This is a genomic window from Rhizobium sophoriradicis (genome assembly GCF_025200795.1).
GTDB lineage: Bacteria > Pseudomonadota > Alphaproteobacteria > Rhizobiales > Rhizobiaceae > Rhizobium > Rhizobium sophoriradicis.
The window spans coordinates 56,829-169,317 of record NZ_CP104152.1; the positions used below are offsets into that span (position 1 = coordinate 56,829).

At 62.0% G+C, this 112,489-nt stretch carries 106 protein-coding genes, 2 tRNA genes and 5 pseudogenes (2 of these 113 only partly in view); 62 read left to right on the forward strand and 51 right to left on the reverse strand.

Translation table 11 applies throughout. The annotated features are described in order from the left end of the window. Positions 1-484, reverse strand: partial view of a DNA recombination protein RmuC gene (locus N2597_RS00270; RefSeq protein ID WP_077991190.1) — the 5' end (the start) only. The gene continues 740 nt to the left of window position 1, outside the view; 484 of the gene's 1,224 nt are visible here — the first part of the coding sequence; its start codon is at positions 482-484; its stop codon lies off the left edge, out of view. Positions 485-783: 299 nt separating this feature from the next. On the opposite strand from N2597_RS00270, the gene def reads away from it, so the two are divergent. The 5 genes from def to truA all read left to right on the forward strand — a co-directional run bounded on the left by def (position 784) and on the right by truA (position 3,803). After that, on the forward strand, positions 784-1,299 hold the full coding sequence (def, locus tag N2597_RS00275; RefSeq protein ID WP_009991320.1) for a peptide deformylase: 516 nt from the start codon (positions 784-786) through the stop codon (positions 1,297-1,299). A gap of 65 nt (positions 1,300-1,364) precedes the next feature. After that, on the forward strand, positions 1,365-1,625 hold the full coding sequence (locus N2597_RS00280) for a FitA-like ribbon-helix-helix domain-containing protein (protein ID WP_009991317.1): 261 nt from the start codon (positions 1,365-1,367) through the stop codon (positions 1,623-1,625). Further along, positions 1,622-2,041, forward strand: a complete 420-nt coding sequence (locus tag N2597_RS00285; RefSeq protein WP_077991188.1) for a type II toxin-antitoxin system VapC family toxin — start codon at positions 1,622-1,624, stop codon at positions 2,039-2,041. The genes N2597_RS00280 and N2597_RS00285 overlap by 4 nt, the downstream gene beginning before the upstream one ends. Positions 2,042-2,061: 20 nt before the next feature. Next, the gene (gene fmt, locus N2597_RS00290) at positions 2,062-2,997 is read left to right on the forward strand and encodes a methionyl-tRNA formyltransferase (RefSeq protein ID WP_183599673.1); all 936 of its coding nucleotides are present in this window, start codon (positions 2,062-2,064) and stop codon (positions 2,995-2,997) included. Continuing rightward, positions 2,997-3,803, forward strand: coding sequence for a tRNA pseudouridine(38-40) synthase TruA (gene truA, locus N2597_RS00295; RefSeq protein WP_077991185.1), 807 nt, complete (start codon positions 2,997-2,999; stop codon positions 3,801-3,803). The genes fmt and truA overlap by 1 nt, the downstream gene beginning before the upstream one ends. Positions 3,804-3,820: 17 nt before the next feature. Here the strand turns inward: truA and N2597_RS00300 are convergent, their stop codons facing one another. The 3 genes from N2597_RS00300 to dapD form a co-directional block, all read right to left on the reverse strand. Beyond that, positions 3,821-4,417, reverse strand: a complete 597-nt coding sequence (locus N2597_RS00300) for a hypothetical protein (RefSeq protein WP_009989997.1) — start codon at positions 4,415-4,417, stop codon at positions 3,821-3,823. Beyond that, positions 4,404-5,597, reverse strand: a complete 1,194-nt coding sequence (gene dapE / locus N2597_RS00305; RefSeq protein WP_077991183.1) for a succinyl-diaminopimelate desuccinylase — start codon at positions 5,595-5,597, stop codon at positions 4,404-4,406. The genes N2597_RS00300 and dapE overlap by 14 nt, the downstream gene beginning before the upstream one ends. Positions 5,598-5,696: 99 nt before the next feature. After that, complete coding sequence (gene dapD, locus N2597_RS00310; protein WP_106797044.1) at positions 5,697-6,557, reverse strand: 2,3,4,5-tetrahydropyridine-2,6-dicarboxylate N-succinyltransferase; 861 nt, start codon at positions 6,555-6,557, stop codon at positions 5,697-5,699. Positions 6,558-6,752: 195 nt separating this feature from the next. Between dapD and N2597_RS00315 the strand changes: the two genes are divergently transcribed. Further along, positions 6,753-7,613 (forward strand): LOG family protein, encoded by an 861-nt coding sequence (locus tag N2597_RS00315; protein WP_038686548.1) that lies wholly within the window; start codon positions 6,753-6,755, stop codon positions 7,611-7,613. A 144-nt stretch (positions 7,614-7,757) separates the two neighbouring features. On the opposite strand, the gene N2597_RS00320 is transcribed toward N2597_RS00315, so the two are convergent. Further along, a complete protein-coding gene (locus N2597_RS00320; protein WP_106797045.1) occupies positions 7,758-8,375 on the reverse strand; it encodes an EF-hand domain-containing protein in 618 nt (205 codons plus the stop codon). 107 nt (positions 8,376-8,482) lie between these two features. Then, entirely contained in the window at positions 8,483-9,196 is a 714-nt protein-coding gene (locus tag N2597_RS00325; RefSeq protein WP_038686552.1) for a pyrimidine 5'-nucleotidase, read from the reverse strand. Positions 9,197-9,383: 187 nt separating this feature from the next. Here N2597_RS00325 and bchE point away from each other — a divergent pair, with 187 nt between their 5' ends. The 3 genes from bchE to N2597_RS00340 are packed head-to-tail and all read left to right on the forward strand — an operon-like array spanning position 9,384 to position 12,809. Then, positions 9,384-10,913 carry a magnesium-protoporphyrin IX monomethyl ester anaerobic oxidative cyclase gene (gene bchE, locus N2597_RS00330; RefSeq protein ID WP_183599675.1) on the forward strand — a complete coding sequence of 510 codons (1,530 nt, stop codon included), beginning with the start codon at positions 9,384-9,386 and terminating at the stop codon, positions 10,911-10,913. 55 nt (positions 10,914-10,968) lie between these two features. Beyond that, a complete protein-coding gene (locus N2597_RS00335) occupies positions 10,969-12,042 on the forward strand; it encodes a bifunctional transcriptional activator/DNA repair enzyme AdaA (RefSeq protein ID WP_183599677.1) in 1,074 nt (357 codons plus the stop codon). After that, the gene (locus N2597_RS00340) at positions 12,039-12,809 is read left to right on the forward strand and encodes an isocitrate lyase/PEP mutase family protein (RefSeq protein ID WP_183599679.1); all 771 of its coding nucleotides are present in this window, start codon (positions 12,039-12,041) and stop codon (positions 12,807-12,809) included. The genes N2597_RS00335 and N2597_RS00340 overlap by 4 nt, the downstream gene beginning before the upstream one ends. A gap of 55 nt (positions 12,810-12,864) precedes the next feature. Here N2597_RS00340 and N2597_RS00345 read toward each other — a convergent pair whose 3' ends face one another. Then, a complete protein-coding gene (locus tag N2597_RS00345) occupies positions 12,865-14,013 on the reverse strand; it encodes an alpha-hydroxy acid oxidase (RefSeq protein WP_077991169.1) in 1,149 nt (382 codons plus the stop codon). Between the two features lie 290 nt (positions 14,014-14,303). Then, positions 14,304-15,191, reverse strand: coding sequence for an acetylglutamate kinase (gene argB / locus N2597_RS00350; protein ID WP_012482454.1), 888 nt, complete (start codon positions 15,189-15,191; stop codon positions 14,304-14,306). 146 nt (positions 15,192-15,337) lie between these two features. On the opposite strand from argB, the pseudogene N2597_RS00355 reads away from it, so the two are divergent. From N2597_RS00355 to N2597_RS00370, 4 genes and pseudogenes are all read left to right on the forward strand, one after another. Next, a pseudogene (locus N2597_RS00355) lies at positions 15,338-15,535 on the forward strand (sigma factor); the annotation flags it as partial. Between the two features lie 334 nt (positions 15,536-15,869). Further along, a pseudogene (locus N2597_RS00360) lies at positions 15,870-16,229 on the forward strand (sigma-70 family RNA polymerase sigma factor); the annotation flags it as partial. Further along, complete coding sequence (locus N2597_RS00365) at positions 16,226-16,945, forward strand: anti-sigma factor (RefSeq protein WP_183599681.1); 720 nt, start codon at positions 16,226-16,228, stop codon at positions 16,943-16,945. The pseudogene N2597_RS00360 and the gene N2597_RS00365, both read left to right, overlap by 4 nt. 126 nt (positions 16,946-17,071) lie before the next feature. Beyond that, positions 17,072-17,626 carry a fasciclin domain-containing protein gene (locus tag N2597_RS00370; RefSeq protein WP_183599683.1) on the forward strand — a complete coding sequence of 185 codons (555 nt, stop codon included), beginning with the start codon at positions 17,072-17,074 and terminating at the stop codon, positions 17,624-17,626. 106 nt (positions 17,627-17,732) lie between these two features. Here the strand turns inward: N2597_RS00370 and N2597_RS00375 are convergent, their stop codons facing one another. The 8 genes from N2597_RS00375 to rpmH all read right to left on the reverse strand — a co-directional run bounded on the left by N2597_RS00375 (position 17,733) and on the right by rpmH (position 23,458). Next, complete coding sequence (locus tag N2597_RS00375; protein ID WP_096770719.1) at positions 17,733-18,809, reverse strand: sensor histidine kinase; 1,077 nt, start codon at positions 18,807-18,809, stop codon at positions 17,733-17,735. Positions 18,810-19,035: 226 nt separating this feature from the next. Beyond that, positions 19,036-19,311, reverse strand: a complete 276-nt coding sequence (locus N2597_RS00380) for a hypothetical protein (RefSeq protein ID WP_020920256.1) — start codon at positions 19,309-19,311, stop codon at positions 19,036-19,038. Between the two features lie 194 nt (positions 19,312-19,505). Beyond that, a complete protein-coding gene (locus N2597_RS00385) occupies positions 19,506-19,730 on the reverse strand; it encodes a hypothetical protein (protein WP_183599711.1) in 225 nt (74 codons plus the stop codon). Between the two features lie 130 nt (positions 19,731-19,860). Next, positions 19,861-20,070 (reverse strand): cold-shock protein, encoded by a 210-nt coding sequence (locus N2597_RS00390; RefSeq protein ID WP_168295251.1) that lies wholly within the window; start codon positions 20,068-20,070, stop codon positions 19,861-19,863. Between the two features lie 246 nt (positions 20,071-20,316). Further along, the gene (gene yihA / locus N2597_RS00395; protein WP_183599693.1) at positions 20,317-20,970 is read right to left on the reverse strand and encodes a ribosome biogenesis GTP-binding protein YihA/YsxC; all 654 of its coding nucleotides are present in this window, start codon (positions 20,968-20,970) and stop codon (positions 20,317-20,319) included. Positions 20,971-21,110: 140 nt separating this feature from the next. Next, positions 21,111-22,901, reverse strand: a complete 1,791-nt coding sequence (yidC, locus tag N2597_RS00400; RefSeq protein WP_183599696.1) for a membrane protein insertase YidC — start codon at positions 22,899-22,901, stop codon at positions 21,111-21,113. Beyond that, complete coding sequence (gene rnpA / locus N2597_RS00405; protein ID WP_039617616.1) at positions 22,901-23,302, reverse strand: ribonuclease P protein component; 402 nt, start codon at positions 23,300-23,302, stop codon at positions 22,901-22,903. Before rnpA ends, yidC begins: the two co-directional genes overlap by 1 nt. A 21-nt stretch (positions 23,303-23,323) precedes the next feature. Further along, positions 23,324-23,458, reverse strand: a complete 135-nt coding sequence (gene rpmH / locus N2597_RS00410) for a 50S ribosomal protein L34 (RefSeq protein WP_008524438.1) — start codon at positions 23,456-23,458, stop codon at positions 23,324-23,326. Between the two features lie 420 nt (positions 23,459-23,878). Between rpmH and N2597_RS00415 the strand changes: the two genes are divergently transcribed. The 3 genes from N2597_RS00415 (at position 23,879) to N2597_RS00425 (ending at position 28,018) form a co-directional block, all read left to right on the forward strand. Next, positions 23,879-25,879: a methyl-accepting chemotaxis protein gene (locus N2597_RS00415; protein ID WP_183599698.1), complete on the forward strand. Its 2,001-nt coding sequence runs from the start codon at positions 23,879-23,881 to the stop codon at positions 25,877-25,879. Between the two features lie 419 nt (positions 25,880-26,298). After that, positions 26,299-27,819 carry an ATP-binding protein gene (locus N2597_RS00420; protein ID WP_183599700.1) on the forward strand — a complete coding sequence of 507 codons (1,521 nt, stop codon included), beginning with the start codon at positions 26,299-26,301 and terminating at the stop codon, positions 27,817-27,819. A gap of 122 nt (positions 27,820-27,941) precedes the next feature. Further along, positions 27,942-28,018: transfer RNA gene (locus N2597_RS00425), tRNA-Arg, on the forward strand. Between the two features lie 128 nt (positions 28,019-28,146). On the opposite strand, the gene N2597_RS00430 is transcribed toward N2597_RS00425, so the two are convergent. Continuing rightward, positions 28,147-29,049, reverse strand: coding sequence for a LysR family transcriptional regulator (locus N2597_RS00430; protein WP_183599702.1), 903 nt, complete (start codon positions 29,047-29,049; stop codon positions 28,147-28,149). 168 nt (positions 29,050-29,217) lie between these two features. Here N2597_RS00430 and N2597_RS00435 point away from each other — a divergent pair, with 168 nt between their 5' ends. Together N2597_RS00435 and N2597_RS00440 are read left to right on the forward strand one after the other, a co-directional pair. Then, the gene (locus N2597_RS00435) at positions 29,218-30,546 is read left to right on the forward strand and encodes an alkyl/aryl-sulfatase (protein WP_183599704.1); all 1,329 of its coding nucleotides are present in this window, start codon (positions 29,218-29,220) and stop codon (positions 30,544-30,546) included. 367 nt (positions 30,547-30,913) lie between these two features. Continuing rightward, complete coding sequence (locus N2597_RS00440) at positions 30,914-31,570, forward strand: DNA methyltransferase (RefSeq protein WP_183599706.1); 657 nt, start codon at positions 30,914-30,916, stop codon at positions 31,568-31,570. A 51-nt stretch (positions 31,571-31,621) separates the two neighbouring features. Here the strand turns inward: N2597_RS00440 and N2597_RS00445 are convergent, their stop codons facing one another. Continuing rightward, a complete protein-coding gene (locus N2597_RS00445) occupies positions 31,622-32,047 on the reverse strand; it encodes a hypothetical protein (protein ID WP_183599707.1) in 426 nt (141 codons plus the stop codon). Between the two features lie 133 nt (positions 32,048-32,180). Here N2597_RS00445 and N2597_RS00450 point away from each other — a divergent pair, with 133 nt between their 5' ends. From N2597_RS00450 to N2597_RS00500, 11 genes are all read left to right on the forward strand, one after another. Next, positions 32,181-32,309 carry a hypothetical protein gene (locus N2597_RS00450; protein ID WP_341356212.1) on the forward strand — a complete coding sequence of 43 codons (129 nt, stop codon included), beginning with the start codon at positions 32,181-32,183 and terminating at the stop codon, positions 32,307-32,309. Beyond that, positions 32,309-32,896, forward strand: coding sequence for a hypothetical protein (locus N2597_RS00455; protein ID WP_183599709.1), 588 nt, complete (start codon positions 32,309-32,311; stop codon positions 32,894-32,896). Before N2597_RS00450 ends, N2597_RS00455 begins: the two co-directional genes overlap by 1 nt. 237 nt (positions 32,897-33,133) lie before the next feature. Beyond that, the gene (locus N2597_RS00460; RefSeq protein ID WP_341356213.1) at positions 33,134-34,102 is read left to right on the forward strand and encodes an IS481-like element ISRel2 family transposase; all 969 of its coding nucleotides are present in this window, start codon (positions 33,134-33,136) and stop codon (positions 34,100-34,102) included. Between the two features lie 339 nt (positions 34,103-34,441). Continuing rightward, positions 34,442-34,762, forward strand: a complete 321-nt coding sequence (locus N2597_RS00465) for a hypothetical protein (RefSeq protein ID WP_183599090.1) — start codon at positions 34,442-34,444, stop codon at positions 34,760-34,762. A 191-nt stretch (positions 34,763-34,953) separates the two neighbouring features. Further along, complete coding sequence (locus N2597_RS00470) at positions 34,954-35,325, forward strand: cell surface protein (RefSeq protein WP_183599088.1); 372 nt, start codon at positions 34,954-34,956, stop codon at positions 35,323-35,325. A gap of 155 nt (positions 35,326-35,480) precedes the next feature. Beyond that, positions 35,481-35,780 (forward strand): hypothetical protein, encoded by a 300-nt coding sequence (locus tag N2597_RS00475; RefSeq protein ID WP_183599086.1) that lies wholly within the window; start codon positions 35,481-35,483, stop codon positions 35,778-35,780. Positions 35,781-35,998: 218 nt separating this feature from the next. After that, the gene (locus N2597_RS00480) at positions 35,999-36,667 is read left to right on the forward strand and encodes a class I SAM-dependent methyltransferase (protein ID WP_096762975.1); all 669 of its coding nucleotides are present in this window, start codon (positions 35,999-36,001) and stop codon (positions 36,665-36,667) included. A gap of 280 nt (positions 36,668-36,947) precedes the next feature. Continuing rightward, positions 36,948-37,829, forward strand: coding sequence for an aldo/keto reductase (locus tag N2597_RS00485; RefSeq protein ID WP_096762974.1), 882 nt, complete (start codon positions 36,948-36,950; stop codon positions 37,827-37,829). A 604-nt stretch (positions 37,830-38,433) separates the two neighbouring features. Continuing rightward, on the forward strand, positions 38,434-39,711 hold the full coding sequence (locus N2597_RS00490; RefSeq protein ID WP_096762973.1) for an alpha/beta hydrolase: 1,278 nt from the start codon (positions 38,434-38,436) through the stop codon (positions 39,709-39,711). An 84-nt stretch (positions 39,712-39,795) separates the two neighbouring features. Continuing rightward, the gene (locus N2597_RS00495) at positions 39,796-41,046 is read left to right on the forward strand and encodes an NAD(P)/FAD-dependent oxidoreductase (protein WP_183599084.1); all 1,251 of its coding nucleotides are present in this window, start codon (positions 39,796-39,798) and stop codon (positions 41,044-41,046) included. A gap of 34 nt (positions 41,047-41,080) precedes the next feature. After that, positions 41,081-42,118: a proline racemase family protein gene (locus N2597_RS00500; RefSeq protein WP_096762971.1), complete on the forward strand. Its 1,038-nt coding sequence runs from the start codon at positions 41,081-41,083 to the stop codon at positions 42,116-42,118. A 61-nt stretch (positions 42,119-42,179) separates the two neighbouring features. On the opposite strand, the gene N2597_RS00505 is transcribed toward N2597_RS00500, so the two are convergent. Further along, the gene (locus N2597_RS00505) at positions 42,180-43,712 is read right to left on the reverse strand and encodes a winged helix-turn-helix domain-containing tetratricopeptide repeat protein (protein ID WP_183599082.1); all 1,533 of its coding nucleotides are present in this window, start codon (positions 43,710-43,712) and stop codon (positions 42,180-42,182) included. A gap of 118 nt (positions 43,713-43,830) precedes the next feature. Here N2597_RS00505 and N2597_RS00510 point away from each other — a divergent pair, with 118 nt between their 5' ends. Together N2597_RS00510 and N2597_RS00515 are read left to right on the forward strand one after the other, a co-directional pair. Then, complete coding sequence (locus N2597_RS00510) at positions 43,831-44,265, forward strand: cupin domain-containing protein (protein ID WP_106797058.1); 435 nt, start codon at positions 43,831-43,833, stop codon at positions 44,263-44,265. A 115-nt stretch (positions 44,266-44,380) separates the two neighbouring features. Further along, the gene (locus N2597_RS00515) at positions 44,381-44,863 is read left to right on the forward strand and encodes a RidA family protein (RefSeq protein ID WP_038686594.1); all 483 of its coding nucleotides are present in this window, start codon (positions 44,381-44,383) and stop codon (positions 44,861-44,863) included. A 63-nt stretch (positions 44,864-44,926) separates the two neighbouring features. On the opposite strand, the gene N2597_RS00520 is transcribed toward N2597_RS00515, so the two are convergent. Then, positions 44,927-46,474: a putative bifunctional diguanylate cyclase/phosphodiesterase gene (locus tag N2597_RS00520; RefSeq protein ID WP_106797060.1), complete on the reverse strand. Its 1,548-nt coding sequence runs from the start codon at positions 46,472-46,474 to the stop codon at positions 44,927-44,929. A gap of 412 nt (positions 46,475-46,886) precedes the next feature. Here N2597_RS00520 and N2597_RS00525 point away from each other — a divergent pair, with 412 nt between their 5' ends. After that, positions 46,887-47,891 (forward strand): NADP-dependent oxidoreductase, encoded by a 1,005-nt coding sequence (locus N2597_RS00525; RefSeq protein WP_183599080.1) that lies wholly within the window; start codon positions 46,887-46,889, stop codon positions 47,889-47,891. 28 nt (positions 47,892-47,919) lie between these two features. On the opposite strand, the gene N2597_RS00530 is transcribed toward N2597_RS00525, so the two are convergent. Both N2597_RS00530 and N2597_RS00535 read right to left on the reverse strand, forming a co-directional pair. Continuing rightward, positions 47,920-48,501, reverse strand: a complete 582-nt coding sequence (locus N2597_RS00530; protein WP_106797061.1) for a TetR/AcrR family transcriptional regulator — start codon at positions 48,499-48,501, stop codon at positions 47,920-47,922. A 238-nt stretch (positions 48,502-48,739) separates the two neighbouring features. Then, the gene (locus N2597_RS00535; RefSeq protein WP_183599078.1) at positions 48,740-50,014 is read right to left on the reverse strand and encodes a DUF892 family protein; all 1,275 of its coding nucleotides are present in this window, start codon (positions 50,012-50,014) and stop codon (positions 48,740-48,742) included. Positions 50,015-50,268: 254 nt separating this feature from the next. Here N2597_RS00535 and N2597_RS00540 point away from each other — a divergent pair, with 254 nt between their 5' ends. Both N2597_RS00540 and N2597_RS00545 read left to right on the forward strand, forming a co-directional pair. Next, complete coding sequence (locus N2597_RS00540) at positions 50,269-52,158, forward strand: PAS domain S-box protein (protein ID WP_183599094.1); 1,890 nt, start codon at positions 50,269-50,271, stop codon at positions 52,156-52,158. After that, complete coding sequence (locus tag N2597_RS00545; protein WP_225881451.1) at positions 52,155-52,532, forward strand: response regulator; 378 nt, start codon at positions 52,155-52,157, stop codon at positions 52,530-52,532. Before N2597_RS00540 ends, N2597_RS00545 begins: the two co-directional genes overlap by 4 nt. Positions 52,533-52,558: 26 nt before the next feature. Here N2597_RS00545 and N2597_RS00550 read toward each other — a convergent pair whose 3' ends face one another. Next, positions 52,559-53,029 carry an RbsD/FucU family protein gene (locus tag N2597_RS00550; protein WP_183599076.1) on the reverse strand — a complete coding sequence of 157 codons (471 nt, stop codon included), beginning with the start codon at positions 53,027-53,029 and terminating at the stop codon, positions 52,559-52,561. Beyond that, positions 53,013-54,260 (reverse strand): ROK family transcriptional regulator, encoded by a 1,248-nt coding sequence (locus N2597_RS00555; protein ID WP_038686605.1) that lies wholly within the window; start codon positions 54,258-54,260, stop codon positions 53,013-53,015. Before N2597_RS00555 ends, N2597_RS00550 begins: the two co-directional genes overlap by 17 nt. Positions 54,261-54,486: 226 nt before the next feature. On the opposite strand from N2597_RS00555, the gene N2597_RS00560 reads away from it, so the two are divergent. The 8 genes and pseudogenes from N2597_RS00560 to N2597_RS00595 all read left to right on the forward strand — a co-directional run bounded on the left by N2597_RS00560 (position 54,487) and on the right by N2597_RS00595 (position 62,013). Next, positions 54,487-55,506: a sugar ABC transporter substrate-binding protein gene (locus tag N2597_RS00560; protein ID WP_106797062.1), complete on the forward strand. Its 1,020-nt coding sequence runs from the start codon at positions 54,487-54,489 to the stop codon at positions 55,504-55,506. 152 nt (positions 55,507-55,658) lie between these two features. After that, positions 55,659-56,720 (forward strand): annotated as a pseudogene (locus N2597_RS00565) (ABC transporter permease); the annotation flags it as partial. A 5-nt stretch (positions 56,721-56,725) separates the two neighbouring features. Then, positions 56,726-57,508 (forward strand): ATP-binding cassette domain-containing protein, encoded by a 783-nt coding sequence (locus N2597_RS00570; RefSeq protein ID WP_183599074.1) that lies wholly within the window; start codon positions 56,726-56,728, stop codon positions 57,506-57,508. After that, positions 57,505-58,137, forward strand: coding sequence for a nucleoside triphosphate hydrolase (locus tag N2597_RS00575; RefSeq protein WP_183599072.1), 633 nt, complete (start codon positions 57,505-57,507; stop codon positions 58,135-58,137). Before N2597_RS00570 ends, N2597_RS00575 begins: the two co-directional genes overlap by 4 nt. A gap of 81 nt (positions 58,138-58,218) precedes the next feature. After that, positions 58,219-59,265 carry a dihydroorotase gene (pyrC, locus tag N2597_RS00580; RefSeq protein ID WP_183599070.1) on the forward strand — a complete coding sequence of 349 codons (1,047 nt, stop codon included), beginning with the start codon at positions 58,219-58,221 and terminating at the stop codon, positions 59,263-59,265. A 179-nt stretch (positions 59,266-59,444) separates the two neighbouring features. After that, positions 59,445-60,623: a GGDEF domain-containing protein gene (locus N2597_RS00585; RefSeq protein ID WP_183599068.1), complete on the forward strand. Its 1,179-nt coding sequence runs from the start codon at positions 59,445-59,447 to the stop codon at positions 60,621-60,623. Between the two features lie 202 nt (positions 60,624-60,825). Continuing rightward, positions 60,826-61,362, forward strand: coding sequence for a glyoxalase superfamily protein (locus tag N2597_RS00590; protein ID WP_096762961.1), 537 nt, complete (start codon positions 60,826-60,828; stop codon positions 61,360-61,362). Between the two features lie 411 nt (positions 61,363-61,773). Continuing rightward, complete coding sequence (locus N2597_RS00595) at positions 61,774-62,013, forward strand: hypothetical protein (protein ID WP_077991147.1); 240 nt, start codon at positions 61,774-61,776, stop codon at positions 62,011-62,013. Positions 62,014-62,212: 199 nt separating this feature from the next. On the opposite strand, the gene N2597_RS00600 is transcribed toward N2597_RS00595, so the two are convergent. After that, the gene (locus tag N2597_RS00600) at positions 62,213-62,710 is read right to left on the reverse strand and encodes an anthrone oxygenase family protein (RefSeq protein ID WP_183599066.1); all 498 of its coding nucleotides are present in this window, start codon (positions 62,708-62,710) and stop codon (positions 62,213-62,215) included. Further along, positions 62,698-63,522: an NmrA family NAD(P)-binding protein gene (locus N2597_RS00605; protein ID WP_183599064.1), complete on the reverse strand. Its 825-nt coding sequence runs from the start codon at positions 63,520-63,522 to the stop codon at positions 62,698-62,700. The genes N2597_RS00600 and N2597_RS00605 overlap by 13 nt, the downstream gene beginning before the upstream one ends. A gap of 101 nt (positions 63,523-63,623) precedes the next feature. Here N2597_RS00605 and N2597_RS00610 point away from each other — a divergent pair, with 101 nt between their 5' ends. The 3 genes from N2597_RS00610 to N2597_RS00620 all read left to right on the forward strand — a co-directional run bounded on the left by N2597_RS00610 (position 63,624) and on the right by N2597_RS00620 (position 66,030). Next, a complete protein-coding gene (locus N2597_RS00610) occupies positions 63,624-64,277 on the forward strand; it encodes a TetR/AcrR family transcriptional regulator (RefSeq protein ID WP_183599062.1) in 654 nt (217 codons plus the stop codon). A 74-nt stretch (positions 64,278-64,351) separates the two neighbouring features. After that, entirely contained in the window at positions 64,352-65,041 is a 690-nt protein-coding gene (locus tag N2597_RS00615; protein ID WP_096762957.1) for an orotate phosphoribosyltransferase, read from the forward strand. A gap of 62 nt (positions 65,042-65,103) precedes the next feature. Further along, a complete protein-coding gene (locus N2597_RS00620) occupies positions 65,104-66,030 on the forward strand; it encodes a carbohydrate kinase family protein (RefSeq protein WP_096771969.1) in 927 nt (308 codons plus the stop codon). 88 nt (positions 66,031-66,118) lie between these two features. Here N2597_RS00620 and otsA read toward each other — a convergent pair whose 3' ends face one another. The 3 genes from otsA to N2597_RS00635 all read right to left on the reverse strand — a co-directional run bounded on the left by otsA (position 66,119) and on the right by N2597_RS00635 (position 71,454). After that, positions 66,119-67,543 carry an alpha,alpha-trehalose-phosphate synthase (UDP-forming) gene (gene otsA / locus N2597_RS00625; RefSeq protein WP_183599059.1) on the reverse strand — a complete coding sequence of 475 codons (1,425 nt, stop codon included), beginning with the start codon at positions 67,541-67,543 and terminating at the stop codon, positions 66,119-66,121. A gap of 446 nt (positions 67,544-67,989) precedes the next feature. Further along, on the reverse strand, positions 67,990-69,615 hold the full coding sequence (gene pgi, locus N2597_RS00630) for a glucose-6-phosphate isomerase (protein ID WP_096771971.1): 1,626 nt from the start codon (positions 69,613-69,615) through the stop codon (positions 67,990-67,992). Positions 69,616-69,753: 138 nt separating this feature from the next. Then, the gene (locus tag N2597_RS00635) at positions 69,754-71,454 is read right to left on the reverse strand and encodes a long-chain fatty acid--CoA ligase (protein ID WP_096771972.1); all 1,701 of its coding nucleotides are present in this window, start codon (positions 71,452-71,454) and stop codon (positions 69,754-69,756) included. Between the two features lie 249 nt (positions 71,455-71,703). On the opposite strand from N2597_RS00635, the gene N2597_RS00640 reads away from it, so the two are divergent. After that, entirely contained in the window at positions 71,704-72,096 is a 393-nt protein-coding gene (locus N2597_RS00640) for a PRC-barrel domain-containing protein (RefSeq protein ID WP_038686634.1), read from the forward strand. Between the two features lie 214 nt (positions 72,097-72,310). Here the strand turns inward: N2597_RS00640 and N2597_RS00645 are convergent, their stop codons facing one another. The 6 genes from N2597_RS00645 to N2597_RS00670 all read right to left on the reverse strand — a co-directional run bounded on the left by N2597_RS00645 (position 72,311) and on the right by N2597_RS00670 (position 77,019). Next, the gene (locus N2597_RS00645) at positions 72,311-72,706 is read right to left on the reverse strand and encodes a VOC family protein (protein ID WP_183599057.1); all 396 of its coding nucleotides are present in this window, start codon (positions 72,704-72,706) and stop codon (positions 72,311-72,313) included. Positions 72,707-72,744: 38 nt separating this feature from the next. Further along, positions 72,745-73,494 (reverse strand): ABC transporter permease, encoded by a 750-nt coding sequence (locus N2597_RS00650; RefSeq protein ID WP_077992703.1) that lies wholly within the window; start codon positions 73,492-73,494, stop codon positions 72,745-72,747. Then, positions 73,491-74,435, reverse strand: coding sequence for an ABC transporter ATP-binding protein (locus N2597_RS00655; RefSeq protein WP_183599055.1), 945 nt, complete (start codon positions 74,433-74,435; stop codon positions 73,491-73,493). The genes N2597_RS00650 and N2597_RS00655 overlap by 4 nt, the downstream gene beginning before the upstream one ends. Beyond that, positions 74,432-75,598, reverse strand: coding sequence for an ABC transporter permease (locus N2597_RS00660; protein ID WP_183599053.1), 1,167 nt, complete (start codon positions 75,596-75,598; stop codon positions 74,432-74,434). Before N2597_RS00660 ends, N2597_RS00655 begins: the two co-directional genes overlap by 4 nt. 58 nt (positions 75,599-75,656) lie before the next feature. After that, a complete protein-coding gene (gene osmF / locus N2597_RS00665; protein ID WP_038686642.1) occupies positions 75,657-76,565 on the reverse strand; it encodes a glycine betaine ABC transporter substrate-binding protein OsmF in 909 nt (302 codons plus the stop codon). Positions 76,566-76,752: 187 nt separating this feature from the next. Continuing rightward, positions 76,753-77,019, reverse strand: a complete 267-nt coding sequence (locus tag N2597_RS00670) for an acetyltransferase (RefSeq protein ID WP_341356214.1) — start codon at positions 77,017-77,019, stop codon at positions 76,753-76,755. Here N2597_RS00670 and N2597_RS00675 point away from each other — a divergent pair. Beyond that, positions 76,987-78,216, forward strand: coding sequence for a LysR family transcriptional regulator (locus tag N2597_RS00675; protein WP_183599052.1), 1,230 nt, complete (start codon positions 76,987-76,989; stop codon positions 78,214-78,216). The genes N2597_RS00670 and N2597_RS00675 overlap by 33 nt on opposite strands. Beyond that, entirely contained in the window at positions 78,213-78,938 is a 726-nt protein-coding gene (locus N2597_RS00680) for a copper homeostasis protein CutC (protein WP_183599050.1), read from the forward strand. Before N2597_RS00675 ends, N2597_RS00680 begins: the two co-directional genes overlap by 4 nt. Positions 78,939-79,254: 316 nt before the next feature. Here the strand turns inward: N2597_RS00680 and N2597_RS00685 are convergent, their stop codons facing one another. The 7 genes and pseudogenes from N2597_RS00685 to N2597_RS00715 all read right to left on the reverse strand — a co-directional run bounded on the left by N2597_RS00685 (position 79,255) and on the right by N2597_RS00715 (position 87,506). Further along, positions 79,255-80,274, reverse strand: coding sequence for a zinc-binding alcohol dehydrogenase family protein (locus N2597_RS00685; RefSeq protein ID WP_183599048.1), 1,020 nt, complete (start codon positions 80,272-80,274; stop codon positions 79,255-79,257). Positions 80,275-80,534: 260 nt separating this feature from the next. Then, complete coding sequence (locus N2597_RS00690; RefSeq protein ID WP_038686652.1) at positions 80,535-81,509, reverse strand: ABC transporter permease; 975 nt, start codon at positions 81,507-81,509, stop codon at positions 80,535-80,537. 120 nt (positions 81,510-81,629) lie between these two features. Continuing rightward, the gene (locus N2597_RS00695; protein ID WP_183599046.1) at positions 81,630-83,183 is read right to left on the reverse strand and encodes a sugar ABC transporter ATP-binding protein; all 1,554 of its coding nucleotides are present in this window, start codon (positions 83,181-83,183) and stop codon (positions 81,630-81,632) included. A 105-nt stretch (positions 83,184-83,288) separates the two neighbouring features. Then, positions 83,289-84,278: an ABC transporter substrate-binding protein gene (locus N2597_RS00700; protein WP_038686656.1), complete on the reverse strand. Its 990-nt coding sequence runs from the start codon at positions 84,276-84,278 to the stop codon at positions 83,289-83,291. 205 nt (positions 84,279-84,483) lie between these two features. Continuing rightward, positions 84,484-84,934 (reverse strand): annotated as a pseudogene (locus N2597_RS00705) (RbsD/FucU family protein). Positions 84,935-84,944: 10 nt separating this feature from the next. Continuing rightward, entirely contained in the window at positions 84,945-85,964 is a 1,020-nt protein-coding gene (locus N2597_RS00710; RefSeq protein WP_183599044.1) for an aldo/keto reductase, read from the reverse strand. 39 nt (positions 85,965-86,003) lie between these two features. Continuing rightward, complete coding sequence (locus N2597_RS00715) at positions 86,004-87,506, reverse strand: UxaA family hydrolase (RefSeq protein WP_096771980.1); 1,503 nt, start codon at positions 87,504-87,506, stop codon at positions 86,004-86,006. Positions 87,507-87,771: 265 nt separating this feature from the next. Between N2597_RS00715 and N2597_RS00720 the strand changes: the two are divergent. Continuing rightward, a pseudogene (locus tag N2597_RS00720) lies at positions 87,772-88,671 on the forward strand (GntR family transcriptional regulator). Positions 88,672-89,050: 379 nt separating this feature from the next. Beyond that, the gene (locus N2597_RS00725; protein ID WP_183599040.1) at positions 89,051-91,009 is read left to right on the forward strand and encodes an ABC transporter ATP-binding protein/permease; all 1,959 of its coding nucleotides are present in this window, start codon (positions 89,051-89,053) and stop codon (positions 91,007-91,009) included. A gap of 12 nt (positions 91,010-91,021) precedes the next feature. Here the strand turns inward: N2597_RS00725 and N2597_RS00730 are convergent, their stop codons facing one another. From N2597_RS00730 to N2597_RS00740, 3 genes are all read right to left on the reverse strand, one after another. Further along, positions 91,022-92,512, reverse strand: coding sequence for an MDR family MFS transporter (locus N2597_RS00730; RefSeq protein ID WP_183599038.1), 1,491 nt, complete (start codon positions 92,510-92,512; stop codon positions 91,022-91,024). 229 nt (positions 92,513-92,741) lie between these two features. Then, a complete protein-coding gene (locus tag N2597_RS00735) occupies positions 92,742-93,110 on the reverse strand; it encodes a hypothetical protein (protein ID WP_039617717.1) in 369 nt (122 codons plus the stop codon). A 69-nt stretch (positions 93,111-93,179) separates the two neighbouring features. Beyond that, positions 93,180-93,653, reverse strand: a complete 474-nt coding sequence (locus N2597_RS00740; RefSeq protein WP_183599036.1) for a hypothetical protein — start codon at positions 93,651-93,653, stop codon at positions 93,180-93,182. Between the two features lie 182 nt (positions 93,654-93,835). Here N2597_RS00740 and N2597_RS00745 point away from each other — a divergent pair, with 182 nt between their 5' ends. Further along, complete coding sequence (locus tag N2597_RS00745; RefSeq protein WP_183599034.1) at positions 93,836-94,135, forward strand: hypothetical protein; 300 nt, start codon at positions 93,836-93,838, stop codon at positions 94,133-94,135. An 11-nt stretch (positions 94,136-94,146) separates the two neighbouring features. Here N2597_RS00745 and N2597_RS00750 read toward each other — a convergent pair. Continuing rightward, positions 94,147-94,222, reverse strand: a tRNA-Thr gene (locus N2597_RS00750). A 121-nt stretch (positions 94,223-94,343) separates the two neighbouring features. Beyond that, the gene (locus N2597_RS00755; RefSeq protein WP_183599032.1) at positions 94,344-95,303 is read right to left on the reverse strand and encodes an NAD(P)H-dependent flavin oxidoreductase; all 960 of its coding nucleotides are present in this window, start codon (positions 95,301-95,303) and stop codon (positions 94,344-94,346) included. Between the two features lie 287 nt (positions 95,304-95,590). On the opposite strand from N2597_RS00755, the gene N2597_RS00760 reads away from it, so the two are divergent. After that, the gene (locus N2597_RS00760; protein WP_183599030.1) at positions 95,591-96,790 is read left to right on the forward strand and encodes a regulator; all 1,200 of its coding nucleotides are present in this window, start codon (positions 95,591-95,593) and stop codon (positions 96,788-96,790) included. 24 nt (positions 96,791-96,814) lie between these two features. Here the strand turns inward: N2597_RS00760 and ppk2 are convergent, their stop codons facing one another. Continuing rightward, positions 96,815-97,696, reverse strand: a complete 882-nt coding sequence (ppk2, locus tag N2597_RS00765) for a polyphosphate kinase 2 (protein ID WP_183599028.1) — start codon at positions 97,694-97,696, stop codon at positions 96,815-96,817. 244 nt (positions 97,697-97,940) lie between these two features. On the opposite strand from ppk2, the gene phoR reads away from it, so the two are divergent. The 7 genes from phoR (at position 97,941) to phoB (ending at position 106,083) form a co-directional block, all read left to right on the forward strand. Then, complete coding sequence (phoR, locus tag N2597_RS00770; RefSeq protein ID WP_039617727.1) at positions 97,941-99,161, forward strand: phosphate regulon sensor histidine kinase PhoR; 1,221 nt, start codon at positions 97,941-97,943, stop codon at positions 99,159-99,161. 510 nt (positions 99,162-99,671) lie between these two features. Continuing rightward, positions 99,672-100,706 carry a substrate-binding domain-containing protein gene (locus tag N2597_RS00775; RefSeq protein WP_096764938.1) on the forward strand — a complete coding sequence of 345 codons (1,035 nt, stop codon included), beginning with the start codon at positions 99,672-99,674 and terminating at the stop codon, positions 100,704-100,706. A gap of 167 nt (positions 100,707-100,873) precedes the next feature. Then, entirely contained in the window at positions 100,874-102,355 is a 1,482-nt protein-coding gene (gene pstC, locus N2597_RS00780; protein WP_096764939.1) for a phosphate ABC transporter permease subunit PstC, read from the forward strand. Then, a complete protein-coding gene (gene pstA / locus N2597_RS00785) occupies positions 102,352-103,674 on the forward strand; it encodes a phosphate ABC transporter permease PstA (RefSeq protein ID WP_096768865.1) in 1,323 nt (440 codons plus the stop codon). The genes pstC and pstA overlap by 4 nt, the downstream gene beginning before the upstream one ends. Positions 103,675-103,689: 15 nt before the next feature. After that, entirely contained in the window at positions 103,690-104,505 is an 816-nt protein-coding gene (pstB, locus tag N2597_RS00790; RefSeq protein WP_183599026.1) for a phosphate ABC transporter ATP-binding protein PstB, read from the forward strand. 44 nt (positions 104,506-104,549) lie between these two features. Continuing rightward, positions 104,550-105,263 (forward strand): phosphate signaling complex protein PhoU, encoded by a 714-nt coding sequence (gene phoU, locus N2597_RS00795; protein ID WP_096764942.1) that lies wholly within the window; start codon positions 104,550-104,552, stop codon positions 105,261-105,263. A 136-nt stretch (positions 105,264-105,399) separates the two neighbouring features. Then, the gene (gene phoB, locus N2597_RS00800) at positions 105,400-106,083 is read left to right on the forward strand and encodes a phosphate regulon transcriptional regulator PhoB (RefSeq protein ID WP_004672768.1); all 684 of its coding nucleotides are present in this window, start codon (positions 105,400-105,402) and stop codon (positions 106,081-106,083) included. Positions 106,084-106,321: 238 nt separating this feature from the next. On the opposite strand, the gene N2597_RS00805 is transcribed toward phoB, so the two are convergent. After that, entirely contained in the window at positions 106,322-106,855 is a 534-nt protein-coding gene (locus N2597_RS00805) for a GcrA family cell cycle regulator (protein ID WP_038686705.1), read from the reverse strand. 425 nt (positions 106,856-107,280) lie between these two features. On the opposite strand from N2597_RS00805, the gene N2597_RS00810 reads away from it, so the two are divergent. The 3 genes from N2597_RS00810 (at position 107,281) to N2597_RS00820 (ending at position 110,513) form a co-directional block, all read left to right on the forward strand. Continuing rightward, entirely contained in the window at positions 107,281-108,480 is a 1,200-nt protein-coding gene (locus N2597_RS00810; protein ID WP_096764943.1) for an aspartate aminotransferase family protein, read from the forward strand. 37 nt (positions 108,481-108,517) lie between these two features. After that, the gene (gene argF / locus N2597_RS00815) at positions 108,518-109,432 is read left to right on the forward strand and encodes an ornithine carbamoyltransferase (RefSeq protein ID WP_004677055.1); all 915 of its coding nucleotides are present in this window, start codon (positions 108,518-108,520) and stop codon (positions 109,430-109,432) included. An 88-nt stretch (positions 109,433-109,520) separates the two neighbouring features. Next, positions 109,521-110,513 carry an Hsp33 family molecular chaperone gene (locus N2597_RS00820; RefSeq protein ID WP_096764944.1) on the forward strand — a complete coding sequence of 331 codons (993 nt, stop codon included), beginning with the start codon at positions 109,521-109,523 and terminating at the stop codon, positions 110,511-110,513. Between the two features lie 227 nt (positions 110,514-110,740). Here N2597_RS00820 and apaG read toward each other — a convergent pair whose 3' ends face one another. Beyond that, a complete protein-coding gene (gene apaG / locus N2597_RS00825) occupies positions 110,741-111,133 on the reverse strand; it encodes a Co2+/Mg2+ efflux facilitator ApaG/CorD (RefSeq protein ID WP_096764945.1) in 393 nt (130 codons plus the stop codon). Positions 111,134-111,348: 215 nt separating this feature from the next. Further along, positions 111,349-112,489: the 3' portion of an O-succinylhomoserine sulfhydrylase gene (locus N2597_RS00830; protein WP_096764946.1), read on the reverse strand. The gene runs 44 nt beyond the window's last position; only the last 1,141 of its 1,185 coding nucleotides appear in the window; its start codon lies off the right edge, out of view; the stop codon is at positions 111,349-111,351.

Genomic DNA, 112,489 nt, shown 5'->3' on the forward strand with positions numbered 1-112,489 from the left:
CGAAGGCGCCGCGCGTCTGCTTGTTGGAAAGAATGGCCTGCAGCCCGACCACATCCTTGGCAAGCGTCTGGATATTGTTCTGGGCGGCATCGATGACGGCCAGCCGCTCCTGCAGCCGCTGCAGGTTCTCATGCGTCGATTTGGTCTGCTCGGTGATCGTCGAGCTCATGCGCTGCGACATGCCATCGAGGCGTTGGTTGATCGACTGATTGAGTTCGCTTTGCCGCGCGCCGAAGACCTCGGCCATGGCGGTGATGCGGCCCTGCATCTCCGCCTGGATCTTCAAAAGCTCGGCCATGCGCATCGCACTCTCCCTGGCGCGCAGATCCGCCTCCTCCGCCTGTTCGCGGCGAAGGCCGGCGGCGCGCAGAAAAAGCACGATCACCAGCAGGATGAGGGCTGCAAGAACGCCGCCGGCCAGCGCCAGCATGGCCGGGCTGATGGAGGCGACGGAAGCTGCGAGCGATTCGGAAGTGACGGTCATGGCGCAACCATAACAGAAGATGCGGCAAGATATAGATCAAAACGTGAACGCAACCGGCGATCCTCAATATCTTCCGAGGCCGCGCGTCTTGTTCGCAAAGCCGAAAATCGCGGCCGAGGTGGAGAACCTGATCGCGCTGCGCAGCGCTTCCGGGCAAGGCCGGACGGCCGTTCGGTCATTGCTGCCCGCCGGGCGGCGTGAGACAAATATGGCGGAATTCCGGGCGGGGATGCAAAAAACAGCAATCCCCGCCTGCCGGATAATTCCATAGTGGGAAAAGATGGGTTATGGGAACGCCCATGACCATCAAGCCACTCATCATTCTTCCCGATCCCATTCTCCGCCAGCTGTCCCAGCCGATCGAGCGGGTGGACGCCGACCTGCAGCGCCTTGCCGACGACATGCTGGAAACCATGTACGACGCGCCGGGCATCGGTCTTGCCGCCATCCAGATCGGCGTGCCGCGCCGCATGCTCGTCATCGATGTGTCGCGCGAGGGCGAGGAAAAGCAGCCGCAGGTCTTCATCAATCCCGAGATCGTCAAATCCTCCGACGAACGCTCGGTCTATGAGGAAGGCTGCCTGTCGATTCCCGATTATTATGCCGAGGTCGAACGCCCGGCTGTCGTCTCGGTCAAATATCTCGACCGCAATGGCAAGGAACAGACGGTGGAAGCCGACGGCCTGCTCGCCACCTGCCTGCAGCACGAGATCGACCATCTGAACGGCGTGCTGTTCATCGATTATATTTCGCGGCTGAAGCGAGAGATGGTGATCAAGAAGTTCACCAAGGCGGCGAAATCCAAGACGCTCTGAGCGTTGCGTTGAAAATGATTCGACAAAGCATTATGATATCGTTGATATCATAATGGAGGTGCCGAATGGGTGACCTGCTTATTCGCGATGTTCCAGACGCAATGAAGCGGCAACTTCAGGAAAGCGCGCAGCGTAATGGCCGCAGCCTTTCGGAAGAGGCGATCGAAATCATCCGCCGGCAGATTGCGGTCGGGCGTTCGGGGGCTTCCGCCGGGCAGCGCCTGCGCTCGCTGATGAGCGATGAAAAGTTAAGCGATGAGGAAGTGGAAGCTATCGCCGCATCTCGTCACGAACACGACCGCGAACCGCCGCGCTTCGACACATGATCGTCCTCGATACGAATGTGATTTCCGAGTTGCAGGGGAGGACCCATAGCGAGCGGATATTGAGCTGGCTTGATGGTTACGACGTCGAGATGCTTTTCCTGACGACGATCGCCGTCGCTGAAATGCGCTATGGTCTTGAACTTCTTAATGACGGCAGGCGGAAGGCAACATTGATATCCGACTTCAACAGGATCGAGTCGGAATTTGCCGGCCGCGTGCTCGGTTTTTCCCTGAGCGCGGCCAATCGTTACGGCCTCCTGGCCGCGCAGCGCAGGAAGGCGGGACGGCCGATGGAGACCAAGGACGCGATGATCGCCGCCATCTGCCTTGCAAACGGCGCCACGCTCGCCACCCGCAACACCAGAGATTTCGAGGGGCTTGATCTCAAGCTCGTAGACCCGTTTGAAGACGGTTGATCCTCAATTGGCGAGATAGAATGTCTCTTAGCATCATTTTCATGGGAACCCCGGAGTTTTCGGTTCCGACCCTGCGCCTGCTCGTCGACGCCGGCCACAGGATCGTCGCCGTCTATACGCAGCCGCCGCGGCCGGGCGGGCGGCGCGGGCTCGATCTCCAGAAATCGCCGGTGCATCAGGCGGCCGAGCTGCTTGGTCTCCCGGTCTTCACGCCGGTCAATTTTAGGGATGCGGAGGAGCGCGAGAGGTTTGCCGCGTTCAAGGCCGATGTCGCCGTCGTCGTCGCCTACGGGCTGCTGCTGCCCGAGGCGGTTTTGAACGGCACTCGCGACGGCTGCTATAACGGCCATGCCTCGCTACTGCCGCGCTGGCGGGGTGCTGCGCCGATCCAGCGGGCGATTATGGCCGGCGATGCAAAGACCGGCATGATGGTGATGAAAATGGACAAGGGTCTCGATACCGGCGCCGTCGCCCTGACCCGTGAAGTCGAGATCGGCCCGAACATGACGGCTGGCGAATTGCACGACCGGCTGATGCAGGTCGGCGCCAAGGCGATGGCGGAAGCCATGGTGAAGCTTGAAATGAACGACCTGCCGCTGACGCCGCAGCCGCAAGACGGCGTGCTTTACGCCGCCAAGATCGACAAGGCCGAGACGCGCATCGACTTCGCAAGAGATGCCAGGGATGTGCACAATCATATCCGTGGCCTGGCGCCATCCCCCGGCGCCTGGTTCGAGCTTGAGATCGGCGGCAGGCCGGAACGGGTAAAGGTGCTGGGCTCGGAGCTGGCTGAGGGGCAGGGCGCCGCCGGTGAGCTGCTGACGGACGATCTCGTCGTTGCCTGTGCTTCCGGCGCGGTGCGGCTGACCAGGCTGCAAAAGGCAGGCGGCAAGCCGCTCGCCGCGGCCGATTTCCTCCGGGGCACGCCGCTTGGCGCAGGCACGAGGCTCTCCTGATGCCGCGTTACCGCATGACCGTCGAATATGACGGCGGCCCCTATGTCGGCTGGCAGCGGCAGGAGAACGGTCCGTCGGTGCAAGGTGCGCTCGAAGCCGCGGTGCTGTCGTTGACCGGCGAGACCGTTTCGGTCCGGGGCGCCGGCCGCACCGATTCCGGCGTCCACGCCATGGGACAGGTGATTCATGTCGATCTTTCCAAGGAATGGTCGCCCTATCAGCTGCAGAATGCGCTGAATGCGCATCTGAGGCTTGCCGGCGAGCGCGTCTCCATTCTCGACGTCGAGGCGGTTCCCGAATTCTTCGATGCTCGCTTCTCGGCGCTCCGTCGCCATTATCTCTACCGTATCGTCAGCCGCCGGGCGCCGCTGGCGCTCGAAGCCGGCAAGGCCTGGTGGGTGCCGAAGACACTCGACCATGAGGTCATGCATGCCGCCGCCCAGCGACTGGTCGGCCGGCACGATTTCTCCACCTTCCGCTCCGCCCACTGCCAGGCAAACAGCCCGGTGCGCACCCTCGACCGGCTCGACGTGACGCGCAGCGGCGCGCTGATCGAGATCCGCGCCACCGCGCAGAGCTTCCTCCACAACCAGATCCGTTCCTTCGCCGGCACGTTGAAGCTCGCCGGCGAAGGCAAGTGGACGCCCGACGATGTCGAGGCGGCGCTCGAAGCGCGCAACCGCAAGGCCTGCGGCCCGGTGGCGCCGCCCGACGGGCTTTATTTCCTGCAGGTGGATTATCCCGAGGTGATCACCGACCGCCGCAGGCCGCTCACTGACACCGATGACGGTGACGATCTATCGTAGAGCCTCCTCGTCCCGGCTCATGCGGGATAGATGCCGAGGAAGTGCTGCAGATATTCCGAAAGGATCATCGACGGCACCAGCAGCACCAGCGTCAGCGCGCCGACCATCAGCGCGTGATCATGGCAGATCATCCGGAGGATTCGTGCCAGCGCGAAGACCTGCGCCAGCATGAAGGCGAGCAGCAGCAGCGAGACGAGGCCGACGGTGCCGGGCAGGAAGAACACCAGCGCCAGCAGCAGGCCGTTGATATAGGAGAGCGGCACGCCGAGCCAGTTGACGCTGACGACGACGGGGGCGAAGCGCTCGCCCATGCGGAAGGCCAGCAGCAGCAGCCCGGCAAAGACCAGCGGCACGAACCAGTTGGCGACCTCGACGAGGCCGAGCCTGATAAAGAAGGCAAAATCGACGTCGGCTTCCGGCGGCATCGACCGCAGGAAGGCCTGTCGCCACCACAGCCAGGAAATACCCATCGGCGGCAGGCACCAGGCCATCGCCCAGAACGATCGGTTGACGCCGCGCTCCGACAGATCGAGGAAGCGGAAGCCGCGCGGATCCATCCGGATCAGCAGCCACAGGCCGGCCAGATAATACTGGACTTCCTTAAGACCCGGCATGGGCGAACCAGCGGTCGATGAAGGTCTCGTAGATCGCCGTCAGCGTCTCCAGATCGGCAACGGCGACACGCTCGTCGACCATGTGCATCGTCTGACCGACCAGGCCGAACTCGACAACCGGGCAATAGTCCTTGATGAAGCGGGCATCGGACGTGCCGCCGGTGGTCGAAAGCGCCGGCGACCGGCCGGTGACGCTTTCGACGGCCGAAGACAGCGAGGCGATCAAAGCATTGTTGCGGGTGAGAAAGACGTGGCTCGGCCGGTCGGCCCAGACGATATCATATTTCACCGGCTCCCGGCCCGGACGCAGTTGACCGTCGCCGGCGGCGGCATCGAGCCGCCGCAGGATTTCCGCACGCAGCGTGTCGACCGTCCAGCTGTCGTTGAAGCGGATGTTGAAGCTTGCCGATGCCTTTGCCGGAATGACGTTGGTGGCAGGATTGCCGACATCGACCGTCGTCACTTCGAGGTTCGACGGCTGGAAATCGTCGGTGCCGCCGTCGAAGGGCGGATCCATCAGCGCCTGCGTCAGCTGGACGATGCCGCGCACCGGATTGTCGGCGAGGTGGGGATAGGCGGCGTGGCCCTGCACTCCGTGCACGGTGATCCTGCCCGACAGCGACCCGCGCCGGCCGATCTTGATCATGTCGCCGAGCCGGTCGGGATTTGTGGGTTCACCGACCAGGCAGGCGTCCCAGTGCTCGCCGCGCTCAGCCGCCCATTGCAGCAGCTTGACCGTGCCGTTGATCGCCGGACCTTCTTCGTCGCCGGTAATCAGCAAGGAGATCGAGCCGGCCGGCTCGCCGTTCTTTTCGATATGGCGGGCGACGGCTGCGACGAAGCAGGCGATGCCGCCCTTCATGTCGACGGCGCCGCGGCCGAAGAGCTCGCCCTTTGATATCTCGGCGGCAAACGGCGGATGTGTCCAGGCGCCCTCGTCGCCGACCGGCACGACGTCGGTGTGGCCGGCAAACATCAGGTGCGGGCCGTCGCGGCCGAGGCGGGCATAGAGGTTCTCGATATCGGCTGTGCCCTCTTCGCGTGCCGTCACCTTGTCGACCGTAAAGCCGAGCGGCGTGAGCATGGCGTCGAGCGCCGCGAGCGCGCCGCCTTCGGCGGGCGTCACGGACGGGCAGCGAATCAACGTCTGGAGATTGGCGACGGGGTCGGTAGCGGTCATGGCGTCGAACTATCCGGCGGGAATGGCAAAGACATGGCAAGGCGGAGCCGCCTCGCGTAAAAGAAGCCGTCTGTTTACCGGATCAATGTGCCGGTGTCATCAATCTCTGAGCAGCTCGTTGATGCCGGTCTTGGAGCGGGTCTGTTCGTCGACGCGCTTGACGATGACGGCGCAGTAGAGATGCGGCGCCGGCTGGCCGTTTGCCATCGTCGCATTGGCCGAAGCCATCGAACCGGCGACGACGACCGAATAGGGCGGCACTTCGCCGTACATCACCTCGCCGGTGGCGCGGTCGACGATCTTGGTCGATTTGCCGATGTAAACGCCCATGCCGAGCACCGAGCCTTCACGGATGATGCAGCCCTCGACCACTTCGGACCGGGCGCCGATGAAGCAATTGTCCTCGATGATCGTCGGGCCGGCCTGCATCGGCTCCAGCACGCCGCCAATGCCGACGCCGCCGGACAGATGCACATGTTTGCCGATCTGTGCGCAGGAGCCGACCGTCGCCCAGGTGTCGACCATCGTGCCTTCGCCGACATAAGCGCCGAGATTGACGAAGGACGGCATCAGGATGGCGTTGGGCGCTATATAGGCCGAGCGGCGCACGACGCAGTTGGGAACGGCGCGGAAGCCCGCGGCGCGGAACTGGTTCTCGCCCCAGTTTTCGAACTTCGAGGGAACCTTGTCCCACCAGGTGGAATTGCCCGAGCCGCCCTTGACCACCTCCATGTCATTGAGGCGGAAGGACAGGAGCACCGCCTTCTTCAGCCACTGATTGACCGTCCAGCTGCCGTCGGTGCCGCGTTCGGCCACGCGGACCTTGCCGCCGTCAAGCAGATCGAGCGCCGCGTCCACCGCATCGCGGACCTCGCCCTTCGTCGACATGTTCACATTGTCGCGATTGTCGAAGGCGGTTTCGATGGTTTTTTCGAGGGATGCGAGGTCGGTGGCGCTCATGAGAATTCCTTAAACTTCGATCTCTATCGTGGAGACGCCGAAGTCTCCTGAAATGCGATCGGTGTGGGTATATCCTGCTCTATAGCATGCACCCGTAGAACGGAATGATTTTTCCGACAAGATCATATCTGGTTTCAAGGCGTTATAGCGACATATCCGGCAGTTGATGCTGCCAATACTGAAAGGCATTTGGACATGGCGAAGGGACGAAACGGCGGTTCTAGGCGCAAGGATGGCGTATGGGACCCGCTAAAAAGCAGTTCGACCGACAGGCAGCGGGCGCAAGCCGTGCCGAAGACGCCGCAGACGATGTCGCCGGCCTATCGTCTTGCCTATGTCGACGAGGATTTCCTCTGCCGCGAGGAGCTGCGGCCGATCCGCCTGCAGCTGGAACTGCTGAAGACCGAGATGATGCTGACGGAACGCGGCATCCGCTCGACCGTCGTCATGTTCGGCGGCGCCCGCATTCCTGCCCCCGGCCAGAGCGCCTGGGCGGCGCGCAACGACATCCAGCGCGCCAATCTGGAGGCGGCGTCGATCTATTATGACGAAGCCCGCAAATTCGCCCGGCTCTGCTCGAAATATTCGGCGAGCTTCGATTTCCAGGAATATGTCATCGTCACCGGCGGCGGTCCCGGCGTCATGGAAGCGGGCAATCGCGGCGCGGCCGACGAGGGCGCACCGTCGATCGGCCTCAACATCGTGCTGCCGCATGAGCAGGCGCCGAACGCCTATGTGACGCCGGAGCTCAGCTTCAACTTCCACTATTTCGCCATTCGCAAGATGCATTTCATGGTGCGCGCCAAGGCGATCGCGGTCTTTCCCGGCGGCTTCGGAACGCTCGACGAATTCTTCGAATGCCTGACGCTGATCCAGACCGGCCGCATGGAGCGCCTGCCGCTGATCCTGTTCGGCGAGGCCTTCTGGCGAAGCATCATCAATTTCGAGGCATTGGCCGAATTCGGCACGATCGCGCCTGATGACGTCAAGCTGATCAGCTTCGTCGACACGGCCGACGCCGCATGGAAGATCGTTCAGGATTTCTACGAGCACTGATGCATGTCGCCGGGAAGTGTGCAGCGGTTCCGGGATTACGACATGCATAAAATGAAAAAGCTATAGCGCGTCGCATGGTTTCATCCGACGCTTTGACATGGCTCTTTCCCCACCGGAGCGGGGAAAGAGGGCAATGGTTTAGCCTTACAGAAGCGGCCGGTCGGGCATATCGTCGATCGAGATGACGCCGTCCTTGTTGCGGTCCATGCGGGTGAACAGCTTATCGAAGGCGGCGACCGCTTCCTGTTTGGAAATCTGGCCGTTCTCGTCGGTGTCGGCCCGGCGCATCATCATCGAGGCGCGCATGAAATTGCCGCCATGGCGCATCCAGTGATGGCCGTCATGCCCGCCGGGGTTTGGCCGCCCGGGCTCGCCGTCAGACATGTCGGACGCAGTCTTCGCGTCCCTTTCGTCGCCGGCCTCCTGCTTGTGCTGATCTTTCATCGCCTGCAGCTGCGTCTGCCGGTACTGGCGGATTTCGCCGGGGGTCAGCGAGCCGTCATTGTTGGTGTCGATCGCGGCGAAGATCTTGTCGAGGCCGCTGGTCGCTTCCTCCTTGGAGACCTTGCCGTCCTTGTTCGCGTCGAACTCCTTGAGCATGCGGACATAGGTGATTTCGAGGAAGGCGTCGCGGCCCGGACCGTCCATGCCGGCATGATGCGGGCGCGGCCCGTTGCCCGGTGCGGCAAAGCTTGTCCCGGCGGCTGCGCCGAAAACGAGGACGGAGGAGAGCGCTGCCAGTATCAGCTTGTTGCGGTACATCGTGTTTCCCTTTCGTAAGGTGTCCCCTCACGAAAGACGCTATGGCAGCGGGCCGGAAAGACCCAGTTAAACATCGGTAAGCTGGGTGAAACTTTGGTAAGGTGACGTCAACCGGATCTGGTCACCTTGCCGAGAAATGCAGCAAGGTCATCGGTGACGAAATCGATGTGATCCTCTTCGCCGCTCGTCTTCTCCCACCATTCGACGACCGTCTCTTCCAGATTGCGCGGCACGAGCAGCACGGTCTGCATGCCGAGCGCCTTCGGCACCGTCAGATTGCGCGGCAGATCCTCGAACATCGCCGCCTTGCCCGTGTCGACGCGCTTCAGCGCCGCAAACTTGTCATAGGTCGCCTGCGCCGGCTTGGGCACGTAATCGGCGGCGACGATGTCGAAGATATCGTCGAAATGCTCGAGAATGCCGAGCGCTCCTGCCGTCATCTCGGCGTGCTTGACGCTGCCGTTGGTGAAGATGAATTTACGTCCCGGCAGCGCCTTGATGGCCTGCCCGAGTTCCGGCTGCGGCATCAGCGCCGAATAGTCGATTGCATGCGCCTTTTCGAGAAAGTCGTTCGGATCGATGCCGTGATGGATCATCAGACCCTGCAGCGTCGTGCCGTGCTCGAGATAATATTGCTTCTGCAGCTTGCGCGCCTCTTCTCGCTCCATCTGTAAGAGCGCGGCGACATAGGCGGTCATGTTCCTGTCGATCTGCGCGAAGAGATTGACATGATGCGGATAGAGCGTGTTGTCGAGGTCGAAAACCCAATCCGTAACGTGGTCGAAATCGGCTTTTTCGGGGGTGCGGTCGATCTTTGTCATGGCGGTCTTATGGCATGGCTGCCGTGGGAAACCAAAGGGCTTTTGCTCGAGTTTCCGCTTTCCCGTCGCCTTCTTGAAAATGCCGCCAGATTTTCACAACTTTAAAGAGATTCTGGCTGAATATCGCCATTGATCGCTGGTGACTTTCTGCCTGCGTCAGACAGGGGACCCGCAAGGGTAAAGTCGCATGAAGATCGTTCTGATCAATCCGCCGCATACCGCGATCGGCAGCCGTGTTCCCGATGATCACCTTCCACCGCTCGGCCTTCTCTCGGTCGCAGGTCCCCTGATCGATGACGGTCATGATGTCGGCCTCATCGATGCGGAATTCGGACCGCTGACCATTGCGGAAATCACCGACCGGATCACGGCGAACGGCCCTGATCTCGTGCTGATCGGCCATTCCGGCTCGACTTCGGCCCATCCTACTGCCCGCGCAATCGCGGAAGCGGTCAAGCGCTGCGATCCCGCCATCCGCATTGTCTATGGCGGCGTGTTTCCCACCTACCATTGGCGAGAGGTGCTGGCCGAGACCGAGGCATTCGACATTGTCGTGCGAGGGGAGGGCGAGGAAACGATGCGGCGCCTCGCCGATGCCCTGGCCGCCAACCGTCCGCTTAATTCCATTGCCGGCGTCGCCTATCGCGACGGCCACGGCGAAGTCCAGGCAACCCAACCGGCGCAGGCGATCGCCGATCTCGATGCCTATCGCATCGGCTGGGAACTGATCGATCATGCCCGCTACAGCTATTGGGGTGGCAAGCGGGCGGTCGTTATGCAGTTCTCGCGCGGCTGCCCGCATCTTTGCAACTATTGCGGCCAGCGCGGCTTCTGGACCCGCTGGCGTCACCGCTCGCCTGAACTGTTTGCCCGCGAGATCGCCAGGCTTTATCGCGAACAGGGTGTCGAACTCATCAACCTCGCCGACGAGAACCCGACCTCGTCGCGCAAGGCCTGGCTGGCTTTCCTCGAAGCGATGATCGCCGAGAATGTGCCGGTGCAGATCGTCGGCTCGACGCGGGCGGATGACATCGTCCGCGACGCCGATATTCTGCACCTCTATCGCAAGGCCGGTGTCGTGCGCTGGCTGCTCGGCATGGAAAATACCGACGAGGCAACCCTGGCGCTGATCAAGAAGGGCGGAGCCAAGGCGACCGACAGGGAGGCAATCCGCCTTCTGCGTCGGCACGACATCCTCTCGATGGCGACCTGGGTCGTCGGTTTCGAAGAAGAGAAGCTCAGCGATCTCTGGCGCGGCTTCCGGCAATTGCTCTCCTACGATCCCGACCAGATCCAGGCGCTCTATGTCACCCCGCATCGCTGGACCCCTTTCTTCCGTATCGCCCGCGACCGGCAGGTGATCGAGGCCGATATCCGCAAATGGGATTACAAACATCAGGTCTTGAAGATGCGGTACCTCCACCCCTTCGTGCTGATCGCCTGCGTCAAGCTCATCGAGGTTGCGGTCCAGGCGCGGCCAAAGGCGCTGATGCGCATCCTCTTTCATCGCGACCGCGAGCAGCGCCATTCCATGCGCTGGTACACGCAGATGGGGCGCCGCGTCTGGTTTCATGAGGTTCTCGAATTTCTTTTCCGCCGCCGCCACCTAAAGAATGGCCCAACGCTCGAGAATTTCTGGGGCGCGCCGCAGGATGCCGAGGAGGAGTCGATGCTGCGCCCGCAGCGGCATATCAAAAGCCTCGACGCGGCGGAATAAAATAGACGCCTGATTTTCGGCGGACGCGACAGGCGCGGGATGCTAGAAAGCGGATATGCTTTTCGAACGCCCCGATGACGATATCCTCTATGACGCCCTGATCGCGCGTAGCGCCGATTACGAGGGTCAGGCCTATGTCTGCGTGAAGACGACAGGCGTCTTCTGCCGTCTGACCTGCCCGGCGCGCAAGCCGAAGCGGGAAAACACCCTGTTCTTCGAGACGATCGCCGCCTGCATGCATTCCGGCTTTCGTCCCTGCCGGCGCTGCAGGCCGCTGGAGCAGCCGGGGCGGGAGCCGATCGTCGATGCCATGCTGGCCCGGCTCGAGGCCGAGCCGGAGGTTCGCTGGAGCGAAGACGAACTCGTGCGCCGCGGCCATGATCCCTCAACCGTGCGCCGCGCCTTCAAGCGAGCACTCGGCATGACCTTCCACGATATCGTCCGTTACATCAGGCTCGGCGAGGCGGCCCGGCAGCTCGCCGCCGGCGCGCGTGTCATCGATGCGCAGATCGACGCCGGATATGAATCGCCAAGCGGCTTTCGCTCGGCTTTCCAGCGGCTCGTCGGCAAGGCGCCGGCACTGTCGCAGAACCGCGAACTGCTCTTTGCCGATTGGTTCGACACCCCGCTCGGGCCGATGATCGCGGTTGCCGACAAGACACATCTGCATCTTCTCGAATTTCACGATCGCAAGGCGCTGCCGGCCGAGCTCGAAGCGCTGCAGAAACGCGTCCGCTCCTCGGTCGCGATCGGCCGCACCCCTGTCATCGATCAGATCGGAGCGGAGATCCGGGATTATTTCGAGGGGCGGCTCAGCCTCTTCAGGACGCCGTTGGCGCTCGGCGGCACGCCCTTCGAAAAACATGTCTGGGCAAAGCTGATGGAAATCCCTGTCGGCAAAACGCGCACCTATGGCGATCTTGCAAGGGAGATGGAAAGGCCGGAGGTGGTGCGCGCCGTCGGCCGCGCCAATGGTGCCAACCAGCTGGCCATCATCGTGCCCTGCCATCGTGTCCTCGGCGCAGACGGGTCGCTGACAGGCTACGGCGGCGGGCTTTGGCGCAAGCAATGGCTGCTGCGCCATGAAGAAAAGATCAGCACGCAAGCAAAGACGGAGGAGACAGCATGAACCAGACTGAAAAGGCCAAGGCATTCCACGCGCTTCACCAGAAGGGCAATCCGATCGTGCTCTACAATATCTGGGATGCCGGCACGGCGAAGGCTGTGGCGGAGGCCGGCGCCAAGGCGCTCGCGACCGGAAGCTGGTCGGTCGCCGCGGCCCACGGTTTTGCCGACGGCGAGAAGCTGCCGATGTCGGCGCTTGTCGAGACGACAAAATCCATCGCGGATTTCGTCGACCTGCCGCTTTCGGTCGATTTCGAAGGCGCCAATTCGGCGGAGCCCGAGGGGGCGGCGGCCAACGTCGCCAGGCTGGTCGAGGCCGGCGCCGTCGGCATTAATTTCGAAGACCGGGTGGTTGCCGGCGAGGGGCTCTACCCCGTCGAGAGCCAGGCGGCCCGCATCCGCGCCATTCGCGCCATGGCCGACGGCAAGGACATCCCCTTCTTCATCAACGCCCGTACCGACCTCTTCCTGGCCGAGAGCGATCTTGCAAAACATGCCGGTCTGGTGGACGAGGCGATCGAGCGCGGCAGGGCCTATGCGGCCGCCGGCGGCAACGGCTTCTTCGTGCCCGGGCTGATCGATCCCGGTCTGATCGAAAAGATCTGCGCGGCATCGTCGCTGCCGGTCAATGTCATGATGCGGGCGGGCGCCCCCGATGTGAAAACCCTGGCACGGCTCGGCGTCGGCCGCATCAGCTATGGGCCGGGGCCTTACCGGTCGATGATGGATAAGCTGAAACAGGAAGCGGCGGCGATTTACAGCCTGCTCTGAGATCTTTGCGGGCCGCATCCGCATGAAAGGCTGCGGCCCGAAAACGACATCCCGCTCAGGACCGGAAGCGCAGATTGCTCCGCGTCAACTGGTCGACGGAGGTGCAGCCCATCAGCTTCATGCCGCGTTCGATCTCGGTGCGCATCGTCTCCAGCGCCCGTTCGACGCCGGGCCGTCCGGCCGCCGCAAGCGGGAAGAGATAGTAGCGGCCGAGGCCGACGGCCTTTGCCCCCAGCGACAGGGCCTTGAGAACATGCGTGCCTCGCTGCACGCCGCCATCCATCATCACGTCGATCCGGTCGCCGACGGCATCGACGATCTCTGCGAGCTGATCGAAGGCACTGCGCGAGCCGTCGAGCTGGCGCCCGCCATGATTGGACAGCACGATGCCGGTACAGCCGATTTCGACGGCGCGTTTGGCGTCTTCGACCGACATAATGCCCTTCAGGCAGAAATGCCCGCCCCAGGCCCGCACCATCTCGGCCACGTCGTCCCACGACATGGAGGGGTCGAGCATTTCGGTGAAATAGCGGCTGATCGACAGCGCCCCGCCATCCATCTTGACGTGGTTTTCGAGCTGCGGCAGCCGGAAGCGTTCATGCGTCAGCCAGTCGATCGCCCAGGAGGGTTTGATCGCAAACTGCGTCATGCCGGCGAGATTGAGCTTGAAGGGGATGGCAAAACCCGTGCGCTTGTCGCGCTCGCGGTTGCCGCCGGTAATACTGTCGACCGTCAGCATCATTGCCTGCACGCCGGCATTTTTCGCCCGCGCCATCATCTCGTGGTTGAGACCGCGGTCCTTGTGGAAGTAGAACTGATAGACCTGCGGTCCGGCGCTGATCTGCCGGGCTTCCTCCAGGCTGATCGTGCCGAGCGAGGAGACGCCGAACATCGTGCCGTGTTTGGCCGCCGCCGCCGCGACCGCCCGCTCCCCCTGATGGTGAAACAGCCGCTGCAGCGCCGTCGGCGAGCAATAGACCGGCATCGCCAGCTTCTGCCCCATGACGGTCACCGACATGTCGATGTCGGCCACCCCGCGCAAAACGTTGGGCACCAGATCGCAAGCATCGAAGGCCGCCGTGTTGCGCCGATAGGTCACCTCATCATCGGCCGCACCGTCGATATAATCGAAGATCGGCCCGGGAAGCCGCCGTTTGGCCATGCGCCGGAAATCATGAAAATTATAGCAGTCTGTAAGGCGCATCTTTTTGCTCAACCCAGTTAGTTTTCGGCGGCAACCTAAAGCACGATTCGAAAAGCTTGCCAAGGCTAGATCGTGCAATTTGCGACTTGTCGGATGCGATATCGCGGCTTGGAGGGTTCAGCGCGGCATTCTCCAACGCACCTCTCGCGTAGCCCGCAGGGCGAAGCCTCGAAGGACACGCCGCAGCGCCGCTCCTTGCATGCATCAAACGCCAGCGCACCCGCCCCGCCCTTCGAGGTCCCTTCGGGACACCTCAGGGTGAGGCTCTCTTGAATGCCGGCGCTATTCGGTCAGGGAACGATCAGTGTACCGATGCCGTGCTCGGTGAAGATCTCGAGCAGGACGGAGTGGGCGGTCTTGCCGTTCAGGATGACGACGCCCTGGACGCCGGCCTTGATCGCGTCGATGCAGGTCTCGACCTTCGGGATCATGCCGCCGGAGATCGTGCCGTCGGCGATCAGCGCATGCGCTTCGGCGACGGAAAGCTCCTTGATCAGCTGGCCGTTCTTGTCGAGCACGCCGGGCACGTCGGTCAGGAACAGCAGGCGGGTGGCGTTCAGCGCCCCGGCAATGGCGCCGGCGAAAGTGTCGGCGTTGATATTATAGGTCGCGCCGTCGCGGCCGGGGGCGACCGGGGCGATGACCGGGATCATTTCCGAGCGGGCCAGCAGATCGAGCAGCGTGCGGTCGACCTCGACCACCTCGCCGACAAAACCGAGGTCGAGCACGCGCTCGATGTTGGAATCCGGGTCCTTGATGGTCTTGCGCGCCTTTTCGGCGAAGACCATGTTGCCGTCCTTGCCGCACAGGCCGATTGCCCATTCGCCGGTCTGGTTGATCAGCGCGACGATCTCCTTGTTGATCGAGCCGGCGAGCACCATCTCGACGATCTCGACCGTCTTCTGGTCGGTGACGCGCAGCCCGCCTTCGAATTTCGATTCGATGCCCATCTTGTTCAGCATGGCGCCGATCTGCGGGCCGCCGCCGTGAACGACGATCGGGTTGACGCCGGACTGCTTCAGAAGCGCGATATCACTGGCAAAGGCCTTGCCGAGTTCGGGGTTGCCCATGGCGTGACCGCCGTATTTCACCACGATCGTCTTGTTTTCATAACGCTGCATGAAGGGCAGCGCCTGGGCGAGAAGACGTGCCTGGATTTCGCTTTCGGACTCGTTCATGGGAACCCCGCAGGAATTGATCCGCGGCCTTTTATCGCAAGTTTCCGGCAGAGGGAATAATCCAGAACGCAATAGTTTTTCGTATGTGGCACGGAGATCAAGGGTTCGCCTCGGCCGTACGGCAAAAGCACGATATGAGGAACGGCATGCAAGGCGATGAGATCAAGGACCTGATCGGCCGCGTCGCGCTCGGCGACCGCACGGCATTCGCTGCCCTCTACAACCAGACCGCACCGAAACTTTTGGCAATCTGCCTGCGTATCTTGAAGGACCGCGGGCAAGCCGAGGAAGCGCTGCAGGACGTCTATATCAGCATCTGGCAGCGCGCCCGCAGCTTTAGAGCCTTTCCTGATTAGATTGAAGCATTCTGCCGGAGCAGGTTTTCGTCAGGGCAGAGGCGATTGGCGACGGGCATACCCCAAGGTACGTCCGAGCCGATCGCCTCTGATCCTGGCTAGAGATGCCCGGCCCACCGGCCGCACCGCTTCGCCGGCGAAGCGATAAGTGCGTCCGGCGATTCCCAAGTCTTGCAGATTTGCCAGGCAAATCTGCGGGAGGGTTGGCTGAAACGGGCCGGCTGATCGACCGGCCGCCTTGGCCGTAGCGCTGGGCTACGACGCGCGCCGGCCGGTCGACCATCCGACTCCGTTTGAGCCAACAGAATGCTTCAATCTAACCAGGAAAGGCTCTAAGGCCGCCTCGGGCTCATCCTCGGCGTGGCTTTCGGCAATTGCCCGTAACCGGTCGATCGATCTGCTGCGCGCCCGCAAGCCCGTCGCCGACGAACTCGACAGCGCTTACGATCTTGCCGATTCCGCGCCCGACCCGGAAAGGCAGACAGTGACGAAGGATGAAGGAAGGCGGATTGACACCTGCATGGAAGAGTTGGAAGCTGATCGTGCGGTCGCCGTGAAACGGGCTTATGTCGAAGGGCTGAGCTATCAGGAACTGGCCGATCAGTTTGGCGTTCCGCTGAACACGATGCGGACCTGGCTCAGGCGCAGCCTCTTGAAACTGAGAGAGTGCATGGAACGATGACATCGCCCGATAAAAGCAAGGGAGACCGCTCCCGAGACGAAGTTCTCGCCGGCGAGTATGTGTTGGGCGTCCTGTCACTGCAGGACCGCCGGGTGGTGGAAGAGCGCATGCGCCACGATCGCCCATTTGCTGCGATCGTCAGCCGTTGGGAAGCCAATCTCTCCGCCTTCAACGACGAATATGACGGCGTTGCGCCGAGCCGGGAAACCTTCAAGCAGATTGAGTCCCGGCTGTTCGGCGATGCCGGCAAACCCGCCTCCTTCTCGCAAGGACTGTGGAACTCGGCGGTCTTCTGGCGCTCGCTGGCCTTCGCCTGCATCGTCGTCGCCGTCAGCGCCGTCATCTTCGCCTCCGGCGTTGTGCCGCAGCCCGAGGGGCCGGCACCGTTGGTAGCCGAGCTTTCCGGTGAAAACAACGCGATCAATCTCCGCGCCTCCTACGAGCTGCAAAGCGGCCGGCTGAAGATCGTGCCGGTCGCTGCCGGCAAGCCGGAGGAGAAATCGCTGGAACTCTGGCTCGTGCCGGGCGGCGGCTTGGCAAAATCGCTCGGCGTCTTTCAGCCGGGCGAAAGCGGTGAGCTCGTCATTCCCGCCGAACTGCGCAACCATGTCACGGATGGCGCAAGCCTTGCCGTCAGCCTCGAACCCTTCGGCGGCTCGCCGACCGGACAGGCGACCGGCCCGATCGTCGCAAGCGGCAAGGTGCACCGGCCGTAATCAGGCGCCGGCCGTGAAATCATTTTCTCCTGTCTGAAACTCTTCGGCGCGGACCTCCGTAGTTCGAAATATCCGGCGACGCTCAGGCATAAAGCCCCGCGGATGATGTCCGGTGAGGAGAAAATCATGATCAAGTCCCTGTTGCGCGGTTTCGCGCTCGCCACCGTCCTTTCTGCTGTCGCCTTTGCCGCCGCCAAGAACCCAATGGTTGGCGGCGCGGCGATGTTCGACAGCAAGAACATCATCGAAAACGCCGTGAATTCCAAGGATCACACGACACTGGTTGCTGCCGTCAAGGCAGCCGGCCTCGTCGGCACACTCGAGGGCAAAGGCCCCTTCACCCTCTTTGCGCCGACCAACGAAGCTTTCGCCGCCCTGCCGAAAGGCACCGTCGAGACGCTGCTGAAGCCGGAAAACAAGGCGACGCTGACCAAGGTCCTGACCTGCCACGTCGTGGCCGCCGATGCGATGGCCGAGACCGTCGCCAAGATGATCAAGGCTGACGGCGGCGCACACGCCATCAAGACCGTCGGCGGCTGCGTGATCAAAGCCCGGGAAAATATGGGCAAGATCACCCTGACCGACGAGAACGGCGATGTCGCGCATGTGACGATCGCCGACGTCAAACAGTCGAACGGCGTCATCCACGTCGTCGACAAGGTGCTGCTGCCGAAGATGTAAGTGTGTATCGGCGGAAGGCGCGCTCTTCGGGCGCGCCCCAACCAACTGCGAATGGTGCCCAGCGTCTAGCGTTTCCGTGAATAGGGCGCCGGCGCCACTGACACAGCTATTGGGCCGCTTCGATCCTTGGGAAAACGAGCGAGACACTCATGCCAGTGCCGGGGGAAGAGCTTACTTCGATCTCGGCGCGGGCGTTCTGTTTCAGGGATTGGATGATCATTGCGCTCAGTTTTCCGGGGTTCGGCCAGGCTGCATCCTGAGGAAGGCCGACCCCATTATCGGCGACGGTGATCCTGCATCCGGTGTCGCTGACGACACAGCGCAGAGTGATCTCTCCGCTATCCCGCCCTACGAAGGCATGCTTGAACGTATTGGTCAGCAGCTCGTTAATGACGAGTCCGGCAGGCATCGCCACGTTCACAGAAACCGGCCAGGTGTCCACCTTCATGTCGAGCCGGATGCCTTCTACAGCGTGGGCGGCCATAACCGACGCGGCGATCTGGCTCACATAGCTGCCGAGATCGATCATCGCGCCCTTCTCGTCGTCCGACAGTGCGCGATAGAGGAGAGCCAAGGCTTCAATCCGCCCCGCAAGACGTGCAAACCGCTCGCTTTCCTCATTCTTTTGAGCATTACGCGCTTCCATTCGGATCAGCGCCGTTATCATCTGCAGATTGTTCTTCACGCGATGTTGAAGTTCTCGAAGAAGGACATCCTTCTCGGCCAGCAGCTCGCTGAAGCTCTGGCCACCCGTCACCTCATTGCGGGCAGCAAAGGCGACCAGACGAAACAGCGGGATGTCATCATCGTTGACGATCGTGTTCGACCACACGTCGATCATCACATTGCTTTCGGGTTCTGCTACGAGCGAGAAGGCGCCAATATATTCCTCCGCCGTGGTCACAGCGGCTGTAAGCGTTGCCTCGCCGGAGACTGCAGTGCAATTCACCTCGATGTCCGACCAGCGCTTTCCCTCCACCTGTGTGGCGGTGAGCGCTGTCAGCCGTTCGAATTCGAGGTTGACGTAGATTAGCTTCTCACAGGTGCCGAGCTCGGAAACCGCCACCGCAAACGGAACATGATCGAGAAAGTGTCGAAACCGGTCGTCGTCGAGGGCTTCCGCAAGATGGGGCAGGTTGCCGACGCCGTCTGGCGAAAGGGCTTCGTCTTTGCTGTCAGTCATGAATGATTTCTCGCGGACGCCGCTGCTCTTCAACAGCATGAGATCAAGCGTTGCTCCAAAAACTGCGATGGCACAAGCATAATCGAGGTCGGACGTCTAAACAGCTGGCGTTCAAATGCGGCAACTGTCAGGCACTTCAATCCTCTGCAAAGCTGCCGTGAAAGCGACATGACTGGCCGGCAGGCACCGTTGGCCGCAAGGTCATGCGTCAGCGTCAGTCGCGAGCTTACGCGCGGTCATAAGTGAACGAGGTCAGCAGCGTGGTGACAAAATTGCTGGCTCTTTCTTTGACCAGAACTTCCGTCCACTCGTCCGTCCCGCGCAGCCGCAAATCCGTATAGATACTGTCCACCGCTGCCTCTTCTATGCGCTTGATATGGGACTTGAACGACGCCTCGCCGCCGCCATGATACATGTCTCGGATGACCATGCGCAAAATTTCCTGGATGGCGATTTGCCATGCTGTATTGATCGACTGAAGTTCCTTCGTATCCTCTGCCATTGCGGCGTCCTTGTATGAGTGAACTGTCAGCACGGCTCTGCCCGTCCTGTTGCGGCCTCTTGAACCCGCGAATACTTCCTCTTGAAAGTTGCGTCGGATGGAGCGATGCCGTGCGGTTCGTGCGCGAGAACCGGCGCAGCTCGGCATGTCTCCGGGCAACCGCATAGGGCTCGGCCGCGATCTTTTGCCGGTGATCAGAAGGCTTTGGCGCGTTTCGTAAGGAGAGCAGACATTGCCGAGGCGCGATCGTCACGTTGCTTCGCAAGCCGTGCTTCACGCAACCGCAGCGTCTTTGCCTGCTGCGACTGGGCGTGGGATTCCAGCTCTTCCATCGCCTTATTGTTCGCGAAAAACTGGGACTGGATGTTGCCGAAGGCGATCTCCGCCCGCTGGCGCGATTTGCTGTATGTTTCTGCCATTTCTTCTCCGATATTGAAGGGCTCGACTGCGAGCGAAAACAAAAAGGCCAGGCAGATTGCCCGGCCTTGAATGAACCGATGCTTCCGGCAGTGCCAGTACATCCGTGGTCAAAGGGAAGCAGATACCGATTTAAGCCTTCTGGAGATTGCAAGCGGACATTTTGCCCGACTTTTGGTCTCGCTCGAGATCGAAGCCGATCTTCTGGCCCTCGACGAGTTCGCGCATTCCGGCGCGCTCGACGGCGGAGATATGAACGAAGGCGTCAGCGCCGCCGTTGTCCGGCTGGATGAAGCCGAAGCCCTTGGTGGAGTTGAACCATTTAACTGTGCCAGTGGTCATGATGAACCCTTTCATAGCAATATTGAGAAACCGCAAGGCGTTAAGGCGATGCGGATGGTGGTAACGATTTTTGAAAGGAAGTTCGTTCAGGCCGCGGTGCTAATCGCGCGATAACCAAGCCAGCAAGCAAAATTCGGTAAGCACTATGTAGGCCACCCAATCCGGCTCGTCAACCTTTAGTTTTCCGTTTGACCGGTAAAATAAACTTTTAGCTGTTTTGGGGTAAGTACAATAGAGGTCGGGTCATTATTTCCAGTTTGCGATGCCGACCGTTTGCGCGATCGCCTGGCGCAGATCGTCGAGCCCGTCGCCCTTCTCGGACGAGGTGGAGAGCACGAAAGGATAGGCAGCCGGGCGCTTGCGGATTTTGTCCGCCGTTTCGGCGAGCAGCTTTGGCACGGCCGGCGCCTTGATCTTGTCGGTCTTGGTTAGCACGACCTGATAGGAGACGGCGGCCTTGTCGAGCAGAGTGAGAACGTCCTCGTCATTCTTCTTGATGCCGTGGCGGCTGTCGATCAGCACGTAGACGCGCTTCAGTGTCGCGCGGCCGCGCAGATAATCGAAGACGAGCTTCGTCCACTTGTCGACCTGCTCCTTCGGCGCCTGCGCATAACCATAGCCCGGCATGTCGACGATCGCCATCGGCGGCAGGTCGCCGCCTTCACCGGAATAGCCGTCCGGGACGAAATAGTTGAGCTCCTGCGTGCGCCCCGGCGTGTTCGAGGTGCGCGCCAGGCCCTTCTGGCCGACCAGTGCATTGATCAGCGACGATTTGCCGACATTGGAGCGGCCGGCAAAGGCCACTTCCGACGGCCCCTCCGGCGGCAGGAAGGTGAGCGACGGGACGCCGCGGATGAAGATCCAGGGGTGGCCGAAGAGCGGCTTTTCGGTTTCGGGCATGCGGGCTCGGCAATCCTAGGGTTCGGTCTTCTGTCGGCTTCGTGGTTTTGCGGGCGGATGTCAAGCTTTCTGGCGGTCCGCGCCTCGTTTCAAGGGCCGGCCGGAAATGAAAAGCCCCGCCGGAGCGGGGCTTGCGAGCATCATTTCGATGGCGCCGGTTTTCGCCGGAACATGCCCTTCAGATTGTCGAAGAGTTCGATCTTGACGCCATGGCGCTTCATGATCAGTCCCTGCTGCGCCACCGAGAGCGTGTTGTTCCAGGCCCAGTAGATGACCAGGCCGGCCGGGAAGCTTGCCAGCATGAACATGAACACCAGCGGCATCCAGTTGAAGATCATCGCCTGCGTCGGATCGGGCGGCGTCGGGTTCATGCGCATCTGCACGAACATTGTGATGCCCATGATCAGCGGCCAGACGCCGAGATGCAGCAACGCCGGCCCCTCGAAGGGCAGCAGGCCGAAGAGATTGACGATCGTCGTCGGATCGGGCGCCGAAAGGTCCTTGATCCAGCCGAAGAAGGGCGCATGCCGCATCTCGATAGTGATGTAGATCACCTTGTAGAGCGAGAAGAAGATCGGGATCTGCAGCGCCACCGGCCAGCAGCCGGCGATCGGATTGATCTTCTCTTCCTTATAAAGCTGCATCATCGCCTGCTGCAGCCCCATCCGGTCGTCGCCGAATTTCGTCTTCAGCTCCTCCATCTTCGGCTGCACGCGCTTCATGTTCGCCATCGAGGCATATTGCTTGCTGGCGAGCGGGAAGAACAACAGCTTCACGACGATGGTCGTGCACAGGATCGCCACACCGAAATTGCCGAAGAAGCGATAGAAGAAGTCCATCATCTTGAACATCGGCTTGGTGATGAAATAGAACCAGCCCCAGTCGATCAGCCGGTCGAATTTCGGGATCGAATAGCTGGCCTCGTAGCCGTCGATAACGGGAACTTCCTTGGCGCCGGCAAAGACCAGGTTCTTGAGCTCGATCGATTGGCCCGGCGCGACGGTGAAGGCATCGTCCTTGTAGTCGGCCTGGTAGCGTGGCTGGCCATCGGCAAAATGCGAGAAGCGCGCTTCATAGGCTGACGTCTGCGGCGGAACGATCGTCGCCGCCCAATATTTGTCGGTGATGCCAAGCCAGCCGCCGGTGGATTTCGCCGGCATGACGGCTTCCTTCTCGACGGCGGAGTATTTTGTTTCGACGAGGCCGTCATCGCCGATGACGCCGATGAAGCCTTCGTGCAGGACGTAGACGGAGGGCGTCGTCGGTTTGTTGTAACGCGTCACGCGGCCGTAGGAGGAGAGCGAGGCGGGCGCCTGGCCGGTATTTTCGATCTTGTCGGCCACGGTGAACATATAGCGGTCGTCGACGGAAATCGTCCGGGTGAAGGTCAGGCCCTTGTCATTTGTATAGGAGAGCGTCACCGGCGTTTTTTCAGTGAGCTTGGCGCCTTCCGGTGCCGTCCAGAGCGTCGTGGGACCGGGGACGGCGCCCGTCGCGTCGCTGCCGATATAGCCAAGCTCGGTGAAGTAGCCGTCCTTGGTGTCTGCCGGGCTGAACAGGGTGATGATCGGGCTCGAGTCGTCGACGGTCTCGTGATAGCCCTTGAGCTTCAGGTCGTCGAGCCGCGCGCCGGCAAGGTTGATCGAGCCGGAAAGGGCAGGAGTATCGATGACAACGCGCGGGTTCTTTGCCAGCGCCTGCTCGAGGGTCGCCGTCGCGGCCGCCTGGCCGGAAGGTGCCGAACCGCTTGTCTGGGCCGGGGCCTGGCCGCCTGCGGGCTGCTGCACCTGCTCTGTCTGCTGCTGCGCCTTCTGGGCTTCCTGCGCCTTGCGCTGGGCCTCGATGCGCGGATTCATATAGAGAAACTGCCAGCCGAGGACGATCAGCACCGAGAGAGCGATCGCAATGAAGTAATTGCGGTTGTTTTCCATCATACGTTCCTGGGGCGTCCGTCTCCGGAGCGCCGGTGTTTCGGCCTGGTTTCCACGCGAAGCTTCAGCTCCGCGGCCAATTCCTGGAAGGACGCGTCAAGCACGTCCCTGCGCGCGACAACCACATAGTCGTGTCCGGGCCGCATTGCAAATCCCGCATGAAGCCGCACCGCCTCTTTCAGGCGGCGGCGCATGCGGTTCCGTTCGACCGCGTTGCCATGTTTTTTGGTGACTGTGAATCCGACGCGGGCCTGGCTGTCGGGTTCCTTCCGGTCGAGGACTTCGAGAAGGAAGAGAGCTCCGCGGCGTTTTTCGCCCTCGCGCACGGCAAGAAACTGCGGGCGGCTCTTCAGCCGCCCGACAGTGTATTTCTTCTCACTGGTCGTCAATTCGCCCGCCATCTCTTACCGGGCAACCCGGCCTTAAGCCGAAAGACGCTTGCGGCCCTGCGCGCGGCGGGCAGCGATGACCTTGCGGCCACCCTTCGTGGACATGCGCGCACGGAAGCCGTGGCGACGCTTGCGAACAAGCTTGGATGGTTGGTAGGTACGCTTCATTTATTTAAACACCGCGGAGTGCGGCCCTTCTTGAATTTGCATGATGCAAGGAGCGTTGTTTTTCGAACGGGCGGCCCATGAAAGGCTTGAATGACCGGACGTGCGGCGGCTTATACGGATGAAGCCCGGCAAAGTCAATTATAGCCGATAATTTCACTTGCGCGGGCGCCGCCGACTGCGGTTTTCGCATTGTGGTGTTAATAAATCCGCGACGCTCCGAAAGGTTGTACTTCGCCCCAAAATCAACAAAAAAACCCTATGTTTCAATGATTTGAAGCCGAAGGGGATGGCTGGATCGGCAATAATTCCTGCGCATAATCGTAAATACTGGAAATCTAACTTTAATCAATTTCGCCGATATTCAGCGTATCGGCTGGGGGAACTGCTTTCCAAGCTGTGGTGTAGCTAGGAGGCATTGCATTGAAGATCCGCGGGAAAATTAATCTGCTGGTTTGCGTGATGGGCGCGGTGGCGCTTCTGATCGGCGCAACGGCATTATCCGCCATGCGTGAATACAGCCGCAATCTCACGGCTTACGAGCACGCCGCCGCCCGCGCCTATGCTGGCGAACGCCTCAACCGTTTCGTCACGGCCGTCGTCATGGAATCGCGCGGTATTTACGCGGCCAAGTCGATCAAGGATACGCCGAACTTCGCCAAGGGCTTGATGGCCGGCCTCGACGAGATCGACAAGGTCATCGCCGGCTGGGCGCCGCTGGTGCCCGAGGACGAAAAGGACAGTTTCGCCAAGCTGGTCGCACGCGCCGCCGAATTCCGCACCTTCCGCACGGAAACGGCACGGCTGGGCACCGAGGTCGGCCCCGAGGCCGCCAGCGCCCAGGGCAACAACGAGGCGAATCGCGCCAACCGCAAGGCATTCCAGGCCGAGATCGACGTGGTCGTCGCCACCGACAAGGCAGCGCTTCAGGCCGTCAGTGATGAGATCGAGAGCTTCCGCTCCTGGGTCCTGATGCTCGTCCTCGGCATCACCGGCATCGGCATCGCGGTCGGCGTTGGCATGGGCTTCTATATCGGCACCAGCCATCTCAGCCGTCCGATCAAGCGCGTCACCCATGCGATCAAGGAAGTCGCCGACGGCAATTTCGACGCCGAGGTTCCCTTTGCCGGCCGCAAGGACGAAATCGGCGAGATGGCCGCCGCCGTCGCGGTGTTCAAGGAGAACGGCCTGGCCATCAAGCGTCTGAACGCCCAGGAAGCGGCAATGCGTGCCAAGAGCGACGATCTGCAGTCGAGCATGTCCGTCGTCGTCGCCGCGGCTGCGGCCGGCGATTTCAGCCACCGCATCGACAAGGATTATCAGGACGCGAACCTCAACCGGTTCGCCGGCAACATCAACACGCTGCTGTCGAGCGTCGATGCCGGCATCGGCGAGACCCGCCGCGTCATCGCAAGCCTTGCCGAAGGCGACCTCACCCAGACGATGAACGGCAACTTCCAGGGCGCCTTCGCCGAGCTGCAGCAGAATGTCAACAACAGCTTCGTAACGCTACAGGCGACGATGCGCGAAGTGCGCCAGACGACGGAAGCGATGAACGGCAACACCGCCGAGCTGCGCAATGCCAGCGATGACCTGTCGAAGCGCACCGAGCAGCAGGCGGCCGCACTCGAACAGACATCCGCCGCGCTCGACGAAATCACCGCCGTTGTCCAGAATTCCACCGAGCGGGCGCATGAAGCCACCGTCATGGTGTCGGAAGCCAAGGAAAATGCCGGCCGCTCCGGCGTCGTCGTGCGCAATGCTGTCGAGGCAATGGGCCGCATCGAACAGGCCTCGCGCGAGATCAGCCAGATCATCAACGTCATCGACGAGATCGCCTTCCAGACCAATCTATTGGCACTGAATGCCGGAGTTGAAGCGGCCCGCGCCGGTGAGGCCGGCAAGGGGTTTGCCGTGGTCGCCCAAGAAGTGCGCGAACTTGCCCAGCGCTCGGCAACGGCCGCCAAGGACATCAAGGCGCTGATTACCAAGTCGGGCGACGAGGTGCAGGTCGGGGTGAAGCTCGTCCAGGCGACCGGCGAGGCGCTTTCCGAAATCGGCACCCGCGTCATCGCCATCAACGATCATATCCATTCGATCGCCACCGCCGCGGTCGAGCAGTCGACCGGCCTCAAGGAGGTCAACACCGCCGTCAACCAGATGGATCAGGTGACGCAGCAGAACGCGGCGATGGTGGAGGAAACCTCCGCCGCCACCCACAGGCTTTCGGCCGAAGCCAACGGGCTGGTGCACCTCATCGCCCGCTTCAAGCTGTCGGATGGGGCAGCACCCGTGGCGCTTGTCCGCAACGAGCCGCACCGGCAGCCGGTCGCCTCCCCCGCCCGCCGGGCGATCGCCAAGGTCGCCCGCGCCTTCGGCGGCGGCAGTGCCGCCCCTGCCGAACAGAGCTGGGAAGAGTTCTGATCTCCACCGGATCACGCATCGTCGAGCGCCGCCTTCGGGCGGCGTTTGTTTTTCTGCCCGGTTCGTGCCGGCAAAGACCCCGCCCCAAACCCCTCCCCACAAGGGGGAGGGGCTTAACTCGTCGCACCGGCGCTTCCCACTTCATCTTCTCATCCGCGGAAAGGCTGATATTTGCTGCGCGGGCGCCGCAAATTAGTCCCTCCCCCTTGTGGGGAGGGGTTGGGGAGGGGACTTCCTCCTCCCGGCCGGGCGTTTCTTTGTGACGACGTGACGCTGATCGCAAAGATTTGAAAGCGGAGCCTGTTGGTCTAATATAAGGCTCCAGAGCATGATGCCGAAAAGTGTAAGCGGTTTTCGGACGACATCATGCTCTAACTAGCGATAGGGCGGCCGCATGCCGCTAATCGGGCGAGACTCAAATGCCGGTTCGAAACCAGGGCAACTATCCTTCGGCAGACATCCCGGCGGCCGGCGAGGCCGCCAAGGGGCGGTGCCCGTCTGCCGGCATGTTCGGCGGATTGTCCGGCAAGCTGCTCTGGCTCACCGTCGTCTTCATCATGCTCGCCGAAATCCTGATCTTCTTTCCCTCGGTTGCCAGCATGCGCATGCGCTGGCTGCAGGACAGGCTGAACACGGCCGCCGCCGCGGCCATCGTCATCGATGGGCTGCAGCCGATCGAGCTGCCGCGTGCGCTGCAGAAGGAGACGCTCGAGGCGACCGGCACCAAGGCGATCGTGCTGCGCAAGGAAGGCACCTCACGGCTCCTGGCGACGACAGACATGCCGGCCTCGGTCGACGAATCCTATGATCTGACCGACGTGCCGCCGCTGACGTCGATCCGCGACGCGCTCGACACCCTGATCTTCGGCGGCAGCCGCATTATCCGTGTCTATGGTCCTGTCGGCGAAACCAAGGTCGGCGTCGAGGTGGTGATGAAGGACCGGCCGTTGCGCACGGCGATGTTTGCCTATTCACGCAACGTGCTGCTGCTGTCGGTGCTGATCTCGCTGTTCACGGCGACGCTGATCTTTTTTGCGATCAACCGCCTCCTTATCGGCCCGATCCGCCGGCTGACCGGCAGCATGCAGCAATTCTCCTCCGATCCCGAAAACCCCGCCCATATCTATATCGGCGACGGCGGCCGCGACGAGCTGGCGGTGGCCGGCCGCAATCTCACCTCGATGCAGATGGAGCTGCAGAAGACGCTGAAACAGCAGAAGAACCTGGCGGCCCTCGGGCTTGCCGTTTCCAAGATCAATCACGACATGCGCAATATCCTGGCTTCCGCGCAGCTCATGTCGGACCGGCTGGTTGATGTCGATGATCCGATGGTCAAGAGCTTCGCGCCGAAGCTGCTGCGCACCATCGACCGGGCGGTCGGTTATACGACCGAGGTGCTGTCCTACGGCAAGGCGAGCGAATCCGCCCCGCGCCGCCGCCACGTCCGGCTGCTGGAGCTGACCCAGGACGTCAAGGACATGCTGGCGATCGACCCGCAAAGCGGCATCGAATTCATCGAGCAGTTCGCTGCCGATCTCGAGGTCGATGCCGATGCCGAACAGCTTTTCCGGGTCATTCACAACCTCGCACGCAACGCCCTGCAGGCGCTGACCGCGCCGGGCGAGGGCGGCCCGGGCGCCGTCAGGCGCATCACCGTCTCCGCCCTGCGCGTCGGCAGCGTCGTCAGCATCACGGTGGACGATACCGGCCCCGGCATGCCGCTGAAGGCGCGCCAGAACCTCTTTGCCGCCTTCCGTGGCTCGGCCCGTTCCGGCGGCACCGGCCTCGGTCTCACCATTGCCCGCGAGCTGGTGCTCGCCCATGGCGGCACCATCGCGCTTGTGGAAAAACCGACGGTCGGCACCCAGTTCCGCATCGAAATCCCCGATCGCCCGGTTTCGCTGGACGATTACCGCAACCGGACGCACAGCGAGAAGTGAGGGAATTTCGCTGCCGCGGCTGCAAACAGGCAAACGCGCGATTTTTTCAGAAATGCTCTTGCATTGTCCGAAAGGACCCTTTAGAGGATCGCCCACGCAAGCGGCACCGCCGCTTCCGCCACGCACCCGTAGCTCAGCTGGATAGAGCACCAGACTACGAATCTGGGGGTCAGGAGTTCGAATCTCTTCGGGTGCGCCATTTCCATTCATTGTCGCTTGCCACGCTAATTTGCCTTTTTGGCCACTATGTTGCCTTTCCGGCTAAGCGTCGGGGCTCCATCGGGGTTCAAGCCCTTCTCCGGGATCGCGGTGCAACCGCTATTGGAACTACTCCTCGTCCGACGGAACCCTGCAACTGTCCTCGATGATCGAGAGATGCGCCGAGCAGAAGTCGAGATAAGCCCGAACAATCGTGGATGGATGCCGTTGGCGCCTGTAGACGAGGTGCAAAGCAGTGTCCGGGAAAGGATGCTTGGGCAGCAATTCTAGGAGCTCGCCCTTTTCTAGAGGTTCCGCGGCGAGGAACGAGGGCAATTCCGTCGCAATGTCCCCCGCAACGGCCCTTGCCCTCAAGTGAAGATAGTCGTTCACCGTGAAAGTGGCTGAGACTTGGTTCGCATGACCGCCAAGCATCCAGACGGGGCGGGCGTCGAGGGCGGACCCCCATGCGGCGCAGGGATATCGGCTGAGATCGGCCGGCTGGTTCAATCTGCCATGCCGTTCGACCAGCCTGGGACTGGCGACAAGGACATGCCGGAACGTGAGCATATGTCGGGCGACAACCGTATCGTCGGCGATCGCGCCAACCCGTAGCGCGACATCGACCCCGTCCGACAAGAGATCAACACGTCTTTCCGTCGAATAGACGCTGATCTGAATGTCCGGATGGGCGCGTTGGAACAGGCCTAGCAGCTCCCACCAGGGCTCGAAGGATTGCGGTAGCGACAGGCGAAGGCGTCCGACCAGTCGCGCCTGCGCACTCACGATCAAGCGCTCGGCCTCCTGCAGCGCCTCTATCCCGCCGCTGGCGTGCTCGAACAATCGCGATCCGGCTTCCGTCACTCGACAGCCACGGGCGGTGCGCTCCAGAAGCTGCACCTTCAGGTGACTCTCGAGTTCCGCGATTTTGCGACTCAACGTTGGAAGCGGAACTCCCATTCGCGCGGCGGCAGCAGAAAGACTGCCCGTCTGCGTGACCGCGATGAACATGCTGACAGCGTTGTAATCCATAAGGTGCCTATTGCTGATGAGAGGCTGCTTGTCAAATCGCGGGCTACTGTTTTGTAAATGAGCATCTTACTTTTCGCCCTCACCTAGAGCGGCCGAATGCTCGCCGCTGGCCATTTTGGAGATAGGGGTAAGATGTCAGGCTCATTGAAACGCAAAGTAGGAGTCGTCATGGCTATCGCAACAACACTCGGGATGACGGCTCCGGCTTTCGCTGCCGACGATTTCTCAGGTCGAGACAGACTGAGGGCGCACTCGCAGGAATTTCGCAAACGCGTCGAGAAAGTTTCCGAGGGCGTCTACGCCGCGATCGGCTACTCCGCCAGCAATGTCACCTTGATTCAGGCCGAAGGTGGCTCGATCATTGTCGATACTTCGGCCAATCCGGTCGATGCCAAGGCGATCGTTGAAGCCTTCGGTGATCGGATGACCCACCCTGTGCATGCGATCATCTATACCCACAATCATCCCGACCACACAGGGGGTGCAACAGTATTCGCAGGCGGTGACAAGCCTCGAATCTATAGCCACAAGCTTCTGGTCACGGCCAAGCCGGACATAGGTCGAGGACGTCGTGACGGTGGCGATGCGTTTGGTATCGCTCTGCCTGACGATCAGTTCGTCAACGCCGGCACGCAGTTGGAATACGGCAGGGTGACGCCTCATACCCGCGAGGGGTTTTTGCCGCCCACCCAGACCTTCGACGGCGAGGAAGAAAGCCTGACGATCGCGGGCGTGCCGATGCAACTGATCCTCACGCCTGGCGAGGCCGACGAGAACGTCTCTGTCTGGCTGCCGGATCGTAAGGTCTTGATCGCGGGCGACGTGTTTTTGAAGACCTTTCCCAACATAGCGCCGCTGAGAGGTCTTCCGACGCGTCCCGTGGAAAAATGGATCGCCAGCCTGGACAAGCTGATTGCGCTCAACGCTGACTTCATCGTGCCTGGCCATATGGGCACGATCAGCGGCGCAGACGAAGCGAAGGACGCGCTCACGTCCTACCGGGACGGTATCAAGTTCGTCTACGACAAGACGATGGAAGGAATTAGCAAGGGCAAGACCCCCGACGAGTTGGTTCAGGAGATAAACCTGCCCGCCGAGTTGCGGCAACATCCATACCTGCAGGAATATTACGGTACTGTCGCCTGGGCGGTGCGCGGAATCTATTCGCAGAACGCCGGCTGGTTTGACGGCAACCCGACACATATCTTCCCGCTGACCGACAAGGAACGGGCAGAAAAGCTGGTGGCGATGGCTGGCGGGCCAGCGAAGATGATTGAGCATGCTGAGGCGTCGCTTTCGGACGGTGAATTCCAGTGGGCGGCGGAACAGGCTGATTATGTTCTTGCCCTTGAGCCACAGAACGTCGCTGCAATGACGATCAAGATCCGGGCGCTCCGGGAGCTCGGCGAACGTCAGATGAATGCGACCGCCCGCAACTACTACCTGACGGTGGCGCAGAGCTTGGAGAACGACGCTCAAGACAACCGATCCAAGTAGACTCCGTTCAAGAGCTGCGCTGGTTGGATCACAGCTGGGGGCATACGTGTGTCCCCTAATCGCTTTCAATTGGCCGGACGACTGCACTCGATCTTGAGCGCGATAGAGGGAAATGTCTTGGCAATAAGGGCAACTTGCTGCAGGCGGCAAAGCTGCGTCGCGATTCTCAATGGATTACCCTATCTCCAGAAGCAAAATAGCGTGGCAATTGACAATCAGAAGTTCCGCATGGCTCCTGAACGGCAAGGTCATCCGACGCTTCTCCCAGCCTGTGCGCAGAAACTTTTGCCGCCGGCTACGATGAAGCTCTTCCGGTCGCAGCAGAGTTGCTGTGCCCGGTGACCGAAGTGGGTGGAGGGAGTTTGCCGTGACGATCTCAGAATTATTGACGGTCTCCAACCGACATCAATTCCCTTTGCCGGATTTTCAGAACGGCGATGAAATCAGGTTCCCCGGCGCTTTGGTGTCGGCATTGCTTGATCGGTTTACAAAACCAGGAGACGCCGTCTTCGATCCCTTTGTCGGCTTGGGAACGACGTTCTTTGTCTGCGAGCAGAGGGGCAGGCTCCCTTATGGGATAGAAGCCGACCGGCAGCGATATGAATGGGTCAGGGAACGCATCACGGCAAAGCATCATCTCATCTGCGGTGATAGCGCGGAGCTGGCAGCCTTCGATCTTCCCGAGATGGATTTTTGCATCACATCGCCGCCATACATGCCCCATTGGCATAAATGGAACCCGCTCTATAACGGCGATCCCGATTATGACGGCTATGATGTCTATCTGAAAAGAATGCAGGAAATATACGGTCGGATCTGCCAACGCATGAAGACGAACGCCTATCTTGTCGTTCAAGCCGACAATCTGACCAACGAACAGTTCTCCCCACTTGTCTGGGATCTGGGAAGAGCTTTGTCAGAGGTTATGACGCTCGAAGGGGAGTTTATGGTGAATTGGTCTGAAGCAGTGGAAAGCGGCAACCGATTCACCCAGTGCCTCGTGTTCAGGAATACGGGCGGATAACAAACTTGCCGCAACGGTCGCTCCATCCGCCCCAAGGCAGCGAAGCGAAAACTATTGAGCGGTCGGGAAGTCTCTCTCAAAGGCTTCCCTTTCTTTCTTCCCGTAGGCGGATGAGTAATAGCCGCTGCAGATCAGATAAGAGCACTCATCCGGGTCGCCCATTTCCCATCCCGGCAGGCAGGTGACCACGCGCTGGAATTTTTCGTTGCAAAGGCCGTGGTTTGCCAAGAGCCGCGGCTCGTTTCCGAAATACGCGCTTATGGCTTTCTGGCGAGTCCATGCAGGAACGACTTTCCAATCAGCGTCGCCGCCCTCAGCGCTAACATTGCCGGTTGCACAGAGCGACCAGTTGGAAATCACGATCGGCTGATCGCAGGCAAAAGTCTGGGCGGCGCTTCCCAACAAGATCGAAACCAATGCCAGCAGCCGCTGGCCATAGATCATCGCGCCCTTCTCCCTCATGTCTAACTTTCGCATCCTGGCCTCCACCGCGCGCAATTAACCTGTCACCATTCTTCAGATGACATTCACAATTGAGCTAAGATTATTTTCCTAGTTCATGAAACGTTCTTACGCTAGATTGCCGGCCGTTGCAACCATGGAATGTTGAATGTCGAAGAATATTGTAACGATTGCCGATGTCTCCGCTTGGGCCGATCTTTCCCTCCGCAGGCGTGAAAAGAGGAGTTCCTCTGTCGTCTCTCGCAAGGGCGTGCCGGCAGCCGAGGTGATGGTCTGATGGCGGAATTCAACCCTCGTGACAGGAGCCGCACCAGTGCCGGCAAGACGCGGTCGCTCGTGCGCAAATTTACCAAGCCGCCGAGCGGGAGTGATGATGGCAGCCTTCGCTGGCAATGGTTGACGATCCAGCTGCTGGAATCGCCGGCGTTCACCTCACTGAGCGCCAATGCCAGCCGCGCCTTCTTCCGCATCATCATCGAGCACACCGCACACGCCGCCCTGGCAAATGGCAGGCTTGTCGTCACCCATCCGCAGTTCGTTTCCTACGGCGTCACCGGCGAATATGTGGCCGATGCCCTCGACGAGCTGGACTATAAGGGCCTTATCAAGGTCCGCCGCGGCCGGGCGGGCAGCGGTGTGGCGCATCCGAACCTCTTCACCCTGACCTTTGTCGGTGACCATGAAGGCGCTCCGCCCACGAACGATTGGCGGCGATGCACGGCGGAGAGATGCCGGAATTGGTCGGAGGTCGACCGCAAGCTTGCCGCCGACAAACGCGGGCGGGTCGGCCGAAAGAAAAAAGCGCCACTTCGGGATCCCGAAATTCCCCCGCTTCGGGATCCCGAAATTCGCCGCGCCTCGTGAGCGGTCGGGGCGAGGGAAGAGGCAATGATTTCAATGCCCCTACCAATTTCGGGATTCCGCAATGCTATATAGATTCTGGTGGGGAATTCCTGATGAGCCCGCAAGATCAAACCGGAAGCTAGCAGAGCGGTTGCCTGCTGCCGGCATGCCTAGATGTGAGCTTTCGGGAGGTTGTCCATTCAAAGCGGATTTAGGAGACTGGAGCTATCACACCTCGAGTCGGAAGGATCGCCGCGAATGAACATTCATAAGAATGCCCGACTGACGCCGTTGCGCCGGGAACAAATGGCGCTTGCTGTTATCGAAGGGCATCTGACCCAGGCTCAGGCAGCACAGGCCTATGGCGTCGCGGCCAAGATCGTCGCCCGTTGGGTCGAGCGTTTCAAGGCCGGTGGTCGAGAGGCGATGCTCGATCGTTCCTCCCGACCTCATGCCATGCCCCGGCAGACCAGTCAGGCGCTGGCGGAGCGCATCATCACGCTTCGCCGCCAGCGCCTGACTGGCAAGCACATCGCGATCGAAACCGGTGTATCTGCAGCGACGGTGAGCCGGGTTCTCAAGCGCGCAGGCCACTCCCGCCTCAAGGATATCGAGCCGGCCGAGCCTGTGCGTCGTTATGAACGCCAGGCTCCCGGCGAGATGATTCATATCGACATCAAGAAGCTCGGCCGGTTTCATGAGGTCGGCCACCGCATCACCGGCGATCGCACTCGCCAGAGTTCGCGCAGAGGCAAGAGTTGGGGCGCCGGTTGGGAATGCGTTCATGTGGCCATCGACGATGCCTCTCGCATCGCTTTCTCACAGATATTGCCGGACGAGACGAAAGAAAGCGCCGTGGCCTTCTTGAAGGCGGCATTGGCCTATTATGCCAGCCTCGGGATCGCGGTCGAGCGCGTCATGACCGACAATGGTCCCTGCTACACATCAAAGCCATTCGGCCAAGCTTGTCGCGACAACGGCCTCAAGCACGTTCGCACCAGACCATATACGCCTAAAACCAACGGAAAGGCCGAACGCTTCATCCAGACCGCCCTCAGAGAGTGGGCCTACGCCGTCGCCTATCCCAACTCGGACATGCGCGCCGCCGAACTGCCACGATGGCTTCATCGCTACAATTGGCACAGGCCTCACGGAAGTCTAAACTCAAAACCACCAATCACTAGGCTCGCTCTTACCCAGGACAACCTGTTGAGGCTCCACACCTAGAGCCTTTCCTGGTTAGATTGAAGCATTCTGCCGGAGCAGGTTTTCGTCGGGGCAGAGGCGATTGGCGACGGGCATACCCCAAGGTATGTCCGAGCCGATCACCTCTGCCCCGACGGAAAGATGCCCGGCCCTTCGGGTTGGCTGAAACGGGCCGGCTGATCGACCGGCCGGCTTGGCCGTAGAACTGGGCTACGACGCGCCCCGACCGGTCGACCATCCGACTCCGTTTGAGCCAACAGAATGCTTCAATCTAACCAGGAAATGCTCTAGCTTCGCGCAACCTTGCTGGTGTATCCGCGAGCGTGACGATGTTTGACGCGCTTTCGGCCGGAGGAATGCATGGCGATGGGAATTTTTCGGGCTCTGGCCGCGGCGGCGATGTTGGCGGTTCTTGCCGGCTGCATCGATTATGCCAACGACCCGGTGCTGCTGGCCGTCGGCGTGCCGGTCAATCCGCCGGCCGTTGCACGCGGCATCTGCATGACCGACGGCAATGCCATGTATGAAGAGGCGAAGCGCCAGTATGAGCTGCGCGCCCAGCTGACCGGATATGCGAAGGCCGATGCGCTAGAAGCCGAAACGACGGCACGTGCCGCCGCCCACCGGCAATATGTCGCCTGCCTCTCCGGCCAAGGCTACCGCACATTATACGCGAATTGAGAACAGAGAATTCATATTTCCTTGCCAGCGCCGTCGGTGCGCTTCGCCCGATTGCGACTTTTCACAAATTCTCGCGGTAAGGTCACGCCGGATCGCTTGCAATCACGAGTTTTGGAAGCTGCGCGTGATGGCGGAACTCCACTTGCCGCAAAGGCATTTTCTCGAGGTAAATCCACAAAGGAGGGTTTATCATGAAGATATTCAGCCTTGTCCCTTTGACCGCCGCCCTCGGCACCCTTGTCGCCCTCGCGGCAATCCCGCCGGCTGAGGCCGCGCCTGTTCCCACGCTTCGGCCGCCCCTCATCTCGGAGGCGAAAGCAGTGCAATATAAGGCACATGCCGGCACCTGGCACGGCTATCGGGGCTTTGTCGCGGAACGTCCCGGCACCCGTCGCCATGCCGATGGCTATTGGTATCCGCTGGCTGCCTTCGGCGTCGAACCCGGCACGACAGGCTCGATCATCCGCCAGCCGGTGAACAGGCCGGCGGCTCCGACAATGTGCAACCCTACGTTTTCGGGATCGATTGGTCCCGGCAGCATGCCCTGCGACAACGGCTATTGAGCCGGCAAAGGGAAGAGGCGGCGATGAGCCGCCTTTTTCTATCTTGGGGCGCCGCTCACATGTTCGTGACCCCTGTTGCGGTGCGGTAGTATGTGACAGATCCGCTTCCTAACTCCTCGGCGTAAATTCCCTCAAATCCTCCCAAGGAGACGATCATGATCACGACCTTCAAGAGCGGTCTGGCCGCCGCGGCCCTCGGCGCAATGCTCGGCCTTTCCTCGTTCTCGGCCGAAGCGGCTCCCCTCCAGTCGAGTGCGACGGAGCAGGGCGCGGTCAAGCAGCCGGTTGCCCAGGAAGAAACCCAGATGCAGCACGACAGGCGCACCACCGGTTCGATCGGCGAGCGCGGTCCAAATACTATGGCTTCACCCTATATGATGAACCCGAAGAAGCCGCTCAACATGGATTGCAAACTCGGCTTCAACCCGACCAGCAGCTCCAGTTGCAACTATTGACGCCTCGCGACCGGTGAGGGGCGGCTTCCGGGCCGCCCCTTTTCCATCCGGGTGGTGGCCGAAACGGCCATGGATGCAGAAACATGCCGGACGCCGCTGGAAAAAATCGTCGCAAACGCCGGCTTGCACAGGCGATTGACGTCTCTGCCTTGGAATTGCCATGCTGGCCGCGATGGTCGCATTGATACTCAATTGAATTTCAGACAGGTGGAACAGTCATGACCGCAAAGGCTGCATGCTCCGACTTCCTGCATTTTTTCCGCTCCTGGGTCAGCAATCCGCTTCGGGTGGCCGCCATCGCGCCGTCGGGCGATTCGCTGGCCAGGATCATGACCAGCGAAATTGCCGCACTTGATGGGCCGATCATCGAGCTCGGCCCGGGCACCGGCGTGTTCACCCGGGCGCTGCTCGCCCGCGGCGTCAGCGAGGCGGATCTCACCCTGATCGAGTATGGGCCTGAATTTATCAACGCGCTGCAGGCGCGTTTCCCGGCCGCGCGCGTCTTGCAGATGGATGCCGCCCACCTTGCCCACGCCGATATTTTCAAGGACGAACCGGTCGGCGCCGTCATCAGCGGTCTGCCGCTTCTGTCGATGTCGCCGCGCAAGATCGCCTCGATCCTTGCCGGCGCCTTCACCTATATGCGGCCGGGCGGGGCGGTCTATCAGTTCACCTATGGCCCGCGCTGTCCGGTGCCGCGGCCGATCCTCGACCGGCTCGGCCTCAAGGCCGTGCGCATCGGCGGCACGGTGCGCAACCTGCCGCCGGCCTCCGTCTACCGGATTTCCCGCCGCAAGCCGCTGGAGCTTTCCCGCGAGCGCCTGCGATACCGCGATAGCGACACCGAAATGGAACTCGCCGCCTTTTCCGGCGAAACGGGCGCCTGAACGGCAGTCGTTAACATAGGGGCGCCGGCATGGCTTTGACGCCATGTTTCCGGCGTCCTCCCTGTTATGTCAGTGGCACCATCCTATATCTCAAGCGTCGCGGCGCCCGCATTGCCGATGCGGCGGCGGCGGGCAGCTCACCACTATCTTGCCAGCGCCAAGGGCAGGGCGGACAGTCGCGCTTCGAAAGCCGCTTCCAGCTGATGCCACCGGGGGCTCGGCAGGGTTCCGCCGTCCCGCAGACTTCAAACCATTTTCATTGACCAAGAGAGGAAAGATCATGGCCAGTTACAACGCAGCCAAGTCAGGCACCTTCAGGATCGGCGGGGAGATCGAGGTCAATCGTCTCGGTTTCGGCGCCATGCGCGTCACCGGCAAGGGCATCTGGGGTGAGCCCGAAGATCACGCCGAATCCATCCGCACGCTGAAGCGCCTGCCGGAGCTTGGCGTCAATTTCATCGATACGGCCGATTCCTACGGTCCCGATGTCTCCGAATGGCTGATCAAGGAGGCGCTGCATCCCTATGGCGGCAAGTCCGTCGTCGCCACCAAGGGCGGTCTGACCCGACACGGCCCCGACATTTGGCTGCCGGTGGGCCGTCCCGAATATCTGATCCAGCAGGCGCATAAAAGCCTGCGCAATCTCGGGGTCGAGCGCATCGATCTCTGGCAGCTTCACCGCATCGATCCGAAATTGCCAGCCAGGGAACAGTTCGATGCGATCAAATCGCTGCTCGACGCCGGCCTCATCCGCCATGCCGGCTTGAGCGAGGTCTCCGTCGCCGATATCGAGGCTGCCTCGAAGCACTTCAAGGTCGCCACCGTCCAGAACCGCTATAATCTCGTCGATCGCACCAGCGAGGACGTGCTCGATTATTGCGCCAAGCACGATATCGGCTTCATCCCCTGGTATCCGCTCGCCGCTGGCGATCTCGCCAAGCCCGGTTCGCTGCTCGATACGATCGCCAGGAAGCATAATGCGGCCCCCAGCCAGATCGCGCTCGCCTGGGTGCTGAAGCGCAGTCCTGTCATGCTGCCGATCCCCGGCACGTCCAAGGTCAAGCATCTGGAAGAAAATGTCGCGGCCGTCGACATCACGCTGTCGGATGAGGAGTTTTCGGCACTGGATGCCGAAGGCCGGAAGCTATTCAATGCGGCGTGAGGGGACGACGGCAGCCGATGAGAGTGCGCTTGGCTTGCCCCTCACCCTAACCCTCTCCCCGTTTTACGGGGAGAGGGGACGTGCCCTGCGAGAGGTTGGTGGGGAACGGAGAGGTCGCGGCATATCCCCTTCTCCCCGCGAGCGGGGAGAAGGTGGCGGCAGCCGGATGAGGGGCGCCCGTCGGCGATCAACGAGGCCACATTTTCCGGCAATATTTTGACCACCTGGTCAAACATGCCGCAAAATGAGGCGTTGATCTGTCATTTCGAGGGCAAGCATTGCACTGGATGCATTGCTGCATTGCGGTATTTTCGCTATTCCCGATCAAATGAATGGGCTATCACTATCTTCGTAAGCAGCGCACTCCTCCTCCCAGCGCTCTTACATCGGACTGACAACACTCCTCCTCCCAGCGCTCTTACATCGGACTGACAACACTCCTCCTCCCAGTTGTCAGTCAGGATCAAGAGCCTGGCGCACCTCCTCCCGCGCCAGGCTCTTTTCTTTTTCCCCCAAAGTTTTCCCGCGGTTTGACTCGGCAGGCGTCGACGGACTATTTGAACGGGCGCCCCTGTCCGGTGCGCGCACCGGTTGGAGTTTGATCATGATCGGCAGATGGCGCGTCCCGCATGCGGCCCAGACAGGTCTTCTGCTTGCAGCGCTGGTGCTCGCCGGCTGCGGCGGCAGGCCGGTCGGCGTCATGCAGGCGGCCGGCACGGTGCCGCCGGGCACCTCGAAGGTCGATCTGCTCGTGGCGACGACGCGGGCTGCCGATGACAATCCCGCCGTGCTGTTCTCCGGCGAACGCGGCACCGGGCTCACGGTCAATGCCGTCGATGTCTCCATTCCGCCGGATGCCAATCGCAAGGTCGGCCAGGTGCAATGGCCGAGGCGGCTGCCGGCCGATCCCTTACGCGATTTCGTCACCGTGTCCGTGGATCCGCTCGAAGGCGAGCGGGCGGGCGAGACCTGGCTGAAGACCCATATGCCGAAAAGCCGCCGCGTGCTGGTCTTCGTGCACGGTTTCAACAATCGTTATGAGGATGCCGTCTACCGCTTCGCCCAGATCGTCCATGATTCACATGCCGACGTGGCACCTGTCGTCTTCACCTGGCCCTCGCGCGCCAGCATCTTCGATTACAATTACGACAAGGAAAGCACCAATTATTCCCGCGATGCACTGGAAGAACTGCTGACGCGAACCGCCGCCAATCCCGCCGTCAGCGACATCACCATCATGGCGCATTCGATGGGCACCTGGCTCACCGTCGAAGCACTCAGGCAGATGGCGATCCGCAACGGCCACGTCGCCGGCAAGATCAACAATGTCATCCTCGCCTCGCCGGATCTCGATGTCGACGTCTTCGGCCGCCAGTTCGCAAGCCTCGGCAAGGACAGGCCGCATTTCACCATCTTCGTCTCGCAGGACGACCGGGCGCTCGCCTTGTCGCGGCGCATCTCCGGCAATATCGATCGCCTCGGCCAGATCGATCCCTCGGCCGAGCCCTATCGCAGCAAGCTCGAAGCGGCCGGCATCACCGTGCTCGATCTCACCAAGCTCAAGGGCGGCGACAGGCTGAACCACGGCAAATTCGCCGAAAGCCCCGAAGTGGTGAAGCTGATCGGCGACCGGCTGATCGCCGGCCAGACAATCACCGATTCCAATGTCGGCCTCGGCGAGGCCGTCGGCGCCGTGGCGATGGGCGCTGCCCAGACCGCCGGAAGTGCCGTCGGCGTCGCTGTCAGCACGCCGATCGCCATCTTCGATCCGCGCACCCGGCGCAATTACGACGCTCAGCTAAAACGTCTCGGCCAGTCGGTGGACAATACCGTCGGTTCGGTCGGCGACAGCGTCGGCGCCGGCCTGCCCGCCACCCAGTAAAAATTTCATAGGCAATCAACGTCGTTCTGATATATCAGGCTGGCGAAGCGGCGGTCTTGTCAGCCGTGCGGTTGGGTTGATGGCATGGCTGAAGAGACGAAGAAGAAGGTTGTTGTCGTCGGCGCGGGGGTGATCGGCGCCTCCATTGCTTTCGACTTGCAGCGACGGGGCCTTCAAGTGACGCTGGTCGACAAAGGCGCGCCGGGACGCGGCACCTCCTTCGGCAATATGGCGAGCATCGCGCTCGATTTTGCCGCTGGGTCCGGCCCTTCGACCTGGAAGAAAATGCCCGGCTGGCTACTCGATCCCGAAGGCCCGGTCTGGTTGCGGCCCTCCTATGCAGCAAAAATGCTGCCCTGGTTCCTGCGTTTCCTTGCCGCCGGCCGCCCGTCGCGCCTCAGGGAAATCGAAGATGCCGGCATGAGCCTGTCGCAGCGCGCGCTCGGCGATTTCAGGGCGATGCTGCAGGCGATCGGCGCCTCCGAGCTGATGACGGAGGAGGGGTGTCTGGCGATCTACGAGACCGAGGCGGAATTTGCCGCCGACCGCAGCCACCTCGCCATGATGCAGCGCTACGGCCTCGAATTCGAAGTCTTGAGCACCGGCGCCATCCAATATTATGAGCCGGCTCTTTCGCCCGTCATTGCCAAGGCCGTGCTGCTGCCCGACAACAAGTCGATCCGCGATCCCTATAGACTGGTGGTCAAACTGGCCGAGGCGGCCAAAGCCGCGGGCGCGGCCTTTGTCTCCGGCGCCGTCAGGAACATCGAGCGCAAGGGCGATGGCGCCGTCGTCGTCCTCTTGGAAAATGGCGGCCGCATCGAGGCCGATTCTGTCGTGCTCGCCGCCGGCGTCCACACGCGATTCCTGGCCAAAAAACTGGGCGAGCCGATCCCGCTCGAAACCGAGCGTGGCTATCACACCCAGATCATGAAGCCGGGCATATCGATGCGCTATTCGGTGATCTGGCCGGCGCGTGCCTTCATGGTGACGCCGACGGCCGGCGGCATCCGTGTCGGCGGCAATGTCGAACTCGCCGGTCTCGACGCCGCGCCGGACTTCCGCCGCCCGCGCGTGCTGGTGCGCCACGCCCAGCGGGCGCTGCCCGGCCTGAAACTCGAAGAGGCGACGGACTGGATGGGCCATCGCCCGGCGCTGCCCGATACGATCCCAATCATTTCGCCGTCGTCGAAAATGCCGGGTGTTTTTTATGCGACCGGCCACGGCCATCTCGGCCTGACCTATGCCCCGACGACAGCGCGGCTGATCAGCGATATGGTGACCGGCATTGAGCCGCCGGTCGACATGCGCCCGTTCCGCATCGACCGATACTGATGAGAGCCGTGACCTCAGAACCGGAGTTTTCGATATGAGATGGAAGCGCACGATCCAGTTGCTGGACGTCCATGCCGAAGGCGAGATCGGCCGTGTCGCGATCGGCGGCGTGCCGAAGATCCCCGGCGATACCATCGCCGCCCAACTGCATTGGCTGAACACCGATCCGAAGGGCGACGAGCTTCGCCGCTTCCTCTGCCTCGAGCCGCGCGGCGCCCCGATCGGCTCAGTCAACCTGCTGCTGCCGGCGCGTCATCCGGAAGCGGACGCCGCCTTCATCATCCTGCAGCCCGACCAGGCGCATGCGAGCTCCGGCTCGAACTCGATCTGCGTGACGACGGCGCTGCTCGAAGCCGGCATCGTCGAGATGCAGGAGCCGGAGACCATCGTGACGCTGGAAACCGCCGCCGGCCTCGTCAAGGCGACGGCGACCTGCCGCGACGGGCGCTGCGAAAAGGTCAAGCTCACCATGGTGCCGTCCTTCGTGCATGAGCTCGACGTCGAGATCGACACGCCGCATTGGGGCAGGATCAAAGCCGATCTCTGCTATGGCGGCATCTTTTATGCGCTGGTCGATGTCGGCCAGATCAATCTCACGATCGAGAAGGCCAATGCCGCCGGCCTCGTCCAGGCCGGCATGATCCTCAAGGAGCTGATCAACCGCGACATCAAGGTCGTCCATCCCCAAATCCCGGCAATTTCAGGCGTCGCCTATGTGATGTTCCGCGATACCGAGGCCGACGGCACGGTGCGCACCTGCACCACCATGTGGCCGGGACGGGCCGACCGCTCGCCCTGCGGCACCGGCAATTCCGCCAATCTCGCCGCGCTCCATGCCCGCGGCAGGGCGAAGGCCGGCGACGTCTTCACCTCGAAATCGATCATCGGCTCCGAGTTCGAGGTCGGCCTGCAGGCGGTGACCGAGGTCGCCGGCCGCCAAGCCGTCATCCCCACCATCACCGGCCGCGGCTTCACCTTCGGCCTCACCCAGGTGGCCCTCGACCCCTTCGACCCGCATCCCTCAGGCTTCGCACTGACGGATGTCTGGGGGCCGTCGGCGGGGGAGATTTGAATTGCTCTGCCGCCTGCCGGAGCGTAATGACCTTGCCTGCGACTTGCTCGCAAAAGGGCCTTTAACGTTCCGCTTCTTGCAACAGCCCGCTGAGGCGGGTCGCCCACGGCTGGTTGCCATCCCGGAACGGTCCAAGCGCATCGCCGGCAGGTTCGGGAATGCCTTTGGCGGCAGCGGCAAAGCGGCGAGCCTGCTCAAAATGTCCCGTGGCCATATGGCAGCAGGCCTGGAGGCGCATGAGCGCCGGCCAGTCGGGCCGCGCCTTTAGGGCCGTATGTCCCACCGCGAGCGCGCCCTCGACATCGTCCGAAAAGAGCCGCGCGAGCATCAGCAGGCTGAACCAGACCCCATTCTGCGGATCATGCGGATTGAGTTCGAGGCCGCGAGACAAAGGCTTGCGTGCGCCGGCCGCATCACCGGAAAAGAGCCGGGCCATGCCGAGGACGAGATGCCCGAGGGCGAAGCTCGAGCCGAGCTCGATCGACCGTTCCGCGGCGAGGATCGCCTGGTCGGCTCGACCCGTATAGGCCGACACGATCGCCAGCGCATAATGTGAGTAGGGGTTTCGCGCGTCGAGATAGATCGCCCGCAGGGCGGCAGTTAACCCTTCCTGGCCATCCGCGGCGGGATCGTCCGTCCAGCCGTAGGCGATGAGGCCGGCATTGACCCGCGCCCGCCAGATCTGCGCCTCCGGAAGCATGGGGTCGAGCTCGGCGGCCTCGCGGAAAAATCGTCTTGCCAGAAGGTGGGTTGGCTGTGAGACCTTGTGGAAATTGAATGTGCCTTGGCGGACAAGGTCCCAGGCCGTGATGTTGCCGGTGTGGGGAGCGACCGCAAGCCCGTGGCGCAACAGCAGCTCCGGTTCGACCGCCGCGGCGATCCGCTCGGCGATGGCGTCTTGTACCGCAAATATCTCGGCCAGCTGAAGGTCGTAATGCTCGGACCAGACCGTCGCGCCCTTGGCCGCGTCGGCGAGGTGCACCGATATCCGGATCCGATCGCCGGTGTACCGGATAGCCCCATCCACCAGAAAATTGATACCGAGTTCGAGCCCGACGGTGCGCGGATCCCTGGAGCCATTCCATCTTGCGAAACTCGCTCCGCGTGACGCGACGCGCAGCCATCTAAACCGGGTGAGCGCGATGATCAGGTCGTCGGCGATACCGTCGGCCAGATATTGTTTCTCAGCATCGCCGCCCAGATTTTCAAACGGCAGGACTGCAATACCGGGGTTGGGTTCGGCTTGCGCATGCCACCCGCTATCGGCTCCGTCGGTCAAGCTCTCCACCCGGCCGGAAAACCTGTAGCCGAGCCGTGGGACGGTGACGATCCATTCGCCGCCGTCCGATGCGGGGCCGAGCAGCTTGCGAAGCGCGGCAATCTGAACGGAAAGATTGCTTTCCTCGACGGCCAATCCCGGCCAGACGGCATCCATCAGAGCCGATTTGGCGACGACGCCCCCTTGTGCCGCAAGCAGAACGGCAAGCAGCGAAGCGCCGCGGGCGCCGATGGCGACAGGCCGATCGTCACGAAGCAAGCATCCGTTCTCGGCAATGAACTCGAAATGGCCGAATGCAAGGTGCTGGGTGTTCATGGCCGGCTATGATACGCCGATTTCGCAGCTTTTCGGAATTTTTCGGCATCGCTTCAGGACTTGCGCCGGCTGAGCGCGCAGAGTCTGTTTCATCGCCGCCACGAAAATGGTGAGAGCCATGAAGAACGAAGCAGCCCAGCCGAAAAATCCTTCTGCAGTAACCGCAAAAGTCATCAGCGGCGGCGACAGCCATATTGCCAAGCAGGGATCTGTCTACCGATCGGGCGTCTCGGCTGAGAGCGTCGGATCGACCATGCTTTGGCTCGGGAGGATTTCGCTGCCCGCAGGCAGGCGAACCAGCGCCCATCGCCATGAGGGACACGAGACCGCCCTTCTCATGACCGCAGGCCAGGAGATCGAGATCTGGTCGGGGCCGAAGCTCGAACGCTGCGAAACGGTACGCCCCGGCGACTACCTGTTCATTCCGGCCGGTGTTCCGCACGTGGCCGTCAATCGCAGCACGGAAGACGCCGAATTCCTCGGTGCCCGCAACGATCCCGCGGCGAACGAGAGCGTCATTCTCATGCCGGAGCTTGACGGCATCGTGCCCTAAGCGGGTCGCGATCCTTGGATTTGGCCGCCACGCCCTAAAGCCCCGGTTTTTCGCATATCGCCATCGCAAAACCACTGGCCGCTTTGGCGCGATCTAATCACATGGGAGGTGCATCATGGCCATCATCGAACAACGTCTGGCCGAAATGGGTCTGCAATTGCCCGAACCTTTGAAGGTTCGCGACGGCCTGAAATTGCCCTTTGCCTGGGTTCGGGTGCGCGGCACCCGCGCTTATATTTCGGGTCATGTCGCCTGCAACCCGGATGGGACTTTGGCAAAACCGCTGGGCAAGGTCGGAGCCGAAGTTTCGCCGGAGCAGGGTTACGCATCGGCGCGGCTCGTCGCCTTGGCCCATCTCGCCAGCCTCAAACGCGCCGTCGGAGACCTCGATCGGGTGACGGCGTGGCTGCGCGTTTTCGCCATGGTGAATGTTGCGCCTGATTTCAATGAGACGCCGCTGGTCACAAACGGCTATTCCGATCTGATACTGGAACTCTACGGTCCCGACGCCGGCGCCCACGCACGCTCGTCCATCGGCATGGCCATCCCGTTGAATGCGCCGGTAAACTGCGAAGCGGAAGTCGAAATCGACGGTTGATCTCTACCGGGCGAGGGGCATCGATTGTCGCTCCTGCCCTCGTCAGGCGAACGCATGGTTTCGTCAAAGACGCTGCAGAATCCTGCTGTCGACCTGATGTGCGGTGATCTCCTCAATCGGCGCAGGTCTGCCCAGCAGATATCCCTGGCCGAAGTCACAGCCGAGATCCTGAAGCCGCTGAAGTTGGCTCTCCTCTTCGATGCCTTCGGCCGTTATCCTCACGCCCAGTCCGGTGCCGAGAGCGACGATGGCCTTGATCACCTTGTCCTGCTTGTCATTGGTCTCGAACGAAGCGACGAAACTCCTGTCGATCTTGATCTTGTCGAACGGGTAGCTGGACAGCTGCGAGAGGCTGGAAAAGCCCGTTCCGAAATCGTCGAGAGCAATCCTGACCCCCGCATTCACCAGATCGTCGAGGACAATCCTTGCCGTGACCGCGTCCTGGATGATGGCGCTCTCCGTCACCTCAAGCTCGACCCGGTGCGCGGGCAGGCCGACATCGCCCAATATCTTGAGAATTCTAAGGCCCAGCAACCGGTCGCTCAGCTGGATCGGAGAAAGATTGAAGGACAGGACAAGCTCGCTTGGCCAGGAAAGCGCATCGGTGCAGGCGCTGCGAAGCAGCTGGTCCGTCAATTCGACGATCAGGCCGGCTTCCTCCGCCACTGGAATGAATTCGCTCGGCGGGATGAATTCGCCGGACGCCGTTTTCCAGCGCGCCAGCGCCTCAAAGCCGATGATCTTGTTTGCCTTCAGATCCACGAGCGGCTGATAATAGGGAACGATCTCGCCCTTCCGGATGGCCGCGCGCAGATCGCCTTCTATCCTGACCCGCTTCGCCAGCTCGTCTTGCATCGAAGGCACGAAGGGCTTCACCAGATTGCGGCCCTGCTTTTTGGCGACATACATCGCGCAATCAGAATGCCGGATGACCTGACCGAGCTCATCGCCGTCCTCGGGATAAACTGCGAAGCCGACACTGGCGCCGAGGTCGACGGCGACACCATTGAATGTGAACGGCTTGCCGATGGCGCTGACGATGCGGTTCCCCAAAGCGACGAGATCGGGATGTCCGCTGCGGCGCGCCAGGACCACAAACTCGTCTCCGCCGAGGCGGAAAACGTGCTCACGGGGAAAGAGCGAGGAGAGCCGCTGAGCAACGGTCTTCAGCACCGCATCACCGTGATCGTGGCCGAGGAGATCGTTGACCTTCTTGAAGCCGTCGAGATCGATGCTGAACACGGCATAGGTTTCTTCTGCCCTTTGATCGATCATCGCCTGCGCGCATACGGACTCCAGAAATCTGCGGTTCGGCAGCTCGGTCAACGTGTCATGACAGGCAATCCAGTCGACATGTTTTTCGGCCTGCAGCCTGCGATGAACCTCCCTCGAGAGATCCCGGATCCTCAGCGCGGAATAGACGACTCCCAAAAACCCGGAGACATTCAAGGCAAGCAGCGCATGGTCCAGGGGATAGCCGTGATACCGTTCGATGAACCCATCCAGCCTCTCGTGCCAATCGAAGAACCAGGACAGGCAGAAAAGAAGCAGGAAGATCGAGAGCCAGCCCAATATCTCCATCTGGGGTCTGCTCGATTGGATGCGAGGCATATGAACGGGCTCCTGTTTTGTAAAGAGCCATCATGGCCAGTTCGCAGGACCGCATCGTCCTTGCGGTATCGAGACCGCCACAAATCATTCGGGCGGAATTGAAAGGCCGGCTTGCGGTCGCGGTCAAGCGCGCAGTCAAGTTCGAAAGACTATTGTGAGCGTCGAAGGTTAACGGTGAGTTGCCCTGACCAGGGGTGCCGGGGTTTCGCTGCGCACAACGGATAGCTTCGCCGCAAATCGGATGAAGCGTCGGATCGGAAATAATCGCTTGACAACTTTAATGATGAGAATCATTAATCATCTATGATGATAAACGTCATTAAAAATCTCATGACGGGACTAGGTCGTCGTCTACGACATGGGTCCACGCCGATTTGAGCCTTTGGCTGACGCCGCAACAGGAGAAGGCCCCGTGCAGGCATTCGTCGTTGATAAATACAAGAAGAAAGGCGCTCTGCGTCTGGCCAACCTGCCGGAACCGGAATTGCTGGACAATGACGTCCTCGTGCGGATTCAGGCCACCGCCGTGAACCAGCTCGACTCCAAGGTGCGGGACGGGGAGTTCAAGCTTATTCTTCCCTATCGTCCGCCCTTCGTCCTCGGGCATGACCTCGCCGGAACGGTTGTCAAAGTCGGATCCAGGGTGAGGCGGTTGAAGGTGGGTGACGAAGTCTATGCACGGCCTCGCGATCATCGGGTCGGGACATTCGCCGAATTCATTGCCATCGATGAAGCCGATGCGGCGCTGAAGCCGAGCAACCTCAGCATGAGCCAAGCGGCGTCCATCCCGCTCGTCGGGTTGACCGCCTGGCAGGCGCTCGTCGAGGTAGGTAAGATAAAGCCCGGCCAGAAGGTCTTCATTCAGGCCGGCTCCGGCGGTGTCGGGACGTTCGCCATTCAGCTCGCCAAACATCTCGGCGCGACGGTTGCGACGACGACGAGCGCAAAAAATGCCGAGCTGGCGAGAAGTCTCGGGGCGGATGTGGTCATCGACTACAAGACGCAGGACTTCGAAAAGATCTTGTCGGGCTACGATCTGGTGCTGAACAGCCAGGATCCGAAGACGCTCGAAAAGTCGCTGGGCGTGCTGAAGCCGGGTGGCCGGCTCATTTCCATCTCCGGTCCGCCCGAACCGGCATTCGCCAGGGAGCTCGGCCTGAACCTGTTCCTGAAACTGGTGCTGCGGCTGCTCAGCCGCGGCGTTCGCAAAAAGGCCAAGCGTCTCGGCGTCGCTTATTCATTCCTGTTCATGCGCGCCGAGGGGCGGCAGCTGGTTGAGATTGCCAACCTGATCGAACAAGGCGTGATCCGGCCGGTCGTCGACAAGGTGTTCCCGTTTGAAAAGACCGGAGATGCGCTGGCCTATGTCGAGACCGGGCGCGCCAAGGGCAAGGTGGTCATCGAGGTCGCTGATTGAGGTCGGTCGCGCCGGCCTATGCGTGCCCTTATCGTTCCCGCATCCGATTCTCAATGGCGTCGCGGCAATCCGCCCGGCAGGCGTCGAGCAGCTCGTCCGCCAGCGGGGAATCGTCCGGACAGGCCCTCGAAAGCACGATTGCGCCAACCGCTTGAGCGAGGATGGCGATAGCTTGCGCCCGCCCGCCGGCGCCGGAAGCGTGACGTTGCGCAATGCCACCCTCCACCGCGCGCACCAGCTTATCTATTCCGTCAGCGAAAACGGCCTTGGTTTCCTTAGGCTGTCGAGCGGCATCGCAACTCAGTGCCGCGGCCGTGCACCCCTGGCCGCGCCCATCCCGGTGTTCGCGTGCAAGATAAAGCTCCATGACATCGAGGACGTCGTGACCGGCGTAGCGCTGCAAGGTCTCGCTCAAACCGTTCTCGGTCGATTCCGCGATCAACTCCTCCTTGGAGCGGAAGTGATTGTAGAAGCCGCCATGGGTGAGCCCTGCGCGCTCCATCAATTCCGCCACGCCGACGCCATCGAAACCGCGCTCGCGAAACAGCTCTGACGCCGTTGCGATAATCCGGTCGTAGTTTTCCTGCTTCTTTTCCTTCGTGATCCGCACGTCACGATCCTTTCGACGGCCAATTTAATCTATGATGTCAGCCGTCATTATAGCTCGAATTATTGATTATGCATATCATTAATATTGGCGGTCAACAAAGGCAGCTCTTGCGGCGGCGATGCGCCTGCACGCAGGCGGCACCACGTCTCCTCACAGGCGCGGTGCCGTCTGTAGCAAACTTCGGCTTATGCGGGCCCGTCGCCGTCAAGCCGGATCACGCGTTCCTCGCTCCTGTCGGCTAAACTGTCAGGACGCTACTTGGCATTCTCGCCGCCGACATCAGGGGTTGGGCAACCTGATCCAGCAACTGTCCCGCATTCTGCTCTTCGCCCAGCGACAGTGTGAGCAGTTGAGCGACCGCCGGCTGCGTAAGTTGAAGGGCCAGATTGCGAGCGGTGGTGTAGGCGGCAATCTCGTAGTGCTCGACGCGCAACGCCGCTCCGATCAAAGCCAGATCAGCGGGAGCGTCTTCCTTTTTCTTGCCTTCCGCCATCACCTCCTCGCCTTCCTCTACTAGGCCGGCCATGCCCTTGCATGGTTTGGCGCGAGGCGACGTGCCGACAATGCGCAGACATTCGTTCAGGCGCTCGATCTGCCCCTCCGTCTCGACAAGATGGTTGCGCAGCAAGGTCTGGAGCTGCTGAGTGCGGGCGGCTTTCTGCATCTTGGGAAGCGCCTTCAACAGCTGCTTTTCCGCATGCAGGAGGTCACGGAGCTCATCCACAAGGACTTCCTGGATCGCTTCTGCTCCGTTCGGAGGGGCGCTTCGAGCGTGGATTGCCGTTCCCCCGTTTTCCACTCCCGGGAGATCATGGAAGGCCGGCGCCTCGACAAACTCCCACGGTTTTCCTTCATTCCAGGGGCCGCGGGTGTCGACCTCACCCAAATCCCCTTCACCGGTGGAATCGTTGAAGAACTGATCGACCAGTCCTGCAGTCGGCGCAATCCTGCCGACGCTCAGCGGCGGCTTGCCCATGCTTTCGAGGGCCAGGGCGAAAGCACGCATGTGGGTGATCTCTCTGGTCATCAGGAACTGCAGCGCATCCTTGGTCCCCGGATCGCGGCAGAAGTCGATCAGGCGTTCGTAGACGATCTTGGCACGTGCCTCCGCGGCTATATTGCTTCGCAGATCCACGTCCAATTCACCCGTTATTTTGAGATAATCGGCAGTCCAGGGGTTTCCCATCGAATTGAAAAGGTTCACCCCACCGCCGCCTGCAATGGCGATCAGCGGGTCGGCTTCCGCCTCTTCTCTGACGGACTTCAGCGGCTTGAGGTGCATCCTCGCAAGAGTCCCGACGATCTCGAGGTGACTGAGTTCTTCGGTTCCGATGTCCATCAGGAGGTCCTTCCGTCCGGGATCCTCGCAATTCAAACCTTGAATAGAGTATTGCATGGCGGCGGCAAGTTCGCCGTTTGCGCCACCGAACTGCTCAAGCAGCATATTGCCGAATTTCGGATCAGGTTCGTCAACCCGAACGGTATACATGAGCTTCTGTACATGGTGATACATTGGGGTCCTCCTGGTTCGATGCCGACTAACCGCCTTATCCCAGGAATGTTCCCGGTCTGTGGCTGCTGCTGCCGCATCTGATTGGCGTTCAACATCAGCCCCGCCGGTGCCTCCATGACTCGTTAAATTCCGAACTAACGCTAGATCAATCCAAGGTACGCGTGATGCCGGCGATCACCGGTCGCGCATTGTCGGGAACTGATCTTCTTGCGGGATGTTCGAGAGGATTCGAAATGACACGTCCGAGGAAGCAAGTGTTGGATCATGGTCAGCTACTCAAGCGCCAGAAAGTCCTCGCCGACTTCGGGGAATTCGCACTTCGCTCAGATGATCTGGATGCCATCCTATTCGAGGCCTGCCGTCTGGTTAGCGATGCGGTCGAAACGCAGCGCTCCAAGGTATTGGAAATTCACGAAGGTGGAAAAAAGCTGCGAGTGCGAGCGGCCATCGGATGGCAGCCCGACATCGTCGGCCTCGAGTTGGACATGGACGACTATTCGTCCGAAACCTATTCGATCCGGACCGGCGAGCCCGTTATCACTCAGGACGTCACCAGGGAAGAGCGGTTCAGAATTCCCATGTTTATGAAAGAGGCCGGTGTCGCCGCGCTCGCCAACGTGCCGATCTTCTTGCCGGCCAACCGTGCTTACGGGCTGTTGCAGGTTGACGACGTCGAGCCGAGGGATTTCGGGGAAGAAGACACTCAATTCCTTCGTACCTACGCCACGATCCTCGGACCCGTGATCGACAGGCTCCACAAGGTCCAGGCCCTTCAGGCGACAACGGAACGTTTCTCTATCGTCGTGGAGAAGGCCCGCGACTATGCGATTTTTGTCGCAGACGCGCAGGATCGGATCGTCGACTGGCATAAGGGCGCTGAGAAGGTCTTCGGGTGGACGGCCGAGGAGGCCGCGGGAATGTCGTGCAGCGAATTATTTACGCCTGAAGATCGGACGCGGGGGGAGGATCGCAACGAGATCGAGACGGCCAGACGCGAGGGTTCGGCGCCCGACGTGAGATGGCATTTGCGCAAGGACGGCTCGCGGGTTTTCGTCGACGGCTCGACCGTTTGCCTGCGAAACCCGGACGGCTCGGTGAGGGGCTTCCTCAAGGTCGGCCAGGACGTCACGGAGCGGCGGCGAACCGAACAGCGGCTTTATGAAAGCGAAGCCTTGCAGCGCTCGCTTATAGCAGGCGTTCCCCAACTGGTCTGGCGAGCGCGATCGCTCGGCCATCGCATCTGGTCAAGCCCGCAATGGGAGAGGTTCACTGGACAGCGCAACGAAGACAGCGCTGGAATGGGCTGGCTGGACGTCATCCATCCCGAAGACCGCGACCTTGTGATGGCGGCCTGGAGGGACGCGGAAGCCAAGGGCGGGCTCGACTGCGAAAATCGTATTCGCCGCGCTTCGGACGGTGAATATATCTGGCACCACAGCCGCTCGCTTCCGGCAACCGGCCTGGAATTCGAGTGGCTGGGGACCTGCACCGATGTGCAGCAACTGAAGGAACTCCAGGGCAGGCAGGAGGTCATGCTGGCGGAGCTCCAGCATCGAACCCGCAACATCGTTGCCGTTATACGCTCGCTGTCGCTGAAGACGATCGAGTCAAGTATGACGCTGGACGACTTCGCCGAGGCATTCAGTCGTAGGCTTGCTGCCGTCGCCAGAGTGCAGAGTCTTCTCTCCCGGCTGGGCGAAGACCAACGGGTTACCTTTGACGAACTGCTTGAGGCCGAATTGGCCGCTCATGTCGGCGGTAAAGAAAAAATAATGCTCGATGGACCGCGCGGAATACGGCTGCGATCGCGGGCGATTCAAACATTCGCGCTGGCGCTGCACGAACTGGCGACCAACGCCGTCAAATATGGGGCTCTGGCGTCTCCACGGGGCTGCCTGACGATCCGGTGGCGCCTCAAGAATGAAGGCGGCGGGGCGCCGGCCCTGTTTCTGGAGTGGGTGGAAACCGGAGTTGAAAACATGCCGTCTGACGACGCTCCACCGCGGGGCTCCGGCTACGGTCGCGAACTGATTGAGCGGGCACTCCCGTATCAGCTCAAGGCGAATACTACTTATGAAATAGGCGCAGATGGCGTTCGCTGCACCATTCTGGCCCCCATAGCCATAGATGGGGGAAAGGAATGAAAGACATGACGACGATGAACTCCCTTGCCAGCCTCGCCATTCTCGTGGTCGAGGACGACTATTTCATCGCCGACGAACTTGTGCGCTCCCTTGCTCGTGCCGGTGCCCAGGTGGTCGGCCCGGTCGCTTCCGTGGGCGACGCCCTTGCACTTCTCGACGCTACCGCTCATCTGGACTTCGCCATGCTCGATCTCAATCTGGACGGGGAGTCGGCTATTCCGATCGCAGACAGGCTGGTGGCACGGAACATTTCCTTCGCCTTCGTCACCGGGTACGGTTCCGGTGGAATTCCCCCGAGGTTCAAGACAATCCAACGGCTAGAGAAGCCTGTGGAGATGGCGTGGGTCGTCAAGGTGATAACCAGAGACTTTTAGCGGGCATCGGGCCGGCCGGAAATGCTCTAGTAGACGAACGGATTCACCTCGGCCGCCTGGCCGCCCTCCTTCGGGTAGATCACGCCCTTGCGCAGGATGATGTTGGCATAGAGCCTGGGCTCGCTGGTCTGGATCAGCGCATGGGCGGCCCGCACCCGGCCGTAGAAACCCTGGCCGACGAGCGGCACCACCTGCCGATGGGGCTCGTGACGGGCGCAGCAGTCGATCATCTCCTCATGCACGGGATCGAGCTTGTCGCGCTCGGCCTTGACGGTCGAGCGGAAGATCGCCTCCGGCACGAAATCGTCGATCGGCAGCACGCTGAGCACGGCATTGAGCACCGGAATGAGATGATGGCCGTCGAGCCGGATCAGCCGGCGGGCATGTTCGACGCCGGGATAGTTGCCGTCGACAATGGCGATCTCGTCGCCGTGGCCCATGGCGCGCAGCGTGAAAAGCAATTCCGGGCTCAGAAGCGGATCAAGTCCCTTCAGCATGGTCTATCTCCTTGAAGAGTACGTTCTGGTCTGTGAGGTAGCGCGCAAAGATCGGCAGGCTGGCGCCGCCGATGGCGCGCGCCTGCGCGCCGACCGCGCCCTCGATGATCTCGGGCATGACGACGCCCTGCAGGTCGAGCTTGGCGGCTTCGTCGATCGTCGCCTGCACGACGCGGCTGCGCACCCAATGAGGAAAGCCGCCGTCGATGACGGCAGCGCTGAAATCGACGATCGAGGCGGCCGCAACGATTGCCTGCGCCAGCGCCTTGGCGGTGTCCTGAATCCAGATTTCCATCGGCTGGCCGAAATCCACCCAATCGTCGGCGGAATACCAGAGCGGCTCGGGATCGATGCCGCGCTCGCGCAGCATGTTTTCCAAAACGAAGATCGAGGCGATTTCGAGCAGCTGCTTGGTTTCGCCGTTCCTGTCGCGCACGGGCAACGGCCCGATCGCGCCCGCCGTGCCGGTACGGCCGGAAAAGATCGCCGAATTCAGCACGATGCCGCCGCCGATGAAGGAGCCGATGAAGAAATAGACGAAATCGGGATAGGAGGGGCCGACGCCGAAGACGAGCTCGGCGCCGCAGGCGCTGGTCGCATCGTTCTGCAGGAAAACCGGGTGGGAAACGCGCGCGGCGATATCGGCCTGCAGGTCGACGTCGCGCCAGACCTCCATGGCGCCGGGCGGCGCTCCGACTTCTTCGGCCCAGTTCCACAGCTCGAAGGGGGCGGCGATGCCGAGGCCGGCGATACGGCTGCGCTGCTTGTCGTCGAGCCGGCTCTCGATCTCCTGAATGCCTGACGTGACGAAGGCGAGGATTTCGTGCGGCAGCGGATAGGCATAGGTCCGGTGCAACTGCATGCGGATGCGGCCGACGAAATCCATCAGCACCAGATCGGCGCTGCGCCGGCCCATTTTCAGGCCGAAGGAATAGACCGCGTCGGGATTGAGATGCATCGGGATCGACGGTTGGCCGACGCGGCCGCGCACCGGTGCGCCGCGAGACAACAGCCCTTCCTTTTCCAGGACCCGCATGATCACCGACACCGTCTGCGCCGACAGCCCGCTGCGGCGTGCAATGTCGGCCTTCGACAGCGCGCCGTAAAGGCGCACCAGCGACAGCACGAGCCGTTCATTATAGGCCCGCACCCTGACCTGGTTCGCACCTCCGGCCGGATTTAGAATTGGCGGCGGGACCGGTGTGTGTTCCCGTCCATCCAAAGACGACATGGCCGCTCCTCCCAATTGTTGGCCTATGCCCTAATTCAATCGAGCATGCCACATCGAATTAATAATTCAATTGGATTTATTTATTGACAAGCCGATTTCTTTCGCTCTTAATTGCCAGCGTCAAGGGCACGGGCGGCTTCGGAAGCGACAAGCGACCGAAGCGAAGTGTCACATCTCGAAAATTCCGGCCCGCACGGGCGGCGCCGGCAAACTCTGGGAGGAGTTCATGAAGAAATCAGTTCTCGCTTTCGGCGCGCTCGCGCTCGGCGTCGCTTTTTCCGCACCTGCCATGGCGGCTGATGTTTCCGCCTGCCTCATCACCAAGACCGACACCAATCCCTTCTTCGTCAAGATGAAGGAAGGTGCGACGGCCAAGGCCAAGGAACTCGGCGTTTCGCTGAAGTCCTATGCCGGCAAGGTCGACGGTGATAGCGAAAGCCAGGTTGCGGCGATCGAAAGCTGCATCGCCGACGGCGCCAAAGGCATTCTGCTCACCGCCTCGGACACCAAGGGCATCGTCTCTTCGGTCAAGAAGGCGCGTGATGCCGGCGTGCTGGTCATCGCGCTCGACACGCCGCTCGAGCCGGCCGATGCCGCCGACGCCACCTTCGCCACCGACAACCTGCTCGCCGGCAAGCTGATCGGCCAGTGGGCCAAGGAAACGCTCGGCGACAAGGCCAAGGACGCCAAGGTCGGCTTCCTCGACCTGACGCCGTCGCAGCCGACGGTCGACGTCCTGCGCGACCAGGGCTTCATGATGGGCTTCGGGATCGACCCGAAGAACCCGGACAAGATCGGCGACGAAGACGACAAGCGCATCGTCGGCCATGACGTGACCAACGGCAACGAGGAAGGCGGCCGCAAGGCCATGGAAAACCTTCTGCAGAAGGATCCTAGCATCAACGTCATCCACACGATCAACGAGCCGGCCGCTGTCGGTGCCTATCAGGCGCTGAAGGCTGTCGGCATGGAAAAGAACGTGCTGATCGTCTCGGTCGACGGCGGCTGCCCCGGCGTCAAGTCGGTCAAGGAAGGCGTCATCGGCGCCACCTCGCAGCAATATCCGCTGCTGATGGCGTCGCTTGGCATCGAGGCGATCAAGAAGTTCGCCGATAGCGGTGAGAAGCCGAAGCCGACGGAAGGCAAGTCCTTCTTCGACACCGGCGTCTCGCTCGTCACCGACAAGCCGGTTCCCGGCGTCAAGTCGATCGATACCAAGGAAGGCACCGACAAGTGCTGGGGCTGAGCCCGATCTATTGAAAGAGAAAGTGGCCGGGGCTTGATCCCCGGCCGTTTTGGACGGACGATGTGCCGTCACCCCACCGGCTAAGCAACGAACGGATGACAATGGGTGGCGGCCTCCGCGCGGGTTCGGCGCGCGGATGCGGAGGAGGAACCATGACCGGAGCACAGGAATTCGAACGCGTTCTCGACGGCAGCGACAAGAACGTCGCCTCCTTCGAGCACCAGGGCGTCCCGCTGATCAAGCGTGCGCAGCATTTTCTGCACTCGACGCCGGCCGCCGTGCCGCTCATCGTGCTGGTGCTGGCGATCATCATCTTCGGGATAACGCTCGGCGGACGGTTTTTCTCGTCCTACACCCTGACACTGATCCTGCAGCAGATCGCCATCGTCGGCATTCTCGGCGCCGCCCAGACGCTGGTCATCCTGACGGCCGGCATCGATCTTTCGATCGGCGTCATCATGGTGATCTCGGCGGTTATCATGGGCAATGTCGCCATCACCTACGGCATACCGACGCCTATCGCGGTCGCAGCCGGCATGCTTGTCGGCGGTCTCTGCGGCTTGCTGAACGGCTTCCTTGTCGCCTTCATGAAGCTGCCGCCCTTCATCGTCACGCTCGGCACCTGGAACATCGTCATGGCGACGAATTTCATCTATTCCGCCAATGAGACGATCCGCGACGCCGATGTCGACGCCCAGGCTCCGCTGCTGCATCTTTTCGCCGCAAGCTTCAGGCTCGGCACCGCCGTGCTTACCCTCGGCGTCATCGCCATGGTGCTGCTCGTCCTGCTGCTCTGGTATGTGCTCAACCACACCGCCTGGGGCCGGCATGTCTATGCGGTAGGCGACGATCCGGAAGCGGCCAAGCTCTCCGGCATCCAGACCAAGAAGGTGCTGCTCACCGTCTACACCATATCGGGCGTCATCGCCGCCTTCGCCGCCTGGGTTTCGATCGGCCGCAATGGCTCGATCTCGCCGTCCTCGGCGGTCACCGATTATAACCTCCAGGCGATCACCGCGACCGTGATCGGAGGCATCTCCCTCTTCGGCGGACGCGGCTCCATTCTCGGCACCCTGTTCGGCGCCATGATCGTCGGCGTCGTGTCGATGGGCCTCAACATGCTCGGCGCCGACCCGCAATGGAAAGTCCTGCTGACGGGCGTGCTGATCATCGCCGCCGTCGCCATCGATCAGTGGATCAGAAAGGTTTCGGTGTGGCCATGGCTGTCGAACCCATTCTCACCGCCCGCGGTCTCGTCAAGCGTTATGGACGCGTGACCGCGCTCGACAATGCCGATTTCGACCTCTATCCGGGCGAGATCCTCGCCGTCATCGGCGATAACGGCGCCGGCAAGTCCTCGCTCATCAAGGCGATCTCCGGCGCTGTCACCCCCGACGAGGGAGTGATCACGCTGGAAGGCCGGCAGGTGCATTTCCGCTCGCCGATGGAAGCGCGAGAGGCCGGCATCGAGACCGTCTATCAGAACCTCGCTTTGTCGCCGGCGTTGTCGATTGCCGACAACATGTTCCTCGGCCGCGAGATCCGCAAAAAGGGCCCGCTCGGCTCGCTGTTCCGCATGCTCGACCGGCCGGCGATGGAAAAGCTGGCGCGCAACAAGCTCTCCGAACTCGGCCTGATGACCATCCAGAACATCAACCAGGCGGTGGAGACGCTGTCGGGCGGCCAGCGCCAGGGTGTCGCCGTCGCCCGCGCCGCCGCCTTCGGCTCGAAGGTCATCATCATGGATGAGCCGACCGCGGCTCTCGGCGTCAAGGAAAGCCGCAAGGTGCTGGAGCTGATCCTCGATGTGCGCGCCCGCGGCCTGCCGATCGTGCTGATCTCGCACAACATGCCGCATGTCTTCGAGGTGGCCGACCGGATCCATATCCACCGCCTCGGCCGGCGCCTGACGGTGATCAATCCGAAGGAATACACCATGTCGGATGCCGTCGCCTTCATGACCGGCGCCAAGACGGTGCCGACGGAGCCGGTTGCGGCATGAGTGTACGCATCGACGAAATCGCCGGCGAGGTTCTTAGCCGCGCCGGCGACGCCAGACGTTTCCTGATCGGCATCGCCGGGCCGCCGGGTTCGGGCAAGTCGACTATGGCCGACAATCTGGCAGCGGCGCTGAAGGCAAAGGGCGAAAGCGCCGCGGTCCTGCCGATGGACGGCTTCCACATGGACAATGCCATCCTGATCGAACGCGGCCTGCTGGCGCGCAAGGGCATTCCCGAGACCTTCGACGTCCGCGGCTTCCTCGATATCATCGCCGCCGTCAAGCGGGCCGACCAGGAGGTGCTGGCGCCGGTCTTCGACCGTTCGCGCGAGCTCGCCATCGCATCGGCCCGGCCGATCGATCCGAACGATCGCTTCATCATCGTCGAGGGCAATTATCTGCTGTTCACGCAGGGCAAATGGGCCGAACTCGACGGCGTCTTCGATTTCACCATCATGCTGGCGCCGCCGATCGAGGTGCTCGAGGAGCGCCTCTGGGCCCGCTGGCGCGGTTATAATCTGAGCGAAGAGGCGGCCAGCGCCAAGGTCTACGGCAACGACCTGCCGAACGGAAGGCTGATCCTGGAACACCGCCGCCCGGCCGATGTGACGCTGGAGATCGCGCTGACGTAATGCCGCGGCGCATGAATCGATTTCAATGCGGCCCGCTTTAGTGCTATCGAGGCCGCAGACGCATCGCTTCGGAGGTCTGCCATGCAATCGATCACCATCCGCCGTCCCGACGACTGGCACCTGCATCTGCGCGACGGCGCCATGCTGGAAGGCGTGATCGCCGATACGAGCCGCACCTTCGCCCGCGCCATCATCATGCCCAATCTGGTGCCGCCTGTCGTCACCACGGTGGATGCGACGGCCTATCGCGATCGCATCCTGAAAGCCCTGCCGGCCGGCCACCGTTTCCAGCCGCTGATGACGCTTTATCTCACTGAACATACCAGCGCTGACGATGTCGAGGCGGGGGCGGAAAGCGGCCTCATTACCGCCGTCAAGCTTTATCCCGCCGGTGCCACCACCAATTCGCACGGCGGCGTGCGCGACATGGAAAAGGCGATGCCGGTGCTGGAGCGCATGGCGAAGATTGGCCTGCCGCTCTGCGTCCATGGCGAAGTGACCACCCCCGAAGTCGATATTTTCGACCGCGAGGCCGTCTTCATCGATACTGTGCTCGATCCGCTGCGCCGACGCCTGCCGGAGCTGAAGGTGACGATGGAGCATGTGACGACCGCGGACGGCATCGAATACATCAAGGCGGCCAAGGCCAATCTCGCCGGCTCGATCACCACCCACCATCTGATCATCAACCGCAACGCCATCCTCGTCGGTGGCATCAAGCCGCATTATTACTGCCTGCCGGTCGCCAAGCGCGAAAACCACCGGCTGGCGCTGCGCGCCGCCGCCGTGAGCGGTAATCCCCGCTTTTTCCTCGGCACGGATTCGGCCCCGCATGTCGACCCCTTGAAGGAATGCGCCTGCGGCTGCGCCGGCATCTATACCTCGATCAACACGATGAGCTGCCTTGCCCATGTCTTCGAAGAGGAAGGCGCCCTGGACAAACTCGAAGCCTTCGCCTCGCTGAACGGGCCGGCCTGGTATGGGCTTTCGCCGAACGAGGAACGCATCACCCTGTCAAAGCAGGCCGATCCGGTCGTTTTTCCCGCTAAGATAGAAACAGGCGCGGGCCCTGTTACCGTGTTCGACCCGATGTTTCCCTTGCATTGGCAGGCCGCGGCTTCGGCGTAGGTCGTCCCGAATTCAATTTTAAATCGAAAATTTATCATTATCTCCGGCGCGACGTTAAACGCGTAACATTTGCATTGTGCGGTGCATCATTTGTTAACGGATGCATAAGACAGTCCTCGTCGCGGACCCGATGAGTTGCCCATATCCCGACGCGGCAACAGCTGCGGAGACTGAAGAGCATGACGCTTGACTATAACTCCCTCCTGCTGGCGCTCGGTGTCTCCGCGGCGTGTCTTGCCGTGACCCTGATGGGCAGCTGGCTGGTCCGCCGGGCCGAAACCGTGTTGCTGACCGCCACCATCGGCCTCGTCTTCGTGGTCAGCGGAATCTTCGTCTACAGCGCCTATGTGAATAGGCCGCAGATATGGCTCGGCGTCGCCAGCTTCGTGCTGTTCCATGCCGGTTTCGCCACCATCTGGGGCGCCGGCAAGCAGTTCCTCACCGGTCGGCTGCCGATCCCGGCCCTTGCCATCCGCGCCCTGGCCGCGATGATCTTTTCGGTCGTGCCGATGCTGGCAGGTTATGACGGCCTGGCCTTCATCGCCGATAATCTTGCGATCGCCCTTCTGCTTTTCGCCACCGCCCGGCAATATTGGCTCGCCCGCGCCGAGGCGCCGGCGCCGATCCTCGGCATCGCCGCACTCTATACGCTGACGGCGATCTCCTTCGTGCTCTGTGCCGGCGTGCTGATTGCCGACGGCAAGCTGGTGCTCGGCGCAGCACCCAACAATTGGGCCGAAGATCTGAGCCTCGCCGTCTGCATCGCCGGCATGACCGGGATCGGCGCCCTGTCGCTGGCGCTGCATCAGTGGCGGCTTGCCGCCCGCCATCGTCTTGAGGCGATCACCGATCCGCTGACCGGCCTGCTCAACCGCCGCGCCGTCTTCGACCAGTATGGCACGCGCCCCATGGGTTCGACCGCCGCCGTCATCGTCTTCGATATCGACCATTTCAAATCCGTCAACGACCGTTATGGCCATGCCGCCGGAGACCGCGTGATCACCGTCTTCGCCGACGAACTGACCGCCCACTGCCGCCCCGGCGACACCGCTGCCAGGCTCGGCGGCGAAGAATTTGCGCTGGTGCTGAAGGAGATCATGCCCGGCCGGGCTGAACTGACGGCTGAGCGAATCCGCCGGGCCTTCGAGGCGCGCGAAATCCCGATCGACGGCGACGTGCTGAAATGCACGGTCAGCGTCGGAGTGGCGCCCGGCCGCTCTACGCCGCTCGATTTCGATGCCATGCTGAGCGCCGCTGACAAGGCGCTTTACGCCGCCAAGCGCGGCGGCCGCAATCGCGTCGAGCTTGCCGGCCACCTGCAGGCGGTGCCCCTCGAGGTATCGCGCACGGCGTCTTGATCCCGGACTGCGCGTCTCTTAGTATCGGCCTCGGCCAGATGCGGCCAGCCGCCCCGCGACGCCGACGTTTTGACAATGGCGTTATGGTGAATGCATCCCGATACCAACCTTCACATCCCTTGCCGTTTGGCGATCGATGGCGAACGGGTCAGCAGACGCGGGCACTGATCTTCCTGTTTGCCGCCAACGGAAGGATGACATCATGCGCGATTTTCGCGATGCCAAGCTCATGGCAAAGACTTTGCGGCAGGCCCTTGCCGACCGCGACATTTCCCTCACTCACAGCGAGACCCTCGAAATCGTCGCCCGGCAGTTCGGGCTCGACCAATGGAATATCCTCTCGGCGAAGATCGAGGCGGCCGGGGCCTCGCCTTCGGCTATCGGCATAGAGCCGCCGACGCCGATCTTCCGCATCTTCTCGGTCGAGAAAGCCATGGAGTTCTATTGCGGCTTCCTGGGTTTCCACCTCGATTGGGAGCACCGCTTCGGCGAAAACTTCCCGCTCTATTGCCAGGTCTCGCGTGACGGCATGGCGCTGCATCTGAGCGAACATTCCGGCGACGCCAGCCCCGGCGCCAAGGCCTTCGTCCGCGTGGCCAATGTCCGCGCCTACCACGCCGAACTCGCCGGCAAGGACTACCGCTACATGAAACCCGGCGTGGAGGAAGCGCCCTGGGGACTGGAGATGACCGTCACCGACCCCTTCAGCAACCGCATCGCCTTTTGCGAGCAGAGATAGGCGGAGCACTGACAAGGTCCGCGCGGTCTCCCACCAAGTCAGTTTAAGCGGATGGCTTCGTGACACGGCGTATGCGCTGTGAATGGGTTTCTCCTGCCCACCCCACCTCCGTCATGCTCGGCCTTGAGCAGCCTTGAGCCGAGCATCCACCGCATCCATCAGCAGCAGTCACATGGATCCCAGGCTCAGGGCCTGGGATGACGGAGAGTGTGGTTGGCATTCTCGCCAAACGCGGCCGTCAGCGTACAGAGACACACAAAAACGGGTGATTGCCGGCGCTTGCATCCGGGTGCTTTAAACCTACAGTTACAACAAGATATCGAGCCCGCGCTGAAGGGCTGATCGCCCGAGGTCACTTGTGACGGCGATTTTTCAACTCACAATAACTCCCAGCCGGCGGGCAGGAACAAAATGAAATATGTTTCAGTCTTGGTTTCAGCGCTTCTGTCGATCTTTTTCGGATGGCTGTTCTATGAAAGATATTGGAGGTTTCGAGATTGCATATCTCAAGCATTATCCAGTTGCCTCACGCCAGACGGTGGCAACCTGACGCAAGGCGGCTCCCTGTGGGGCGGTTTTGCAGGGTTGTTCCTGCTGCTCGCCATGATCTCGGCCTGGCGTATTTTCCGACGCCGGGACGCCGGTAAATAAACGGACGAAGGCGGGTGCGAAACCGCGGCAACCGCCAACGTCCCTAATCCTGAGGTGCGGAAGCCGGAGGCTGTAGCCTCGAAAGACAAGCCGCAACGCTGCTCCTGCATGCCTCCAACGCCGGCGCACCCGCCTCGCCCTTAGAGGCCCCTTTGGGGCCCCTCAGGATGAGGCTCTCTTGGCTGCCGGCGCCTGCTTCTCAAACCAGCATCAGCGCCCGCACGAAGGCGACTGAGGCAAGCAGCGAGGCGATCGTCCTGACATGGTTCCACCATGTCCAGTCCCTGAGATAGGTCGCCCAGAGCTCGGCCGCTTGCGGCTCTTTGCCGCTCACCTTCTCCAGCGCATCGTTCATCGGCACGTTGAAGACGATGGTCGAGACGAAAGAAGCGAGGAGATAGAGGGCGGCGCCTGCCAGCATCAGCGCCGACGCCCCGCCGCGCCAGTTGATCACCGCCATCACTGATATGACAAGGCAGAGGCTCGCCGTCGGCACGAAGAGCGCCATGAACGGCGAGCGGACGATCGTCACATTGATGGAGTTCATCGCCGCAATGCCCTGTTCTGCCGGGAGCCTGGAAAAGGCGGTCATGATGAAGGTCGAGAAGGCGAAGAAGATGCCGGCGACGAGACCGCTGCCGATTGCGGCGGCCACGAGGGAGATGATGAGAATGATCTGCACGGTCAGACGCTCCATATTCCGGTTGCCGCGGTCCGGCGGGCATATTCGCTGAAATCGGTGGCGGGGCGGTCAAGAATTTCGGCGACACCGCCCGCGGTGCCGGAGTTGCGCCCATCGAGCACCTGGCCGAAGAGCTCCTCCAGAAGATCGATCAGGCCCTGCGGCAGGCCGGCAGCCGCAAGCCCGCCGGTGAAATCCGCCATCGACACCTGCTCATATTCGATCGGCCGCCCAGTGGCTGCGGCGATTTCGGCGACCGCCTGGCGGAATGTCAGCGCTCGCGGGCCGGTCAGTTCGTAAATCTTGTTGCGGTGGCCGGGATCGGTCAAAGCGGCGACCGCCGCATCGGCAATGTCGTCGGCATTGATGAAAGGTTCCCCGATCTCGCCCGCCGGCAATTGCAGCCGGCCGCCAATGATCTGCTCGACAAAGGCGCCCTCGCTGAAATTCTGGCAGAACCAGGAGGCGCGCAGGATGGTGGCGTTGATGCCGGAAGCTTTCAGCGCCGCCTCGCTCCGCTGCGCGCCTTCTTCTCCGCGGCCAGAAAGCAGCACGATATGTTCGAGGCTGCATTCCACAGCGACCTTCGCGAGCGCTTCGATCGCTTCAGCCGCCCAGGCGACGGCAAGGTCCGGCTGGAATGCGACATAGGCGCTCGATGCGCCGTCAAGCGCGCCGCGCCAAGTCGACCTGTCCTCCCAGTCGAAGGGCCGTGCGCTTGAGCGTGATGCCGCGCGAATGGTGAGGCCGCGCTCTTCCAGGCGCTTGATGATGCGGCCGCCGGTCTTTCCCGATCCACCGACGAGGACGATTTCGGAAGTCTGCATGTCAAAACTCCTCCCAAATTTTGAAAACAAGAGAAACTCTCGTATTTGCAAAATGAGATAATCTCTCTTATTTTGTTTGTCAATGTGGAAAAGGAGAGAGCATGTCGGAACAGCCGGTCGCAACGCGCAAACGCCAGCAGGAGTCTACCGGCCAGCTGCGCCGCATTCCCAGCCAGCAGCGCGGCCGCGAGCGCTTCGAAAAGATCCTCACGGTGGCCGCCGAGCTGATCGAAAGCCATGGCAGCGACGGCTTGAAGATGAGCCAGATCGTCGAGAAGGCAGGCCTCTCCTTCGGCGCCCTCTACCAATATTTCCCCGACAAGAGCTCGATCATCCGGACATTGGCCGAGCGCTTCAACGAAGAGGGCAGGCGGTGTGTGGAGGAGGAACTGGCGAAGGTGAGGGACGTTTCGGCCGTCCAAGGCGCGCTCGCCAACATCGTCGACCAATACTACGCCTTCTTTCGCCGAGAGCCCGTTATGCGTGACATCTGGCATGCGACCCATACCGACAAGCTGCTGCAGCAGATCGATGCCGAGGACATGGAATTTCATGCTCGGACCTTTCTCGTCGTGCTCGTCCGCCTGTGGCCGCAGCGTGAATCCGGGGAGCTTCTGGCGATCGCGCGGCTGACGATGCAGCTTCTCGCTGCCGCAGTGCGCTATGCCGTTTCGTTGGAAGAGGAAGAGGGCGCCCAGGCGATCGCTCTGTTCAAGAAGATGCAGATCGCCGATATCGGCCGCCTGCTGAAGTGAATAGGTAAGCCTGCGTCTGGAAACCGAGGGCTCTTGCTGCTATTGCCGGAGACGCAAAGCCGAAGGAGAGCCGCATGATCCAGACCACATTTCCCGACCGCGCCCTGATGGCCGAACTGGTGGCCAAGATGCTCTGGGAGATCAAGGCGGTGCATTTCAATGCCGCTCAGCCTTACAAGCTCTCCTCCGGCATGGCGAGCCCGGTCTATATCGATTGCCGCAAGCTGCTCTCCTACCCGCGCATCCGTTCGACGGTCATGGATTTCGCCGCCAGCACGCTGATGCGCGACGCCGGGTTCGAGCAGTTCGACTGCATCGCCGGCGGCGAAACCGCCGGCATTCCCTTTGCCGCCCTGCTTGCCGACCGCCTCGGTCTGCCGATGGTCTATGTCCGCAAGCAGCCGAAGGGCCATGGCCGCAATGCCCAGATCGAAGGCAATATGCCGGAAGGGTCGCGCGTGCTGGTCATCGAGGACCTGACGACGGCCGGCGGCAGCATGTTCAAGTTCATCGATGCGGTGCGCGCCGCCGGCGGCATCGTCGATCACGGTATCGCGCTGTTCTTCTACGACATTTTCGGTCAACAGCGCTTTACCGAGGGCAAGGTGAAGCTGCATCATATCGCCACCTGGCGCAATGTTCTGGCCGTCGCCAGGGCGCAGAAGCTGTTCGACGACAAGACGCTCGAAGAAGTCGAGGCCTTCCTCGATGCGCCGCTCGCCTGGTCGGGAAGGAATGGTGGCGTCAGTGAGCTTTCGCTCTAGCCTTTTGACAAAAGCTCGCTTAATCGATTGAAGAACGCGTAAGTCCTGTTGGGAGGAATCCGATGATTTTGTGTTGCGGCGAAGCCTTGATCGACATGCTGCCGAGGGACACCACCCTTGGCGAAAAGGGCTTTGCCCCCTATGCCGGCGGCGCGATCTTCAACACCGCGATCGCCCTCGGCCGCCTCGGCATACCGACGGCCTTCTTCACCGGCATTGCCGATGACATGATGGGCGAAATCCTGCTTGCGACGCTGAAGGCCGCCAATGTCGACTACAGCCCCTGCGCCATCACGCAGCGCCCCTCGACGATCGCCTTCGTCAAACTGGTCAACGGCCAGGCGACCTATGCCTTCTACGACGAGGGTACGGCCGGCCGGATGATCACCGAGGCCGACTTGCCCGTCCTCGGCGATGATTGCGAAGCGCTGCATTTCGGCGCGATCAGCCTGATCCCGAGCCCCTGCGGTGAAACCTATGAAGCGCTTCTCGACCGTGAAGCCGAAAGGCGCGTGATCTCGCTCGATCCGAACATCCGCCCCGGCTTCATCAAGGACAAGCCGGCGCATATGGCCCGCATCAGGCGCATGGCGGCCAAATCCGATATCATCAAATTCTCCGACGAGGATCTCGACTGGTTCGGCCTTGAAGGCGACCATGACGCGCTCGCCGCCCATTGGCTCGCCCACGGCGCAAAACTCGTCGTTATCACCAAGGGCGCCGAAGGCGCTTCCGGCTATACCAGGGAGCGCAAGGTGACGGTGCCGAGCCAACGCGTTGCGGTCGTCGATACGGTCGGCGCCGGCGATACTTTTGATGCCGGCGTGCTGGCCTCGCTGAAGAGGGATAACCTGCTGACCAAGGCGCAGGTCGCTTCCCTCGACGAACAGGCGGTGCGCAACGCCCTGACGCTCGGCGCCAAAGCCGCCGCCGTCACCGTCTCCCGCGCCGGCGCCAACCCGCCCTGGGCGCATGAGATCGGGCTTTAAGTCCCTTCTCCCCGAGGGGGAGAAGGGGATATGCCGCAACGTCTTGACGCCGTTTCTCGTGCCGACCTGCACTGTTTTGCCGGAGGATTCACACTTCGCGCGGTCGCGCCTCTTGAGCCCCGCTCCGGTCGGAGCTCGGAACAGCCACCAAGTCCCGCAGGAAATCTTTGCACCAGAGCGAGACGTCGTGCGAGAGCAGATGTTCCATCATCCTGCTCCAACGGTCGCGGCGCTCCTCGAGCGACATGGCGAGCCCACGCGCAATAGCATTGGCGGTGCCTTCGATATCGTAGGGATTGACCAGCAGCGCCCCCTTCAGCTCCCGTGCGGCGCCGGCGAAGCGTGACAGCACCAAGACTCCAGGGCGATCCGGATCCTGGGCGGCGACATATTCCTTGGCGACGAGGTTCATGCCGTCGCGCAACGGCGTGACCAGCCCGATCGTCGCCAGCCGGAAAAGCCCGGCGAGTACATTGCGGCTGATCGATCGGTTGACATAGCGGATCGGCACCCAGTCGACCGTTCCGATGGCGCCGTTGACGCGGCCGGCCTGTTCCGCGACCATCTTCTGCATATGCTCGTATTCGGGAACTTCCGATCGCGATTTCGGCGTGACCTGCAGAAAGGTCACCTTGTTCTGATAGGCCGGATTGCCGGTGATGAAGCGCTCGAAGGCTTCCAGCCGCTGAATGATGCCCTTGGAATAATCGAGACGATCGACGCCGATGATCATGTCGCGGCCTTCGATGCTGCGCCGGGTCTTCTGGACCATGACGTTGTTGGCCGCTTTTTCGGCGAATTCTGCAAATGCCGCGGTCTCGATGCCGATCGGATAGGCGCCGGCCTTGAATATCCGCCCGTGCGAATCGAACAAGCCGTTGCCGAGGTCGTCGCCAATGCCCTCTCTTCTGAGATAACCGGCGAAATTCTGGAGGTCGTAATCGGTCTGGAAGCCGACGAGGTCGTAATGCGAGAGCCCGCGCATGATTTCCTCGTGGACCGGCATGGTGACGAGAATGTCGGCCGGCGGCCAGGGAATGTGCAGAAAGAAGCCGATCCGGTTCTTCAGTCCCATCTGGCGCAGTTCGGCGGCTAGTGGAATGAGGTGATAATCGTGAACCCAGATAATGTCATCAGGCTCGATCAACGGCGCCAGCCGGTGCGCAAAGAAGCGGTTGACGCGGAAATAACCGGCCATTTCCTTCCGGCCATATTCGGCGAGATCCAGGCGGTAGTGGCAGATCGGCCAGAGAACGCGGTTGGCAAAGCCGCGATAGTATTCCTCGACGTCGGTGTCGGTGAGGTCGGTCAGGGCATAGGTGATGTTGCCCTTCTGCTGTTGCGACAGCGCGCCCGGTTCCCTGTCGCCGCTCGACTCTCCCGACCATCCCATCCAGATGCCGCCGCGCTCCTGCAGGGCCGCCTGCAGCGCCACGGCCAGGCCACCGGCAGCGGAGCCGCCATCCTTGCTCGGCACGGGTACACGATTGGAAACGACGATAAGACGGCTCATGAGCTTCCTTCAGTTAAGATGGGACATGAAAACGCAATGTGATGAGCATCCTGGAGAACCGCTTGAATGTGGCGGGGAGGCTGGGCGGGCAGCGACTTCGAATGAGCCATCCGGACGAGGGGCGGAGGCCGGCGGGAACAATGGAACGGAGCGTCGTTCCGGGCTTGGTAGGCCATGTCGTCGGAAATACCCATTGCACAGAATTTGCTTGAATCTAGGGCGATTCCGAAAGAATGGAAGAATTCTTTCTACAATTTTCCTTTAGAAGAACATTTCATCCGGTTCCGCACGCCGAACCCGTCGCGCCGCAGCGGCGCGCCCCTGCCGATGTCAGTTTTGGCAATGATGATGTTGACGCCAATCACGGCGCCGGCTGGTCGACAGGCGCGCCGATCGAAGCCTGCCGGCGCGCCCTCCATCCACATACAGGGCGCGCCCTCGAGCGCCTACTTCGCCAGCTTCGCCAGCGCCGCAACCAGCCCTTGCGTCGAGGAATCATGACCTGCCGCGCTCTCCTTGCCCTCGACGACAGGCAGCAGGCCTGTCGCCAGTTCCTTGCCGAGCTCGACGCCCCACTGGTCGAAGGAGTTGATGCGGAACAGCACGCCTTCGACGAAGACGCGATGTTCGTAAAGCGCGATCAGCCGGCCGAGCGAATAAGGCGTCAGCTTGTCGTAAACGAAGGTGATCGACGGACGGTTGCCCTCAAAGACCCGGTGCGGGGCGATGAAATCGGCCTTCTTATCGTCCATGCCCTTGTCGGTCAGCTGCTTCTTGGCTTCCGCGAAGGTGCGGCCCTTCATCAGCGCTTCCGACTGGGCGAGGACGTTGGAGATCAGCAGCTGGTGCTGGTGGCGCAGCTCCGGCTCGAAGGCATTGGCGGCGATCATGAATTCGGCCGGGATGACGCTCGTGCCCTGGTGGATCAGCTGGTAGAAGGCATGCTGGCCGTTGGTGCCGGGCTCGCCCCAAACGACCGGCCCGGAATTGCCCTCGACCGGCGTGCCGTCGATGGTCACGCCCTTGCCGTTCGATTCCATGTCGAGCTGCTGCAGGTAGGCCGGGAAGCGCGACAGACGCTGATCGTAGGGCAGGATGGCGCGGGTGGGATAACCCAGCACGTTGCGGTGGTAGAAGCCGATCAAACCGAGCAGCATCGGCAGGTTTTCGGTAATGGGTGCCTTACGGAAGTGGTTGTCGACGGCATGTGCGCCGTCGAGGAATTTGCCGAAATTCTCCGGCCCGATCGCGATCATCAGCGGCAGGCCGATTGCCGACCAGATCGAGTAGCGGCCGCCGACCCAGTCCCAGAAGCCGAAGACGCGGGCGCTGTCGATGCCGAAAGCAGCGACCTTGTCGAGCGCCGTCGAGACGGCGGCGAAGTGGTGCTGCACGGCCGCTTCGCCGAGCGCCTTGGCGATGAAATGGCGCGCCGTCTGCGCATTGGTCATCGTCTCCACGGTGGTGAAGGTCTTCGAGGCGACGATGAACAGCGTCGTCTCCGGCTGAACCAGCTTCAGGATATCGGCGATATGAGCGCCGTCGATATTGGAGACGAAATGGGCGCGCGGGCCGTCATGGAAGGGGGCAAGCGCCAGCGTCGCCATGACGGGGCCGAGATCGGAGCCGCCGATGCCGATATTGACGACATCGGTGATCGCCTTGCCGGTCGCGCCCTTCAGAGCGCCGGAGCGGATCTCGTCGGCAAACTTGCCCATGGCGGCGAGCACCGCGTTGACATCGGGCATGACGTCCTTGCCGTCGACCAGAACCGGCGTGTTGGAGCGGTTGCGCAGCGCCGTATGCAGCACGGCGCGCTCCTCGGTGAAGTTGATCGCCTTACCAGAGAACATTTCCTCGCGCTTCTTCTCGACACCGCCTTCTTCGGCGAGCTTGACCAGCAGCTTCAGGATCTCGTCATTCACCGACGTCTTGGAAAAGTCCATCAGGAGGTCGTCGAGCGCGACGGAGAATCGCGAAAAGCGCTTGGGATCGGCGGCGAAGGCGGCACGGATATCGGTCGCCTGGGTAGCGGCCGCAGTGCTTTTCAGCTGTTCGACGATGGCGTTCATGGGGGACTCCTTTGGAGGCGGAAAGGTTGCGGAAACTATTCGCTTTATCGCCCGCAAATCAAGTTCAGCCATCGCTCCCGAAACAAAAAAGCCACCCGCGGCAAGCGGATGGCGTTAAATTTCATGAGCTTGTCAAATTCAGTCGCGCAGATCCTTGCGCAGGATCTTGCCGACCGGCGACTTCGGCAGCTCGGTGCGGAATTCGATGAAGCGCGGGCGTTTGTAGTTGGTGAGATTGGCGATGCAATGGGCTTTCACCTCCGCCTCTGTCAGGTTCGGGTCCTTCCTGACCACGAAGAGTTTGACCGCTTCGCCCGAATGCCCGTCCGGCACGCCGATCGCGGCGGCTTCGAGGATGCCGGCATGCATGGCGGCAACCTCCTCGATCTCGTTCGGATAGACGTTGAAGCCGGAAACGAGGATCATGTCCTTCTTGCGATCGACGATCTTGGTATAGCCGCGTTCGTCCATGAAGCCCATGTCGCCCGTGCGGAAATAGCCGTCGGCCGTCATCACCCGCGCCGTTTCCTCCGGCTTCTGCCAATAGCCGGCCATCACCTGCGGTCCGCGGATGCAGATTTCGCCGATCTCGCCGAGTGGCAGCGGACGGCCCTCCTCGTCGCGGATGTCGAGTTCTGTGGAAGGAATAGGCAGGCCGATCGAGCCGGTAAACTCGATCGAATCGAAGCGGTTGGCCGTGGCGACCGGCGATGTTTCCGAAAGACCGTAACCTTCCGTGATCGCCGTGCCTGTCGTCTTCAGCCAGCGTTCGGCGACCGGGCGCTGGACTGCCATGCCGCCGCCGAGCGACATGATCAGCGAGGAGAAGTCGAGCTTGGCGAAATCGGCATTGTTCAGCAGTGCGTTGAACAGCGTGTTGAGGCCAGGGAAGATATGGATATCAGACTTTTCGAACTCCTTGACGAGGCCGGGAATGTCGCGCGGATTGGCGATCAGGATGTTGTGGGCGCCGAGCGACATGCCCATCAGCGAATTCACCGTCAGCGCGAAGATGTGATAGAGCGGCAGGGCGCAGAGGAAATTCAGCACTTCGGGCTGCTTCTTGCGCTGGAAGGCCGAGCGCAGCCAGAGCGACAGCTGCAGCTTGTTGGCGAGCAGGTTCTGATGCGTCAGCACCGCGCCCTTGGCAATGCCTGTCGTGCCGCCGGTATATTGCAGGAAGGCGACGTCGCCGCCGGTAAGCGCCACCGGTTGGAGGCTCTTTTTTGCGCCTTCGCGCAGCACCTGGCTGAAGCTCTTATGCTGCGGGATCGACCAGGAGGGAACGAGCTTCTTCACCTTGCGCACGACGAAGTTGACGATCAGCCCCTTGGCCCCGAGCATTTCGCCGAGCGACGTGACGACGACATGGCGCAGGTCGGTCTTGTTCAGGACCTGCTCGACCGTGCGGGCGAAATTCTCCAGCACGAAGATCGCCTTGGCGCCGGAATCGCGCAGCTGGTGTTCGAGTTCGCGCGGCGTGTAGAGCGGGTTGACGTTGACGACCACCAAGCCGGCGCGCAGGATCGCATAGGTCGCGACCGGGTTCTGCAAGACGTTCGGCATCATCACCGCGACCCGGTCGCCCTTCTCGAGCCCGATGCTCTGCAGCCAGGCGGCGACCTTGCGCGTCTGGTCGTCCAGCTCGCGGTAGCTCATCGCCTTGCCCATGCTGGAAAAAACCGTCCGATCGGCGTAACGGGCGCAGGACTTTTCCAAGAGTTCGACAAGCGAGGCATGTTCCATCGGCGGCAGTTCGGCCGGAACCATATCCGGATAGGTGGCAAGCCAGGGCTTGTCGGCTTTTGCTCCGTTCGGATGGACGGAAATGCTGCTCATCGTGTCTCTCTCCCTTGCGGCGCCGCGCCGGTGCCGAGCCGCTATCGGCTGGCCCGCGATTGACCGGAAGCATCCTCCATCTTCCTGTCCGGCAGCTTATGTCATTGCCTGAACGGTTCAAGCTCAATGACGCTATACTAACCTTGACGTAAACGTCAACATACGCGGATAGCTCGACCTGGAACTTTGAGTCCGCCGTGACGTTGATTCTGCATACTCACCATGAGGAAACACCAAAGGAGGTGCACAATGTTGAACGAGGAAACCGACGCCACCCGCCGCGACCCGAATGTGAAGGATACGCCTTCGCTGATCGCCAGCGACCGCGTCGAAGGCACCCGCGTCTATGGCGCCGACGGCAGGCATATCGGCTCGATCGAACGCCTGATCATCGGCAAGCTCGATGGCCGCGTCGCCTATGCGGTGCTGAGCTTCGGCGGCTTCCTGGGCATCGGCGACGATCACTATCCGCTTCCCTGGGAAAAGCTGAACTACGACACACAGCTGGACGGCTATCGCATCGACCTGACCAAGGAGCAGATCGAAGGCGCACCGAGCTATTCGGACGATGACGACACCTGGTACAACGATAATGGCCGCAGGGTATACGACTACTATGGCGTGCCGCCTTACTGGATGTAATCTCGTCCGATAGGCCGAACTGGAAGGGCCCCGTGCGATGCGGGGCCTTTTGGTGTGTGGTAGACGTGCCTTACAAAGGTGGCGAGGAACTGGGGAGATCGCGGCATGTCCTCTTCTCCCCTCGGGGAGAAGAGGGAGTCGCGACGTTGCGGCCGCCTTAATCACCGACCTGCCACAAGATCACTAGCCGACCGGGCCCAAAAATCATCCTGTTCTAGAGAAACCGCCCGTGGCGCTGCAGCACTTCGATCTTGTAGCCGTCGGGGTCGCTGACGAAAAAGAACAGGCCGAAGAGCCTGCCGTCGCGATTGAGCTCCACCAGCTCGCCCGGTTTCAGCCCGAGTTTCAGCATGCGCTCACGCTCCACCGCCACTTCGTCGACGGAGACGGCGAGATGGCCATAGGCATTGCCGAGATTATAGGGCTCGGTCCGGCCCTTGTTGACCGTCAGCTCCAGTTCGAAGCCGGTTTCGGCATTGTTGAGATAGATCAGCGTGAAGGTTTCGAAATCGACACGGTCGGCGACCGAAAGGCCGAAGGCTTTGCTGTAGAATTCGACCGAACGCGCCTCGTCGAGAACACGGATCATGGAGTGGATCATCTTCGCCAATTCTGCCTCCCATTTTTTCGGTCACGGTAGCGGTCCCCTTACGCCGCGCGCAAGCCGATTCTTCGCGTGATCGCCGCTTCGACGAGGCCCATGGCGTCATAGATCAGCACTGCCATCAGGCCGACGATCAGCCCGCCCTGCAGGATGAAGGCGGTATTGTCCGATATCAGCCCGGCGATGATCACCTCGCCGAGACCCTTTGCCGCCACCGTCGAGCCGATCGTCGCCGTGCCGATATTGATGACGGTCGCGACCTTCAGCCCTTCGAGGATCAGCGGCAGGGCAAGCGGCAGCTCGACGCGCAACAGCCGCTGCGTGGCGCTCATGCCCATGCCATCGGCGGCGTCGAGAACCTGCGGCGACACCTGCTTCAGACCGGCGACGGTGTTTTCGAAGATCGGCAGCAGGCCGTAGAGAAAAAGCGCGATCAGCGTCGGCATGGCGCCGAAGCCGGTGGCGGGAACGGCAAGCGCCAGCACCGCGACCGGCGGAAAGGTCTGGCCGGCATTGGCGATGGCGCGCGACAGCGGCAGAAAGTCCGCCCCGCTTTCGCGGGTGACGAAGATGCCGCCGAGAACGGCGAGCACGGCGCTGCAGGCGATCGATCCGATCACCAGCTGCAGGTGCCCGAGCGCAAGCGAGGCGAGGCTGTTTTGCGTATAGACGGCCGGCGCATTGTTGCTGGTCAGCGGCACGAGCAGGAAGGAGAGCCACTCCGTCCTGAACAACAGGATCAAGAGCAGGGCGAGCGCCGCCAGGCGGAAGAGATTGGCGACGAGGAGTTTCATGCCTTGCGGCCCAGTTCGAGCAGCCGGCTCATCGAGATCGATCCGACAGGCGCTTTCTCGCCATCCTGCACCGCCGCCTCGTCGACCCCCTGCCAAATCATTTCGGCGAGCGCGTCGCGGAGACTGAGCGACTGCGGCAGAGCATAGGCAAGCCCGATTTTGGCCGGCTCCATGCTCTCCTTCAGCGGCAGCAGCGACATCAGCTTCAGCGCCCGGTCGGAGGTGCCGGTCAGTTGCTGGACGAAGGGATCGGCGGGTTCGGTGAGGATCTTTTCCGGGGTCGAGCATTGCAGCAATTTGCCTTGGCTCATCACCGCGATCTGATTGCCGAGATGGAAGGCCTCGTCCATATCGTGGGTGACGAGAATGATAGTGGTGCCAAACTGCTTCTGGATCGCCAGGAGGTCGTCCTGCGCCTTGCCGCGGATGACGGGATCGAGGGCGCCGAAAGGCTCGTCCATCAACAGCAGTTCCGGTTCGGCCGCCAGCGCCCGGGCGACGCCGACGCGCTGCTGCTGGCCGCCGGAAAGCTGATGCGGATATTTGTCGGCGAAATCAGCCGGATCGAGGTTGAACAGTCCGAGCAGCTCTTCGACGCGCGCTGCGATGCGCGTCGAATCCCATTCGAGCAGCTGCGGCACGGTGGCGATATTCTGCGCCACGGTCCGATGCGGAAAGAGCCCGTGCCCTTGGATGGCATAACCGATCCGGCGGCGAAGCTCGGTCACCTCAACGTCCATCACATTCTGGCCGCCGACGAAGATCTCGCCTTCGGTGATCGGCACCAGCCGGTTGATCATCCGCATCAGCGTCGATTTGCCGGAGCCGGACGTGCCGACGATGACGGTGATTTCGCCCTTCTCGACCTGCATCGAGACATTGTCGACGACGGTGGCGGCGCCATAGCGCTTGGTGACGTTCCTGATCTCGATCATGCTCATGCGGCAGGCCCCCGGATGCTGTCGATGACCGCATCGAGGATGACGGCCGATGAGAAGGCGAGGAAGACGGTCGGAACGGCGCCGAGCAGGACGAGGTCCATCGCCGTCTGACCGAGCCCCTGGAAGATGAAGATGCCGAAGCCGCCGCCGCCGATCAGTGCGGCAATCGTCACCATGCCGATCGCCTGCACCAGCACGATGCGAATGCCGGTGAGAATAACCGGAAAGGCGAGCGGCATGTCGATACCAACAAGGATCTGCCGGCGCGTCAGCCCCATGCCGGCCGCAGCGTCGCGCACCGAAGGGTCGACGCCCTGGAGGCCGACGACGGTGTTGGCGACGATCGGCAGCAGCGAATAGAGCACCAGCGCGATCAAGGCCGGCGCCGTGCCGATGCCGCGAATGCCGATAGCGGCGGCCAGGGGCACATGCGTGGCGAGATAACCGAGCGGCAGCATCAGCAGGCCGAAGAGCGCGAGACTCGGGATCGTCTGAATGAGGCTCAAACCCTGCAGCACCACCGCCCGCAGCCTCGGCACCCAGAAGCAGAGGATGCCGAGCGGCAGGCCGAGAATGATGGCGATGGCAAGCGAGCCGAGCGCCAGCAGCAGATGCGAGATCGCTTCCGTCTCGAATTGCGGCGCCCGCGTCGAAAATTCCTTCATAATCGACAGGCTGTCGAGCAGGCCGGAGGAAAGCGAGATGAACAGCAGCGCCGTATAGGCGGCCAGCGCCGCCACCCGCATCCACGGCGCAAGCCTTATCTTCACCAGCGCATCAGAGATGACGAGGCCGATCACGGCGAACAGCACCCAGAAGCCGCCGCCGGGCGTCATGCGCGCCACGGTGCTGCCGGGCGGCGTCGCCGCGCTCGAGACGAGACCGATCGCAACGACCAGCGCCGCAAGGCAGAGTGTCGCGATGACAAGACGCGCCAAGGCGTTGCGGAGAAACAGCGTCGCCACGGCCGTGAGAATAAGGAGGGCGGTCAGGATGACGACGGAAGGCTGGGGAAGCAGCTGGGTGAGCAGCATCGGTTTGCCGGCGGCGATGCGGTTCGCCTTGACGTAGATGAAGGGCATCAGTGCGGTGGCCGCAATGCCGCCGGCCACCAGAACCACGCCGAGCCGATCCAGCCTGCGGACCGCTGAGGTTTCGTCCATCGATCCAACCTTATGGGGAAAAGACGCTCCGCCCGCTGCCGGGCGGAGCGGGCGATGATTACTTCAGGAAGCCCTTTTCCTTGAGATAGGCCTCGGCGACGGACTTTGCCGGCTCGCCGTCGACCTGGATCTTGGCATTGAGCTTGCGCAGCTCGTCGGCGCTCAGGCTCTTGAAGATCGGCGAGAGGATTTCCTCGATCTTCGGATTGGCCTTCAGAACCTCTTCGCGGATGATCGGGGTGGGCGCATAGACCTGCTGCACACCCTTGTCGTCTTCGAGAACCGTCAATTCGGCTGCTTCGATCGCGCCGTCGGTGCCGTAGACCATGGCGGTGTTGACGCCGTTCGTCTGGTCGGCCGCCGCCTTGATCGTCGCCGCGGTGTCGCCGCCGGAGAGAACGACCATCTGATCGGGCTTCAGCTGGAAGCCGTAGGTCGTCTGGAAGGCGGGAAGCGCGCCGGCCGAATTGACGAATTCGGAAGACGCCGCAAGCTTGGCGGTGCCGCCGCCGGCAACCCATTTGCCGAATTCGGACATGGTCTTCAGCTTGTTCGGCTCAGCGACATCGTTGCGCACGGCGAGCGCCCAGGTGTTGTTGGCCGGTGACGGCGTCAACCAGACGATCTTGTTGGCGTCGTAATCGAGCTTCTTCGCTAGCTCATATCCCTGGTCGTTGTTCTTCCAGGCAGCGTCGTCGGCCTTGTTGAAGAAGAAGCCGGCATTACCGGTATATTCCGGATAAATATCGATTTCGCCTGCGGTGATCGCCTTGCGCACCACGGGTGTGGCGCCGAGGGCGATGCGGTCCTGCGTCTTGATGCCGTTTGCTTCGAGCGCCAGTGCGATGACGTTGCCGAGCAGCGTGCCTTCCGTGTCGATCTTCGACGAGACGACGACGTCTGCGGCCTGAACCGCACCCGCCGCAAAGGCAGAGAGCGAGACGGCAAGTGCGAGTTTCTTCAGCATGAAATATCCCCTGTTTTAACACCGTTGACGTGGCGCAAGCCCCCCGGCGGGAGGCGTATGCGCAGGAAATCCGCCGGCGAAGGCGACAAGGCCGCCATGATGCCGGAATTGCGTGCGTCATGGAAATAGCGTGCACGCTCGAAAAATCGATGCAAGCCCCCTCCAGTATTTGCGCTCGCGCCCGAGATTATGGCGGCGAACGCGGCTCGGTGCGCGGAAAGCCATTCCCTTTTCCAGGGTCGGCGCGATTTGTTTTTGTTCCCTTGCGTGTTTCCGCGATGCTTCCGGTGCTCTTCTGCGGATAACCACCGCCCGGATTTTTATGACGGCGACGATAGCCCGGCTCTGTCGAGGCAGGGATATCTTTTTTCGCGAACACATCATATCGTCCAGTTTTTAAAGCGCTTTCCGGAGCCAGCCTTTGCATCTCGGCGCCTTGTTCATCATCCGCCACGTCCTGACCTCGGCGTCGGTCCGCGAAACCGCGCGTCGTTTCCAGTTGTCGCCCTCCAGCGTGTCTGCGGCGATCCGCAGTGCCGAGACCGAGCTGGCGATGAAGCTGACGGAACGCGCCTCCGGCGAGTTGGTGACGCTGATCGCAAGCGGCGGCGTGCTCGAAGGCCTGGAGCCGATCACGACAGCGATCGGCGAACTCTGCCAATTCGCCGGCCAGGTCGGCGCCGGCGGGATCGATGAGGCCTGGGCCGCCCGCATTCCCGTCAAGATCGTCGCGATCGAGCGGTTCCTTGAGGTCGCCGACCAGGGCAGCATCAACCGCGCTGCCCGCCGCCTTCATCTCGGTCAGCCGCAGCTTTCGCTCCAGCTTGCCAATCTTGAGAAATTCCTCGGCCGCCGCCTGTTCGAGCGGCAGGCGCAGGGCTCGGCGCTGACGGAGGAGGGCAGGCGGGCTTACCAGATCTTCATGGCGATCAGCCAGGCATGGAACGATCTGAAATCGGCGGCCGACGAGCGCTACCGACGCACCGCCCGGTCGCTGCGCATCGGCTCGATCATCCCGACCGGATCGGAAAGCTGGGTAGCGCGCTGCCTCGGCCTGCTGGTCTCCGAATGGAATGCGCGGCGCAGCAACAATGCGATTTCGCTGGTCTCGATGACCGCCGACGATCTGCGCGAGGCGCTGAAGAGCGGGCGCATCGATGTGGCGATCCTGGATTCGGTCTTCGGCCTTGAAAGCTTCCGGCATCGCGAACTGCTGCAGACCGACATGGTGGTGATCGCCCCGCCGCACAGTACGCAAACCTCGGTCGCCGATCTCGTCGCCGCCCATGCCATCTGCATGCCGAGCCCGCGCACCGGCCTCGGCCACGCGGCCATGGCCTTCAGCGACGAGCGCGCGCCGAACCGGCGTTTCCGCAGCCGTGATATCACCGCGGCGGATTCGCTGCCCGTGATCGTCGACCTTGTCGCCAATCACGGCTATGTTTCCTTCCTCGGCCGCGTCAGCGCCATGCCGATCGCCGACAAGGTGCGCATCGTCGATCTCGACGAGCATCTGCCGATGTCCTATCACGTCGCCTTCAACCACCGCAAAGCCGCCGCCGATGCCTGTGCCGTCATCATCGCGGCGGCGGCAAGCATAACGTCGGAAGCCGTCGCGAAAACCGACGCAGTCAGGGAGAGCGCAGCATGACGATCCTGCTGGAAGTCTGCGTCGACAGCGCCGAGGGCCTTGCCGCCGCGATCGAAGGCGGCGCCGGCCGTATCGAACTCTGCTCGGCGCTGGAACTCGGCGGCCTGACGCCGTTGCCGAGCCTGATGCGGATCGCCGCCCGCGCGCCTATTCCCGTTTACGCGATGATCCGCCCGCATGCCGGTCCCTTCATTTTCGGCGGCGCCGACGAGGAGGCGATGCTGCTCGATATCGACGCCGTGCGCGCCGCCGGCCTTGCCGGCGTCGTCATCGGCGCCAACCGGCCGGATGGCAGGCTCGACATGCCGCTGATCCACCGCCTGAAGGCGCATGCATCAGGCCTCGGCTCGACGCTGCACCGGGCTTTCGATCTGGTGCCGGATGCCGATGAGGCGCTGGAGCAGGCGATCGAACTCGGCTGCGAACGCATCCTCACCTCGGGCTGCGCGCTGAAGGCGGTTGACGGGATCGAAACGCTGACACGCCTGTCGGCAAAGGCGGCCGGCCGCATATCCATCATGCCCGGCAGCGGCATCCGTCCGGCCAATGTCGGCGCGATCTTGCAGGCAACCGGCGCCCGCGAGGTGCATGGGTCATGCAACTCGCCAATCGACAGCGTCGATCCACGTGCGGTTGCCTTCGGCTTCGAGGCGAAGAGCAGCAACGGGACGGATGTCGCAGTGGTTAGGGAGATGTGCAGAGTGATCGAGGCGGTGGGTTAGCGGTTCCGCAATCTCGGACGGAAAGCGTTTTGCGTTTTTGAAACGCGAATGCAGTGCTTGCGGTATGGGTCCTCGGGTCAAGCCCGAGGACGACGGAGAGTGGGGAACGCGTACGGCAAGGACCGCAAGTGCGTGTGGTTTTATTGGAACTGGCGTCTTTGTTTGAGCGATCCGCACGCAAAACCGCCCCGCATTTTGCTGGAATTCCTCCGAACGTTCCGCCTCTTGCCGCACGGGTTTCCCCACCCTCGGTCATACTCGGGCTCGACCCGAGTATCCACGCCGAGCACTCCACGCGCATTTTAGGCGTTGTCTCCTACCCGCCAACCCGGATCACCGCCTTGATCAGCCCGCTCTTTTCATGCGCCCAGCGGGCGAGATCGCGCGGCGCATCGGCAAGCGTTGTGCGATGGGTGATCAATTTATCCACCGGCACCAATCCCTTGGCGATGGACTCCGCCACATGCTCGAAATCGGCGCGGGTGGCGTTGCGGCTCCCGATCAGCATCATTTCCCGCTTGTGGAACTCGGGATCGGAAAAGCGGATATCGTCCTTGACGACGCTGACCAGCACCAATGCGCCGCCATGGGCGACGAAGGAGAAGGCTTTCTCCATCGAGGGCCCGTAACCGGTCGCGTCGAAGACGACGTCGAAACCGTCGCCATTGGTTTTTTCCCGTACGGCATCCGCCGTGCCTTCATTGGCGACGATGCCGGAGGTGAAGCCGAAGCGTTCGGCCGCCATCTGCAGCCGCTCGGCGCTGGTATCGAGCAGCGTCACGGCATGACCGGCAATGCGCGAAAAGATCGCCGCGCCGAGGCCGATCGGGCCGGCGCCGATGACAAGTGCGCGCGCGCCGGCGCCGGCCAGCGAGCGGCGCACCGCATGGGCGCCGATTGCCAGAAATTCCGTCGTCGCCGCCGCCTCCAGGCTAAGGCCCTTGGCAGGATAGAGATTGCCTGCGGGAACCGAGATCTCCTCGCAGAAGGCGCCATCCGTATGGACGCCGAGCACCTTGATATTGGTGCAGCAGTTCGGCTTGGCCTGGCGGCAGGCGACGCATTGGCCGCAGGAGAGATAGGGGTTGACGATGACGGGCGCGCCGGAGGCAAGCGTTACGCCGTCGCCGGCTTCGATGACCGTCGCCGAGATCTCGTGCCCCATCACCCGCGGGTATTCGAGGAAAGGGTGTTTGCCCTCGAAGATATGATAATCCGTGCCGCAGATGCCGACATGGCTGACGGCAAGGCGCACCCAGCCGGGCGCCGGTGCGGCGGGAGATGGCCGCTCGACGGTCTCGAGCACGCCGGGCTCGCGGCAAACTACTGCTTTCATGACGGGTCTCGCATTCTTCGTTCTTTACTCTGTGTCATACCGCCGCTGTTCTGTTCGTGTGGGTAGCTGCCCCTCACCCTAACCCTCTCCCCGTAAACGGGGCGAGGGGACTTGCCCTGCACGACGTCAATGGGCACGGAGAGGTTGGCGCCGTTTGCCCTTCTCTCCGCGTGCGGGGGTCCGAAGGACGGGTCGAGACCTGTGGCTCGACCCCGGTCGGTAGCGGCAGCCGGCCTGTTCGACCGGCTTCCCTAGGCCTCTCAACTGCTCTTGCGGCGACGCAGCTGATCGAAGAACACGATCACGATGATCAGGAGACCGGTGATGATGCGCTGCCAGAACGAGTTGACGTTCAGAAGATTGGCGCCGTTGTTGATGGTGGCGAGGATGAAGGCGCCGATCAGCGGGCCGTGCACCGAGCCGACCGCACCGAACAGGCTGGTGCCGCCGATGACGGAGGAGGCGATCGCCTGCAGTTCCCAGCCGTCGGCCTGCGTCGCATTGCCGATCGCGATGCGCGAGGCGAGCAGCACGCCGACGAAGGCGGCGAAGCCGGCCGAAAGGATATAGGCAAGATAGATCATGCCCTTGACGTTGACGCCGGATAGACGGGCGGCTTCGGCGTTGGAGCCGACCGCGAAGAGATAGCGGCCCCAGCGGCTCAGATGCAGGAAGACGAAGGAGGGCACCGCCACCAGGATGACCATCCAGAACAGACTTGGGATGCCGAGGAAATCGGCGCGGGCGAAATTGCTGAAACTCTCATCGGTGATGCTGATCGTCGAACCGTTGGTGATCAGCAGGCCGATGCCGCGCAGCGACGTCAGGGTTGCCAGCGTGATGATGAAGGGCGGCAGGCCCATATGGACGATGCCGAAGCCGTGGAAGGCGCCGATCGCGACGCCCATGGCGAGGGTCAGCAGGATCGCTGCCCAGAGCGGCACGCCAGCCTGCAACAGCCAGGCGATGATGACGGTGCAGAAGCCGACGATCGCGCCGACCGAAAGGTCGATGCCGGCGGTGATGATGACGAAGGTCTGGCCGAGCGCCAGGATCGCCGTCATCGCGCCTTGGCGCAGCAGGTTGGAAATGTTGAGCGGCGTCCAGAAGCTGGCGGTGACGAAGCCGAGCACGATCCAGAGGAAGATCAGCAGGCCGATCAGGGTCAGGCCGAACAGGATGTTCATTTTCCGGCGTGGCGGCGGCGCGACAATTTCGGTGGGGGTGGCAGTCATGAATTTTCTCCCTCTTAGAGAATTTCCGTTTTTCCGAATGACCGAAATTCTCTATCTCTTTGTTCTCACGCAATTTCCGAACGCAAAACCGCAGCGCGCTTTTGCTGGAATTGCTTGTGCTCAGACGCCGATCGCTTCGCTGAGCACTTGTTCATGCGTCGCCGCGTGGAAATCATGGCTGGCGACGAGCCGGCCGCCGCGGAAGACGTGCAGGCGGTCGGCCAGTTCGTAAACCTCCGGCAGGTAGGAGGAAATCAGGATGATGCCGGCCCCCTCCTTCAGAAGCTTGGCGAACAGCCGGTAGATTTCCGCCTTGGTACCGACGTCGACGCCGACGGTCGGCTCGTCGAAGATGAACAGCCTTGCGCCATGGCTCAGCCACTTGCCGATGACGATCTTCTGCTGGTTGCCGCCGGACATGCTGGAGGCTGGCACGCGCCGGCTCGGCGTCTTGATGCTGAGATCGCGGATCTGCCTGTCGGCATTCGCCGATTCGCGCGCATGACTGATCACCGGCCCCTGGCTGAGGCGCCCGAAGACCGGCAGGTTGATGTTGAGGCCGATCGGCAGGTTGAGGCAAAGCCCCTGGTCGCGACGGCTTTCCGGCGCCAGTGCAATGCCGAGCTCCATCGCCGTGCGTTCGGTGCGGATATCGACACGTTTGCCCATCCAGTGGATTTCGCCGGAGCTGATCGGCTGGCGACCGTAAAGGCCGAGCGCAAATTCGCTGCGGCCGGCGCCGATCAACCCGTAGAGACCGACGATCTGACCGGCCTTTACACTGAGCGACACGTCCTCGAAACCCGGACCCGAAAGACCCTTGACCTCAACGATCGTCTCGCCGAAGCTGATCTCTTCCTTGTGGTAGATCTGCTCGATCGAGCGGTTGATCATCAAAGCGATCAGCTCGGCATCGTTGGTCTCGCCGATCAGCCGCGTGCCGACATGCGTGCCGTCGCGCAGCACCGAGACGCGGTCGGCCAGTTCGAAGACTTCCTCCATGCGGTGGCTGATATAGACGATTGTGACGCCTTCGCCCTGCAGCCGGCGGATCAGCTTGAACAGCTGCGCCGATTCCTGGCGCGTCAGATAGGCCGTCGGTTCGTCGAAGATCAGGAACTGCGTGCCGCGCATCGCCGCCCGCGCCGTTGCCACCAGCTGCTGCTGGCCGATCGTCAGCGAGCTTAACAGCGCGCCGGCCGGCAGACCGAAGCCGAGATCGTCGAGCACGGCCTGCGCCATCTTTTCCATCTGCTTCTTGCGCATCAGGCCGTAACGGTTGACCTCGTCGCCGAGGAAGAGGTTGGCGGCGACCGTCAGGTGCGGGCAGAGCACGACTTCCTGGTGCACGGCGTTGATGCCGCGGGCGATCGCCTCGTTCGGCGTCGACAACCCCACCGGATGGCCGCACCACAGCACCTCGCCGGCCGTGCGGGTGATGACGCCGGTGAGCAATTTGATGAGGGTGGATTTGCCGGCGCCGTTTTCGCCGACGATGGCGTGGATCTCTCCGGCCAGGAAGGTCAGCGTCGCCGGCTTCAGCGCCTGCACATGACCGTAATTCTTCTGCAGGCCCTTGAGTTCGAGGATAGGCGTTCCGGCGGGAATGCGGGTGGCTTCTTTCAGCGTGGCGCTGTCATCATGGCGATGACTGACCTCTTCCAGTCCGATCATGGACCTCTCCTCCTCTTGTCGCGTCTGCTCTCCATCCCCTGGTAACCATACCACGGATGGAAAAAGCCGCGCCGGTTTTTGAGCCGGCGCGGCCGTCTTGCCTGCTTACTTGATCTTCGGGTTCAGCAGCGCGTCGATCTTCGGATCGGCCATATTCGCCTTGGTGACGAGGTTGGCGCCGGTATCGACATTCTCAGGAACCTTCTCGCCCTTGGAGACGGCAAGCGCGGTCTTGATGCCGTCATAGCCCATGCGATAGGGGTCCTGGACGACGAGGCCGGCGATCGCGCCGTCCTTGAGGAAGCCGACCGTCTTGTCGTCGCTGTCGAAGCCGATGACCTTGATCTTGTCGCCGAGCTTGTTTTCGGCGATCGCCTGGCCAACGCCCTGCGCCAGGATGAGGTTCGAGGCGAAGACGCCGACGAGGTTCGGGTTGGCCGTGATCAAGTCGGTCATCATGTTGAGGCCGGTGGTTGCTTGGCCGTCGCCATACTTGTCGGCTATGACCTTGAGACCGGGATATTTGGTCTTCACCTGATCCAGGAAGCCTTCGCGGCGCTGCTCCAGCGAGCCGACGCCGGGAAGGTTGGTGAGGATGACGATTTCGCCTTCTTCCTTGCCCGTCATCTCCTTGATGGCGGCGGCAAGACCGTCGGCGGCGATGCGGCCGCCCTGCACGTTGTCGGTCGTGAGGAACGACTTGAACGCCTTGGAGTCGGCGCCCGAGTCGATGCCGATGATCGGAACCGACTTGGCGGCTTCGTCGATCGGCTTGCCGAGCGCCTTGAATTCCGTTGGCGAGATGACGATGGCGGCCGGCTTGCCGGCGACGGCGTTCTCCAGAATGCTGATCTGCCCGTTGATGTCGGATTCTGCCTGGGCGCCGAGTTCCGGCACGTTGACTCCGAGATCCTTGCCGGCCTTGCGGGCGCCGGCCAGAACGATCTGCCAGTAGAAGGACGTCGTGTCCTTGACGATGATTGGGATCGTCACGTCGGCGGCAAAGGTCGTGACCGGCATCGCCGTGGCGATGACGGCGGCGCCAGCCAGCGCGGTGAAGGCGCGGCGTGACAGAAGGGATTTCACAATGCTCATAAGGGTTCTCCTCTCAGGATGCGTTCTCCTCCAATAAACCGGACCGCTGAACGCTGGCGGAGGGTTTTTATCGATAAAAAACATTTGCAGGCAGAAGCTAGCCGAGGCGCAATCAAATTGCAAGGGCGTCAACTGCGCTTTTTTGCTTTGGAAATCTCCTTCCAAGCTACTGATTTTATTTCAATACCACGATAACCTAATATAGCTATCGGCCGAACTCAACCTCGTGTGGATGTTACGACGCCCTTTTTCAAAATCAGGTTGCCATACAGCCGGAATTCCGTCGTCGCGACGATATAGGCGGCTTTGCGCGCCATCGCATAGAAGGCGAAGCGCTCCACCGGGACGATGGAAAAATCGCCGGCGCGCCGTGAGACGATCTGCTGGAATTCGGCGCAGACCTCGGGCACGGCCTGGGGATCGCCGACCACCTCCATCCGCCATGCCGTTTCCGGCACGAACGTGTCGAGCGGCATATGGGTCAGGATGGCCTCGGCCATGTCGGTGGCGCTGACGCCGTCGGCGCGGATGACCGGCGGACCCATCGAGCCCGAGGGAAAATTGGCGTCCGATATGACGATGTCGTCGCCGTGCCCCATGGTCTTCAGCGCATGGAGCAGATCGGGACCGAGCACTGGATGAATTCCTTTCAGCATGTCTTCTCCCTCAGACCCGGACCGCTTCGGCGCCAAGCGGCGGCGCGATGAGCGTATAGGGATCGAATTCGGCGTAGATGCTATCGGGTAGCGGCGGCTCCACGGTCTCCATGTTGCGCGTCAGGCTCGAAGCCTTCGCCGTGCCGATCAGCACCGAGGCGACGATCGGATCGCGCAGCGGAAACTGCATCGCGGCAGCCGCGAGCGGCACGCCATGACGTTTGGCGATCGCCTCCATGGCGCCGACCTTGGCGAGCACCTCGTCGCTTGCCGGCATATAGTCGAAATGTGAACCCGGCACCGGCCCGGTAGCGAGGATGCCGGAGTTGAAGACGCCGCCGACGACGAGCGAGGTCCCCTTCTGCCGGCAGAGCGGGAGCAATTCGGCGACCGCCGAGCGGTCGAGCAGCGTATAGCGGCCGGCAAGCAGGATGCAGTCGAGATCGGCATGGCGCATGACGTCGAGGCAGACGGGAACTTCGTTGACGCCGAGGCCGAAGGCGGAAATCGCGCCCGAGGATTTCAACTCTTCGAGCGCTTTCACACCGGAATCGAGAAGCTGCTTCTGATAGACCGCATTCTTCGCCGCGCCATGCGTATAGCCGCCAATATCGTGCACGTAGAGAATATCAATGCGGTTGAGCCCGAGGCGCGCATAGCTGAACTCCACCGAACGCATGATGCCGTCATAGGAATAGTCGTAATCGGCATCGAAGGACAGCGGATTGACGTAGCTATAGTCGGGAACAGTCCCCGTCGGCACCGGCCTGAGCAGCCGGCCGACCTTGGTCGAGAGCACGTAGGACCGATCGGGCTGGTCGCGCAGGAAATCGCCGACGCGCCTTTCGGCGAGGCCGAGACCGTACCAGGGCGCCACGTCGAAATAGCGGATGCCGCTGTCCCAGGCGGCCTGCAGCGTTTCCATCGCCTGCTCGCGCGGGCAGGCGCGATAGAGGCCACCGAGGGGGGCTGCGCCGTAGCTGATCTCAGTCACATCAAGCCCGGTCTTGCCGATCCGTCTCGTCTTCATCATGCCTCCTCGCCAAGCCTTGCGATTGTCTATTTCAGATCAGAGCGTTGCGCCGAGATGCCAGGGCACGAATTCGTTGTCGCCGTAGCCGAAGAGTTCGCTCTTCGTCCTTTTGCCGGAAGCCGTATCGATGATCAGGTCGAAAATCTCGCGGCCCTTGCCGCTGATCGTCGCATCGCCGGTGGCGATCGTGCCGCAGTCGATGTCCATGTCCTCTTCCATCGCCGCATAAAGCGCCGAATTGCTGGAAAGCTTCAGCGACGGCGCCGGCCGGCAGCCGAAGCAGCTGCCGCGGCCGGTGGTGAAGGCGATCATATTCGCCCCGCCGGCCACCTGGCCGGTTGCCGAGACCGGGTCGTAGCCGGGTGTGTCCATGAAGACGAGGCCGGGCGCGGTGACCCGCTCGGCATAACCATAGACCGCCGTCAGCGGTGAGCGCCCGCCCTTGGCGACGGCGCCGAGCGATTTTTCCAGGATGGTGGTGAGGCCGCCGCGCTTGTTGCCGGGCGAGGGGTTGTTGTCGAGCGAGGCGCCATGCAGCGCCACGTAATTCTCCCACCAGGCGATCTTTTCGTCGAGCTTGCTCGCCACCTCGTCGCTGACGGCGCGGCTGCGCAGCAGGTGCTCCGCACCATAGATTTCCGAGGTTTCAGACAGGATCGCCGTGCCGCCGGCCGCGGCCAGCAGATCGGCCGCCACACCGAGCGCCGGATTGGCAGTGATGCCGGAAAAGCCGTCCGAACCGCCGCATTGCAGGCCGATTATGATCTCGCCGATCAGGATCGGCACGCGCTTTTCCCTGCCGACATCGGCGGCGATTTCGCGCAGCACGCCCATGGCGCGCTCGACCGCGCGGCGCGAGCCGCCGGCGTCCTGGATGTTGAAATGCCGCTTCGAGGCGCCCGCACCGCTCTGGCCATACAGCGTCAGCTGGTTGACCTCGCAGCCGAGGCCGATCATCAGCACGCCGCCGAAATTCACATGCCTGGTATAGCCGGCCAGTGTCCGATGCAGCACGTTCATGCCGTCGCCGGTCGAGCTCATGCCGCAGCCCTGGTCGTGCACGATCGGCACGAAACCGTCGATACCGTCATAATGCGGCAGGATCGTGCGGTTCGCCTCGTCGGCGATCGCCCGACAGACGGTGGTGGAACAGTTCACGCTGGCAATGATGCCGATATAGTTGCGGGTCGCCGCGCGCCCGTCGGCCCGGCGATAGCCCATGAAGGTGCGCGCCTTGTCTTCGGCGGTCGCCGCTTCCGGCGCCGAATTGGCGGTGGCCGCCAGCCGGTCGTTCTCGAAATGCAGATTGTGGCTGTGCACATGGTCGCCGGCCTTGACCTCGGCCGTGGTGCGGCCGATCGCCTGCCCGTATTTCACCACGGGAGATCCGAGCGGAATATCGGCAATCGCCACCTTGTGGCCGGGATCGATCTTCTGGCGGGCCTGAACGCCGGCAACCGTCGAACCCGGCGCGATGGCCGCCGTTGCGACCGCGACATTGTCGCCGGCCGACAGGATGATCCAAGGCTGCTTGTCCAATCTCTTCTCCCTAGAGCACGATGGCCAATAGTGTGAGCTGTTTTCGGGAGCGCCTGCCGCACGGCAAATGCGCATTGATTTTGTTTTTTATCTACAATAAACATTTTCAAGTCAACGGGAATATTGATCCTGTGGACGAGGGAGGCGATGCGCCGCAGGCGGCCGGAAATAAGCTAAAGGTCGTTTGGATGAGCCCCGGTCCGATCCCGTCCTGCTTTTGAGCCGGGATGGCGGTTGCGACACGCGGGCGGAAAGCGGGGGTCTGATGGCAAGGCAGAACACGGTCTTCAAGGAAGCCTACAACAGGTATGCCGCGGCCCTGCGCACGGATACCGCACTCCCGTCGGAGCCGGAGATCGCCGCCCAGCTCGGCGTCAGCCGCTCCACCGCGCGTGCCATCCTAACGCGTCTGAGCGAGGAAGGCATCATCCGCTGGAACAAGCGCCAGAAGATCGTGCTCCGCCAGCCGACCGACGGCGACCTCTTTCCTTCCGAAGAAACGGATTCCTTGCACGACATCATCGAGCGCAGCTTCATGCAGCGCATCCTTGCCGATGATGCCGCGCCCGGCATGCAGATCAACGAATTGGAGCTTGCCCGCGAGATCGGCACCGGCACCACGAGCGTGCGCGAATTCCTGATCCGCTTCTCCCGCTTCGGCCTTATCGAAAAGCGACCGAACAGCCACTGGACGCTGAAGGGCTTCACCCGCGAGTTCGCGCTTGAACTCGCCGATGTGCGCGAGATGTTCGAGCTGCATTCGGCCGCCGAATTCGGCCGGCTTCCCCGTGACAATCAGGCCTGGACCGATCTTGCCGCCATCCGCGACGAACACCACGCCATGCTCGCCGACATCAACCAGCGCTTCAAGGATTTCTCCGTCCTTGACGAACGTTTCCACCTCTTGATCCATCGCGCCTCGAAGAACCGCTTCATCGCCGATTTCTACGATGCGATCGCCATCGTCTTCCACTATCACTAACAGTGGAACAAGACTGCCGCCCGCGAGCGCAACGAGCGCGCTATCCACGAACATCTGGATTATATCGCCGCCCTCGAATCCGGCGACCAGGCGGCGATCGAGAAAGCCTGCCGCGCGCATCTGCACTCCGCCCGCCAGACCCTGCTGCAATCCCTGCCGCAGATCGCGACGGAGAGCGCGTGAGGTAAGAGAAGGGCGACAAAAGTCGTGCCTGCAGCCCCCTCATCCGACCCTTCGGGCCACCTTCTCCCCGAGGGGAGAAGAGGGAGCAAGGCGCGCCGAACTGCCCAAATGAACCGGCCGGCTTAAAGGCACTTCGTCCGATTGCGTCGATGGCAAAGCGGCATTCTCCCCTCTTCTCCCCAGCGGGGAGAAGGTGGCCCGAAGGGTCGGATGAGGGGGCTGCACGCACGACACCAACGACGTCTGACCTCCCCAGGCCGTGAATCCCGTTGGCACTTGCACATGCAAAAATCTGCGCCTCGTCCTCTTTAGAGCTGCGATGCCGCGCCCGGCGTCGGCCCTCATGAAACCTTTCGAATTGTAAGCCGTTGTCAGGCTTATGACCGACGCAAAACTCAACCCGAAATCGGTCGACGGCACCGATGAGCACGGTGCCGAGAAGTCGCGCCCCGAGAAGGCATCGACTGTCGAGGCCGCGCCGCCGCCAGCCATCGAACCCAGTCCGGAGCTCACGCCCGAGGAGGCCGAGCAGGCGCGCAAGCGATATTTGTTGAAACGTTTCTGGATCAGCGCCCGCCATTTCTGGAGCCGCGGCGGCGACAGGCTCGCCTGGCCGTGCTCGATCGGTCTGCTGGTGATGATCTGCATGAATGTCGGCTTCCAATATGGGATCAATCGCTGGAACCGCGGGATCTTCGACGCCATCGAGCGGCACGATGCCGCCACCGTCTATTACCTCAGCGCCGTTTTCGTGCCGCTGGTGCTCGGAAGCGTCGCCCTTGTCACCGCGCAAGTCTATGTCCGCATGATGATCCAGCGCCGCTGGCGCTCCTGGCTGACCTCGGCGGTGATCGCGCGCTGGCTCGCCAACGGCCGCTATTATCAGCTGAACCTGATCGGCGGCGATCACAAGAATCCCGAAGCGCGCATCTCGGAGGATCTGCGCATTGCCACCGAAGCGCCGGTCGATTTCATCGCCGGCGTCATTTCCGCATTTCTGGCGGCCTCGACGTTTATCGTCGTCCTGTGGACGATCGGCGGAGCGCTCGAGCTGCCGGTCGCAGGGGCGACCATCACCATTCCCGGCTTTCTCGTCGTCACTGCGGTTCTCTATGCCGTGATTACCTCAACCGTGATCGCCATCATCGGCCGCCACTTCGTCCAGGTCTCGGAGGTCAAGAACCAGGTGGAGGCCGAGCTCCGCTACACGCTGACCCGCGTGCGAGAAAATGGCGAGAGCATTGCCTTGCTCGGCGGCGAGGAGGAGGAGCGCAGCGATCTCGACAAGACATTTTCCAATGTGCTCAGGCAATGGGCGCTGCTTGCGCGCCAGCACATGCGAACGACATTCGTGTCGCACGGATCGATGCTGATTGCGCCCGTCGTGCCGCTGCTGCTGTGCGCGCCAAAATTTCTCGCAGGCGGCATGACCCTCGGTGAGGTCATGCAGGCGGCTTCCGCCTTCGCCATCGTTCAGCACGCCTTCGGCTGGCTGGTCGACAACTATCCGCGTCTTGCCGACTGGAACGCCTGTGCGCGGCGCATCGCCTCGCTGATGACGTCGCTCGACGGCCTCGAGCGCGCCGAACAGAACGATGCGCTGAGGCGCATCAAGCACAGCCAGACCCAAGGCAATGCGATCCTCAATCTGAACGATCTCTCCGTCTCGCTCGACGACGGCACCGCCGTGGTCAAGGAGACCCATGTCGAGATCGCCCCGGGCGAGCGGGTGCTGGTCGCCGGAGAATCCGGCTCGGGCAAGAGCACGCTGGTGCGCGCCATCGCCGGTCTCTGGCCCTGGGGCCACGGCAGCGTCGATTTCCACGCCGACCGCCGCTTGTTCATGTTGCCGCAGCGGCCCTATATCCCGTCCGGCACGCTTCGCCGCGCCGTCGCCTATCCCCGCGCCGCTGACAGCTGGACGCCGGAGGAGATCACCGCGGCGCTGACCAAGGTTGGACTGGATTATCTCAACGAGAAGATCGAGGAAGTCGCGCCATGGGATCAGATCCTGTCGGGCGGCGAAAAGCAGCGGCTCGCCTTTGCCCGGCTGCTGCTGCACCACCCCGATATCATCGTGCTCGATGAAGCCACCTCGGCGCTCGACGAGAAGAGCCAGGACAGCATGATGGAAATGTTGATCGAAGAAATGCCAACGGTGACCATCATCAGCGTCGCCCATCGCGCCGAGCTTGAAGCCTTCCACAGCCGCAAGATCACCCTGGAACGGCGCGAGGGCGGCGCCAAGCTCGTCAGCGATATCGATCTCGGCCCGCGCAAGGGAAGGCGCAACCTGATCTTGCGCGTTTTGGACAGCCGCCGCTCGGCGCTGCCGTGAAGAACGCAGCGGTCAATGCGAGGCCGCTTCGCTGGCCACCGCCGGCTCTTCGCGTTTGCGGCCAGGGCCGACCGGGATCAGCCAGGTGGTGAAGAAGGTCAGCACCGCGACGACGACCACGCCCCAGAAGCTCCAGTGCAGGGCCGCATCGAAGACGCTGCGGATATCAGGGTCGGCGGCGAGCGCCGAGAGCCCGGTCGGCTGGTTCAGCGCATCGTGCAGGGCCGCCGCCGTCTCGCCGCTCGCATGGTGGTTGATGCCGGCATTGAGGATGGCGCCGAGCACGGTGGCGCCGAGCGTATTGCCGAGGCTGCGGGCGAAGATGATCGAGGCGGTGGCGCTGCCGCGCATCGACCATTCGACGCTGTCCTGCACCAGCACGATGCTGGTCAGGCTGATCAGGCCCATGCCGACGCCCATGAAGAAGGAGCCGGCGCCGGCCAGAACCGGCGAGCTTTCCGGCGTCAGGAACAGCAGGAAACAGGCGCCGAACGGAAACATTAGGCTGCCGACGCGCAGCGTCCGGCGAATGCCGAACGCCTTGTAGAAGCGGCCGGAGAGCATCACCGCGAGCGGCCAGCCGACGATCAGCATGGTGAGCGTGAAGCCGGCGACGATCGGCGAGCGGCCGAGCACGCCCTGCACGTAGATCGGCAGGATGGTGGAAAGCCCGATCAGCGCCATGCCGGCAAGTAGCGTCGCCGCATTGCTGGTGGCGATCAGCCGGCGGCTCCAGAGCGCGATCGAAATGATCGGCTCCGGCGCCCGCTTCTCCTGGGCGAGGAAGAGCAGCCCGGCGACGACGAAGACCGCAAAAAGTGTGAGCAGGATCCAGGCGCTGGCAGCCGTTTCCGTCAGCATGACGAGCAGCGCAACGATCGCGATCGAAAACAGCACCGACCCGAGATAATCGATCCGCGCCTGCTTGTGCGCGACGTCCTCCTTCAGGAAGATCATGAAGGCGATGATCGAGACGATGCCGATCGGCAGGTTGATCCAGAAGATCCAGGCCCAGGAGATATTGTCGACGATGATGCCGCCGGCAAGCGGCCCGACGACTGCCGAGGTCGCCCAGACGGTCGCCATCGCGCCTTGCACCCGGCCGCGTTCCTCGAGTTTGAAGAGATCGCCGATGATCGTCATCGTCACCGGCTGGATGGCGCCGGCACCAAGCCCCTGCAGCAGCCGGAACAGCACCAGCGACATCATCGACCAGGCAAAGCCGCAGAGCGCCGAGCCGACGAGGAAGATGATAATGCCGGCGATCAGCACCGGCTTGCGCCCGAAAATATCCGAAAGCTTGCCGTAGATGACTGTTGTCGTCGACTGCGCCAGCAGGAAGGCCGAAAACACCCAGCTGTAATAGGAAAATCCGCCGAGCTGGCCGACGATGCGCGGCATCGCGGTCGCCACGATCGTCGCCTCGATGGCAACCATGAAGGTTGCGACCATGATGGTCGCGACGACAAGCACGCGGTTCGAGCGATGCGCAGCATTCGACATGACGATCCTCTTCGGGTGCTCCGCGGAATGCCGGAAATAATGGCATGCTGGCTGGGGTGTGGGGCGATGCGCCAAGCGCGGAGGGATGCAGTCGTTCTACGACCTGAAGGCCAGCCGGTAAAGCAATTCCCGCGGCAGCCATCGTTTTCGCGCGATGTCAGCCGAAATGAAGGTCCGGCGCGATCGCGGCCGGGCTCTCATTCTATCGGAGGAGGACGCTCGCCCTTCCTCACTGCTGGCATGCCTCGCTGAGTGAGTTGGTACCGGCGGTACAGCCCGGCACCTGCTGAAGATCCGGATTGACGCCGCCGGGATTGATCGTGCTGCGATCGCGGTTGAGATCGACGCCGCCAGAGCCGGTGGTGCCGCCGGTGGTGCTGCCGGTCGTACCGGGATCGGTGCCGACAGAGCCGGCGCCGGCCGAACCCGTACCGACGGATCCGGTCCCGGCCGAACCCGGGGCCGAGCTCCCCGAGCCGCCGATAACAGGCGCCACCGAAAGCCGCCCACTGGAATTCGCGCCCCCGGTCGTCTGCGCCAGCGCCGAGCCGGCAAGACTGATGGAAAGAAGCGATATCGCGATGAGTTTGCAGGACATGGTTTGCTCCATCCTTGTTGTCTCAAGGGGAGAACCAGTTCGGGAGCGGCAGGTTCCTGCCGGAATCCGTCATTCGTCGTCCAGCATTTTAAACTTTCGCGCCGCCTGAGGGCAGAGCATCGTGAACTGCTTGATTAACGGCGGCATGCCTGAGGCGCACGACACATCTGCATCCTCGGGTAATGGGAAAGTCACGCGCAGCGGTTCTCCGCCAGAAGGAACGAAGGACAGCGTGCCCTTGCGGCAATCGGCCGTGGAACGATAGGTGTCTTTACCATCTTCTTTCATATACATCGCCACGCACTGCTCAACAGTCAGTTTCCCGCCATGCGCGACCGTCTCGCCTCCCGGGTCTCGTTCGCAGTATTCCTGGAAGTTGGCCTGATTGACGTTCCCTTCCATGACCGCATTTCTCGAATCCGTGCCGGTCCTGCTGACCAGCGTTCCGTCCCATCCAGCACATGAAGCGAGAGGGAAATCTTCGGAATGCGCGGGGAAAATGGAAAAGGGGAAAAGCATGACGCTCAGAAGCGATATTCGCATAAATCCTCCTACTTGCCGGCCCTCGCGAGCTCGATCGACATCATTCGCTCATGCGAATAGGGGTCTGATAAACGTGAATGAAGAAGTCCACCAGCGGTTGAAGCTTTGCCTATCGAGCGGCCATCGTCAACACGTGCAATTATGCTTATAATTTCCCCTCGGCTTTCAGAGGAGCTATGTTGATGGAGGTCGAAAATGATGAAGGCGAAGTCAGCGATTACGGCGAAAGCTTGATGCACCAGACTGCTCAGCGCCGAGAGCGTCGCAGAAAAGTCCGTACAAATGTCGCCTCGGCTGAGCACGACGGAGCAGCGTATGAAGAAGGCAACTGGCACTTCATCGCCGATCAAATTGAGGTCACGTCGGCAGGATGGGCGCGCGAATGCCGGATTGGCGGTGGAACGAAGCCGATTTTGTCGCCAGATTTCCCCGGCGACCCGCAAGCGTCGAAATGCTTCGATCTCGAAACTATATGCGTTTGACTTGAAGATTTTGGTGCCGCTTACGTGACTCGAACACGTGACCCCATCATTACGAATGATGTGCTCTACCGACTGAGCTAAAGCGGCATTTGGCGGCCGAAGCGTGCGACCTGCGATTTGCATGGCGCTGATACAGGCATTGTCCGAAGATTTCAAGCACCCTGTTCTGCCTTTGGCAAAAAAGAGGGTAGGGTGTCGAAGATCCGGTTCAGAGCGCCAGCCGGGCGCGGGCGGCCTTATATTCAGCCTCCAGCCGGTCGACGAGTTTGGCCACCGGCTCGACGGCCTTGACGGCGCCGATGCCCTGGCCGCTGCCCCAGATGTCTTTCCAGGCCTTGGCGCCGCCGGTTGCCTGCTCGAAATCCATCTTAGAAGCGTCGGCGACCGGCAGGTTGTCGGGATCCATGCCGGCGGCGACGATCGACGGCTTGAGGTAGTTGCCGTGCACGCCGGTGAAATAGTTGGAATAGACGATATCGGCGGCCGCACCCTCGACAATCGCCTGCTTGTAGGCGTCTGCGGCGCGCGCCTCTTGCGTCGCGATGAAGGGCGAGCCGATATAGGCCATATCGGCGCCCATCGCCTCGGCGGCTAGGATGGCGCCGCCGGTCGAAATCGCGCCGGCAAGCAGCAGCGGCCCGTGGAACCATTCGCGGATTTCCTGGATCAGGGCAAAAGGCGACAGCGTGCCGGCATGGCCGCCGGCGCCCGATGCCACCGCGATCAGTCCGTCGGCCCCCTTGCGGATCGCCGAATGGGCGTGGCGGTTATTGATAATGTCGTGCAGCACGATCCCGCCATAGGAATGCACGGCGGCATTGACCTCCGGCACGGCGCCGAGCGAGGAGATGACAACAGGCACCTTGTATTTGACGCAGAGCGAGAGATCATGCTCCAGCCGCTTGTTCGACATGTGGACGATCTGGTTGACGGCAAAGGGTGCGGCCGGCCGTTCCGGATGGGTGGCGTCATGGCGGGCAAGCTCCTCGGTGATCTCGGCCAACCATTCGTCGAGCTGGCTTTCCGGCCGGGCGTTCAGCGCCGGAAAGGCGCCGACGACGCCTGCCTTGCATTGCGCCAAAGTGAGCGCCGGATGCGAGATGATGAAGAGCGGCGAGCCGATCACCGGCAGTCTGAGTTTGTCCTTGAGGATCGGGGGCAGGGCCATGGTTTTACCGCTCGCATTGACGTTTACGAAAACGTCAATCTCATAACAGAGAAGAAAAGCCGATAAAAGAGCGACTGCCATGCCTTCGTCGATTTCCGCCCGATATATCAGGCCGTAGAACGGATAGGGAAGGCCCGCACGCCCGTGAAAAGCTGGCGAATATAGCATGAGATCAACGGTGGGCGGGCCTGCAAGGCTTGCGGTTTGCCGCACTTGCCGCTACCGAATTTTGATGGAGAACGGCGGGGATTGCGGTCCAACGCCGGGTTCAAAGTGAAGGACGTGATGTGAGCGGATTAGAAACGGCCATCAGAACAGCGCTCGAAAATGCCGATCGCGACAATCCGGAAGTTCGAGCGAGGATCTACCAGTCGGCCCGCCAGGCGCTGGAAGCCGGCTTGCGCAAGCAGGACATTACCGATGCCGAGGCCGTCGCCCATCACCGCCACCGCCTTGAAAGCACCATTCATGCCATCGAAGGCGAGGAGCGCGAGCGGCTCCACCCCCGCCAACGGCCGCCCGAAGTGCCGGTGCCGCCGGTCGTCGAAATGCCGCCGCCGCCGGTTCATCGCGGCGACGTGACCGATATCGGCAGCCTGATCGACAGTCCGGTGGCCGCGGGCGAGGCCCGGTCTCCCGAGGTGGTGATGCACCGCAGCGACGAGTCGCGCCTCGACAATGTTCATGCCGGCGATGCCGATCATCTGGCGGCCGCCCCGGCCGGCGAGGAGCGGCTGACCCGCGGCGAACGTGCGACCAGCATGGATTTCCGCCCGGAGCGGGCGGCGGGCCGCCGCAAGCCGCGCAAGTTCTTTTCCCGGCTTCTCGTCTGGTGCGTGCTCTTGGCCTTCGTCGGCATCGGCGCCTGGTGGGCCTATACGTCGGGCCTGCTGTTGACGGCGGCCGAACGCGACACCAGCGTCGCCAATCCGCCAGCAAGCACCCAGCCGGAGGATTTCACCGGCAATGACGACAGCGCCGGCAATGCCGCCCCCCACACCGATCAGCCGGTGACCATCGATCCGCAGAACAGTTTCTCGGCCGACTGGATTCCGGTGTTCAAGCCTGACGAGGCCGACAAGATCAAAAGCGGTCCGCGGGCCCGCATCGAAAACATCACCGAGAATGACGGCCCCGCCGTGCGCCTGATTTCCGAGAGCGGTGCGGCTGACGGCAACATCTCCGTCAGCGTTCCGGCCTCGGTGCTGCAGCAGCTTGCCGGCAAGTCCTCGACCATCGCGCTGACGCTGCAATCGACCACCGACGAGCCGACGCAGGTGACGGTCGAATGCAATTTCCAGTCGCTCGGCAATTGCGCCCGCCATCGCTTCAGCGTCACCCGCGAAAAATCCGATGCGCTGCTGCAGGTGAAGTTCGACCGCTCGCTCGCCCCGAATTCGCCGGGCACGTTGACGATCAACAGCGATCTCGACGGCAAGGCGCGCGGCATCAACCTCTTCGCGATCCGGATCCTGCCGGGGCAGTGACGCGGCTTTAAGGTAGGCGCTGGCCTACTTTAAAAAGCCGGGGCCGGAGCCGATGATCTCCTTGTCGACCTCCCCCAGCGCCTTCTTGTCCTTGCCATCGTAGTCGATCCTATTCAGCATATGGCGGATCAGTTCCAGACGCGCCCGCCGCTTGTCGTTGGCGCGGATCACCGTCCAGGGCGCGAAATCCGTATCGGTTTCCTTCAGCATCCGGTCGCGTTTGTCGCTGTAATCGTCCCAATTCGTCAGCGCCGCAATATCCATCGAGGACAGTTTCCAGACCTTCAGCGGATCGTGGCGGCGGTCGTGGAAACGCTTGAGCTGCATCTCCCGGCCGATGTCGAGATAAAATTTGAAGAAGAAGATGCCCTCATGGGCGATGATCTTTTCGAGCTGCGGCGCCTGCTTGAGAAAACCTTCATACTGCTGCGGCGTGCAGAAGCCCATGACCGGCTCGACGCCGGCGCGGTTGTACCAGGAGCGGTCGAACAGTACGAATTCCCCTGCGGTCGGGAACTGCGCGACGTAGCGCTGGAAATACCATTGCCCCTGTTCGCGCTCTGTCGGTCTGGTCAAGGCCACGACGCGCGCAAGACGTGGGTTCATATTCTCCGAAGAGGCCGAGATCGCGCCGCCCTTACCGGCCGCGTCGCGTCCCTCGAACAGCGCCATCACCCGCTTGCCCGTCGCCTGCAGCCAGAATTGCACCTTGACAAGTTCCACCTGCAGCTTTTCCAGCTGCTCTGAATAATCCTCTTCCTTGAGCTTTTTCTTGTAGGGAAATTCGCCGGATTCCAGCGCCTGTTCCTCCACCCAGTCCGGCAGAACGGGATCGTCGACATCGAAGATGCGTTTCGTTCCCCGGATATTCAGCTCCACGGCCCTGCTTTTGGCAGCCTCGCCCATATGCTCCTCCTTCGCTGGTCGTCTTCTCGACGCAGGCGAACATATTCATCGTTGGAAATCAAATCTTTCGCTTGCCGCTGGTGATTTTTCGCGAGGCTTTGGCTGCCGTCCTTCACTTGAGCGGCGCCAGCCGAAAACTTCTGTCATGAATTGCCGCTATCAGGCAGAGTTCCAATATAAAGAAAAACGAATCGACCGCCGCGAGGCCCACTTGCCAGACGAAATCCCGTGGAAAAAAAGCCTGTTGGCGCGCATCCGGCGCGAACGGCCGGTGCTGCTTGCGGCCATCCTCAGCGCCTTGATTGCTCTTGCCGCCGGCATGAACAAGTGGGTCGTGCTCGTGCTCCTGCTCGTCATGATCTTGACCGCGCTGTTCAACGAGGCGCCGGTGCTCAAGGCGGAGCCGGCCGAGCCGGAGGAGGCGGAGCCGGAAGCGCCTCCGAGCCGCCTGCCTGACATTTCCGCCACGCTTGCCGGCCTCGATATCCCGGTCATGGTGCTGTCGGACGATGCCTCGGTGCTCTTCCAGAACCGCGCCGCCGAAAAGGCCTTCGGCGAGGTGACGCTCGGCGCCCATATATCGGCCCGGCTGCGTTCGCCCGGCGTGCTCGACATGGTGCGCGAAACCATCGCCACCAATGCGCCGAACCAGATCGAGCATGCCGAGCGGCTGCCATCCGAGCGGGTCTATATCGTCCGCAGTGCGCCTGTCGAATTCCAGGCCGACGGCCAGCGCGAGCGGTTTTTCATCCTCTCCTTCCGCGATATATCGGAGGTCCGGCGCATCGACCGCATGCGCTCCGATTTCGTCGCCAATGCCAGCCATGAGCTGCGCACGCCGCTCGCCTCGCTGCGCGGCTTTATCGAGACCATTCAGGGGCCGGCGAAGAACGATCAGAAGGCGCAGGCGCAGTTCCTAGGCATCATGTTCGATCAGACGACACGCATGAGCCGGCTGGTCGACGACCTCTTGTCGCTGTCGCGGCTGGAGCTGAAATCGCATATCGCGCCGGACGAGAAGGTCGACCTGGTGCCGCTGCTCGGCCATGTCCGCGACTCGCTGGTGCCGCTGGCGAGAGACGTCGGCGTCGAGATCAACCTGCATCTGCCCGACGGCAAGGTCGAGGTGCTGGGAGACCGCGACGAACTCGTCCAGGTCTTCGAAAACCTGATGGAAAATGCCTGCAAATACGGCCAGGAAGGCAAAGTCGTCGACGTCCGGCTGAAGAATGGCGCCGGCGGGCCCGTCGAGGTCAGCATCATCGACAAGGGGCCGGGCATCCCGGCCGAACACGTGCCGCGTCTGACCGAACGCTTCTACCGCGTCAGCATCGAGGACAGCCGCTCGAAAAAAGGCACCGGCCTCGGCCTCGCCATCGTCAAACACATCCTCACCCGCCATCGGGCGCGCCTGATCGTCAAATCTGAAGTCGGCAAGGGCACTGATTTCACCGTGCGGTTCTGAGGCTAGAGATTGCCCTCACCCTAACGCTCACCCTGTTCTGACGGGGAGAGGGGACGTGCCATACGAGACGGCTGAGTTAAGTCCCCTCTCCCCGTAAAACGGGAGAGGGTTAGGGTGAGGGGCAAATCACGGTACTGTCAGGTATCGTCCCGGTCCAAAGTGTCGACCATCAACCCGGTCGTTCACACACGGAACGACTTCGAGACACAAGCCAAAACCGCCATCGGCCTTCCCGGTTCACCCCACCTGACGACCCGGTATCGGATGCGTCTACAGTTTTTACAACGAAAGGTAGATTGAAGGTTTCGACTTTGCCGATTATCGACAGTCATCCTTAGTGCTTTTGAGAATTACGTCTACTTTCAACGCCTTAGCCTGTCACAAATGTTTCACGGATTTGACATAAAAGGACGGGGCTTACAGCGCTAAGAGAGTCCCGCCGATGAAAAAAGGCACTGCGAGGGCCTCTCATAGGCCGCACTCACACAAGCCCAATGCCGGGAGATTCAAATGAACACCTTCAAGCTCACCGTTGCCGCACTTGCTGCAACTGCTGCTTTCGCTGGCGCCGCCGTTGCCCGCGACCAGATTCAGGTTGCTGGTTCGTCCACCGTCCTGCCTTACGCCAAGATCGTTGCCGAGTCCTTCGGCGAGACCTTCACCAAGTTCAAGACGCCGGTCGTCGAATCCGGCGGCACGGGCGCCGGTCTGAAGGAATTCTGCAAGGGCGTCGGCGAAGACACCATCGACATTGCCAACGCTTCGCGTCCGATCAACAAGAACGAAGCCGAAGCCTGCAAGGCTGCCGGCGTGACGGATATCCAGGAAGTCAAGATCGGTTATGACGGCATCGTCTTCGCAACCGACTCCGGCAACCCTGATGTCGCCTACGTTCCGGCCGACATCTACAAGGCCCTCGCTGCCCAGGTCGTCGTCGACGGCAAGCTCGTCGCCAACCCCTACAAGAAGTGGTCGGAAGTCAACCCGAAGCTCCCGGCCGTTGAAATCGCCGCCTACATCCCGGGCGAAAAGCACGGCACGCGCGAAGTCTTCGAACAGAACGTCCTCGCCGCCGGCTGCAAGGCTTCCGGCGCCCTCGACGTCATCGCCAAGGAGATCTCCGACAAGGCTGCCCAGGGCAAGGCTTGCGTCGCAGTCCGCAAGGACGGCGCTGCCGTTGACATCGACGGCGACTATCCGGAAACCCTGGCACGCATCGCCGCCAACAAGACCGGCGTCGGCGTATTCGGCCTTTCCTTCTATGAAAACAACGCCGACAAGCTGAAGGTCGCTACCGTCAACGGCATCGTTCCGTCCACCGAGACGATCGCCAACGGCACCTATCCGGTTTCCCGCCCGCTGTTCTTCTACGTCAAGAAGGCGCATCTCGGCGCCGTTCCGGGCCTGAAGGAATACGTCAACTTCTTCGTATCCGACCAGATGATCGGCCCCGACGGCCCGCTGGCTGAATACGGTCTGGTTGCCGCTCCGGATGCAGAGCGGGAAGCGATCCGCAAGGCTGTCGAAGCCGGCAAGTCCATGTAATAACTTTGCCGGCGCGGTGCTCTCTGAGCCCGCGCCGGTATTGCTTTCTGCCCCTGCGCCCCGGCATGTCCGGTGCAGGGTTGAATTCCTTCTCCATGATTGGAAGCCGAAGGCAGGCTGATGAAGCCGCCGGCTTTTTGGGGGCCATGGGCCTGGGGACGTAACGAATGAGCACATCCGTCATACTTCTGTGCCTTGTGGTGATCGGCGCCGCCGCCTATCTGGTCGCGCGCAGCCGTGCCTCAGCACTTGCCGGGGGCAGATCCTCCGCACTGCATTCACGGCCGGCCTATTACGGCGCCTATGCGGCGATCTGGGCCGTTCTTCCGGCCCTCGTCGTTCTCTGCGTGTGGCTCTCCGTCAGCCCCGGCATCATCCAATCCTCGGTTCGCGGCGCTTTCCCTGACGATGTCAAGGCTCAAGCCGCGGTCGAGCAGGATCTGAGCTATTCGATGGTGGCGACGGTCGCCCGCGGCCTGACGATGCTGACATCTGACGAAGTTGCCGCGGTCGCAAACGATCCGGCCGCGCTGCAGGCCAAGCTCAGCGAGAAAGGCGTGCCGCTCGCCGGCCAGCCGCAGCCTTATATGGTCGAGGCCGCCAAGACGCTCAACGCCATGAGCCTGACGAGCCGCATGGCCATGACCGCGATCGTCTTCGTTCTGGCCGTCGCCGGCGCCTTCTACGCGCTGCGCGCCATCGCGCCCCGCTTCCGCGCCCGCAACCGCGTCGAGCGCGTCATGCTCTGGGCTCTGCTGCTCGCTTCCTCGATCGCCATCCTGACGACGGTCGGCATCGTGCTGTCAATGCTGTCGGAAGCCACGCGTTTCTTTGCCGTCGTTCCCGCCGGCGAATTCTTCTTCGGCACGGTCTGGGATCCGCGCTTTGCCGGCGCCGGCAGCTCGTCCTTCGGCCAGTTCGGTCTGATCCCGCTGCTGCTCGGCACGCTCTATATCGGCCTGGTCGCCATGCTGGTCGCCGTGCCGGTCGGGCTCTTCGCCGCCATCTACATGGCCGAATACGCCTCGCCGAAAGTGCGCGGCGTCGCCAAGCCGCTTCTCGAAGTGCTGGCCGGCATTCCGACGATCGTCTACGGCTTCTTCGCGCTCGTCACCGTCGGTCCGTTCCTGCGCGATTTCTCCGCGCAGATCAGCGGCCTGCTCTCCGGCAACTATGCGAGCTTTATCCAGGCGCAGAGCGTTCTGACGGCCGGCATCGTCATGGGCATCATGCTGATCCCCTACGTGTCCTCGCTGTCGGACGACATCATCACCGCTGTGCCGCGGGCGCTGCGTGACGGTTCGCTCGGTCTCGGCGCCACGCGCTCCGAAACCATCAAGAAGGTGGTCTTGCCGGCGGCCCTTCCCGGCATCGTCGGCGCATTGCTGATGACCGCCTCGCGCGCCATCGGCGAAACCATGATCGTCGTCCTGGCCGCCGGTGTCGCCGCCCGCATCCAGATCAATCCTTTCGAGCCGATGACGACGGTGACGGTCAAGATCGTCAACCAGCTGACCGGTGACCTCGAGTTCACCTCGCCGCAGACGCTGGTTGCCTTTGCCCTTGGCATCACGCTGTTCTGCATCACGCTTTGCCTCAACATCTACGCGCTCTACATCGTGCGCAAATACCGGGAGCAGTACGAATGACGGATATTGTTTCTCCCACATCAGGCGTCACGGTATCCAAGGCGCCAGCCCGCCGCGATATCGGCATCAAACGCCGCTACGCCGCCGAGCGCCGGTTCCAGGCCTATGGCATCGCCGCCATCACCTTCGGTCTCGTCTTCCTGTTCATCCTGCTCTGGACGGTGATCGGCAAAGGCTACACTGCCTTCCAGCAGACAGCGATCACCCTGCCGATCGAATTCTCCGAGAAGACGATCGATCCTGATAACAAGCGTGCGAGCGATCCTTCGGTGCTGGTCGCCGCCAATTACCCGGTTCTGCTGCGCGACGCGATCGTCAAGCAGCTGAACATCAATGCGTCGAGCAAGCCTGACGTGCGCGAGGCGACCGCCATGCTCTCCAAGAGCGCGCCGATCCAGCTGCGCGATATGGTCGTCGCCGATCCCTCGCTCATCGGCAAGACGGTCAATGTCTCGCTGCTCGCCGACGCCAATATCGACAGCGCCAACAAGGGCCAGATCGATCTCTCCGTCGATGAGAAGAACCGCAAGGTCAACGACAAGCAGGTGACCTGGATGAACCAGCTGAAGGCGAGCGGCGCTCTCCACAAGCAGTTCAACACCGGCCTGTTCGTCAACGGCAATTCCAGCCGTCCGGAAGCTGCCGGCCTCGGCGTCGCCCTCATCGGCTCGCTCTACCTGATGCTGATCGTGCTGGTGCTCTCGCTGCCGATCGGCGTTGCCGCCTCGATCTATCTCGAGGAGTTCGCGCCGAAGAACAAGCTGACGGACCTGATCGAGGTCAACATAAACAACCTCGCCGCGGTTCCCTCGATCGTCTACGGTCTGCTCGGCCTTTCCGTCTTCATCAACTTCATCGGCCTGCCGCGCTCGGCCTCGCTGGTCGGCGGCCTGGTCCTGACGCTGATGACCTTGCCGACGATCATCATCGCCACCCGCGCGGCACTGCGCGCCGTGCCGCCGTCGATCCGCGCCGCAGCGCTCGGCCTCGGCGCCTCGAAGATGCAGATGGTGTTCCACCATGTCCTGCCGCTTGCCATGCCCGGCATCCTGACAGGCACGATCATCGGCCTGGCGCATGCGCTCGGCGAAACCGCGCCGCTGCTTTTGATCGGCATGGTCGCCTTCGTCGCCAACGCGCCGGCCACGCCGCTCGAGCCCTCGACGGCCCTGCCGGTGCAGGTCTATATGTGGGCGAACGAGGCCGAACGTGCCTTCGTTGAGCGTACTTCGGGTGCCATCATCGTCCTGCTCCTGTTCCTGATCGTCATGAACATGGGTGCCATCCTCTTGCGTCGTCGCTTCGAGCGCCGCTGGTAAACGGAGTTAAACATCATGAACATGTTGACGGAAGCTGCAGTTGAAAAGGCGCTGGATCAGAAGATGAGCAACGTCCCGTATAAAATGATCGGCCAGGATGTCTCGGTTTACTACGGCGAGAAGCGCGCGCTTTTCGATGTGAACCTCAACATCCGCGAAAACACCGTAACCGCGCTGATCGGCCCTTCGGGATGCGGCAAGTCGACCTTCCTGCGAAGCCTCAACCGCATGAACGACACGATCGAGGGCTGCCGCGTCGCCGGCAAGATCACCCTAGACGGCGAAGATATCTATGATCCCGACATCGACGTCGTCGAGCTGCGCGCCCGTGTCGGCATGGTCTTCCAGAAGCCGAACCCGTTCCCGAAGTCGATCTATGAAAACGTCTCCTACGGCCCGCGCATCCATGGGCTGGCCAAGTCGAAGGCCGATCTCGATCAGATCGTCGAGTCCAGCCTGCAGCGCGCCGGCCTCTGGAACGAGGTCAAGGACCGTGTGCACGAGTCCGGCACCGGCCTCTCCGGCGGTCAGCAGCAGCGCCTGTGCATCGCGCGTGCCGTCGCCGTCAGTCCTGAAGTCATCCTGATGGACGAGCCCTGCTCGGCGCTCGACCCGATCGCCACCGCCAAGGTCGAGGAATTGATCCACGAGCTGCGCGAGAACTATACGATCGTCATCGTCACCCACTCGATGCAGCAGGCGGCGCGCGTGTCGCAGCGCACCGCCATGTTCCACCTCGGCAACCTTGTCGAGGAGAACGACACCGACAAGATGTTCACCAACCCGGACGATCCACGCACCCAGGACTACATCATGGGTCGCTTCGGCTGATTGCGGCAATCCGAAGCCTTCCCGTTATTCGAGGACAAAGCCCCATGGCATCAACACATATTTATTCTGCCTATGATGATGATCTGAAGTTCCTGTCCAGGCGGATTTCCGAAATGGGCGGCCTGGCCGAGCAGATGGTCGCCGAATCCGTTCGCGCCCTGGTCAACGGCGACACCGCGCTGGCGCAGAAGGTCATTTCCGACGACGTGATCCTCGATCACACCGAACGCGAAATCGGCGACAAGGCGATCGTCACCATCGCCCGTCGTCAGCCGATGGCCTCGGACCTGCGCGAAATCATGGGTTCGATCCGCATCGCCGCCGATCTCGAACGTGTCGGCGACCTCGGCAAGAACACCGCCAAGCGCGTCATCGCCGTGCAGAGCACCGGCGTTCCGCGCAAGCTCGCCCGCGGTCTTGAGCACCTGTCCGAGCTGGCCCTTGTCCAGCTCAAGGAAGTGCTCGACGTCTATACGACGCGCGCCGCCGACAAGGCGACCGCCATTCGCGAGCGCGACAACGAGATCGACGCGATGTACACCTCGCTGTTCCGCGAACTCCTGACCTATATGATGGAAGATCCGCGCAACATCACCAGCTGCACGCATCTTCTCTTCTGCGCCAAGAACATCGAGCGCATCGGCGATCACGCCACCAATATCGCTGAAACGATCTACTACATGGCGACCGGCGCTCAGCCGGAAGGCGACCGTCCGAAGGACGACAGCGCCAACACCGTCGGTGCCGCCACGGAATAACCGTGCCGGACCCAGCCTATTGCGTGCGCGCCCGTCCGGGCGCGCAAAGAGGTTGCAGCCAATTTTTGATTTTGCGCGGGATCCCTTGCTTAAATCACCCCCGGTTTAAGGATCGTGCGCGAGGAGACGGACACGCATGATCCCGAGAGTAGCAGTTGTTGAAGACGAAGAGGCCCTCAGCGTGCTTCTCCGCTATAATCTCGAAGCGGAAGGCTTCGAAGTCGATACCATCCTGCGCGGCGACGAGGCCGAAATCAGGCTTCAGGAGCGAACGCCCGATCTTCTCATCCTCGACTGGATGTTGCCCGGCGTCTCCGGTATCGAACTCTGCCGGCGCCTGCGCATGCGGCCGGAAACCGAACGGCTGCCGATCATCATGCTGACGGCGCGCGGCGAGGAGAGCGAGCGCGTCCGCGGGCTGTCCACCGGCGCCGACGATTATGTCGTCAAACCGTTCTCGACCCCCGAGCTCGTCGCCCGCGTCAAGGCGATGCTGCGCCGCGCCCGCCCGGAGGTGCTGTCCTCGGTGCTGAAATGCGGCGATATCGAGCTCGACCGCGAAACTCACCGCGTCCATCGCAAGAGCCGCGAAGTCCGCCTCGGCCCGACCGAATTCCGCCTCTTGGAATTCCTGATGTCGTCGCCGGGCCGCGTCTTCTCCCGCTCGCAACTGCTCGACGGCGTCTGGGGCCACGATATCTATGTCGACGAACGCACCGTCGACGTCCATGTCGGCCGCCTGCGCAAGGCGTTGAACTTCTCCAACATGCAGGACGTCATCCGCACCGTCCGCGGCGCCGGTTATTCGATGGAAGCCTGAGGGGTTTCTGACAAAGTCGAGCAAGCTCCGCCCCTCACCCTAGCCCTCTCCCCGTAAACGGGGCGAGGGGACGTGCCCCACGAGAGCTTGGTGAGAAACCGAGAGGGTGCGGCATATCCCTTCGCCCCGCAGGCGGGGAGAAGGTGCCGGCAGGCGGATGAGGGGCAGCCACACCCAACACACTCAAACAAAAAACGGGCCTTCCAGCCCGTTTTTGCATCTCAACAATGTCGCCCGCTCAGCTGACCCGCGCTGCCGCCCGGCGGCGTTCGTTGACCGGCTGATAGGCGAGCTTCTGGTGATAGCTGCAATAGGGTGAATTGTCCGGGGATTCGCAGCCGCAGAAGTGGAAGTCGTCCTTCAGAGGATCGCCGACCGGCCATTTGCAGGTGCGTTCGGTCAGCTCCGTCAGGCCGAGGCGGCGGGAAATCGGCACGACCACGTTGCCTTTCGGCACGTATTCCATTTCCTCGATCGTTTCGATCTCGATCTCTTCCTTCAGCATCGTTGCGCCCTGCTGCCGGGTCACGGTGCGGGTGGTGATCCGGGAGGCGTAGTTCGGCGCGCGCGGCGCAGATGTCTGGCGCTTCGGCGTGCGCGCCGCAGTGGCAGTGCCGCCCGCCTTGGCGCGGCCGGGAAGGCTCAGCCGGTGCACCTTGCCGATAACGGCGTTTCGGCTCACGCCGCCAAGTTGTGCCGCGATCTGGCTGGCGCTCAGCCCTTCGGACCACAGCTTCTTGAGTTTCTCGACCCGCTCGTCTGTCCAGTTCATGCCCTGTCTCCACCTTTTGCGTTGGTGATGGCAGAATCCCTCACCGTTGTCCCGGAAGCCTCCGAAACAAGAAACGCTTGATCAATTTTGGTGACTAGTTCCGCCGCATGCAGTCTAGTAATTGAACTTTAACCTAGTGTGAGGCTGACTCCGTGACAAGAGTCGCGGGAATCCGGATGAATCGAATTCGTAGTTTTCCCCAACTTGCTGCCCCTGCGTGTCATTTCTGCAATAATGCCTGTTGAAGGCTGAAAATGCCGCTGTACAAGCTTGCTGCATGCGCTAAGGGCGCAGTTTTGTTGACATTGCAGCGCGAAAAGGAAATAGTACCGATCGCCGCCGAAAGGCGGCATTTTTGATTTTTCGGGCCCAGTTTTCTTAGCCGGAGTCCGTGCTTGACAACACACTGATCGGGAGACCGCGCCATGGCCGAAGCCGCGCCGCTTTATGACACCTATTCTCGTGCCCCGCTGCGGTTCGAGCGAGGCGAGGGCGTATGGCTGATCACCGAAAGCGGCGAGCGTTATCTCGATTTCGGCGCCGGCGTCGCCGTCACCTCGGTCGGCCACGGCAATCCGCATGTGGTCGCCGCCTTGAAGGAGCAGGCCGACAAGGTCTGGCACCTCTCCAACATCTATGAGATCCCCGGCCAGGAGCGCTTGGCCAAACGGCTGACGGACGCCACCTTTGCCGACAAGGTGTTCTTCACCAATTCCGGTGCCGAGGCGCTCGAATGCGCGATCAAGACGGCGCGCCGCTATCAGTTTTCCAAGGGCCATCCCGAGCGCTTCCATATCATCACCTTCGAAGGCGCCTTCCATGGGCGCACGCTTGCGACGATCGCCGCCGGCGGCCAGGAGAAATATCTCGAAGGCTTCGGCCCCAAGACGCCGGGCTTCGATCAGGTGCCGTTCGGCGACATCGAAGCGGTACGCGCCGCGATCACCGATGCGACGGCGGCAATCCTCATAGAGCCGGTGCAGGGCGAGGGCGGCGTGCGCCCCGCCACGGCTGAGTTCATGAAGGCGCTGCGCCGGATCTGCGACGAGAAAGGCCTGCTGCTGATCCTTGACGAGGTCCAGACCGGGGTTGGCCGCACCGGCAAGCTCTTCGCCCATGAGTGGTCGGGCATCACACCCGACATCATGGCTGTCGCCAAGGGCATCGGCGGCGGTTTCCCGCTCGGCGCCTGCCTTGCCACTGCTGAGGCCGCCTCCGGCATGAAGGCCGGCACCCATGGTTCGACCTATGGCGGCAATCCGCTGGCCATGGCCGTCGGCGGCGCCGTGCTCGACGTCATCCTCGCCGACGGCTTCCTGGAACATGTGCGCGACGTCGCCTTGGTCTTCCGTCAGGGGCTGGCCTCGCTGAAGGACCGTTATCCCGATGTGATCGAGGATATCAGGGGCGAGGGCCTGCTGCTCGGCGTCAAGGCGGCCGTACCCTCGGCCGAGCTGCTGCAGGCGATCCGCGCGGCGCATCTGCTCGGTGTGCCGGCAGGTGACAACGTCATCCGCCTTCTTCCGCCGCTCGTCGTCACCGCCGAGGAAGCCCGCGAGGGTCTCGCCCGCCTCGAGAGCGCCGCCGAGAGCATCCGCGCCTCCAAGGTCAAGAAGACGGCTTGAAGGGATTGCCGCCTTCGGGCGCACGACAGGTAAGAACATGGCTCCTAAACATTTCCTCGATCTTTCGGCCGTCACATCGGCCGACCTCAGAACCATCATGAACGATGCGCTTGCCCGCAAGCAGGCCTTCAAGGCAGGCCAGGGTGACAAGCCGCTCGCCGGCAAGATGCTGGCGATGATCTTCGAAAAGCCGTCGACGCGCACCCGCGTCTCCTTCGACGTCGGCATGCGACAGCTCGGCGGCGAAACGCTGTTTTTGTCAGGCACCGAAATGCAGCTCGGCCGCGCCGAGACAATCGGCGACACCGCCAAGGTGCTGTCGCGTTATGTTGATGCGATCATGATCCGCACCACCGAGCACTCGCGCCTGCTGGAGCTTGCCGAGCATGCGACCGTGCCCGTGATCAACGCGCTGACGGATGATACCCATCCCTGCCAGATCATGGCCGACATCATGACCTTCGAGGAGCATCGTGGCCCGATCAAGGGCAAGACCATCGCCTGGACAGGCGACGGCAACAACGTGCTGCATTCGCTGGTCGAGGGGGCGGCGCGTTTCGGCTACCGCATGAACATGGCCGTACCCCTTGGTTCGGAGCCCAAGGATCACTATCTGAACTGGGCCCGCAATGAGGGCGCCGAAATCATGCTCTGTCATGATGCCGACCGTGCGGTCGAAGGCGTCGATTGCGTGGTGACCGATACCTGGGTCTCCATGAATCAGGAACATCGGGCCCGGGGTCACAACGTCTTTCAGCCTTATCAGGTCAATGCGGCCTTGATGGCCAAGGCCGGCAGCGATGCATTGTTCATGCATTGCCTGCCCGCCCATCGCGGCGAGGAAGTGACGGATGAGGTGATCGACGGCCCCCAATCCGTGGTCTTCGATGAAGCGGAAAACCGTCTTCATGCGCAGAAGTCGATTCTTGCTTGGTGCCTGGGCGCGATCTGAACCATAATCGGACGCCGCGTGTGAAAACGCGCGGCCGCGCGAGCGAAGGGCACCCTTGCTCTTCGCTTGAAAACTAGGAGTGAAAGCCATGGCAGAAGCTGCAGCCGCCCTCGGCCAGTTCGATTTCGCCGGCGATGACCATGTCGTCCCTTTCCAGGTGGAGGGTCTGGATGTGCGCGGCCGCGCCGTCCAGCTCGGCCCGATGCTCGATGCGATTCTCGAGCGCCATCATTATCCCGCCCCCGTCGCCCGGCTGCTTGCCGAAGTCGTCGTGCTGACGGTGCTGCTCGGCACCTCGCTGAAATTCGACGGCAAGTTCACCGTGCAGACCAAGGGCGATGGCCCGGTCGATCTTCTCGTCGCCGATTTCTCGACGCCGGAAAATGTGCGTGCCTATGCCCGTTTCGATCAAGCGCTGCTTGCCAAGGCGGTTGAAGCGGGCGAGACCGAGCCGGAACAGCTGCTCGGCAAGGGGGTGCTCGCCTTCACCATCGACCAGGGCAAGTTCGCGCAGCCCTACCAGGGCATTGTCGCGCTCGATGGCACCTCGCTCGAGGAAATCGCCGGTGTCTATTTCCGTCAGTCGGAGCAGATCCCGACGCGCGTGCGCCTGGCTGCTGCAGAGCTCTTCGACCGTGACGATGCCGGCAAGCCGCGCCATCGCTGGCGGGCCGGCGGCCTCGTCGCCCAGTTCCTGCCGGAGGCGCCCGAGCGCATGCGCCACCCGGATCTCCACGGCGGCGACGGCGATAACGGCGACCGCCCGCATGGCGAAGACGATGCCTGGGTCGAAGCCCGTTCGCTGGTCGAAACCATCGACGCCGACGAATTGACCGACCCGCTTGTCGGCACCGAACGGCTCTTGTTCCGGCTGTTCCACGAGCGCGGCGTGCGCGTCTACGAACCGCGCGCCGTCTTCGACCGCTGCAGCTGTTCGCGCGACAAGATCAAGGGCGTGCTGAAGGGATTTTCGGCCGAGGAGATCGAGGAAAGCCAGGAAAACGGCGAGATCGCCGTGACCTGCGAATTCTGCTCGACCACCTACCGTTTCGAGCCGACCGAGCTTCAGCCGGCGGAGTAGTTGACACCACTGCTGTCCGGTTGCGCGCATGACTGCCCCTCACCCTAACCCTCTCCCCGTAAAAACGGGGCGAGGGGACGTGCCCTGCGAGAGCGAGGAGGGGAACGGAGAGCTTGCGGCATGCTCCCTTCGCCCCGTTTACGGGGAGAAGGTGGCGGCAGCCGGATGAGGGGCTGGTGTCGGCAATCTCCTGGGTCGAGGTGTCGTGCCGCCTGTGGCGTTACACGTCAGTTCAGCACGCGCAGCAGCCCTGGTGAATCCAGCGAGAAGGCGGGGATGTCGACGTCGAACAGCTCGCCTTCGTCCGTTTCCATCTGATAATGGCCGAACATCAGCCCGGAGGGCGTATCGAGCGGGCAGCCGGAGGAATATTCGTAGGTGTCGCCGGGTCTGAGCCGCGGCTGTTCGCCGACGACGCCGGGGCCGGTCACCTCGTCCACCTGGCCGTTCTGGTCGGTGATGTTCCAGTAGCGGTTGATGAGGCGAACGGCGACGCCGGAATTGTTGCTGATGACAATCCGGTAACCCCAGACGTAGCGATCGTCTTCCGGATCGGATTGCTCCTCCAGATAGAATGGTTCGACGACGACTTCGATATCTCTTGTGAGGGCGCGATACATGCCTTGCACCTTAGTCAAGATATGTTACCCGTATCTTATAAGAAGGCCCTGTCCGTCAAGAAACGGAACGTTGATCGGCGATGAAACAGCCGTGATCGCATGGTTTTCGATCGTTAAGCCTAATTGTCAGTATTAATTTTACTTGGTCAGCGCCGGCGCACCGATGCCGCGGCCGGGACGGCCGAACCCGGAGGCTCGGCCGTCAATGCTGTCGATCAGGCCGAAACCTTGGCAAGCGCCTTGGCGAAATCCTCGATCAGGTCGTCCGTATCCTCGATGCCGGCCGAAAGGCGAACCGTGCCCGGCGAGATGCCGAGTTCGGCGCGGGCCTCTTCCGACAGGTTCTTGTGGGTCGTCGTCGCCGGATGGGTGATCAGGCTCTTGCTGTCGCCGAGATTATTGGAGATCTTGATGATATCGAGCGCGTTCTGCAGCGCGAAGGCCGCCTCCTTGCCGCCCTTCAGCTCGAAGGCGACAAGCGTCGAACCGCCCTTCATCTGCTTGGCGATGATGTCGGCCTGCGGATGATCGGCGCGGCCGGGATAGATCACCTTGGCGACCTTGTTCTGCTCGGCCAGGAAATCGGCGATCTTCGCGGCATTCTGCGTCTGCTGTTTGACGCGCAGCGGCAGCGTCTCGATGCCCTTCAGAAGCGTCCAGGCGTTGAACGGCGACATGGCCGGGCCGGTATGGCGGAAATAGTCGTGCAGGTTCTCGTCGATCCAGGCCTTGTCGGCCAGCACGACGCCGCCGAGGCAGCGGCCCTGGCCGTCGATATGCTTGGTGGCGGAATAGACGACGATATGGGCGCCGAGCTCCAAGGGCTTCTGGAAGAGCGGCGTGGCGAAGACGTTGTCGACGACGACCTTGGCGCCGACCTGGTTGGCGAGTTTTGCCACACCGGCGATATCGATGATCTCGAGCGTCGGGTTGGTCGGGCTTTCCAGGAAGAACACCTTGGTGTTCGGCCGGATCGCCTCTTCCCAGTTCTTCAAATCGCGGCCGTCGACCAGCGTGCATTCGATGCCGTATTTTGGCGCCAATGTTTCCACCACCCAGCGGCAGGAGCCGAAAAGGGCGCGCGCGGCAACGATATGGTCGCCCGCCTTGACCTGGCAGAGGATCGCCGCACTGACGGCCGCCATGCCGGAGGCGGTGGCGCGGGCGTCTTCGGCGCCTTCGAGCATGCACATGCGCTTTTCGAACATGTCGTTGGTGGGGCTGCCGTAGCGGGCGTAGATATAACCGTCCGTCTCGCCCTTGAAGCGGGCTTCGGCGGCCTCCGACGTCTCGTAGACGAAGCCCTGCGTGAGATAGATTGCCTCGGACGTTTCGCCATATTGCGAACGCAGCGTG

What these genes read in the sequence shown, in the direction of transcription:
- def (WP_009991320.1), top strand. Translation starts at nt 784, where the DNA reads ATGACCATCAAGCCACTCATCATTCTTCCCGATCCCATTCTCCGCCAG.
- N2597_RS00280 (WP_009991317.1), top strand. Translation starts at nt 1,365, where the DNA reads ATGGGTGACCTGCTTATTCGCGATGTTCCAGACGCAATGAAGCGGCAA.
- N2597_RS00285 (WP_077991188.1), top strand. Translation starts at nt 1,622, where the DNA reads ATGATCGTCCTCGATACGAATGTGATTTCCGAGTTGCAGGGGAGGACC.
- fmt (WP_183599673.1), top strand. Translation starts at nt 2,062, where the DNA reads ATGTCTCTTAGCATCATTTTCATGGGAACCCCGGAGTTTTCGGTTCCG.
- truA (WP_077991185.1), top strand. Translation starts at nt 2,997, where the DNA reads ATGCCGCGTTACCGCATGACCGTCGAATATGACGGCGGCCCCTATGTC.
- N2597_RS00300 (WP_009989997.1), bottom strand. Translation starts at nt 4,417, where the DNA reads ATGCCGGGTCTTAAGGAAGTCCAGTATTATCTGGCCGGCCTGTGGCTG.
- dapE (WP_077991183.1), bottom strand. Translation starts at nt 5,597, where the DNA reads ATGACCGCTACCGACCCCGTCGCCAATCTCCAGACGTTGATTCGCTGC.
- dapD (WP_106797044.1), bottom strand. Translation starts at nt 6,557, where the DNA reads ATGAGCGCCACCGACCTCGCATCCCTCGAAAAAACCATCGAAACCGCC.
- N2597_RS00315 (WP_038686548.1), top strand. Translation starts at nt 6,753, where the DNA reads ATGGCGAAGGGACGAAACGGCGGTTCTAGGCGCAAGGATGGCGTATGG.
- N2597_RS00320 (WP_106797045.1), bottom strand. Translation starts at nt 8,375, where the DNA reads ATGTACCGCAACAAGCTGATACTGGCAGCGCTCTCCTCCGTCCTCGTT.
- N2597_RS00325 (WP_038686552.1), bottom strand. Translation starts at nt 9,196, where the DNA reads ATGACAAAGATCGACCGCACCCCCGAAAAAGCCGATTTCGACCACGTT.
- bchE (WP_183599675.1), top strand. Translation starts at nt 9,384, where the DNA reads ATGAAGATCGTTCTGATCAATCCGCCGCATACCGCGATCGGCAGCCGT.
- N2597_RS00335 (WP_183599677.1), top strand. Translation starts at nt 10,969, where the DNA reads ATGCTTTTCGAACGCCCCGATGACGATATCCTCTATGACGCCCTGATC.
- N2597_RS00340 (WP_183599679.1), top strand. Translation starts at nt 12,039, where the DNA reads ATGAACCAGACTGAAAAGGCCAAGGCATTCCACGCGCTTCACCAGAAG.
- N2597_RS00345 (WP_077991169.1), bottom strand. Translation starts at nt 14,013, where the DNA reads ATGCGCCTTACAGACTGCTATAATTTTCATGATTTCCGGCGCATGGCC.
- argB (WP_012482454.1), bottom strand. Translation starts at nt 15,191, where the DNA reads ATGAACGAGTCCGAAAGCGAAATCCAGGCACGTCTTCTCGCCCAGGCG.
- N2597_RS00365 (WP_183599681.1), top strand. Translation starts at nt 16,226, where the DNA reads ATGACATCGCCCGATAAAAGCAAGGGAGACCGCTCCCGAGACGAAGTT.
- N2597_RS00370 (WP_183599683.1), top strand. Translation starts at nt 17,072, where the DNA reads ATGATCAAGTCCCTGTTGCGCGGTTTCGCGCTCGCCACCGTCCTTTCT.
- N2597_RS00375 (WP_096770719.1), bottom strand. Translation starts at nt 18,809, where the DNA reads ATGACTGACAGCAAAGACGAAGCCCTTTCGCCAGACGGCGTCGGCAAC.
- N2597_RS00380 (WP_020920256.1), bottom strand. Translation starts at nt 19,311, where the DNA reads ATGGCAGAGGATACGAAGGAACTTCAGTCGATCAATACAGCATGGCAA.
- N2597_RS00385 (WP_183599711.1), bottom strand. Translation starts at nt 19,730, where the DNA reads ATGGCAGAAACATACAGCAAATCGCGCCAGCGGGCGGAGATCGCCTTC.
- N2597_RS00390 (WP_168295251.1), bottom strand. Translation starts at nt 20,070, where the DNA reads ATGACCACTGGCACAGTTAAATGGTTCAACTCCACCAAGGGCTTCGGC.
- yihA (WP_183599693.1), bottom strand. Translation starts at nt 20,970, where the DNA reads ATGCCCGAAACCGAAAAGCCGCTCTTCGGCCACCCCTGGATCTTCATC.
- yidC (WP_183599696.1), bottom strand. Translation starts at nt 22,901, where the DNA reads ATGGAAAACAACCGCAATTACTTCATTGCGATCGCTCTCTCGGTGCTG.
- rnpA (WP_039617616.1), bottom strand. Translation starts at nt 23,302, where the DNA reads ATGGCGGGCGAATTGACGACCAGTGAGAAGAAATACACTGTCGGGCGG.
- rpmH (WP_008524438.1), bottom strand. Translation starts at nt 23,458, where the DNA reads ATGAAGCGTACCTACCAACCATCCAAGCTTGTTCGCAAGCGTCGCCAC.
- N2597_RS00420 (WP_183599700.1), top strand. Translation starts at nt 26,299, where the DNA reads ATGCCGGTTCGAAACCAGGGCAACTATCCTTCGGCAGACATCCCGGCG.
- N2597_RS00430 (WP_183599702.1), bottom strand. Translation starts at nt 29,049, where the DNA reads ATGGATTACAACGCTGTCAGCATGTTCATCGCGGTCACGCAGACGGGC.
- N2597_RS00435 (WP_183599704.1), top strand. Translation starts at nt 29,218, where the DNA reads ATGGCTATCGCAACAACACTCGGGATGACGGCTCCGGCTTTCGCTGCC.
- N2597_RS00445 (WP_183599707.1), bottom strand. Translation starts at nt 32,047, where the DNA reads ATGCGAAAGTTAGACATGAGGGAGAAGGGCGCGATGATCTATGGCCAG.
- N2597_RS00450 (WP_341356212.1), top strand. Translation starts at nt 32,181, where the DNA reads ATGTCGAAGAATATTGTAACGATTGCCGATGTCTCCGCTTGGGCCGAT.
- N2597_RS00455 (WP_183599709.1), top strand. Translation starts at nt 32,309, where the DNA reads ATGGCGGAATTCAACCCTCGTGACAGGAGCCGCACCAGTGCCGGCAAG.
- N2597_RS00460 (WP_341356213.1), top strand. Translation starts at nt 33,134, where the DNA reads ATGAACATTCATAAGAATGCCCGACTGACGCCGTTGCGCCGGGAACAA.
- N2597_RS00465 (WP_183599090.1), top strand. Translation starts at nt 34,442, where the DNA reads ATGGCGATGGGAATTTTTCGGGCTCTGGCCGCGGCGGCGATGTTGGCG.
- N2597_RS00470 (WP_183599088.1), top strand. Translation starts at nt 34,954, where the DNA reads ATGAAGATATTCAGCCTTGTCCCTTTGACCGCCGCCCTCGGCACCCTT.
- N2597_RS00475 (WP_183599086.1), top strand. Translation starts at nt 35,481, where the DNA reads ATGATCACGACCTTCAAGAGCGGTCTGGCCGCCGCGGCCCTCGGCGCA.
- N2597_RS00480 (WP_096762975.1), top strand. Translation starts at nt 35,999, where the DNA reads ATGACCGCAAAGGCTGCATGCTCCGACTTCCTGCATTTTTTCCGCTCC.
- N2597_RS00485 (WP_096762974.1), top strand. Translation starts at nt 36,948, where the DNA reads ATGGCCAGTTACAACGCAGCCAAGTCAGGCACCTTCAGGATCGGCGGG.
- N2597_RS00490 (WP_096762973.1), top strand. Translation starts at nt 38,434, where the DNA reads ATGATCGGCAGATGGCGCGTCCCGCATGCGGCCCAGACAGGTCTTCTG.
- N2597_RS00495 (WP_183599084.1), top strand. Translation starts at nt 39,796, where the DNA reads ATGGCTGAAGAGACGAAGAAGAAGGTTGTTGTCGTCGGCGCGGGGGTG.
- N2597_RS00500 (WP_096762971.1), top strand. Translation starts at nt 41,081, where the DNA reads ATGAGATGGAAGCGCACGATCCAGTTGCTGGACGTCCATGCCGAAGGC.
- N2597_RS00505 (WP_183599082.1), bottom strand. Translation starts at nt 43,712, where the DNA reads ATGAACACCCAGCACCTTGCATTCGGCCATTTCGAGTTCATTGCCGAG.
- N2597_RS00510 (WP_106797058.1), top strand. Translation starts at nt 43,831, where the DNA reads ATGAAGAACGAAGCAGCCCAGCCGAAAAATCCTTCTGCAGTAACCGCA.
- N2597_RS00515 (WP_038686594.1), top strand. Translation starts at nt 44,381, where the DNA reads ATGGCCATCATCGAACAACGTCTGGCCGAAATGGGTCTGCAATTGCCC.
- N2597_RS00520 (WP_106797060.1), bottom strand. Translation starts at nt 46,474, where the DNA reads ATGCCTCGCATCCAATCGAGCAGACCCCAGATGGAGATATTGGGCTGG.
- N2597_RS00535 (WP_183599078.1), bottom strand. Translation starts at nt 50,014, where the DNA reads ATGTATCACCATGTACAGAAGCTCATGTATACCGTTCGGGTTGACGAA.
- N2597_RS00545 (WP_225881451.1), top strand. Translation starts at nt 52,155, where the DNA reads ATGAAAGACATGACGACGATGAACTCCCTTGCCAGCCTCGCCATTCTC.
- N2597_RS00550 (WP_183599076.1), bottom strand. Translation starts at nt 53,029, where the DNA reads ATGCTGAAGGGACTTGATCCGCTTCTGAGCCCGGAATTGCTTTTCACG.
- N2597_RS00555 (WP_038686605.1), bottom strand. Translation starts at nt 54,260, where the DNA reads ATGTCGTCTTTGGATGGACGGGAACACACACCGGTCCCGCCGCCAATT.
- N2597_RS00560 (WP_106797062.1), top strand. Translation starts at nt 54,487, where the DNA reads ATGAAGAAATCAGTTCTCGCTTTCGGCGCGCTCGCGCTCGGCGTCGCT.
- N2597_RS00570 (WP_183599074.1), top strand. Translation starts at nt 56,726, where the DNA reads ATGGCTGTCGAACCCATTCTCACCGCCCGCGGTCTCGTCAAGCGTTAT.
- N2597_RS00575 (WP_183599072.1), top strand. Translation starts at nt 57,505, where the DNA reads ATGAGTGTACGCATCGACGAAATCGCCGGCGAGGTTCTTAGCCGCGCC.
- pyrC (WP_183599070.1), top strand. Translation starts at nt 58,219, where the DNA reads ATGCAATCGATCACCATCCGCCGTCCCGACGACTGGCACCTGCATCTG.
- N2597_RS00585 (WP_183599068.1), top strand. Translation starts at nt 59,445, where the DNA reads ATGACGCTTGACTATAACTCCCTCCTGCTGGCGCTCGGTGTCTCCGCG.
- N2597_RS00590 (WP_096762961.1), top strand. Translation starts at nt 60,826, where the DNA reads ATGCGCGATTTTCGCGATGCCAAGCTCATGGCAAAGACTTTGCGGCAG.
- N2597_RS00595 (WP_077991147.1), top strand. Translation starts at nt 61,774, where the DNA reads ATGAAATATGTTTCAGTCTTGGTTTCAGCGCTTCTGTCGATCTTTTTC.
- N2597_RS00600 (WP_183599066.1), bottom strand. Translation starts at nt 62,710, where the DNA reads ATGGAGCGTCTGACCGTGCAGATCATTCTCATCATCTCCCTCGTGGCC.
- N2597_RS00605 (WP_183599064.1), bottom strand. Translation starts at nt 63,522, where the DNA reads ATGCAGACTTCCGAAATCGTCCTCGTCGGTGGATCGGGAAAGACCGGC.
- N2597_RS00610 (WP_183599062.1), top strand. Translation starts at nt 63,624, where the DNA reads ATGTCGGAACAGCCGGTCGCAACGCGCAAACGCCAGCAGGAGTCTACC.
- N2597_RS00615 (WP_096762957.1), top strand. Translation starts at nt 64,352, where the DNA reads ATGATCCAGACCACATTTCCCGACCGCGCCCTGATGGCCGAACTGGTG.
- N2597_RS00620 (WP_096771969.1), top strand. Translation starts at nt 65,104, where the DNA reads ATGATTTTGTGTTGCGGCGAAGCCTTGATCGACATGCTGCCGAGGGAC.
- otsA (WP_183599059.1), bottom strand. Translation starts at nt 67,543, where the DNA reads ATGAGCCGTCTTATCGTCGTTTCCAATCGTGTACCCGTGCCGAGCAAG.
- pgi (WP_096771971.1), bottom strand. Translation starts at nt 69,615, where the DNA reads ATGAACGCCATCGTCGAACAGCTGAAAAGCACTGCGGCCGCTACCCAG.
- N2597_RS00635 (WP_096771972.1), bottom strand. Translation starts at nt 71,454, where the DNA reads ATGAGCAGCATTTCCGTCCATCCGAACGGAGCAAAAGCCGACAAGCCC.
- N2597_RS00640 (WP_038686634.1), top strand. Translation starts at nt 71,704, where the DNA reads ATGTTGAACGAGGAAACCGACGCCACCCGCCGCGACCCGAATGTGAAG.
- N2597_RS00650 (WP_077992703.1), bottom strand. Translation starts at nt 73,494, where the DNA reads ATGAAACTCCTCGTCGCCAATCTCTTCCGCCTGGCGGCGCTCGCCCTG.
- N2597_RS00655 (WP_183599055.1), bottom strand. Translation starts at nt 74,435, where the DNA reads ATGAGCATGATCGAGATCAGGAACGTCACCAAGCGCTATGGCGCCGCC.
- N2597_RS00660 (WP_183599053.1), bottom strand. Translation starts at nt 75,598, where the DNA reads ATGGACGAAACCTCAGCGGTCCGCAGGCTGGATCGGCTCGGCGTGGTT.
- osmF (WP_038686642.1), bottom strand. Translation starts at nt 76,565, where the DNA reads ATGCTGAAGAAACTCGCACTTGCCGTCTCGCTCTCTGCCTTTGCGGCG.
- N2597_RS00680 (WP_183599050.1), top strand. Translation starts at nt 78,213, where the DNA reads ATGACGATCCTGCTGGAAGTCTGCGTCGACAGCGCCGAGGGCCTTGCC.
- N2597_RS00685 (WP_183599048.1), bottom strand. Translation starts at nt 80,274, where the DNA reads ATGAAAGCAGTAGTTTGCCGCGAGCCCGGCGTGCTCGAGACCGTCGAG.
- N2597_RS00690 (WP_038686652.1), bottom strand. Translation starts at nt 81,509, where the DNA reads ATGACTGCCACCCCCACCGAAATTGTCGCGCCGCCGCCACGCCGGAAA.
- N2597_RS00695 (WP_183599046.1), bottom strand. Translation starts at nt 83,183, where the DNA reads ATGATCGGACTGGAAGAGGTCAGTCATCGCCATGATGACAGCGCCACG.
- N2597_RS00700 (WP_038686656.1), bottom strand. Translation starts at nt 84,278, where the DNA reads ATGAGCATTGTGAAATCCCTTCTGTCACGCCGCGCCTTCACCGCGCTG.
- N2597_RS00710 (WP_183599044.1), bottom strand. Translation starts at nt 85,964, where the DNA reads ATGAAGACGAGACGGATCGGCAAGACCGGGCTTGATGTGACTGAGATC.
- N2597_RS00725 (WP_183599040.1), top strand. Translation starts at nt 89,051, where the DNA reads ATGACCGACGCAAAACTCAACCCGAAATCGGTCGACGGCACCGATGAG.
- N2597_RS00730 (WP_183599038.1), bottom strand. Translation starts at nt 92,512, where the DNA reads ATGTCGAATGCTGCGCATCGCTCGAACCGCGTGCTTGTCGTCGCGACC.
- N2597_RS00735 (WP_039617717.1), bottom strand. Translation starts at nt 93,110, where the DNA reads ATGTCCTGCAAACTCATCGCGATATCGCTTCTTTCCATCAGTCTTGCC.
- N2597_RS00740 (WP_183599036.1), bottom strand. Translation starts at nt 93,653, where the DNA reads ATGCGAATATCGCTTCTGAGCGTCATGCTTTTCCCCTTTTCCATTTTC.
- N2597_RS00745 (WP_183599034.1), top strand. Translation starts at nt 93,836, where the DNA reads ATGGAGGTCGAAAATGATGAAGGCGAAGTCAGCGATTACGGCGAAAGC.
- N2597_RS00755 (WP_183599032.1), bottom strand. Translation starts at nt 95,303, where the DNA reads ATGGCCCTGCCCCCGATCCTCAAGGACAAACTCAGACTGCCGGTGATC.
- ppk2 (WP_183599028.1), bottom strand. Translation starts at nt 97,696, where the DNA reads ATGGGCGAGGCTGCCAAAAGCAGGGCCGTGGAGCTGAATATCCGGGGA.
- N2597_RS00775 (WP_096764938.1), top strand. Translation starts at nt 99,672, where the DNA reads ATGAACACCTTCAAGCTCACCGTTGCCGCACTTGCTGCAACTGCTGCT.
- pstC (WP_096764939.1), top strand. Translation starts at nt 100,874, where the DNA reads ATGAGCACATCCGTCATACTTCTGTGCCTTGTGGTGATCGGCGCCGCC.
- pstA (WP_096768865.1), top strand. Translation starts at nt 102,352, where the DNA reads ATGACGGATATTGTTTCTCCCACATCAGGCGTCACGGTATCCAAGGCG.
- pstB (WP_183599026.1), top strand. Translation starts at nt 103,690, where the DNA reads ATGAACATGTTGACGGAAGCTGCAGTTGAAAAGGCGCTGGATCAGAAG.
- phoU (WP_096764942.1), top strand. Translation starts at nt 104,550, where the DNA reads ATGGCATCAACACATATTTATTCTGCCTATGATGATGATCTGAAGTTC.
- phoB (WP_004672768.1), top strand. Translation starts at nt 105,400, where the DNA reads ATGATCCCGAGAGTAGCAGTTGTTGAAGACGAAGAGGCCCTCAGCGTG.
- N2597_RS00805 (WP_038686705.1), bottom strand. Translation starts at nt 106,855, where the DNA reads ATGAACTGGACAGACGAGCGGGTCGAGAAACTCAAGAAGCTGTGGTCC.
- N2597_RS00810 (WP_096764943.1), top strand. Translation starts at nt 107,281, where the DNA reads ATGGCCGAAGCCGCGCCGCTTTATGACACCTATTCTCGTGCCCCGCTG.
- argF (WP_004677055.1), top strand. Translation starts at nt 108,518, where the DNA reads ATGGCTCCTAAACATTTCCTCGATCTTTCGGCCGTCACATCGGCCGAC.
- N2597_RS00820 (WP_096764944.1), top strand. Translation starts at nt 109,521, where the DNA reads ATGGCAGAAGCTGCAGCCGCCCTCGGCCAGTTCGATTTCGCCGGCGAT.
- apaG (WP_096764945.1), bottom strand. Translation starts at nt 111,133, where the DNA reads ATGTATCGCGCCCTCACAAGAGATATCGAAGTCGTCGTCGAACCATTC.